The 112,632-nt window shown below is 71.1% G+C and carries 102 protein-coding genes, 4 tRNA genes, 2 pseudogenes and 2 riboswitches (2 of these 110 cut by a window edge); of the genes and pseudogenes, 41 read left to right on the top strand and 67 right to left on the bottom strand.

Annotated features, from left to right (window positions below; all coding sequences use genetic code 11):
• Window positions 1-378, bottom strand: partial view of a response regulator transcription factor gene (locus OG259_RS26530; RefSeq protein ID WP_266892159.1) — the 5' portion only. Its footprint begins 324 nt before the window's first position; the window shows 378 of its 702 coding nt (coding positions 1-378); it begins with the start codon at window positions 376-378; the stop codon falls past the left edge of the window.
• 79 nt (window positions 379-457) lie between these two features.
• On the opposite strand from OG259_RS26530, the gene OG259_RS26525 reads away from it, so the two are divergent.
• A complete protein-coding gene (locus tag OG259_RS26525) occupies window positions 458-1,036 on the top strand; it encodes a hypothetical protein (RefSeq protein WP_328944532.1) in 579 nt (192 codons plus the stop codon).
• A 31-nt stretch (window positions 1,037-1,067) separates the two neighbouring features.
• Here OG259_RS26525 and OG259_RS26520 read toward each other — a convergent pair whose 3' ends face one another.
• Together OG259_RS26520 and OG259_RS26515 are read right to left on the bottom strand one after the other, a co-directional pair.
• On the bottom strand, window positions 1,068-1,934 hold the full coding sequence (locus OG259_RS26520) for a spermidine synthase (protein WP_328944531.1): 867 nt from the start codon (window positions 1,932-1,934) through the stop codon (window positions 1,068-1,070).
• Window positions 1,935-2,011: 77 nt separating this feature from the next.
• Window positions 2,012-2,485, bottom strand: coding sequence for a hypothetical protein (locus tag OG259_RS26515; protein ID WP_328944530.1), 474 nt, complete (start codon window positions 2,483-2,485; stop codon window positions 2,012-2,014).
• Window positions 2,486-2,710: 225 nt separating this feature from the next.
• Here OG259_RS26515 and OG259_RS26510 point away from each other — a divergent pair, with 225 nt between their 5' ends.
• Complete coding sequence (locus tag OG259_RS26510; RefSeq protein WP_328944529.1) at window positions 2,711-3,997, top strand: tetratricopeptide repeat protein; 1,287 nt, start codon at window positions 2,711-2,713, stop codon at window positions 3,995-3,997.
• 19 nt (window positions 3,998-4,016) lie between these two features.
• On the opposite strand, the gene OG259_RS26505 is transcribed toward OG259_RS26510, so the two are convergent.
• Window positions 4,017-4,610 (bottom strand): histidine phosphatase family protein, encoded by a 594-nt coding sequence (locus OG259_RS26505; RefSeq protein WP_328944528.1) that lies wholly within the window; start codon window positions 4,608-4,610, stop codon window positions 4,017-4,019.
• A 142-nt stretch (window positions 4,611-4,752) separates the two neighbouring features.
• Between OG259_RS26505 and OG259_RS26500 the strand changes: the two genes are divergently transcribed.
• The 4 genes from OG259_RS26500 to OG259_RS26485 are packed head-to-tail and all read left to right on the top strand — an operon-like array spanning window position 4,753 to window position 9,706.
• Entirely contained in the window at window positions 4,753-5,631 is an 879-nt protein-coding gene (locus OG259_RS26500) for a phosphatase PAP2 family protein (RefSeq protein ID WP_328944527.1), read from the top strand.
• Entirely contained in the window at window positions 5,525-6,715 is a 1,191-nt protein-coding gene (locus OG259_RS26495) for a hypothetical protein (RefSeq protein WP_328944526.1), read from the top strand. Before OG259_RS26500 ends, OG259_RS26495 begins: the two co-directional genes overlap by 107 nt.
• 37 nt (window positions 6,716-6,752) lie before the next feature.
• Window positions 6,753-8,339 (top strand): hypothetical protein, encoded by a 1,587-nt coding sequence (locus OG259_RS26490; protein WP_328944525.1) that lies wholly within the window; start codon window positions 6,753-6,755, stop codon window positions 8,337-8,339.
• Window positions 8,336-9,706, top strand: a complete 1,371-nt coding sequence (locus tag OG259_RS26485; RefSeq protein WP_443052017.1) for an AAA domain-containing protein — start codon at window positions 8,336-8,338, stop codon at window positions 9,704-9,706. The genes OG259_RS26490 and OG259_RS26485 overlap by 4 nt, the downstream gene beginning before the upstream one ends.
• Here the strand turns inward: OG259_RS26485 and OG259_RS26480 are convergent.
• A complete protein-coding gene (locus OG259_RS26480) occupies window positions 9,690-10,304 on the bottom strand; it encodes a peroxiredoxin-like family protein (protein WP_328944524.1) in 615 nt (204 codons plus the stop codon). The genes OG259_RS26485 and OG259_RS26480 overlap by 17 nt on opposite strands.
• Window positions 10,305-10,375: 71 nt before the next feature.
• Between OG259_RS26480 and OG259_RS26475 the strand changes: the two genes are divergently transcribed.
• From OG259_RS26475 to OG259_RS26460, 4 genes are all read left to right on the top strand, one after another.
• Window positions 10,376-10,990 carry a TetR/AcrR family transcriptional regulator gene (locus OG259_RS26475; protein ID WP_328944523.1) on the top strand — a complete coding sequence of 205 codons (615 nt, stop codon included), beginning with the start codon at window positions 10,376-10,378 and terminating at the stop codon, window positions 10,988-10,990.
• Between the two features lie 131 nt (window positions 10,991-11,121).
• Window positions 11,122-11,478, top strand: a complete 357-nt coding sequence (locus OG259_RS26470; protein ID WP_030324811.1) for a hypothetical protein — start codon at window positions 11,122-11,124, stop codon at window positions 11,476-11,478.
• A gap of 225 nt (window positions 11,479-11,703) precedes the next feature.
• Window positions 11,704-12,330, top strand: a complete 627-nt coding sequence (locus tag OG259_RS26465; protein ID WP_328944522.1) for a bifunctional DNA primase/polymerase — start codon at window positions 11,704-11,706, stop codon at window positions 12,328-12,330.
• Window positions 12,321-12,394: transfer RNA gene (locus tag OG259_RS26460), tRNA-Lys, on the top strand. Before OG259_RS26465 ends, OG259_RS26460 begins: the two co-directional genes overlap by 10 nt.
• Window positions 12,395-12,465: 71 nt before the next feature.
• On the opposite strand, the gene OG259_RS26455 is transcribed toward OG259_RS26460, so the two are convergent.
• Window positions 12,466-13,716 carry a M6 family metalloprotease domain-containing protein gene (locus OG259_RS26455; protein ID WP_328944521.1) on the bottom strand — a complete coding sequence of 417 codons (1,251 nt, stop codon included), beginning with the start codon at window positions 13,714-13,716 and terminating at the stop codon, window positions 12,466-12,468.
• Window positions 13,717-14,072: 356 nt separating this feature from the next.
• Here OG259_RS26455 and OG259_RS26450 point away from each other — a divergent pair, with 356 nt between their 5' ends.
• Complete coding sequence (locus OG259_RS26450; protein WP_443052016.1) at window positions 14,073-16,106, top strand: putative bifunctional diguanylate cyclase/phosphodiesterase; 2,034 nt, start codon at window positions 14,073-14,075, stop codon at window positions 16,104-16,106.
• Window positions 16,107-16,331: 225 nt separating this feature from the next.
• On the opposite strand, the gene OG259_RS26445 is transcribed toward OG259_RS26450, so the two are convergent.
• Window positions 16,332-18,032, bottom strand: a complete 1,701-nt coding sequence (locus OG259_RS26445) for a glycosyl hydrolase family 18 protein (protein WP_328944520.1) — start codon at window positions 18,030-18,032, stop codon at window positions 16,332-16,334.
• A 338-nt stretch (window positions 18,033-18,370) separates the two neighbouring features.
• Window positions 18,371-19,444, bottom strand: coding sequence for an LLM class flavin-dependent oxidoreductase (locus OG259_RS26440; RefSeq protein WP_328944519.1), 1,074 nt, complete (start codon window positions 19,442-19,444; stop codon window positions 18,371-18,373).
• A gap of 403 nt (window positions 19,445-19,847) precedes the next feature.
• On the opposite strand from OG259_RS26440, the gene OG259_RS26435 reads away from it, so the two are divergent.
• The gene (locus OG259_RS26435) at window positions 19,848-20,606 is read left to right on the top strand and encodes an IclR family transcriptional regulator (RefSeq protein ID WP_306327246.1); all 759 of its coding nucleotides are present in this window, start codon (window positions 19,848-19,850) and stop codon (window positions 20,604-20,606) included.
• A 111-nt stretch (window positions 20,607-20,717) separates the two neighbouring features.
• A tRNA-Lys gene (locus OG259_RS26430) sits at window positions 20,718-20,791 on the top strand.
• Between the two features lie 53 nt (window positions 20,792-20,844).
• Here OG259_RS26430 and OG259_RS26425 read toward each other — a convergent pair.
• From OG259_RS26425 to OG259_RS26400, 6 genes are all read right to left on the bottom strand, one after another.
• Entirely contained in the window at window positions 20,845-21,507 is a 663-nt protein-coding gene (locus OG259_RS26425) for a response regulator (protein WP_266892194.1), read from the bottom strand.
• Window positions 21,438-22,742, bottom strand: a complete 1,305-nt coding sequence (locus tag OG259_RS26420; protein ID WP_328944518.1) for a sensor histidine kinase — start codon at window positions 22,740-22,742, stop codon at window positions 21,438-21,440. The genes OG259_RS26425 and OG259_RS26420 overlap by 70 nt, the downstream gene beginning before the upstream one ends.
• Window positions 22,743-22,906: 164 nt before the next feature.
• Window positions 22,907-24,604, bottom strand: a complete 1,698-nt coding sequence (locus tag OG259_RS26415; protein WP_328944517.1) for an AMP-binding protein — start codon at window positions 24,602-24,604, stop codon at window positions 22,907-22,909.
• Between the two features lie 80 nt (window positions 24,605-24,684).
• Complete coding sequence (locus OG259_RS26410) at window positions 24,685-25,278, bottom strand: lytic polysaccharide monooxygenase auxiliary activity family 9 protein (RefSeq protein ID WP_266892200.1); 594 nt, start codon at window positions 25,276-25,278, stop codon at window positions 24,685-24,687.
• Between the two features lie 129 nt (window positions 25,279-25,407).
• Window positions 25,408-28,056, bottom strand: coding sequence for an SPFH domain-containing protein (locus tag OG259_RS26405; protein ID WP_328944516.1), 2,649 nt, complete (start codon window positions 28,054-28,056; stop codon window positions 25,408-25,410).
• Between the two features lie 25 nt (window positions 28,057-28,081).
• A complete protein-coding gene (locus OG259_RS26400; RefSeq protein ID WP_328944515.1) occupies window positions 28,082-29,452 on the bottom strand; it encodes a peptidoglycan-binding protein in 1,371 nt (456 codons plus the stop codon).
• Between the two features lie 184 nt (window positions 29,453-29,636).
• Here OG259_RS26400 and OG259_RS26395 point away from each other — a divergent pair.
• A tRNA-Lys gene (locus OG259_RS26395) sits at window positions 29,637-29,710 on the top strand.
• A 724-nt stretch (window positions 29,711-30,434) separates the two neighbouring features.
• Here OG259_RS26395 and OG259_RS26390 read toward each other — a convergent pair.
• From OG259_RS26390 to OG259_RS26330, 13 genes are all read right to left on the bottom strand, one after another.
• Entirely contained in the window at window positions 30,435-31,109 is a 675-nt protein-coding gene (locus tag OG259_RS26390) for a class F sortase (RefSeq protein ID WP_328944514.1), read from the bottom strand.
• Complete coding sequence (locus OG259_RS26385) at window positions 31,106-31,744, bottom strand: hypothetical protein (RefSeq protein WP_328944513.1); 639 nt, start codon at window positions 31,742-31,744, stop codon at window positions 31,106-31,108. The genes OG259_RS26390 and OG259_RS26385 overlap by 4 nt, the downstream gene beginning before the upstream one ends.
• A 73-nt stretch (window positions 31,745-31,817) precedes the next feature.
• Window positions 31,818-32,597, bottom strand: coding sequence for an HAD-IIA family hydrolase (locus tag OG259_RS26380; RefSeq protein WP_266892210.1), 780 nt, complete (start codon window positions 32,595-32,597; stop codon window positions 31,818-31,820).
• A gap of 110 nt (window positions 32,598-32,707) precedes the next feature.
• Window positions 32,708-34,243: an alkaline phosphatase family protein gene (locus OG259_RS26375; RefSeq protein ID WP_328944512.1), complete on the bottom strand. Its 1,536-nt coding sequence runs from the start codon at window positions 34,241-34,243 to the stop codon at window positions 32,708-32,710.
• 153 nt (window positions 34,244-34,396) lie between these two features.
• On the bottom strand, window positions 34,397-35,455 hold the full coding sequence (locus OG259_RS26370) for a 2-aminoethylphosphonate ABC transporter substrate-binding protein (protein WP_328944511.1): 1,059 nt from the start codon (window positions 35,453-35,455) through the stop codon (window positions 34,397-34,399).
• 94 nt (window positions 35,456-35,549) lie between these two features.
• On the bottom strand, window positions 35,550-36,347 hold the full coding sequence (locus OG259_RS26365) for an ABC transporter permease (RefSeq protein ID WP_328944510.1): 798 nt from the start codon (window positions 36,345-36,347) through the stop codon (window positions 35,550-35,552).
• On the bottom strand, window positions 36,334-37,146 hold the full coding sequence (locus OG259_RS26360; protein WP_328944509.1) for a 2-aminoethylphosphonate ABC transporter permease subunit: 813 nt from the start codon (window positions 37,144-37,146) through the stop codon (window positions 36,334-36,336). Before OG259_RS26360 ends, OG259_RS26365 begins: the two co-directional genes overlap by 14 nt.
• Window positions 37,147-37,246: 100 nt before the next feature.
• Window positions 37,247-38,299 carry an ABC transporter ATP-binding protein gene (locus OG259_RS26355; RefSeq protein ID WP_328944508.1) on the bottom strand — a complete coding sequence of 351 codons (1,053 nt, stop codon included), beginning with the start codon at window positions 38,297-38,299 and terminating at the stop codon, window positions 37,247-37,249.
• Entirely contained in the window at window positions 38,296-38,991 is a 696-nt protein-coding gene (locus OG259_RS26350) for a phosphonatase-like hydrolase (protein WP_328944507.1), read from the bottom strand. Before OG259_RS26350 ends, OG259_RS26355 begins: the two co-directional genes overlap by 4 nt.
• Entirely contained in the window at window positions 38,988-40,124 is a 1,137-nt protein-coding gene (locus OG259_RS26345) for a TIGR03364 family FAD-dependent oxidoreductase (RefSeq protein ID WP_328944506.1), read from the bottom strand. The genes OG259_RS26350 and OG259_RS26345 overlap by 4 nt, the downstream gene beginning before the upstream one ends.
• Before the next feature lie 161 nt (window positions 40,125-40,285).
• Entirely contained in the window at window positions 40,286-41,053 is a 768-nt protein-coding gene (locus tag OG259_RS26340; RefSeq protein WP_328944505.1) for a GntR family transcriptional regulator, read from the bottom strand.
• Between the two features lie 50 nt (window positions 41,054-41,103).
• Window positions 41,104-42,036 carry a hypothetical protein gene (locus OG259_RS26335; RefSeq protein WP_328944504.1) on the bottom strand — a complete coding sequence of 311 codons (933 nt, stop codon included), beginning with the start codon at window positions 42,034-42,036 and terminating at the stop codon, window positions 41,104-41,106.
• A 203-nt stretch (window positions 42,037-42,239) separates the two neighbouring features.
• Entirely contained in the window at window positions 42,240-43,301 is a 1,062-nt protein-coding gene (locus OG259_RS26330; RefSeq protein ID WP_328944503.1) for an ROK family transcriptional regulator, read from the bottom strand.
• A gap of 71 nt (window positions 43,302-43,372) precedes the next feature.
• Here OG259_RS26330 and OG259_RS26325 point away from each other — a divergent pair, with 71 nt between their 5' ends.
• Entirely contained in the window at window positions 43,373-44,494 is a 1,122-nt protein-coding gene (locus OG259_RS26325; protein WP_328947180.1) for a Gfo/Idh/MocA family protein, read from the top strand.
• Complete coding sequence (locus OG259_RS26320) at window positions 44,491-44,976, top strand: heme-degrading domain-containing protein (RefSeq protein ID WP_328944502.1); 486 nt, start codon at window positions 44,491-44,493, stop codon at window positions 44,974-44,976. Before OG259_RS26325 ends, OG259_RS26320 begins: the two co-directional genes overlap by 4 nt.
• Before the next feature lie 112 nt (window positions 44,977-45,088).
• Here the strand turns inward: OG259_RS26320 and OG259_RS26315 are convergent, their stop codons facing one another.
• The 4 genes from OG259_RS26315 to OG259_RS26300 form a co-directional block, all read right to left on the bottom strand.
• Window positions 45,089-45,946, bottom strand: a complete 858-nt coding sequence (locus OG259_RS26315) for a fumarylacetoacetate hydrolase family protein (protein WP_328944501.1) — start codon at window positions 45,944-45,946, stop codon at window positions 45,089-45,091.
• 138 nt (window positions 45,947-46,084) lie between these two features.
• Window positions 46,085-46,825, bottom strand: coding sequence for a YidC/Oxa1 family membrane protein insertase (locus tag OG259_RS26310; protein WP_328944500.1), 741 nt, complete (start codon window positions 46,823-46,825; stop codon window positions 46,085-46,087).
• A gap of 113 nt (window positions 46,826-46,938) precedes the next feature.
• Window positions 46,939-47,235, bottom strand: a complete 297-nt coding sequence (locus OG259_RS26305) for a DUF6412 domain-containing protein (RefSeq protein ID WP_328944499.1) — start codon at window positions 47,233-47,235, stop codon at window positions 46,939-46,941.
• A gap of 87 nt (window positions 47,236-47,322) precedes the next feature.
• Window positions 47,323-47,853, bottom strand: a complete 531-nt coding sequence (locus OG259_RS26300; RefSeq protein ID WP_328944498.1) for a winged helix-turn-helix transcriptional regulator — start codon at window positions 47,851-47,853, stop codon at window positions 47,323-47,325.
• Between the two features lie 103 nt (window positions 47,854-47,956).
• On the opposite strand from OG259_RS26300, the gene OG259_RS26295 reads away from it, so the two are divergent.
• Entirely contained in the window at window positions 47,957-49,555 is a 1,599-nt protein-coding gene (locus OG259_RS26295; RefSeq protein WP_328944497.1) for an MFS transporter, read from the top strand.
• Window positions 49,556-49,578: 23 nt separating this feature from the next.
• Here the strand turns inward: OG259_RS26295 and OG259_RS26290 are convergent.
• Window positions 49,579-50,335: pseudogene (locus tag OG259_RS26290) on the bottom strand (class E sortase).
• A gap of 135 nt (window positions 50,336-50,470) precedes the next feature.
• Between OG259_RS26290 and OG259_RS26285 the strand changes: the two are divergent.
• The 3 genes from OG259_RS26285 to OG259_RS26275 all read left to right on the top strand — a co-directional run bounded on the left by OG259_RS26285 (window position 50,471) and on the right by OG259_RS26275 (window position 54,081).
• Complete coding sequence (locus tag OG259_RS26285; RefSeq protein WP_328944496.1) at window positions 50,471-51,469, top strand: SEC-C domain-containing protein; 999 nt, start codon at window positions 50,471-50,473, stop codon at window positions 51,467-51,469.
• Between the two features lie 69 nt (window positions 51,470-51,538).
• Window positions 51,539-51,967, top strand: coding sequence for a very short patch repair endonuclease (locus OG259_RS26280; RefSeq protein WP_328947179.1), 429 nt, complete (start codon window positions 51,539-51,541; stop codon window positions 51,965-51,967).
• Window positions 51,968-52,509: 542 nt separating this feature from the next.
• Window positions 52,510-54,081, top strand: a complete 1,572-nt coding sequence (locus tag OG259_RS26275) for a DNA cytosine methyltransferase (RefSeq protein ID WP_328944495.1) — start codon at window positions 52,510-52,512, stop codon at window positions 54,079-54,081.
• A 68-nt stretch (window positions 54,082-54,149) separates the two neighbouring features.
• On the opposite strand, the gene OG259_RS26270 is transcribed toward OG259_RS26275, so the two are convergent.
• The 5 genes from OG259_RS26270 to OG259_RS26250 form a co-directional block, all read right to left on the bottom strand.
• Window positions 54,150-56,015 (bottom strand): DUF1998 domain-containing protein, encoded by a 1,866-nt coding sequence (locus OG259_RS26270; RefSeq protein ID WP_328944494.1) that lies wholly within the window; start codon window positions 56,013-56,015, stop codon window positions 54,150-54,152.
• A 3-nt stretch (window positions 56,016-56,018) separates the two neighbouring features.
• A complete protein-coding gene (locus OG259_RS26265; protein ID WP_328944493.1) occupies window positions 56,019-59,252 on the bottom strand; it encodes a helicase-related protein in 3,234 nt (1,077 codons plus the stop codon).
• Complete coding sequence (locus OG259_RS26260; protein ID WP_328944492.1) at window positions 59,249-61,183, bottom strand: UvrD-helicase domain-containing protein; 1,935 nt, start codon at window positions 61,181-61,183, stop codon at window positions 59,249-59,251. The genes OG259_RS26265 and OG259_RS26260 overlap by 4 nt, the downstream gene beginning before the upstream one ends.
• Window positions 61,180-65,976 (bottom strand): DEAD/DEAH box helicase, encoded by a 4,797-nt coding sequence (locus OG259_RS26255; RefSeq protein WP_328944491.1) that lies wholly within the window; start codon window positions 65,974-65,976, stop codon window positions 61,180-61,182. Before OG259_RS26255 ends, OG259_RS26260 begins: the two co-directional genes overlap by 4 nt.
• 87 nt (window positions 65,977-66,063) lie before the next feature.
• The gene (locus tag OG259_RS26250; protein WP_328944490.1) at window positions 66,064-66,408 is read right to left on the bottom strand and encodes a hypothetical protein; all 345 of its coding nucleotides are present in this window, start codon (window positions 66,406-66,408) and stop codon (window positions 66,064-66,066) included.
• Between the two features lie 344 nt (window positions 66,409-66,752).
• Between OG259_RS26250 and OG259_RS26245 the strand changes: the two genes are divergently transcribed.
• From OG259_RS26245 to OG259_RS26230, 4 genes and pseudogenes are all read left to right on the top strand, one after another.
• Window positions 66,753-68,840 (top strand): helix-turn-helix transcriptional regulator, encoded by a 2,088-nt coding sequence (locus OG259_RS26245; RefSeq protein WP_328944489.1) that lies wholly within the window; start codon window positions 66,753-66,755, stop codon window positions 68,838-68,840.
• Complete coding sequence (locus OG259_RS26240; protein WP_328944488.1) at window positions 68,837-69,814, top strand: hypothetical protein; 978 nt, start codon at window positions 68,837-68,839, stop codon at window positions 69,812-69,814. The genes OG259_RS26245 and OG259_RS26240 overlap by 4 nt, the downstream gene beginning before the upstream one ends.
• Window positions 69,815-69,843: 29 nt before the next feature.
• Complete coding sequence (locus tag OG259_RS26235) at window positions 69,844-70,725, top strand: DUF6339 family protein (protein ID WP_328944487.1); 882 nt, start codon at window positions 69,844-69,846, stop codon at window positions 70,723-70,725.
• A 48-nt stretch (window positions 70,726-70,773) separates the two neighbouring features.
• Window positions 70,774-71,247, top strand: a pseudogene (locus OG259_RS26230) (hypothetical protein); the annotation flags it as partial.
• A 375-nt stretch (window positions 71,248-71,622) separates the two neighbouring features.
• On the opposite strand, the gene OG259_RS26220 reads toward OG259_RS26230, so the two are convergent.
• Window positions 71,623-72,351, bottom strand: a complete 729-nt coding sequence (locus tag OG259_RS26220) for an aspartate/glutamate racemase family protein (RefSeq protein ID WP_328944486.1) — start codon at window positions 72,349-72,351, stop codon at window positions 71,623-71,625.
• 326 nt (window positions 72,352-72,677) lie between these two features.
• Here OG259_RS26220 and OG259_RS26215 point away from each other — a divergent pair, with 326 nt between their 5' ends.
• Together OG259_RS26215 and OG259_RS26210 are read left to right on the top strand one after the other, a co-directional pair.
• Complete coding sequence (locus tag OG259_RS26215; RefSeq protein WP_328944485.1) at window positions 72,678-73,646, top strand: hypothetical protein; 969 nt, start codon at window positions 72,678-72,680, stop codon at window positions 73,644-73,646.
• A gap of 38 nt (window positions 73,647-73,684) precedes the next feature.
• Complete coding sequence (locus OG259_RS26210; RefSeq protein ID WP_328944484.1) at window positions 73,685-73,984, top strand: hypothetical protein; 300 nt, start codon at window positions 73,685-73,687, stop codon at window positions 73,982-73,984.
• Window positions 73,985-74,040: 56 nt separating this feature from the next.
• Here the strand turns inward: OG259_RS26210 and OG259_RS26205 are convergent, their stop codons facing one another.
• The 4 genes from OG259_RS26205 to OG259_RS26190 form a co-directional block, all read right to left on the bottom strand.
• On the bottom strand, window positions 74,041-75,309 hold the full coding sequence (locus tag OG259_RS26205; RefSeq protein ID WP_328944483.1) for a DUF445 domain-containing protein: 1,269 nt from the start codon (window positions 75,307-75,309) through the stop codon (window positions 74,041-74,043).
• A gap of 11 nt (window positions 75,310-75,320) precedes the next feature.
• Window positions 75,321-76,340: an ABC transporter ATP-binding protein gene (locus tag OG259_RS26200; protein ID WP_328944482.1), complete on the bottom strand. Its 1,020-nt coding sequence runs from the start codon at window positions 76,338-76,340 to the stop codon at window positions 75,321-75,323.
• 14 nt (window positions 76,341-76,354) lie between these two features.
• On the bottom strand, window positions 76,355-77,131 hold the full coding sequence (locus OG259_RS26195; protein WP_328944481.1) for an ABC transporter permease: 777 nt from the start codon (window positions 77,129-77,131) through the stop codon (window positions 76,355-76,357).
• Between the two features lie 178 nt (window positions 77,132-77,309).
• Entirely contained in the window at window positions 77,310-78,110 is an 801-nt protein-coding gene (locus OG259_RS26190) for an ABC transporter permease (RefSeq protein ID WP_328947178.1), read from the bottom strand.
• Between the two features lie 205 nt (window positions 78,111-78,315).
• Between OG259_RS26190 and OG259_RS26185 the strand changes: the two genes are divergently transcribed.
• Window positions 78,316-80,529 (top strand): transglycosylase domain-containing protein, encoded by a 2,214-nt coding sequence (locus OG259_RS26185; RefSeq protein ID WP_328944480.1) that lies wholly within the window; start codon window positions 78,316-78,318, stop codon window positions 80,527-80,529.
• Here the strand turns inward: OG259_RS26185 and OG259_RS26180 are convergent.
• The 3 genes from OG259_RS26180 to OG259_RS26170 form a co-directional block, all read right to left on the bottom strand.
• Entirely contained in the window at window positions 80,523-80,843 is a 321-nt protein-coding gene (locus OG259_RS26180; protein ID WP_073913474.1) for a DMT family transporter, read from the bottom strand. The two genes, OG259_RS26185 and OG259_RS26180, sit on opposite strands and share 7 nt — an antisense overlap.
• 33 nt (window positions 80,844-80,876) lie before the next feature.
• Window positions 80,877-80,946: riboswitch (guanidine-III (ykkC-III) riboswitch) on the bottom strand.
• 49 nt (window positions 80,947-80,995) lie between these two features.
• Window positions 80,996-81,334, bottom strand: a complete 339-nt coding sequence (locus OG259_RS26175; RefSeq protein WP_015033852.1) for a GroES family chaperonin — start codon at window positions 81,332-81,334, stop codon at window positions 80,996-80,998.
• A 46-nt stretch (window positions 81,335-81,380) separates the two neighbouring features.
• Entirely contained in the window at window positions 81,381-81,701 is a 321-nt protein-coding gene (locus tag OG259_RS26170; RefSeq protein ID WP_266892298.1) for a DUF3618 domain-containing protein, read from the bottom strand.
• Window positions 81,702-81,848: 147 nt separating this feature from the next.
• On the opposite strand from OG259_RS26170, the gene bcp reads away from it, so the two are divergent.
• Entirely contained in the window at window positions 81,849-82,322 is a 474-nt protein-coding gene (bcp, locus tag OG259_RS26165) for a thioredoxin-dependent thiol peroxidase (protein WP_328944479.1), read from the top strand.
• A gap of 96 nt (window positions 82,323-82,418) precedes the next feature.
• Here the strand turns inward: bcp and OG259_RS26160 are convergent, their stop codons facing one another.
• A complete protein-coding gene (locus OG259_RS26160; RefSeq protein ID WP_328947338.1) occupies window positions 82,419-82,607 on the bottom strand; it encodes a hypothetical protein in 189 nt (62 codons plus the stop codon).
• Here OG259_RS26160 and OG259_RS26155 point away from each other — a divergent pair.
• From OG259_RS26155 to OG259_RS26145, 3 genes are all read left to right on the top strand, one after another.
• On the top strand, window positions 82,516-83,097 hold the full coding sequence (locus tag OG259_RS26155; RefSeq protein ID WP_328947177.1) for an HNH endonuclease signature motif containing protein: 582 nt from the start codon (window positions 82,516-82,518) through the stop codon (window positions 83,095-83,097). The genes OG259_RS26160 and OG259_RS26155 overlap by 92 nt on opposite strands.
• Entirely contained in the window at window positions 83,094-83,756 is a 663-nt protein-coding gene (locus tag OG259_RS26150; protein ID WP_328944478.1) for an HNH endonuclease, read from the top strand. Before OG259_RS26155 ends, OG259_RS26150 begins: the two co-directional genes overlap by 4 nt.
• Window positions 83,757-83,768: 12 nt before the next feature.
• Window positions 83,769-83,841: transfer RNA gene (locus tag OG259_RS26145), tRNA-Leu, on the top strand.
• Between the two features lie 54 nt (window positions 83,842-83,895).
• Here the strand turns inward: OG259_RS26145 and rdgB are convergent.
• The 4 genes from rdgB to OG259_RS26125 all read right to left on the bottom strand — a co-directional run bounded on the left by rdgB (window position 83,896) and on the right by OG259_RS26125 (window position 86,173).
• On the bottom strand, window positions 83,896-84,498 hold the full coding sequence (rdgB, locus tag OG259_RS26140; RefSeq protein WP_328944477.1) for an RdgB/HAM1 family non-canonical purine NTP pyrophosphatase: 603 nt from the start codon (window positions 84,496-84,498) through the stop codon (window positions 83,896-83,898).
• Window positions 84,499-84,506: 8 nt separating this feature from the next.
• Window positions 84,507-84,914 carry a hypothetical protein gene (locus OG259_RS26135; RefSeq protein WP_328944476.1) on the bottom strand — a complete coding sequence of 136 codons (408 nt, stop codon included), beginning with the start codon at window positions 84,912-84,914 and terminating at the stop codon, window positions 84,507-84,509.
• A 65-nt stretch (window positions 84,915-84,979) separates the two neighbouring features.
• Entirely contained in the window at window positions 84,980-85,711 is a 732-nt protein-coding gene (gene rph, locus OG259_RS26130; protein WP_328944475.1) for a ribonuclease PH, read from the bottom strand.
• A gap of 195 nt (window positions 85,712-85,906) precedes the next feature.
• On the bottom strand, window positions 85,907-86,173 hold the full coding sequence (locus OG259_RS26125; RefSeq protein ID WP_266892308.1) for a PTS glucose/sucrose transporter subunit IIB: 267 nt from the start codon (window positions 86,171-86,173) through the stop codon (window positions 85,907-85,909).
• A gap of 202 nt (window positions 86,174-86,375) precedes the next feature.
• Between OG259_RS26125 and OG259_RS26120 the strand changes: the two genes are divergently transcribed.
• Window positions 86,376-87,674, top strand: a complete 1,299-nt coding sequence (locus OG259_RS26120) for a PTS transporter subunit EIIC (protein ID WP_328944474.1) — start codon at window positions 86,376-86,378, stop codon at window positions 87,672-87,674.
• A gap of 288 nt (window positions 87,675-87,962) precedes the next feature.
• Window positions 87,963-89,228: a PTS transporter subunit EIIC gene (locus tag OG259_RS26115; RefSeq protein ID WP_328944473.1), complete on the top strand. Its 1,266-nt coding sequence runs from the start codon at window positions 87,963-87,965 to the stop codon at window positions 89,226-89,228.
• A gap of 73 nt (window positions 89,229-89,301) precedes the next feature.
• Here OG259_RS26115 and OG259_RS26110 read toward each other — a convergent pair whose 3' ends face one another.
• Window positions 89,302-90,054 carry an MBL fold metallo-hydrolase gene (locus OG259_RS26110; RefSeq protein ID WP_328944472.1) on the bottom strand — a complete coding sequence of 251 codons (753 nt, stop codon included), beginning with the start codon at window positions 90,052-90,054 and terminating at the stop codon, window positions 89,302-89,304.
• A 203-nt stretch (window positions 90,055-90,257) separates the two neighbouring features.
• Here OG259_RS26110 and OG259_RS26105 point away from each other — a divergent pair, with 203 nt between their 5' ends.
• A complete protein-coding gene (locus OG259_RS26105) occupies window positions 90,258-90,743 on the top strand; it encodes a type II toxin-antitoxin system PemK/MazF family toxin (protein WP_328944471.1) in 486 nt (161 codons plus the stop codon).
• Between the two features lie 48 nt (window positions 90,744-90,791).
• Here OG259_RS26105 and OG259_RS26100 read toward each other — a convergent pair whose 3' ends face one another.
• The 10 genes from OG259_RS26100 to clpS all read right to left on the bottom strand — a co-directional run bounded on the left by OG259_RS26100 (window position 90,792) and on the right by clpS (window position 98,554).
• Window positions 90,792-91,742 carry a PLP-dependent cysteine synthase family protein gene (locus OG259_RS26100; RefSeq protein WP_328944470.1) on the bottom strand — a complete coding sequence of 317 codons (951 nt, stop codon included), beginning with the start codon at window positions 91,740-91,742 and terminating at the stop codon, window positions 90,792-90,794.
• Window positions 91,743-91,747: 5 nt separating this feature from the next.
• Window positions 91,748-92,026, bottom strand: a complete 279-nt coding sequence (locus tag OG259_RS26095) for a MoaD/ThiS family protein (RefSeq protein WP_266892320.1) — start codon at window positions 92,024-92,026, stop codon at window positions 91,748-91,750.
• Window positions 92,027-92,118: 92 nt separating this feature from the next.
• Window positions 92,119-92,235, bottom strand: a complete 117-nt coding sequence (locus OG259_RS26090) for a putative leader peptide (RefSeq protein ID WP_323181497.1) — start codon at window positions 92,233-92,235, stop codon at window positions 92,119-92,121.
• A 44-nt stretch (window positions 92,236-92,279) separates the two neighbouring features.
• Entirely contained in the window at window positions 92,280-93,065 is a 786-nt protein-coding gene (locus OG259_RS26085) for an ABC transporter ATP-binding protein (RefSeq protein ID WP_328944469.1), read from the bottom strand.
• Complete coding sequence (locus OG259_RS26080) at window positions 93,062-94,153, bottom strand: FecCD family ABC transporter permease (RefSeq protein ID WP_328944468.1); 1,092 nt, start codon at window positions 94,151-94,153, stop codon at window positions 93,062-93,064. Before OG259_RS26080 ends, OG259_RS26085 begins: the two co-directional genes overlap by 4 nt.
• A complete protein-coding gene (locus OG259_RS26075; protein WP_328944467.1) occupies window positions 94,150-95,124 on the bottom strand; it encodes an ABC transporter substrate-binding protein in 975 nt (324 codons plus the stop codon). The genes OG259_RS26080 and OG259_RS26075 overlap by 4 nt, the downstream gene beginning before the upstream one ends.
• A 40-nt stretch (window positions 95,125-95,164) precedes the next feature.
• Window positions 95,165-95,281, bottom strand: a riboswitch (cobalamin riboswitch).
• 60 nt (window positions 95,282-95,341) lie between these two features.
• The gene (locus OG259_RS26070; RefSeq protein WP_266892328.1) at window positions 95,342-95,770 is read right to left on the bottom strand and encodes a M67 family metallopeptidase; all 429 of its coding nucleotides are present in this window, start codon (window positions 95,768-95,770) and stop codon (window positions 95,342-95,344) included.
• Window positions 95,771-95,893: 123 nt separating this feature from the next.
• On the bottom strand, window positions 95,894-97,321 hold the full coding sequence (locus OG259_RS26065; RefSeq protein ID WP_328944466.1) for an amino acid permease: 1,428 nt from the start codon (window positions 97,319-97,321) through the stop codon (window positions 95,894-95,896).
• Window positions 97,322-97,667: 346 nt separating this feature from the next.
• Window positions 97,668-98,249, bottom strand: coding sequence for a DUF2017 domain-containing protein (locus OG259_RS26060; RefSeq protein WP_328944465.1), 582 nt, complete (start codon window positions 98,247-98,249; stop codon window positions 97,668-97,670).
• Entirely contained in the window at window positions 98,249-98,554 is a 306-nt protein-coding gene (gene clpS, locus OG259_RS26055; RefSeq protein WP_030222252.1) for an ATP-dependent Clp protease adapter ClpS, read from the bottom strand. The genes OG259_RS26060 and clpS overlap by 1 nt, the downstream gene beginning before the upstream one ends.
• Window positions 98,555-98,700: 146 nt before the next feature.
• Between clpS and OG259_RS26050 the strand changes: the two genes are divergently transcribed.
• Window positions 98,701-100,029, top strand: coding sequence for a nicotinate phosphoribosyltransferase (locus OG259_RS26050; protein ID WP_328944464.1), 1,329 nt, complete (start codon window positions 98,701-98,703; stop codon window positions 100,027-100,029).
• 103 nt (window positions 100,030-100,132) lie between these two features.
• Window positions 100,133-100,732, top strand: coding sequence for a nicotinamidase (locus tag OG259_RS26045; protein ID WP_266892338.1), 600 nt, complete (start codon window positions 100,133-100,135; stop codon window positions 100,730-100,732).
• Window positions 100,733-100,802: 70 nt separating this feature from the next.
• Here the strand turns inward: OG259_RS26045 and OG259_RS26040 are convergent, their stop codons facing one another.
• Together OG259_RS26040 and OG259_RS26035 are read right to left on the bottom strand one after the other, a co-directional pair.
• Window positions 100,803-101,114: a hypothetical protein gene (locus tag OG259_RS26040; RefSeq protein ID WP_266892340.1), complete on the bottom strand. Its 312-nt coding sequence runs from the start codon at window positions 101,112-101,114 to the stop codon at window positions 100,803-100,805.
• Between the two features lie 132 nt (window positions 101,115-101,246).
• Window positions 101,247-103,685: an immune inhibitor A domain-containing protein gene (locus OG259_RS26035; RefSeq protein WP_328944463.1), complete on the bottom strand. Its 2,439-nt coding sequence runs from the start codon at window positions 103,683-103,685 to the stop codon at window positions 101,247-101,249.
• A 359-nt stretch (window positions 103,686-104,044) separates the two neighbouring features.
• On the opposite strand from OG259_RS26035, the gene OG259_RS26030 reads away from it, so the two are divergent.
• Window positions 104,045-104,341: a hypothetical protein gene (locus tag OG259_RS26030; protein ID WP_328944462.1), complete on the top strand. Its 297-nt coding sequence runs from the start codon at window positions 104,045-104,047 to the stop codon at window positions 104,339-104,341.
• Window positions 104,342-104,350: 9 nt separating this feature from the next.
• Here the strand turns inward: OG259_RS26030 and OG259_RS26025 are convergent, their stop codons facing one another.
• On the bottom strand, window positions 104,351-105,106 hold the full coding sequence (locus OG259_RS26025; RefSeq protein WP_328944461.1) for an RDD family protein: 756 nt from the start codon (window positions 105,104-105,106) through the stop codon (window positions 104,351-104,353).
• A 90-nt stretch (window positions 105,107-105,196) separates the two neighbouring features.
• Window positions 105,197-106,753, bottom strand: coding sequence for an RDD family protein (locus OG259_RS26020; RefSeq protein WP_328944460.1), 1,557 nt, complete (start codon window positions 106,751-106,753; stop codon window positions 105,197-105,199).
• Window positions 106,754-107,075: 322 nt separating this feature from the next.
• Here OG259_RS26020 and OG259_RS26015 point away from each other — a divergent pair, with 322 nt between their 5' ends.
• Window positions 107,076-107,567, top strand: coding sequence for an SsgA family sporulation/cell division regulator (locus tag OG259_RS26015; RefSeq protein WP_328944459.1), 492 nt, complete (start codon window positions 107,076-107,078; stop codon window positions 107,565-107,567).
• A 29-nt stretch (window positions 107,568-107,596) separates the two neighbouring features.
• On the opposite strand, the gene OG259_RS26010 is transcribed toward OG259_RS26015, so the two are convergent.
• Window positions 107,597-108,964: an FAD-binding oxidoreductase gene (locus OG259_RS26010; protein WP_328944458.1), complete on the bottom strand. Its 1,368-nt coding sequence runs from the start codon at window positions 108,962-108,964 to the stop codon at window positions 107,597-107,599.
• A 98-nt stretch (window positions 108,965-109,062) separates the two neighbouring features.
• Here OG259_RS26010 and OG259_RS26005 point away from each other — a divergent pair, with 98 nt between their 5' ends.
• Entirely contained in the window at window positions 109,063-110,520 is a 1,458-nt protein-coding gene (locus OG259_RS26005) for a tetratricopeptide repeat protein (RefSeq protein WP_328944457.1), read from the top strand.
• Between the two features lie 172 nt (window positions 110,521-110,692).
• On the opposite strand, the gene hppD is transcribed toward OG259_RS26005, so the two are convergent.
• Complete coding sequence (gene hppD, locus OG259_RS26000; protein WP_328944456.1) at window positions 110,693-111,838, bottom strand: 4-hydroxyphenylpyruvate dioxygenase; 1,146 nt, start codon at window positions 111,836-111,838, stop codon at window positions 110,693-110,695.
• A 121-nt stretch (window positions 111,839-111,959) separates the two neighbouring features.
• Between hppD and OG259_RS25995 the strand changes: the two genes are divergently transcribed.
• Together OG259_RS25995 and OG259_RS25990 are read left to right on the top strand one after the other, a co-directional pair.
• Window positions 111,960-112,427, top strand: coding sequence for an Lrp/AsnC family transcriptional regulator (locus OG259_RS25995; RefSeq protein ID WP_030324955.1), 468 nt, complete (start codon window positions 111,960-111,962; stop codon window positions 112,425-112,427).
• 142 nt (window positions 112,428-112,569) lie between these two features.
• Window positions 112,570-112,632 carry the 5' portion of an ArsR/SmtB family transcription factor gene (locus tag OG259_RS25990; RefSeq protein ID WP_328944455.1) on the top strand. It continues 519 nt past the right edge of the window, so the window shows 63 of its 582 coding nt (coding positions 1-63); the start codon lies at window positions 112,570-112,572; its stop codon lies off the right edge, out of view.

The raw sequence follows: 112,632 nt of genomic DNA, 5'->3' as shown, positions 1-112,632 counted from the left end.
CGCCTCGCCGGCGGTGGACCGCGCCCGGCGCAGGACGGCGGCCATCCGGGCCGAGAGGTGGTCGACCGAGAAGGGCTTCACGAGGTAGTCGTCGGCCCCGGCGTGGAGGAGCCGTACGATCTCCGCCTCGTCGTCCCGGGCGGTCGCGATGATCACCGGTACGTCGGTGATTCCGCGCAGCATCTTGAGCGCCTCGGACCCGTCCAGGTCGGGCAGTCCGAGGTCCAGGATGACCACGTCGAAACGGAAATGGGCGACCTCGCGCAACGCCTCCAGAGCCGTACCGACGCTCCGTACCGTGTGGGAGGCCTCGGAAAGCTGGCGGATGAGGGCGGAGCGCACGAACTGGTCGTCCTCGACCACGAGCACACTTGCCATGGGCCGCACCGTACGCCATTCGGGGGAAGGTGCAGGAGAGGACCACCCTCCGGCGGGGGTCCGCCGGGGGTGGTGCAGTATGGCCCCGATGCGAAGAGGACTCGTTCACGCCCTGGCCTGGTCGCTCGCCACCGGCGCGGCGGTCACCCTGTCCTGGTGGGGAGTGCACACGGTGCTGTCCGGCACGGTGTACGACCCCCCGCGCGCGCTGCCCCTCCCGGCCGGCAGCGCCGACGAACCGGTCACGGCCGGCAGCGATCCGCTGACGTCCTCGACCCGGCGGCCCACCACCGTCGAGCCCTCCGCGTCCGTCACGAGCAAGCCGACGCCGAGCGGCGGCCGTTCGACCCCGTCGACCCCGTCGGCGACCCCCTCGCGGCAGGCGCAGCCGACGACGCAGGCTCCGCCCGCCACCACTCCCCCCACGGACTCGAACGTGAAGAGCTACACCGTGGACGGCGGCCGGGTCACCTTCGACCTGGGCGAGACCTCGGCCGAGCTGGTCTCGGCGACCCCGGCCTCCGGCTGGCAGATGCAGGTGTGGAAGCAGCCGAGCTGGATCCGGGTCACGTTCACCGCGGACGGCCGGGAGCTGTCCGTCTTCTGCGTCTGGCACGACACGGCGCCCCGCGTGGAGATCGACGACCGCGCCACCTGACCCGGCGGTCCGGTGCCAGGGGGCTTGTCGATCAGCGGAACACGGACGCCGGCGGTACGGGTGAGGGCTTGGCGCTCGCGTCGGTGACCGGCGCGGCTCCCCCGGCGAAGTCGGCGAGCGCCCGCCCGTGTTCGACCCGGCCCGGGTGCGGGTCGGTGGCGACCCGGCGGGTCAGCTCGGCCACCGGCAGCTCCCGTTCGGAGGCGAGCAGCACCGCGTTTCCGAAGCGGCGCCCGCGCAGCACCGTCGGGTCGGCGGTCAGCGCCAGCTCGGGGAAGACGGAGGCGGCCGTGGCGATCTGGCCGCGCAGATGGGTCAGCGGCGGGCCGTCGGCCAGGTTCGCCGCGTAGAAGCCGCCGGGCCGCAGCACCCGCCGTACCTCGGCGAGGAACTCGGTGCTGGTCAGATGGGCCGGGGTGCGGGCCCCGCTGAACACATCGGCGATGACGAGATCGGCCCAGCCGTCCTGGACCTTGGCGAGCCCGGCGCGGGCGTCGGTGGAGCGGACCCGGATGCGGGCCCCGGTGTCGAGCGGCAGTTCCCGGCGTACGAGCTGCACGAGGAGCCCGTCGAGTTCCACGATCTGCTGCGTGGAGCGGGGCCGGGTCGCGGCGACGTACCGGGCGAGGGTGAAGGCGCCGCCGCCGAGGTGGACGACCTGGAGCGGCCGGTTCGGCGGGGCGGCGAGGTCGACGATGTGGCCGAGGCGCCGCTGGTACTCGAAGGTGAGGTGGGCCGGGTCGTCGAGGTCCACATGGGACTGCGGGGCGCCGTCGATGAGCAGGGTCCAGGCGCGCGGACGCTCCCGGTCGGGTATGAGTTCGGCGAGCCCGCCGTCGACGGTCTCGACGACGGAGACGGCGGACGCCGCCCGGTCGCGCTGTTTGTTCCTGGCCACGGGCCCATTATCGGGGCATTCACGACGGACCTGCCCGACGGCGCCGGTGCGGGGGCTTCCGCGGACCGCCCGCGGCCTCAGTGGCAGCCGTCGGCCGCCTCGATGAGGCGGGCCGCCTCGCCGAGCGCCTCGCGCAGGACGGCGGGGTCGGTGACGGGGTCGGTGTCACCCGGGGGCAGCAGCCAGCCGGCGGGGCGGGGCGCGTCCCCGGCGGGTTCGGGCAGCTCCGGCAGCTCGGGGAGGCGGAGGCCGCGCCCCGAGGTCCGCGTACAGGCGCTGCCGGGCATGTCCCAGGCGGCTGCGGTGCCCGGCGGGACGAGGAAGCCCAGGGTGTCGCAGGTGCCGTCGTGCACGACGGGGCCGACGGCGGGGGCGGCGCCGCGCCGCAGGATGTCGACGGCCTCCAGGCCCTGCCGGACCGGCACGGTCACCAGGTCCCAGGGTTCGGCGGCGGGCTGGGGCCCGGCCGGAACCGGTGCCTGGGGATGGGACGCGCGGGCGTCCGGGGCGGGCGCGTGCCACGTGGCCGACTGCGAACCGATCTCCGACATGAGACCCCTCCTCGCTCCTGAGGAGACACGTTCCGTCTCTCCCTTACGGTTCAACGCCCGTGCGCGTCAACGGCTACGGCGCCATGCCGCCGCAAAGGATGGCAGTTCATGGCAGATCACAGGCGAGATATCCGATTTGTAGCCAAACACTGCGTACGCATCCGGTCACAGCAGGTACGTTCCTGTGCTGCCGGACCACCCGGCAGCACAGGAGAGGGCTCGGCCATGGCGATGTCACGGGCAGTTCCCAATCTCGCCTTCCGCCGGCTCCGCGGACAGCATTCGCCGGCGGAGTTCGCCGCGGCGGTCCGCCGGGCGGCGCGGGAGATCGGCGAACAGGTCGCGTGCGACGCCCGCTACATCGGGCGCGTGGAGGCGGGCGAGATCCGCTGCCCCAACTACGCGTACGAGCGGGTCTTCCTGCACATGTTCCCCGGTCTGGGCCTCTCCGACCTGGGCTTCTCCGCGCGGGAGACGGTGCGCGGCCGGCGGCAGCCGGTCGTGGCCGGGGCTCCGCCTCCCGCCGCGATCCCGACCCGGAACGATGAGGAGAGCGACGTGCTGCGTCGCGCATTCATGACGAGCGGCTCCGCCACCCTGGCGGCCGCCTCGCTGGGACTCGGCGGCCCCGCCGTCGCGATCCCCGCCCCCCGCGGCACCCACCGGATCGGCGACGCCGAGGTGCGGGCCGTCGAGGACGCCGTACGGCAGATCCGTCTGCTCGACGACCGGCACGGCGCCGACGGGCTCTACAAGGTCGCCGCCCAGCCGCTCCGAGCCGCGTACGCGCTGCTCGACACCGGAACCATGACCCGGCGCTCCACCGAGGACCGGCTCCACGCGGGCGCGGGCGAGCTCTCCCTCTCCGTCGGCTGGCTGGCCCACGACTCGGGCCGGCACGACGACGCGCGCTCGCACTACGCCGAGGCCCTCGCCACCGCGCGCGTGTCGGGGAACGCGGCCCTGGAGGCGCACGCCTTCTGCAACACGTCCTTCCTGGCCCGGGACACCGGACGGTTCCGCGAGGCGGTCCGGGCGGCGCAGGCGGGCCTGCGGGCCGCGCAGCCGCTGGACTCGGCCCGGCTGCTCTCCCTGCTCTCGCTGCGGGAGGCCGCCGCGTGGGCCGGGCTCGGCGACCGCTCGGCCTGCGAGCAGGCCCTCGGCCGCGCCCACGGCTTCTTCGACCGGGGCGCGACGGAGGACGACCCCGAGTGGATGTCGTTCTTCGGGGAGCCGGAGCGGGAGGCCCTGGAAGCCCAGTGCTGGTCGGCGCTCGGCGACTGGGGCCGGGCCGCCCGGCACGCCCACCGGGCCGCGGTCCTGCAGAACCCGCACTTCGCCCGGAACCTGGCGCTCTACCGCGCTCATCTCGCCAAGAACCTGGCGCACGCGGGCCGGCCCGACGAGGCGACGGCGGAGGCGAAGCGGGTGGTGGAGTCGCTGGAGGGCATCGCCTCGGCCCGGATCCGCGGGATGCTCTCGGACACGCGCCGGGTCCTCGCCGCGTACTGAGCCCCGACCGGGCCCCTGCCTACTCCAGGTGCCCGGTGTCGTTCCAGCGCTCGACGGCCGGGGCGCCGTACGCCCAGCCGAGGACCGAGAGGCTCGTCGGGTCGAGGCGGATGCGGGAGGCGAAGGAGACGTCCTCGCCGAGCCAGCGGGCGCCGATCGAGCGCAGGATGTGCCCGTGGGCGAAGACCAGGACGTCACGGTCGGCGGAGCGGGCCCAGTTCACGACCTCGTCGGCGCGGTCCGAGAGCTGAGCCATGGTCTCCCCGTCCCGGACTCCGTCGCGCCAGATGAACCAGCCGGGCTGGATGTCCTGGATCTGCGGCGGGGTCAGCCCCTCGTACGCCCCGTAGTCCCACTCCATCAGCGCGTCCCACGGCTCGGCCCGCTCGCCGAAACCGGCGAGCTCACAGGTCTCGCTCGCACGGACCAGCGGGCTGGTGCGCACCTCGACGCCGGGCAGTCCCTGCCAGGGACCGCGGTGCAGGCGCTCACCGAGGAGCTTCGCGCCGCGCCGCCCCTCGTCGAGGAGCGGGATGTCGGTCCTGCCGGTGTGCCGGCCGAGAAGTGACCACTCGGTCTGGCCGTGCCGGGCGAGCAGGATGCGCGGTGCCATGGGAAGGATCTCCAGGGGTTCACGGTGCGGACGTGCCTCTCTCCATCATCGCCCACGTGGATTCGGGGTGACGTCCGGGCAACCCACGGGCGGCTTCCGGCGTCCCCTCCCGGGGACGATCACCGGCTGGGGGGACCTTTCGATGCGCACACCACGCTGGTGGGCCGAGTTGTCGCTGATCGGGCTCGTGTACGCGGCCTACTCGTGCGGGCGGCTGCTCGTACGGGGCGACGAGGCCACGGCCGTCGAGCACGGGCTGGCGATCCTGCGTCTTGAGGAGCTGCTCGGGATCGACGCCGAGCACCCGCTGAACAGGCTGTTCACCGGCGTGCCCGCGCTCGGGATACCGGCGGACTTCGCGTACGCCTCCCTGCACTATCTCGTCACCCCGGCGATCCTGGTCTGGCTCTTCCGCCGCCGTCCCGCCCACTACCGGGCCGCCCGGACCTGGCTGATGGTCTCCACCCTGCTCGGTCTGGTCGGCTTCACGCTGCTGCCCACCTGCCCGCCCCGGCTGCTCGACCCGGGGTACGGCTTCACCGACACGATGGCGCACTTCAGCGCGTACGGCTGGTGGGGCGGCGAGGCCAGCGCGCCGCGCGGGCTCGGCGGCATGACGAACCAGTACGCGGCGATGCCCAGCCTCCACGTCGGCTGGGCGCTGTGGTGCGGGGTGATGCTGTGGCGGTACGGGCGGACGCCCGCGGCGAAGGCCCTCGGGGTGGCGTATCCGCTGCTCACCACGCTCGTGGTGATGGGTACCGCCAATCACTATCTGCTCGACGCGGTCGCCGGTGCGGCGGTGATGGGCGCCGGTCTGCTGCTCACCCCGTACGCCCTGCGGCTCGCCGTGCGGGTGCGCGGGACGGCGGAAGCGCCCCCGGTTGTCAGTGGTGGATGCGAGACTTCCACGGGTGAGCGCATCCCCGGACAGCGGTCTGTCCCGACCTCCGCAGACGACACGCAAACTTGGGGCCTCCCCTGCTCTAGCGAAGCCGAGAGCTCGGGGAATTCTCGCTGAGCTGCGGGGACCGGCCAATCCGCCGCGTCCGCTGGACGCGCGGGCCCTCGCGGCGCTGGCCGCCAATCCCGGCTGCCGGCGCCGGGCCCTGCTCGACGGCGCCGGGGTGGACAAGTCCGCGCTGGCCGCGAAGCTGGGCTCTCCGGCCCCGTTCGGGCAGTCGCAGTTCGCGATCGTGCGGGGCAACTCCTTCGAGGCGAAGGTGAAGGCGGACGGCGGCCGTGAGCTGCTGCGCCTGATCGGCGTCGACGAGCCGGGCACGGTGTCCGTGCCCGAGCTGGCGGCCGCCGGACCCGAGGGTCGGGTGGCGCGCACGGCGCTCGCCCTGCGCGAGGCGACCGGGGCCGGGGTGTGGACACTGCTCGACCACCCGCTGCTCGCCCTGGAGGTGGCCGGTTCCCCGGTGTACCTGGAGCCCGACGCGGTGGTGGTCCGTCCCGACGGCGGATGGACGGTCGTGGAGATCAAGTCCTTCCCGATGATCGACGGCGCGGCCGACGCGTCGAAGGTGGGAGCGGCGGCCCGTCAGTCCGCCGTGTACGTGCTCGCGCTCGAACGGGTGGCGGCGGTGACCGAGGGCGCGCGGGTCGCCCAGTCGGTGCTCCTCGTCTGCCCGAAGGACTTCTCCAACGCGCCGACGGCCTCGGTCGTCGACGTGCGCAAGCAGCGGTCGGTCACCCGGCGCCAGCTCGACCGGCTGACCCGGATCGACGAGATCGCGGCGGCCCTGCCCGAGGGTGTCAGCTTCGACGTGGCGGAGCGCTCGCCGGAGGAACTGACGGCCGCCGTGGAGTGCGTGCCCCATCAGTACGCGCCGGAGTGCCTCGCCGCCTGCGAGCTGGCCTTCCACTGCCGGTCGCGGGCCCGGGAGGCCGACGCGGTGGAGACCCTGGGCCGTTCGGTACGGGGTGAGCTGGGCGGCCTGACGACGGTCGGCGCGGTGCTCGCGGCCTCGCGCGGCGAGGAGGGCGACCCGGCGGACCCGGCGGTGGCGGCGCTGCGGCGGGCCCGGGCACTGCGCCAGGAGGCGCTGGAGTCGGCGCCCGCCCGTACTCCGCGGGGGCACGTCGAATGCCCCTGCTGACGCCCGTTTCCTGCGCCGCGCCCCGGGAGGGCCTCGTATGTCGCTGATCTCCACCCTCGCCCGGATGGAGGCCGTCGAGTCCGGCCGGGCGCAGCCCCTCGCCACCGTCCGGCACCGGCGGGTCTCCGAGCGGCCGCTCGTCCTCGTGCCGCTGACCACGGCCGGTGAGGCGGGCGCCCCGCTGGGTGCGCTCGTCGGCACCGACCCGGAGGAGCCTCGGCTGCTGGTGGTGGCCCAGCCCCGGGACCGTGACCTGCGGTTCGCGTTCCTCGCGGATCTCGCCGAGGAGGTCCTGCCGTACATCGACTCCTTCACCGACGTCGTCGAGGCGGCGGAGAAGAGCGAGGTCGACCCCGAGACCGGCAAGAAGGTGAAGGTCGAGGTCGAGCTGTGCGCGGACGCGCCGCAGCTGATCGTGCCGAGCCGGGCGGGCATCGAGTACGTACGGCTGCTCGGGCGGTCGACGCGGTTCCGGCGGACGGCCGAGCAGGACCCCGAGACGCCGTTCCCCGCGCCGCCGCGCGTCCCGCTGCTCGGGCGCTGGCTGACGCACCTCGGCGACCGGGCCCGGGTGCCCGGCTCCTCGCTGCTGCTGTCGGCGACCGATCTCCTCAACCGGCACTGGGCGACCGGCCAGTCCTCCCTGGAGGACCAGCACCTGGGCGCACTGCTCGCGTGGATCGACCACGACGGCGAGCCGGGCGCCGAGGGGGCGCTGCGGGCCGAGGCCGGACGGGACTCCGAGGGGCAGTTGCTGTGTCCGCCCGCCGGTCCCGCCACCGATCCCGCTTTCGACAACCGGCTCCTCGCGCCGGCGATCGAGCGGTACGACCGGGCCCGGCAGGCCGTCGGCGCCGCCGAGGACGGCGCGGCGGCCGAGCGCGGACTCGGCGAACTGCACCGGTCCGAGCGGGAGCTGCGCCGGCTGGTCGTCTCGCAGACGAAGCCGACCTGGGACGCGGTCTGGCGGGCGATCGGCCTGCTGCGGGAGCTGCCCGAGGGGGCCAGGGTCGAGGACCGCTGGACCCGCGACCGCTGGTCCTTCACCGCGCACCGGGACCGGGTCACCGCGGGTGAGCCGCCGCAGCCGCGGCGGGACGACGCGGTGACGGCGGCCCGGAAGCTCGCCGCGCGCGAGCAGGCGCAGGGCCAGTTGGAGGCGCAGGAGGCCCTCGACGATCCGCTGGTCCTGGCCGGACGGCGGCTGTCGGGCGAGGCGTTCACGGGCGAGGTGGTCGAGGTGACGATGGCGTGGACGGAGTCCAAGCGGCCCGCGCCGCGCCCGCTGCTCACGGTCCGCACCGAGGACCGGCCGCATCTGGGCGAGCAGGTGAAGGTGTACCGCTCGCTCGACGGGAAGCCGCAGTCGGCGGAGTTCGTGCGGTACGAGGAGGACGGGGCGCTGCTGCTTCGGCTCCTCGACAAGATGGGCCGTTCGAAGGAGCCCGCGGAGGGTTCGGTGCCGGAGAAGGGCGAGCGGATCGCCTGGACGCTGTTCGAGCACGACCAGCGGGTCGGGCCGCAGCTGCCGGAGGCGGAGGAGACGCCCTGGACGCACGGCGGTCCGCCCCGGGCGGACGTCGTGGAACTGCCCGACGCCGTGACCGCGGAGGACGTGCTGTGACCGTGTTCGACCTGTCGACCCCGCCCTTGGACGGTTCGGCGCCCTTCGATCCCTCGGCGGAAGCCGGCAGGGCGACGGCCGACATCCTGGCGGACACCCTCCACGGCACCTCGCGCGGTGTCGTCGTGGACTCTCCGCCCGGTGCCGGGAAGTCGACGCTCGTGGTGCGGGCCGCGCTCGAACTGGCCGCGGCCGGGCGCCCTTTGATGGTGGTGGCCCAGACGAACGCTCAGGTGGACGACCTGGTCCTGCGGCTGGCCGAGAAGGAGCCGGACCTGGAGGTCGGCCGGCTGCACTCGAACGACAGCGACCCGTACGACAAGGCGCTGAACGACCTGGAGAACGTGCGGAAGTCGGCGAAGGCCGGTGACCTGGCCGGTCTTCCGGTCGTCCTCTCCACCGCCGCCAAGTGGGCGCACGTGAAGAACGTCGAGCCGTGGGCGCACGCGATCGTCGACGAGGCGTACCAGATGCGCTCGGACGCGCTGCTCGCCGTGGCGGGGCTGTTCGAGCGGGCGCTGTTCGTGGGCGACCCCGGGCAGCTGGACCCGTTCTCGGTGGTGGGCGCCGAGCAGTGGGCGGGGTTGTCGTACGACCCCTCGGCGAGCGCGGTCTCCACCCTGCTCGCGCACAACCCGGAGCTTCCGCAGCACCGGCTGCCGGTGTCCTGGCGGCTGCCCGCCTCGGCGGCGCCGCTGGTCTCGGACGCCTTCTACCCGTTCACGCCGTTCCGCAGCGGCACCGGGCACGGGGACCGGAGACTCTCCTTCGGGGTGGCCTCGGACGGTTCGGGTCCCGACCGGGTCCTCGACGAGGCGGCGGAGTCGGGCTGGGGCCTGCTCGAACTGCCCGCCCGGCACACCCCGCGTACCGACCCCGAGGCGGTCGGCGCGGTCGCCCTGGTGGTGCGCCGGCTCCTCGACCGGGGTGGTGCGGCGGTCTCGGAGCGCTCGGAGACCCCCGTACCCCTGACGCCCGACCGGGTCGCGGTCGGCACCGCCCACCGCGACCAGGCGGCGGCGATCCGGGCGGCCCTCGCCGAACTGGGCGTCACGGGCGTGACGGTGGACACCGCGAACCGGCTCCAGGGACGCGAGTACGACGTGACGGTCGTCCTCCATCCGCTGTCCGGCCGCCCGGACGCGACGGCCTTCCATCTGGAGACCGGCCGGCTGTGCGTGCTCGCCTCCCGGCACCGGCACGCGTGCGTCGTGGTCTGCCGGGCGGGCGTGACGGACCTGCTCGACGCCCACCCCTCGACCGAGCCGGTCCAGCTGGGCGTCGCCGTGTCCTTCCCGGACGGCTGGGAGGCGAACCACGCGGTCCTCTCCCACCTGGAGGAACACAAGGTCAGCTGGACGCCCTGAGCTTCCCCGCCCCGAGTTCCGCCGCCAGGGTGAGGAGTTCGTCGACCGACCACTGGTCGTAGACGTGCTCGCCGTACTTCGCGGCGGCGACCCGGCCGTCGGGCGTGATCAGGAAGTCGGCGGGGAGACCGAGGCGACCGGCCGGCTGCGCACCGGCCGGCAGCCGGCCCCTCCCCCGGAGCAGCCGCCAGGCGTCGCGGAGCACACCCCCGACGATCGCGGGCCAGCCGCGCGGGTCGAGCAGGGCCCGGCGGTGGGACTCCACGCCGAACTCGGCGTACAGCACCTTGTCGGGGTCGGCGACGACGGCGAACGGCAGGTGGGCCACGTGCTCGCGGAGCTCCTCCGCGGGCGAGTGGAAGAACACGACCTCGCGGATCCCGGCCCGCTCGATCTCCTCGTGGCGCCGGGCCACCGACCGCAGGTGGAGGTTGCAGACGGGGCAGCCCGCGAAGCGGCGGAACTGGACGTGGGTGGTCCGTCCGGGGTCCGGAAGGGTCAGCACGGACCCGAGGACCGGGGTGAGGGTGCGGGGCGGCACGGAGTCGCCGGGTGCCGGCCGGGTCCGGGGCAGGGGTGAGGTCGGGGACATGCGCATGGGACACCATCCTCGTAGGCGTACGGCGTACTCCTAACAGGGTAGGCGTAGGGCGTACGCTGTCAACCGTCATGCCACGACCTCGCTCCCTCACCCCGGACCGGCTGGCCGCCGCCGCCCTCGCCGTCATCGACCGCGACGGACTCGCCGCCCTCTCCATGCGCACCGTCGCCAAGGAACTCGGCATGAGCCCCATGGGGCTCTACCGCTACGTCGCCGACCGCGAGGAGTTGGAGGGGCTCGTGGCCGACCGCGTCCTCGGCGACATGGACACCGCACCGCCCGCCGCGGACGCCCCCTGGCGGGACCGGATCGAGACCATGGTCGGGCGGCTGCGCGACGCCGTCGTCCGCCACCCCGAAGCCGTCCGGCTGACCCTCACCCACCGGCACCGCGCACCCGGAGGCCTGCTCTGGTCGGAGACCGTGCTCGGCATCCTGACCGAGGCGGGCATCGACGGCGCACGACGGGTCGTCGCCCTGCGCGCGCTCCACGGGTACGTCACCGGGGCGATCCAGCTCGAACACCTCGGGCCGCTGGCCGGAGCGGGCACGTCGGCCATCGCCGCGCTGCCCGAGGACCGCTTCCCGTATCTGACGCAGACCGCGCGGACGGCCGGCGAGGTCGACCCCGACCAGGAGTTCTTCGGCGGCCTGCGGCTGCTCCTGCGCGGTCTCGACGGCTGACCGGACCTCGGCCCTGACGCCCTCTTGCGGGGCGCGGGAGAATGGAAGACGGCCCGGGGTTCCGGGCCGCCCGTATGCGAAGGGCCGGTGCGCGAAGCACCGGTGCGTGAAGCGTGAAGAGGAGAACGACGATGGCGGAACCCGCGGAGCGGAGCGGACAGCGGCGGCTCAGGCCGGCACCGCTGGTCTTCGAGCCTGCCGAGGCGACCGCCGACCCGGAGCACTTCTTCGACCTGGAGTCGATAGAGGATCCGCGGGAGCTGCTGTCCCGCGCGACGGAGCTGACCCTGGCGTTCCGCGCGGCGACCGACCGCGCGACGGAGTTCCAGGCCATCGCGGCGGCGCAGCTGGCCGATCCGCGCCGGTTCGACCGGCTGACGCCGGCGGATGTCGCCGAGCGGGCGCAGTGGACCGAGGACTACGCCCGGAAGATGATCGAGTTCGGCCGCGACCTCATCCGGACGAACGGCCGACCCGCGGAGGACTGAGCGGGCGCGGGAGGCCGAACGGGCGCGGATCGAGCAGGCGCGGGAGGCCGAACGGACACGGACCGAGCAGGTCCGGGGGGCGAACGGACGCGGAAGTGCCTGGTCGTGGCCGAAAAGCACCCCTGGCATATGCCGGGGGTGCACGATACTCCTCACCCTCCCCATCTGTCCAGAATTCCGCGAACTCTCGGCGACCGGGACATTACGGCCGGTAGACCTGGAGCCATGACGACGTGGCTGCGCGAAGAAACCCCGCACGACATCTTCCGGTTCCTCCGGGAGGGCGACGAAGGGCGGCACCAGACCGCTCGGGTGACCGCCGACGGGGCCGCCTGGCTCGCCTCCGCCACCGGGGGCCGCGAGGCCGCGCTCACCCGCTGGGAGGCCCGCCCGGACTCCCCGGCGGCGCTGCCCTGCGGGACCGTCTTCGACGTCGTCAACGTGGACCCGGTCTTCGGCCGCCGGATGCTGGACCGGCTGTGGGAGGAGGGCCCGGGTTCGGGTCCCGTCGCCGTGCACCGGGGCCGGATGATGCTGTTCGCCGCACCCGGCACGGCCCAGCGACTGCCGGCCCTCCTGGACTGGGAGGAGTGGGGGGAGGCGGTCCCCCGGCCGCTCTGCCACGGGGCCGGGGACGCGGTGACCGTGCCGCCGCTCGTGCCGTCCGGCACCTCGGGGCCCCGCTGGCTCGTGGCACCCGACACCCGGAGTCCTTGGCTGCCGGGGCCCGAGGTCGTGCTCTGGGCCTGCGTGCGGGCCGTCCGGGCCGCTTCCGCCGCCGACGTGCGGGTATCGATTTTTCCTCCCGCCGATCCGGGTGCTAATGTCTACGACGTCAGCAGGCGCCGCTAGCTCAGTTGGTTAGAGCAGCTGACTCTTAATCAGCGGGTCCGGGGTTCGAGTCCCTGGCGGCGCACAGACAGAAGAAGCCCCTCGCGGAAGCGGGGGGCTTCTTCGTGTTCGGGCGCAGGCCCCGGACGCGTCCGCTCACCCGACGGCGGGCGGTGTGATCCTGACCGTCCAGGCACCCGTCACGGTGCGTGCCGTGACCTCGACCCGGACCCCCGTCCCCGGCACGGTGAGCGTCTCGCCCTCCTCCAGGGGGGCGTCCGCGAGCGGCGGGTAGACGGAGCGGTCCCAGCAGGCCTCGGTGCGCGGGTGGGCGTCGACGACCTCGACCGGTCCGTCGCCGGAGGCCGCGCCGCCCCGGATCCGGTAGACGAGGACGCCCTCGGTGCAGGTCTCGGCGTTGTTCCCGGCGCTGCTCCTGGCCTCGACCGCGAGAGCGCTGTCGGGGCCCGTACGGACCACGGCGAGCCGGGTGCCGAGGCTGGCGCCGACCGCCGGCTGCGTGTCGGTCGGCTCCAGGCTCACCATCCGGGGGCCCGGGCCCTGGACGCAGGTCACCTGGGCGCGGGAGAGCCAGCCGAGCTTCCACTTGTGCCAGCCGAAGAGGTCCGGGGAGAGCCCGAACTGGCTGCCCATGACGTCCCAGTCACCCACATGGGTGTCCCAGTCGCCCTTGCCGTCCGCCGGGCGGTGGTAGAGGTCGGGCAGGTCGAAGACGTGCCCGGTCTCGTGGGCCAGGACGTTGCGGTCCGGCGGGTGCCGCTCGAAGACGGTGACGACCCGCTTGATCTCGGTGCCGTCGACCTCCATCGGGCGTTCGAGGTTGACGACCTTGGTCGCGTCGGAGTCCACGCCGGGCGCGTCCGGGTCGGCGACCAGGTAGACGATGTCGTACCGGGAGAAGTCGACGCTCGCGTCGGCGGCGCCGATCGCGTCGCGGAGGTAGGCGTTGCGCTGACCGGTGTCCCAGTCACGCCGTATGCCGTACGCGCTCGACTCCTTGGGCATCGGGGTCCAGACGTGCTGGGCGTGCGGGCGCAGGGCGAAGCGCCCGTAGGAGGCACGGGTGAAGAACTCGCTGGTGGCGGGGAAGTGGTCGGCTGCGAGTTCGGCCGGATCGGTGAGCGGCTCGGAGTCCGGGAAGGACAGGAAGATCATGACCGCGTCGAGGGTGCGGTCGGGGCGGGGATACGACCTGTTCCAGGTGTCGAGGCCGAGCGAGTGATGGGCGGCCGTGCGGGGCAGGGCGCAGGGACTCGCCGAGGGGGCGCCGACGGCGGGGCCGGCGACGAGCCCGGTGGCGGCCAGGGCGGCGAACGAGGTGAGGGCCGCCGCACCGGCACGCAGCCGCGAGCGTTCCACTCCCCCGGGTGGCTGCTGACCCCTCACGTGGACCTCCGGTTCGGCAAAGCGGGACTCCTCAACCACCTTGTGACGATTCGCGGCGTTTCGCATGTTTCCGCTGCCCCGGTCGGGTGAGGGCGCGCCATGGGGTCGACGCGACACGAGCGCGCTTCGGCTCACGGAAAGTCACATTCGGTCACGTCGTCGTCGACCCGTGTCAGACCCGCGCAGAAACGATCGGGCGGGGTGTGCCGGTGGGCAGCCTCACAGCGGCGGACGCCCCCCGCGGGCGCCTCGGAGCTGGAAGGCTCCCCCGTACGGGCTCTATGATCGGCACACTCTTCCTCGGCCGACCGTCCCGACCACATGTGACCGGCCCGACTGCACTACGGGAGCGAGCGGTGAACGGAATCCCCGAAGGACCGGTGCACCCAGAGCCGCCGGAGACGCACGCGGCGACCCGCGCACTCACGGAGCGTCACCCCGAGGCCCAGGCCCGTGGCACCGAGCACCGCGCGGAGCCTCACGTGGGCCACCGCGCGGAACCACGCGTCGAGCACCAGGCCGAGCGCCGTACCGAGCCTCACGTCGAGCGCCTCTCCGCCGAACTCCGGGACTACCGCGCCGCCTTCCGGGTCGCCCAGCTCGCCATGGCCGTCGTCGACCAGGACGGGGTCGTCATCGCGGCCAACGACTCCTTCGGCGTCCTCCTCGGCACCGCGCCGGAGGCGCTCCGGGAGCAGGCCGCCGCCGATCTCGTCGACCTCGCGTCCGACGGGCGCACCTGGCACGCGTACCGCGAGGTGCTGCGCGGCCGCCGCTCCCGCTTCCGCTGCACCCGCCGCCTCAAGCACGCCGACGGCCGCTCGCTGTGGGCCGAGGTCACGGTCGCCCCCGTCCCCGACAGCCGGCGCGTCCTGCTGTCGATCGCGGACATCAGCGACCGGCGCGAACTCCAGGCACGGCTGCGCCACCTCCAGATGCACGACCCGGTGACCCGACTGCCCAACCGGGCCCTGTTCTTCGAGCGTCTCTCGGCGGCCCTGGAGGCCTCCGCGCAGGACGCCCTGGACGCCTGCGACGCCCGGGACGCCGAGCGGACCGACGGCACCGAGAGGCCCGAGCGGCCCGGCAGGCCCGGTCCAGGCGAAACGATCAGCTCGTCGTACGAGTCGTACGGGTATGGCAGAACAGGGCGGATCGGTCTCTGCTACCTGGACCTCGACGGCTTCAAGGCCGTCAACGACACCCTCGGCCACCGTGTCGGCGACCGGCTTCTCGCCGCCGTGGCCGCCCGGCTGACGGAGTGTGCGGACAGCGACGGCTACACCCGCAGCGGCGGCCACCTCGTGGCGCGGCTCGGCGGGGACGAGTTCGCGATCCTGGTCGAGGACTCCACCGGTACGGAGCAACTCGCCGATCTGGCCCGCTCGGTGCTGTGCGCGCTCCAGCAGCCCTTCGACCTGGGCGGTCAGCGGCTCTCGGTCTCCGCCTCGATCGGCGTGGTCGAGCGCTCCGGATGCGGGACGACGGCGACCGCCCTCATGCAGGACGCGGACACCACGCTGTACTGGGCGAAGGCGGACGGCAAGGCCCGCTGGACCCTCTTCGACCCGGAGCGCAACGCGCACCGGATGACCCGGCAGGCGCTCTCCTCCACCCTGCGCCCGGCCGTGGAGCGCGGGGAGTTCGCCCTGGAGTACCAGCCGCTCGTGGATCTGACGGACGGGGCGGTGCGCGGGGTGGAGGCGCTGGTGCGCTGGAACCACCCGCAGTTCGGCCAGCTCGCGCCGAATCGGTTCATCGGGATCGCCGAGGAGGACGGCTCCATCGTGGAGCTGGGCCGCTGGGTGCTCCGCACGGCCTGCCGGCAGGCCCGGCAGTGGCAGAAGGACCATCCGCGCGAGCGCCCGCTCTTCGTGAGCGTCAACGTGGCGGTCCGGCAGGTCTGGGACTCCGACCTGGTCGCCGATGTCGCCGGCATCCTCGCGGAGACGGGCCTGGCCCCGCACCTGCTCCAGCTGGAGCTCACCGAGTCCGCCGTGATGGGCTCGGCCGGGCGGCCGCTCCAGGCGCTCCAGGCGCTGAGCGACATGGGCGTGCGGATCGCGATCGACGACTTCGGCACCGGCTACTCGAACCTGGCCTACCTCAGCCGGCTGCCGGTCTCCGTACTGAAGCTGGACGGCTCCTTCGTCCGCGGCTTCCAGGACGAGGAGCACGCCAACCCGGCGGACGAGCTCATCGTCGAGGCGCTGGTGCAGCTGGCGCACCGGCTGGGGCTGACGGTCACCGCCGAGTGCGTCGAGACCTCGGGTCAGGCGAGCCGGCTGCGCAGGATCGGCTGCGACACCGGGCAGGGCTGGCTGTACTCGCGGGCGGTGACCCCGGACCGTATCGCGGAGCTGATCGGCACGGAACCGCTGCCGGTCTGAGGCCCGCGCACCCGCCGCGCGAAGGCTTGGGACCGCACCGCCCGACGAAGGCATGGAACCGCACCCGCCGTACGAGGGCATGGGACCGCACCCGCCGTACGAGGGCATGGGACCGCACCCGCCGTACGAGGGCATGGAACTGCCCCCGGCCGGAGGGACATTCCGGGCGGGGGCAGCGGTTCATGAGGGGTTCGGCCGCTCAGGGGGACTGGGCCGGTCGGGGACTCAGCAGGCGCCGAGGTCCTTCCAGACGCCCCACTCGCCGGTCGTGCCCGGCGTCTCGTTCTGGGTCCACCACTGGGCCTTGTACTTGCGGCCGTTGTGGGAGACCTCGTTGCCCGCGTTGTAGACGGTGCCGGCCACGTACGCCGGGAGCGAGCCGCAGCCCGTGGGCGGGGTCGTCGGCGGGGTCGTCGGAGGCGTGGTGGTCGGGGGCGTCGTCGGCGGGGTGGTCGGCGGCGTCGTGGTGGGCGGGGTGGTGGTGCCGCCGAGCGCGGTGTTGATCTGCTTCAGCAGGGTGGCGTTGTCGTCCAGGCCGAGGAGCGAGTACATCATCGCGCCGGCCAGGCCGCGCTGCTTGGCGTAGTCCACCCGGGCCTGGATGGACTTCTGGTTGAGGCCGGTGAAGAACTCGCCGTCCTTGTAGAAGTACGAGGACTTCGCCTGGTCGTCCCAGAAGGTCGTCGACGCGTTGTCGACGATGCCGCCGAGCTCCTTGTAGTGCGCGATGCCGGCCTGCTGGCTGAGCGGGCGGGCGTTGGAGCCGCCGGTCGCGGTGCCCGCGAGACCGTTGGCGGATCCGGCGGGGACGCCCTTCCAGCCGCGGTAGTAGAACTCGTAGCCGAGGGTCAGCTTGTTGGCGGGGAAGCCGCCGGCGATGCCGTAGGCGGGCTTGCCGTCGATCCAGGAGTCGATCGCGTTGTCGATCGAGTACTTCTCGGTGCCCGGCGCGATCACGTCGGTCGGGTCGTTGGCACCGGAGTAGAGCGGGGACTGGTGGTACGTCGGCCCGTCGCCGTCCCAGGCGCCGTGCATGTCGTACGTCATGATGTTGGCGTAGTCCAAGTACTGGCCGATCTTGTCGGTCTCGATGTACTTGATCTTGTCCTGGCCGGCCGGGAGGGCCGAGGTCAGCAGGTACTTCTTGCCGCCGTTGGCCGCGCCGTACTCGTCGAGCTGCTTGCGGAACTCGGCGAGGAGCAGGGTGAAGTTCTGCTTGTCCTCGGGGGCGTAGTGGTTGCCCAGGTGGCCACCGGAGGAGCCGGGGTACTCCCAGTCGATGTCGATGCCGTCGAAGATGCCGGCCGCCGTGCCGGCGCCGCCGAAGCCGCCCTCGACGGGCAGGTTGCCCTTGATGTACTGGTCGATGCAGGAGGAGACGAGCTTCTTGCGGCTCGCGTCCGTCTTCGCCGCGTCGCTGAAGTACTTGGAGTACGTCCAGCCGCCGAGCGAGATGTTGATCTTCAGGTGGGGGTACTTCGCCTTCAGTTCCTTGAACTGGTTGAAGACGCCCACGATCGGCTGGTTCCACGTGTCGGCGACGCCGTCGACGCTGTCCGCCGCGCTGAAGGACTTCTGGTAGTCGGCGTACGAGTCGCCCGCACCGTCACCCGCGTTGGGGTTGTTGTCGTCACCGGCGGCCTTGTTGGCCTCGAAACAGGTGAGGTTGGTGGGGTGGATGTTGCCGAACGAGTAGTTGATGACGTCCAGCTGGCCCGCGATGCCCCGGGTGTCGAGGTGCTTGGGGTAGAACGCGTTGCCGTAGACGCTCCACTGGTCGTAGTACGCGATACGCACACCACCCGCGGCGGCAGTGGTCGTCGTGTCGGCCGCCTGGGCGGAGCCGAGGCCGACGGTCGCCGCGAGGGCGCCGGCGGCGAGGGCCGTGCTGAGAAGCGCGGCGATCAAGGGCTTACGGGGGTGCACGTGCGGCCTCCATCGGGGAGTGCGGGGGTAGTGCCGTACAGGAGCTGGAGCAGTGATAACCGGCGCGTGAACAGTGCGTCAATGGTCTGAACCAGATTGAGGACTAGACCAATTCGAGGGAGAAAGGCCTCGTCAGCGCCCCGCAGCACAAAACGGAACCGCCCGCCACCATCGGTGACGAGCGGTTTAAGGTTCACTTACGGTTGGTCCGAGCCGGATCCGTGCAGGAACCAACCGGTCGCGGAGACCAGGGTTTTTACCCGGCCGCCCCCGGCCCGGAACGCGGCACCCCGGTTCGCCGCCACCCCCGCCGGCGCCTCGAAGCCCCCCTTCGCGCCCTACTCCTCCGGCAGCACCGGGAGTTCGTACGCGTCCGCGATGAGCTCGTAGCTCCGCACCCGCTCCTCCCCGCCGTGCCCGTTGGCCGTGATCATCAGTTCGTCGGCGCCCGTCCGCTTCCGGAGGTCGTCCAGGCCGGTGCGGACCTCGTCCGGGGTGCCGTACACGATGTTCGCCAGCCAGTCGTTCACGAACTCCTTCTCGGCGGGGCCGAATCCGTACGCCTCCGCCTCCTCCGGCGTCGGCACGAGACCCGGCCGGCCGGTGCGCAGCCGCAGCATCGCCAGGGCTCCGGCGAGGACCTGACGGCGGGCCTGCGCCGCCTCGTCGGCGGCGAACGCCGAGACGCCGATCATCGCGTACGGCGCGTCGAGGACCGCGGAGGGCCGGAAGGACTCCCGGTAGAGGTCGAGCGCCGGGATCGTGTTCCTGGCCGAGAAGTGGTGGGCGAAGGCGAAGGGCAGCCCGAGCAGACCGGCGAGCCGGGCGCTGAAGCCGGAGGAGCCGAGCAGCCAGACCGGCGGGCGGCCCTTCGGGCCCTGCACCGGGCCGGGCACGGCGTGGATCCGGGCGTACGGGTGGCCGTCCGGGAAGTCGTCGTCCAGGAACCGGGTCAGCTCGGCGAGCTGCTCCGGGAAGTCGTCCGCGCCCTCGTTCAGGGTGTTGCCGCGCCGCAGGGCGGCCGCCGTGGCCCCGTCGGTGCCGGGCGCGCGCCCGAGGCCGAGGTCGATCCGGCCCGGGGCGAAGGCCTCCAGGGTGCCGAACTGCTCGGCGACGACGAGCGGCGCGTGGTTGGGCAGCATGACGCCGCCCGAGCCGAGGCGGATGCGCCGGGTGTGGGCGGCGAGGTGCGCGAGGATCACGGCCGGGGACGAGGAGGCGACACCGGGCATGGAGTGGTGCTCGGCCACCCAGTGCCGGTGGAAGCCGCGCCGCTCGGCGAGCCTGCTCAGCTCGACGCTGGTGGCGAGCGCCTGGGTCGCGGTCCTGCCGCTGCCGACGGTCACCAGGTCCAGTACGGACAACGGCACGGGCGCGGACCCCCGCGCCTCTCCTCGAATAGCGTCGGTCACCTTCGGGACCCTCCTCGGCACACGTACGGACTCGTCACGGACCCGTGAGGCACACGTACGGACCCGTGAATCGGCTTGGACTCGTTGACAACAGGAGGGTGTCTCCGTTTATTCCGGTCCCCGCCCGGTGCTTCTCGGCCACCGCAAGTGCCGTCACCGCGTCCGCTTCCCCGTAAAAAATCTCCCGTTCTCCAGGAGCCGAACACCTACGCGAACGCCCTCGCACACAGCCCTGACCTGACACTCTGCGGAGCACTCATGACCAGGGCATATGCCAGAGTGGTGCGCCCAAGGCCAGAGGCCGGATGCTCCGCATCATTCTCGCCAACAGCCGCCCCGTAAACGGTGCTTGGCGGCTATCGTGGTACGAAAGCTTGCGGTCACAACCTGGTAGGGGGAAACCGTGGCGCTGAAGCCCGAGCCCACCGCGCCGTTCCACTCGGTGCAATACGCCTTGCGCGTCCTCGAGACGATCTCACGGCACGGTGGCGGAGTGACGGACGTCCAGATCGCGCGCGAAGCGGGCCTGCCCGTCGCCCACCTCTCCTCGCTGCTCCTCATGCTCCGCCGTGAGGGGTACGTCGAGCAGGTCGCCGACGGCGCGTACGTGATCGGGGACTCCCTCGTCCTCCTCGGCTCCGGCATGACCCGCCGCGAGGCCCTGGAGGCGAAGCTCCAGGAGACCCTGACCGAGCTGCGCGACTCCGTCGGCGCCGCGGTCTACATCAGCCGGTACATCGACGGCGAGGTGAAGATCACCCAGTTCGCCGACGGTCCGCGCACACCCAAGGTCAACGAGTGGGTGGACTTCCGCTCGGCCGCGCACGCCAGCGCGGTCGGCAAGTGCCTGCTCACCCAGCTCGACCAGAACGGACGGCGGGACCACCTGTCCCGGCACAAGATCGCCCGGCTGACCTCCCGGACGATCACCAGCGAGCGGATCCTCTTCTCCAAGCTGGACAGCCAGCCGCCGACCGTCCCGGTGCTCGACCTCCAGGAGTACGCGGTGGGCACGGTCTGCGCGGCCGTACCGCTGACGGCGGGCTCCGCCGTGGGCTGCCTCGCACTCTCCCTGCCGATCGAGCACGCCCACCGGCTGCGCTCGGCGGCCGACACGCTGAACCGGCGGGCCGCTCCGGTGGTCATGGCGCTGGCGATCTGAGGCGGGCCTCCGAGGGCGTTCCGCCGAGCCATTCGAGGGTCCTCACGGCCCGGTCGCGCGGGGTGGTCATGAGCACCCCGCGGGACCAGGTAGTATTTTCTCTGTCAGCAGGCGCCGCTAGCTCAGTTGGTTAGAGCAGCTGACTCTTAATCAGCGGGTCCGGGGTTCGAGTCCCTGGCGGCGCACAGACGGAAGAAGCCCCTCGCGGAAGCGGGGGGCTTTTTCGTGCCCTTCTCCGTCAGGCCCGGAGGTAGGTCAGGACGGCGAGGACCCGGCGGTGGGTGTCGTCGGCCGGCGGCAGGTCCAGCTTCGCCAGGATGTTGCCGATGTGCTTGCCGACGGCGGCCTCGGTGACGACCAGGCGGCGGGCGATCGCCCCGTTGGAATGCCCCTCCGCGACCAGGCCGAGGACCTCGCGCTCGCGCGGGGTCAGGGCCTCCAGCGGATCGCGGTGCCGGCGCAGCAGCTGCCGGACGACCTCGGGATCGACGACCGTCCCGCCGTCCGCGACCCGGGTCAGCGCGTCGAGGAACTCCTCCACCTGACCGACCCGGTCCTTGAGCAGATAGCCGACGCCGGTGCCGTCGCCCGCGTCGAGGAGGTCGGCGGCGTAGCTGCGCTGCACGTACTGGCTGAGCACGAGGACCGGCAGCGCGGGCCGCTCGGCGCGGAGCGCGACCGCGGCGCGCAGCCCCTCGTCCTGGAAACCGGGCGGCATCCGGACGTCGGTGACGACGATGTCCGGGTCGTGGGCGGTCACCGCCTCGCGCAGGGCGTCGGCGTCGCCGACGGCGGCGACGACCTCGTGGCCGAAGCGGGCCAGGAGCCCGATCAGTCCCTCCCGGAGGAGGACGCTGTCCTCGGCGAGGACGACACGGAGCTTTCGGTCAGTGCGGGGCACGGGATCTCCACTCGGAGGAGGGTCGGCCCGCCCGGCGGGCTCATGATCGTCAGTGTGCCATCGAGGACGGCGAGCCGGTCGGCGAGTCCGGTGAGGCCGCTGCCCCCGGCCGGGTCCGCGGCGCCGCGTCCGTCGTCCTCGACGTCGATCCTCAGGACACCGTCCGCGTGCCGGGCGGTGATCCGGGCCCGGCTCGCGCCGCTGTGCTTGCCGATGTTGGCGAGGGCCTCGCAGCCGGCGAAGTACCCCGCGCTCTCCACGGACTCCGGCAGCCGGGGCAGCTCGACGTCCGTGGCGACGGGGACCGCGGACCGGTCGGCGGCGTCGGCCAGGGCCGGGCCCAGCCCGTAGTCGGCGAGGACCTGCGGATGGATGCCGTGGATCAGCTCGCGCAGCTCGGTCAGGACCTGCCCGGCCTCTGCGTGCGCCTTCGCCAGCTGGTCGGCGAGCGGGCCGCCCGGCGGGGCGTCGAGGCGGGCGAGACCCAGGGTCATGGTGAGGGCGACCAGGCGCTGCTGGGCGCCGTCGTGCAGATCGCGCTCGATCCGGCGCCGCTCGGCCTCGAAGGCGTCGACGAGCCGGGCGCGGGAGGCGATGACCTCACCGATCGCGCCGCGCTGTTCGCTCTCGCGGGGCGTGATCAGGGCGCGGGCGAGGGCGGCGCGGGCCCCGGCGACGGCGGCGAGCGGATAGGCGAGGGCGACGAGGAGGACCGCGCCGAGGAGGGCGGCGGCGAAGGCCTCGGGGTAGGAGGTCACCAGGTACGCCTTGACGACCTTGGCCTCCTGGCCGTCCATCGCCAGCTGGACGGGAGCGCCGATGAGCAGGACTGGCAGGCCGATGCCGACGGCGACCGCGACGACGTCGAGCGGCCACAGGACGGTGGCGAGGAGCAGGGCGTACGCGAACTCCCGCCAGGTCGCCTGCTCCCCCGCCCGCAGCCGGAGCCAGGCGGCGAGGCCGGGTGCGGTGGGGACGCGGTGCGGGTCGGGGGCGGGATCGAGGTCGACGAGGCCGAGGCGACGGCGCTCGATGCCGCCGAGGGCGAGGCCGGAGAGCAGGAGCAGGGGCAGCCCGACGAGCAGCACGGAGAACAGCCCGAGGAGCAGGAACACGGCACAGGCCGCGGCCCCGACGAGCCCGCCGCTGACCAGGTAGGCGACGGCCCGCCAGGGCCAGGAGCTGCGCGGGAAGCGGGGCCGGGTGAGCGCCTGCCAGGGGGTACGGGGTTCCATGCGGCCCCACGTTAGGCCCGGGGGCCGCGTCGGGCGATGGGCCGACCCCGTGCATCGGGGGTAGCCCTGGCCCTACCTCCGCCCCGCCGCCCCCGTGGTGGTCCCGCGCCCCGCTCGGCCGCGCCCGGGGGCGGGGGCGCGGGCCCCACGGGGGCGAATGGGCGTCAGGGGGCGTGGGGTTCGCGGGCCTGCTGGGTGTACTGCGCTCGGAGGGCTTCGGTCGTCGGGCCGGTCAGCCGTTCGTACGGGGACGTCGGGGTCGGGCGCCACCAGACGGGGTCCTCGCAGAGGAAGGAGGCGCGGCGCAGGGCCACTCGGTGGATCTTGTTCGTGGCCGTGAGGGGGAGCTCGGGCATCACCCGGACGAACCGCGGCGGCATCTTCGTGCCCAGGTCCTGCTGGGCGGCGAGGAACGTCGCGAACTCCGCCGGTTCGAAGACCGCGCCCTCGCGCAGGGCGATCGCGGCCATGACCTGGTCCCCCGCCACCGGGTCCGGTATCGCGTAGACCGCGACCCCCGCGGCCCGGTCCCAGCGGGCCAGGATGTGTTCGATCATGGCCGCCGCCAGGTTCTCGCTGTCGACCCGCAGCCGGTCGTCCGTACGGCCCGCGAAGTAGAGGTAGCCGTCCGCGTCCCGGTAGAAGAGGTCGCCGGTCCAGTACCAGCGTCCCCCAGAGCCTTCGGCCTGGGGGTGCCCCGAGCGCAGCCGGGCCGCCTCCGCCTCCGGGTTGCGCCAGTAGCCCTCGAAGGGGCTGCGGCCCCGGTTGACGAGTTCGCCGACCGCCTCGGAGGCGTTGAGGAGCCGGCCGGTGGGTGAGAAGCGGGCCGCCTCGCACTCGCGGCCCGTCTCCGCGTCCACCACCGCCAGGTCGTCGCCCGCGGCGGCCCGGCCTATCGCGCCCGTCGGCGTGTCCGGGGTCCGCTGGATCGACGCGCCTCCCTCGGAGGAGCCGTACCCCTCGATGAGCGGCACTCCGAAGCGTTCGCGGAAGCGGGCCGCGTCCACCGCCCCCGCCTCGGTGCCGAAGCCGAGCCGCAGCGAGTGCGTCCGGTCGTCCGGGGCGGGCGGGGTGGCCAGGAGGTACTGCACCGCCCGGCCGACGTAGGTGAAGTAGGTGGCACCGAACCGGCGTACGTCCGGCAGGAAGCGGGAGGCCGAGAAGCGGGCCCGTAGCGCCACTCCGGCGCCGGCGGCGAGCGCGGGCGCCCAGTCGGCGATCACCGCGTTGCCGTGGAACATCGGCATGCAGACATAGTGGACGTCGTCCCGCCCCACGCCGAAGTGGGAGACGAGGGAGGCGCCCGCGGCGGCCAGCCGGCCCTGGCTGCAGAGCGCGGCTTTGGGCGCGCCCGTCGAGCCGGAGGTGAAGGAGAGCAGGAAGCGGCTGTCGGGCCGTACGGGGCCGAGGCGCGCGTCGCCCGGGCGGGCGGTCCCGTAGGGGGCGAGGAGGTCCCGGTAGGCGTCGGTGTCCGTGACCAGGATGCGCACCCCCGGCAGCGGCAGGCCGTCGAGGAGCGGCAGGTGGGCGCGCTGGGTGACCAGGATCCGGCATGCGGTGTGCCGGATGTCCCGGGCGAGTTCGGCGCCGCGCCGGGTGGGGTTGATCCCGGCGACGGCGGCCCCCGCGAGGGCCGCCGCGCTGAGCCAGAGCGGGTACTCCGGCGTGTTGTCGAGCAGGATGCCGAGGTGCGGCTCGCCCCCCGGCAGGGGTGGCATCAGGTCCACGAGCAGTGCGGCCCGCGCGGCGGCGCCCGCGGCGACCTGGTGGTGGGTGAGGGTGTGGTGCTCGTCCCTCAGGCCGATCCGGTGGTCGCCCCATTGGCGTCGTACGAGTTCCGCGACGGTGTCCGCACCCCTCATGGGCCGGACTGTAACTGACGACTCATCAGAAATGAACCGTCAGGAACGGTCACCGGGTCACCCGGGCGTCAGGACTCTCCTCAGAACTTGACGTCCGAGCACGCGTAGAACGCGTTCGCGGTGTCCGCGATCGTCCACACCGCCAGGATCAGGTGGCGGCCCGTCTTGCCCGCCGGGATCGTCCCGGAGTGCGAGAGGGTCGCCGGCGGCTGCTGGTTGTTGTAGGGGACGGTCAGGAACGGCTGGGGGTCCAGCATGGCCCGGGTCAGCTTCTGACTCGGGTTCCAGCCGTTCTTGGTGATGTAGTACTTGAAGTCGGTGGTGCGGTGCCGGGCCGTGAACTGCCAGCGGAAGCTGTAGCTCTGCCCCGCCGAGAGCTGGGTCGCGGGCCACGCGCCGCCCCGGGGGTCGTCGAGCTCGGCGAACTGCGTGAGCCCGGCGGAACAGATCTTGCCGTCGGCGGGACCGGCGGCGGGGAAGCCCTTGGGGCCCTCGACCGACTGGGGCTCCCACTGTATGGAGCCGCAGTTGGTCACGGTGCCGTTGGCGCAGAGCTTCTGACGGCTGATCGGCGAGTCGGTGTAGCCGTGGCTGCCGGCGCTACCGGTGGCGAAGAGGGTGACGCCGGCGACGCCGAGCGCCACCACCGCCGACCCGACTGACTTTTTGCGCATGCTGTCGCTCCAGGAGAACGTGGGGGAGTTCCGTTGGGCCGTGCGCGCACGCGTGCGGTCTTACGACGTACCGATTTTGGTCTGGACCAAGTACCAAGGTATGGACGGAAGTTGAACATGTCCATCCCTTCACGCCCCCTCTACAGGACCCGTCCGACCCGTGTAGAACGCCACCGTCAGGTCCTTGACCAGCGCCTTGCGCTCGTAGTCGTCGAGCTCCACCAGACCACGACTGGTCAGCCGGTGGACCACGTCGTCCACCGCGTCCACCACCGACGTCAGCACACTGTCCCGGTGCTTCGCGTCGATCGCCGCGATCCGGCGCCGCGTCATCGCCGCCGCGACCTCCGGGGCGTACTCGATCCGCGTCGGCTGCGCCGAGAACACGTCCACACCGACCGGAGCGCACTCCGCCGACAGCATCCGCGTCAGGGCCTCGCCGACCGCCTCCGCGTCCCGGAGCGTCGGCGCGTCCTCGTGGAAGGCGTCCGCAGGCAGCTGCGACAGCACCCGGGCCATCGCCGCCTCCACCTGCTCCCGCAGGTAGTCCTCGTGCCCGTCGACCCCGAGCGCCGCCCGGACCGTGTCCCGCACCCGCCACACCACGAGCACGACGACGTCGAGCGCGGTGCCCTTGGCGTCGACGGCCGACAGCGGCTCACTGCGCCAGTGCCGGAGCCGTACGTCGACCCGGCGGCGCAGCAGGAGCGGACTGACCCAGACCAGTCCGGTGCGGCGGACCGTGCCCCGGTAGTCGCCGAACAGGGTCAGCACCCAGGCGTAGCCGACCCGGCCGCGGCCGAGCCCGCCGAGCGTGAAGAGGGTGAGGACGACGCCGAGCGCGAGGAGCGCCCACTGGCCGAGATGAATGCCGTTGTACGGGCGTTCCGGGAGCCGCAGCATCCTGGCCGCCTCTCCGGGCACGGCCCCGGCCCACCACACGACCGCCGCGCAGCCGGCGAGCGCGAGGGCCCCGCCGACCACCCCCACCCAGCCGGGCAGCACCGGCCCCGGCCGCTCGACGAGCGCGGGGTCGGCGCTGGGCGCGGGCCGGGAGGCGGCGGCAGCGGCCTTGTCCTGCGCCCTGGGCCGGTCCTTGTCATGCACCTTGTCATGCACCCTGTCCAGAGCCTTGCCCTGCGGCTTGCCCAGCAGCGCCTTGTCCTGCGACGTCGGCGCGGGCTTGGGCTTCGGCCTGGACTTGGCCTTGCTCCCGGGCTTGGTGCCGGCCCCGGGCTGAACCTGGGTCTGGGACTGGGACTGGGTCTGGGGCGGGGACTGGATCTTCGACGGGCCCGGGATCGCGGAACCCTTGCTCGGCCTGGACAGTGTGGGCGCGGCCATGGCGACGGTGTCGGGACCGCCGTCGTCGTCGCTCGCCGCGCGGGGCGCCGCGGTCCCCGGCTCGTCGCGGAAGAGCAGATGGACCGGGATGGAGCCGGTGGTCTCGGCTCCGATCACGTTCCTCCGCCGCGCGACCCGCACGACGGCGGCGACGGGCACGGCGACGGCTCCGACGCCGGCACCGGCGATCCGCCCGAAGTCGGGCGTGGCGCCGCGCTCGGCGCCGGGCGTCGTGGTCGGCACGGTGACCGCCACGGGGACCGGCGCAGGACCACCGGACCGCACGGTGACGGCGGCGGCCTTGAGGGGGATGGTGGAGGAGGCGGCGGGGCGGGCGTGCTTGCCCGTGGCCGTGGCCGCACCGGAGGGCGAGGGCGAGGTGCCGCCTGCCGCCTCCGGCCGAACGGCCGGGGTGGTTCCCGAGGTGCCCGACGTCCCGGAAGGCCTCGCCGGGTCGCCCGGCTCTGCTGACTGTGTCGGCTGTGACAGCTGTGTCGGCTGTGTCGGCTGTGCCGACTGCGTACCGGGGTAGGCGGGCACGACGGGTTGGACTCGGGTGACCACCGGGGCGGTACCCGAACGGGCCGGGGCACCCGTCGCCGTACCGGCAGCGGACCCGACCGGGCGGACCGGCAACGCGCCGGGATGCCTCGCCGGGGCACCCGTCTGCGGACCGCCGGGGACGGAGGTCGACCCGCCGGGGACGGAAGTCGACCCGCTTTGCACGGAAGTCGACCCGCCGGGGACGGAAGTCGACCCGCCCGCTGGCACCGGACCGGCGGAGTCCCCGGACGGCCCGGGCGACGTGAGGCCGGTGTGCGCGGCCGGGGTCCGGCCCTCGTCCGTCGGGGCGGGCCCCGAGGAGACGGGCGCCCCCGTCGTCGTACCCACGACCGGCGTGGCCGACGGTCCGGGCCGACCCGACTGGCCCGGTGACATGTCGGCGGCCGCCGTCGGGCCGTCCGGCCGCGCCGCCGCCTCCGCCGCGCCGCCGCCTCGCGCGCCCGGCTCAGGCCACACCGGGACCCGGCGCGGCGGCGTCCCCGGGGACGCCGCCGCGTCGTTCGAGGCCGCCGTCCGCTCACCCGCCGCGGGGGGTTCCGGCGCGGGGGCCGCCGCGCCGGGCGCTCCGCCCGACGTGACGTCCGCGGGTACGGGCACCCCGTCCGGGGCGGTTGTCGGCGTGTCACCCGCGGTCGGTGTCGGCGGCACGGCACCGACGGTCGCGACCGCACCCACCGCCGCGTCCGCCGCCGCACCGTCCGCAGCGGGCTCCGCCGTCACGTCCTGCCGGGTCGGCGGAGTGCCCGGGGGTGCGGTCTGGGGAGGGGGTGTACGGGGGAGGCTGCCGTCCGTCAGGCGTCTCGCCGTGCGGGCCGCGTCACGTGAGGCCGCCGCGCCGGAGTCCGCGGGGTTCGGGGTCGATGCCGTCATTCGGGTCCACCTCATGCTCTCGGGGTCATCGGAACAAGCGCCGCCAGGTCTCCGGGCCCGGGTAGCCGTCGGCCTCTGCGCCGCGCCAGCCCTGTGCCCGCTGGAACGCCTCGACGTTGCGGCGGTCCGCCTCCGTCCAGCGCGGACCGGGTCCCGACAGGTAGTGCTTGCCGAAGCCCCGCTTCACCAGTTGTTTGCCCAGCTTCTCCACATATGCGTTGGATTGGCCCGGACGGAAGGAGCCACGCCCGGGAAACCCCGTCGCATTCGAACTCGACCCGCTCGAACCACTCGAACCGCCGATGTCCCTGCCCTTGCCGGAGACGAGGAGCTTCCACGTGTCCGGCCCGGGCAGGCCGTCCGCCTCCTTGCCCTTCCAGCCCTGCGCGAGCTGGAAGGCCTGGGTCGCGCGCCGGTCCGCTTCACCCCACTTGGGGCCGGGTCCCTTGCTGTAGTACTTCTTGCCGCCGCGGTCGACGAGGAGCCGGCCGAGCTGGGTGACGTACGCGTTGTTCGCGCCGGGGCCGAACATCGCCACGCCCGGGTACGGCGTCGCCGTGGGCGTCGCCCCACCGGTGGTCCCGCCGGTGGTGCCTTCACCGCTGACCACGCCCTTGTAGCGGTACGCCACGTACTGGTCGGAGTTCTCCCAGTACGCCAACGGCGTCTGCTGCTTCCGCGTGCGCGGCTTGGTCTGCTCGTACGCGACGTAGGAGGTGTGGGTGTAGTCGGTCCAGCCGCCGAAGATCGTGACGTGCGAGCCGCGCGTCGGGTTGGCCGGGTTGTGGAAGAGCAGGATGTCGCCGGGCTGCAGCTCGGTGCGGTCGACGCGCTCGGCGAAGCGGTCGAGGCTGCCCGTCCACTCGTTGCTGCGGAGGTTCCAGGCCATCGAGATGTAACCGGAGCAGTCCTGGCGGTAGCCGTCCGACCAGTACTTCTCCATGGAGTACGGGACCTGGGCGGCCACCCACAGCTTGGCGCGGTTGATGATCTCGGCCCGGGTCGTCTGCCGCAGGGTGCCGGTCGAGATCTGACTGGTCGTCGGAGTCGAGTCAGGAGCCGGCTGCGACCCGGGGCCCGGCGCGCCGTGCAACGGCTCGCGCCCGCCCTGCGGGGTGTCGGGGCCGGGGTCGGAGGCTCGCGCGGACTCCGCCGGGTCCGCCGGCGTGAACGGGACCGTCGGCGGGGGCAGGGTCGTCGCCACCGCTCCCCCGCTGCCGCCCAGGACGACGCCCGCCGCCGTCACCAGGACCAGGGCGCGGCGGGCACCGTGCGCCGCCGGATGGCCGCCCGCCCGGACCGGCAGGCCAAGCGCGAGGTCACGCCGCTGCCGGGCGCACCCCGGGCAGCCGCAGTCGGCCGCGGGTTCGAACTCCTCGAAGACCGGCACGCTCATGCGATTCCCCTCCACACTCGTCAAGATCTTTTGAGCCTTGGTTTCGGGCGTCAGTGTCTCAACTGTCTGGACAAATCGCATTTTGACGGATCGAAGGCCTGATACGACCATCCGACAGGCCGGAGGCGACCGTTATTGGTCAGGAGCACACCCGCACGTCGGGTAGAGTTCTCTCTGTCAGCAGGCGCCGCTAGCTCAGTTGGTTAGAGCAGCTGACTCTTAATCAGCGGGTCCGGGGTTCGAGTCCCTGGCGGCGCACGCAGAGTCAAGACCCCCTCACCGATGGTGAGGGGGTCTTGGTCGTTCTCCGACCGGCTTCGGCGCGTGAACTACCCTGCGTCGCGGCCGAGTTCCCGAGCGTACGGGTCGAACCGCTCCCCCGACCTCGGGCCGCCCCTGCACGCCGCCGCCAACGGGTCCCCGGCGCGACCGGGTCGGCGGCTGGGTCGGGTCGGCGGCTCGGTCGACGGATCGCCGGGCGGGTGTGCCGTGCGCGGTGCCCGCCTCGGCCGTCCGGAAGTCGGAGGCGTTCTTCGAGGATCAGGAAGGCGACGGCCGGGGGCTTGAACCCGGCTCCGCACGTCGTCGGACCTCGTCGGACGTGGTCGGACGTGGTCGGACGTGGGGGCGTGCGAGCCTCTCGGGCATGTGCGGGGCGGTCGCCCTCTGGGCCGGGCGCGGCAGGACCTCCACAGTGTCCGGAACCTCGACCTCCCGCGGTGGCACCGGGCCCCTCCCGCGCCTGCGCGCCCCGCGGTCGAGGACCGGCCCGGTCGGCGGCGACCGCGGGACGCGCACCGCCGACCGGGGCCAGGTCCGCCACGCCCTCCGCGCGGGCCGCGCCCGCGCCCGCCCGCTGTGTGGGCACGCCCACCGGCCCTCGCCCCCACCGCCGCGGGTGGGGGTGGGAGACGGGGCGCCCGCCGGGTCGGCCGTGACCGTGACCGGGCAAACGTCGGGGCGGCCGAATGCGGCGGGGGTGCTAGGAGCCGGTTGCTGCTGTCAGGTAGGCCGAGACGACCACGTTGGCCGTGTAGGCGTTGGACGTGCGGTCGAACGTGCCGCCGCAGGTGATCAGGCGGAGTTCCGCCCGGTGGGGATCCCTCGCGCCGTAGACCTTGCGCGCGTCGAAGTCTTCCCGGGGGTAGACCTGGACGTCGTCGACCGTGAACTCGGCGACCGATCCGTCCGTACGGGTGACGCGGACCTTGGCGCCGGGGCGGGCCGCGCTCAGGCCGTAGAAGACCGCCGGGCGGGTGTCGGTGTCGACGTGGCCGACGAGCAGGGCCGGGCCCGCGGCGCCCGGTCGGGTGCCGGAGCCGAACCAGCCGACCGTGTGGGGCATCTCGTAGGGCGGCGGGTCGATCGCGCCCGTGCCGTCCAGGCCGCGTGCCACCACGGGGGCGGTGATGCCGAGGGAGGGGATCTCCACCCGTCGGGGTTCGACGGGTGCGAGCGGGTCCCTGGCCGGGGGCAGCGCGACACCGAGCGGGCGGCCGACCGCGGCGATGTCGCCGGTGGTCGGCGCCGAGCTGCCGCCGGGGCCCTCGGTGACCTCGCGGCCCCAGAGCCAGAGCCCGAGCAGCAGCAGCGCCCAGGCCACACCGGTGACGAGTCGCCCGGTGCCCGCCGGGCGGGAGCCGGACGGCGCCGTCATTCCGTACCCGACCCCGCGCCCGTGTCCGTACCGCGGCGGCGGGAGCTGCGGAAGGCGACCGCGACGGCTGCGATGGCCGCCAGGCCGAGGCCGAGCAGGGTGTACGGGGTGCCGAGGCCGCTCTCACTGGTGGTCTGGGCGACGCCGGGGGCGGCCGGGGCGGCGAAGGCGGCGGTGCCGCCACCGCCGGCGCGGACCGGCGCGATCGGGCTCGGGTGGTGGGTCGGCTCGTGCGTCGGCTTATGGGTCGGCTCGTGCGTCGGCTTGTGCGTCGGCTTCTGGCGCTGGACGTGCACGGTGCCGACGCCCCGGTGGTCGTGGCCGTCGCAGGTCACGCTGACCTTGTACGTGCCGTTGTCGAGACGGGTCTTGATCGTGGTGTCGCCGAACAGCGGGGCGCCCCCGCCGTCCCGGCCGGTGAGTTCCGCGTCGGCGACGAACGCCTCGGACTTCGCGGTACCCCTCGTGCCCTTGCAGCCCTGGACGCGGACGTCGACGTCGGCGCCGGGCGAGGCGGTGGACGGGGTGACGGTGACCTTCACCCCGTCGTCGGCGTAAGCACTACCGGCCGCGGGTGCCAGTACGAGTGCCAGGGCCGCCCCTGCGGCACGGAGAGCAATGGAACCTGAACGCATCGTGACCTCCTGATACTGGCAGGGTCACCCGGATCGGGGCTTTCCGCATCCGCAGGGGCGGCGAACGGCGCCCCTACACGCGGTCGACGATGTCCGCGATCGACTTGACGATCTTGGACGGGCGGAACGGGAAGCGGTCGATCTCCGCCTCCGACGTCAGTCCGGTCAGCACCAGGAAGGTCTGCATGCCCGCCTCCAGGCCCGCCAGGATGTCCGTGTCCATCCGGTCGCCGATCATGGCGCTCGTCTCGGAGTGGGCGCCGATGGCGTTCAGGCCGGTGCGCATCATGAGCGGGTTCGGCTTCCCGGCGAAGTACGGGTCCTTGCCGGTGGCCTTCGTGATGAGCGCGGCGACGGAGCCGGTGGCCGGGAGCGGGCCTTCGAGGGAGGGGCCGGTCTCGTCGGGGTTGGTGCAGATGAAGCGGGCGCCGGCGTTGATGAGGCGTACGGCCTTGGTCATCGCCTCGAAGGAGTACGTACGGGTCTCGCCGAGCACCACGTAGTCCGGGTCGTGGTCGGTGAGGACGTAGCCGATGTCGTGCAGCGCGGTGGTCAGGCCGGCCTCGCCGATGACGTACGCGGTGCCGCCGGGGCGCTGGTCGTCGAGGAACTTGGCGGTGGCGAGGGCCGAGGTCCAGATGTTCTCGACGGGGACTTCGAGGCCCATCCGGGCGAGGCGGGCGTGCAGGTCGCGAGCCGTGTAGATCGAGTTGTTGGTGAGGACCAGGAAGGGCTTCCCGGTCTCCCGCAGCTTCCTGATGAACGCGTCGGCGCCGGGGATCGGCACGCCCTCGTGGATGAGGACGCCGTCCATGTCGGTCAGCCAGGATTCGATCGGCTTGCGCTCTGCCATGGGTGCGGGACTCCTGCCGTACAAACGTGCGGTGTGCTGGGGGCGCCGCGACAGCGCTGTGGCGACGCCCCCAGCCTAATCAGGAAGCCGTGATCTCGACCCCGCCGATATCAGGAAGCCGTGACCTTGACCCCGTCGATCACCCAGTACCAGTTGTTGGAACCGGTGTAGCGGAAGCGGAAGCTCACGCTGGACGCGCCGGCCGGGACGGCGACCGTGAGGGACTGGGGCTGGGAGATCACGTCGGCGGTGTGGCTCTTCACGACGGTCGGGGTGCCGCCGTTGAAGACGGCCTGGACCTGCGCGGTCTGGCCACCCTCCTGGCGGTAGAAGGTCGTGTAGTCCAGGGTGACCCGGGTCGTGCCCGAGACGCTGTACGCCGGGGTGACCAGTGTCGAGTCGTACGTCCCCGAGAACGCCTTGTCCGCCCACTCGTCGGAGTCGGCGACGGCGAAGACGCCCCGGGCGCGGACGTTGAGCTCGCGGGACTGGTCGCGCTGGGAGCGGGACCAGAACTCGTCGGTGGCGAAGGACCAGCCGCGCCACTCGGCCATGCCGCCGGTGCCCATGGCGTTGTTGATGACGGACCAGCCGCTGGGCGCGCTGTGGGTGAAGCCGAGGACCCCGGCGGGGATGCCGGTCTCGTCGACGCGGCCCGTCAGCGACCCGTAGAGGCTGTCGAAGGGGTCGGTGGAGCGCTGCTGGATCGGCTTGCCGTCGAGGCCCCAGGACGCGGCGGGGGTGATGCCGAGCTGGTGGAAGACGGTGGCGGCGACGTCGACGAGCCGGGTGTCGATGGGGCGGGCGCCGGCGGCGATGCCGGGGCCCTGGGCGAGGACGAAGGTGCGCCGCTCCTCGATGGAGGAGCCGCCGTGGCCGCCGCCGTCGGTGTGGCCGTGGTCGGTGGTGACGATGACCGTCCAGCGCTCGGTGGCGTACGCGGGGCGGGCCTTGATCGCGGTGAGCAGCCGGCCGAGGTAGCCGTCCTGGACGTCGATGGCGTCGGTGTACTTGGGGCTGGCGGCGCCGTGGTTGTGGCCGATCTCGTCGGTCTCGCCGAAGTAGACGAAGAGGACGTCGGGGTTCTGGTTGCGGAGGACGTCCTCGGTGATGTCGGTGATCACGAGGTCGTTGACGGCGTAGTCGTTGTTGTAGACGAGCTTGGCGTCGGCGCCGGGGGTGACGGTGCCGTGGGTGTCGAGCTCGGGCCAGTCGACGGCGGCGAAGAGCGAGAGCTCGGGGCGGACCTGGTGCAGTCGGGCCAGGAAGCCGGGGTACTGGCCGTAGTTCTTGCCGGTGAAGGTGTTGTCCTTGACGCCGTGCTTGTCGGGCCAGACGCCGGTGGAGATGGTGGACCAGCCGGGGCCGGAGGAGGTCGCGGCCATCGGGTTGGCGTAGAGCAGGGAGCGCCCGAAGGTGCCGTTCGCCATCAGGGACTTGAGGTTCGGGGCCTTGGCGGCGTCGATCCGGTCGTAGCGCAGGCCGTCCATGCCGACGACGAGCACCTTGTCCTTGCTGGTGCCGTCGGGAAGCGCGGGCGAGGCCGCCCGGGCGGCGGGGGCGGTGGCGAGTCCGGTGGCGGCGACGGCCGCGGTGGCACCGGCGGCGGCGAGCACGGTGCGGCGGGAGATGCCGGAGATCGGCATGTCGGAGTCCTCCGTGGAAGTCCGTGGAAGGTGTCTGGGCATGGCAACGCCCCTGATTTCTCAGGGGCGTTGGTCCGTACCCGTTATCTTTCCGCTATCAGCGGAGGCCTTCCAGGGTCGTACGGTGAACTCTTGGTGCGCAGAGGCGACGTGTCAGCTACCGGTCGCCGACTTCCATGCGTCGACGTACGTCTTGAGGTTCTTGTCGACGTCGGCCCAGTCCGGCTCGAAGATCTCGACGCCTTCCATCAGCTTGGCCAGTTCGATGGCGTTGGCGTCGGTGGCCTTGACGTCCTTGCGGGCCGGGAAGCCGCCGCCGATCGCGCTGACCTCGCGCTGGGCGCCCTCGCTCAGCATGAAGTCGAGGAGCTTCTTCCCGTTCTCGGTGTGCGGGGCCTTGTTCACCAGGCCCGCCGCGTAGGGCAGGGCGAAGGTGGTGGGCTTGCCGGCGCCCTGGGCCGGGAACCAGATGCCGAGGTTCGGCATGGACTTGGACTGGGCGAAGTTCATCTGCACATCGCCGTTGGCGACGAGGAGTTCGCCCTTGTCCACCTTGGGGGCGAGCTTGGAGGTGGAGGAGGACGGGCCGACGTTGTTGGCCTGGAGCTTTTTCAGGTACTCCAGGGCCGGCTCCTGGCCGCCGAAGTCGTGCATCGCCTTGATGAGGACGGCGGTGCCGTCGCCCGCGACACCGGGGGTGGAGTACTGGAGCTTGTCCTTGAACTTGCCGTCCAGCAGCTCCTCCCAGGTCTTCGGGGCGGCCGGCAGCTCCTTCTTGTTGTGGATGAAGCCGAAGTAGTTGTTGACGACGGAGGTCCAGGTGCCGTCGCTCGCCTTGTCGCCGCCGTCGACCTGGTCGGCTCCCTGCGGGGTGTAGGCCTGGAGCAGGCCCTTGGAGCCGGCCTGCTGGATGAAGGGCGGCAGGGTCACGATGACGTCCGCCTGGGTGTTGCTCTTCTCGCGGAGGGCGCGCTGCACCATCTCCCCGGAGCCGCCCTCGACGTACTTGACCTTGATGCCGGTCTTCTTCTCGAAGTCGGCGAAGACCTTGTCGTACCAGCCGTCGCCCGCCTCGCCCTTGAGGCCGTCGGCGCTGTAGACGGTGACGATCTTCTCGTCGGAGGCGGCGGAGGAACCACCGCAGGCGGTGAGGCCCGCGGCGAGGACGAGGGAGCCGGTGACGGCGGCGATCGGCTTGGCGTACGTACGCATAACGTCGTTTTCTCCTGAAGATCTTGAGCGGAAGGAAGCTCGGGGAGGAAGGCCGGAGGGGAGGGTCGGGGAGGAAGGTCGGGGGAGGGCGGATCTAGCGGTAGGAAGCCTTGGTACGGATGCGGGAGACGGCGAGCAGGGCGAGCAGCGTCGTGGCCATGAGGACGACGGCGAGCGCCGAGCCGGTGAAGAGGGAGCCGCGGTCGGTGGCCGTGAAGATGAGCACCGGAAGCGGCAGCCAGTCCGGCGGGTAGAGCATCATCGTGGCGCTCAGCTCACCCATGGACAGGGCGAAGCAGAGCCCGGCGGCCGCGTTCAGGGACGGCAGCAGGAGCGGCAGCCTCACTCGTAGGAGCACGTACGCGGGGCGGGCGCCGAGGCTGGCCGCCGCCTGCTCGTACATCGGGTCGAGCCGCTGGATCGCGGCCGAGACCGACTGGTGGGCGAACGCCGTGACGAGCACGGTGTGCGCGAGGATCACGATCCAGCGGGTGCCGTTGAGGAGTACCGGCGGCTGCGAGAACGCGACGAGGACGGCGAGGCCGACGACCACGGACGGCACGGCGACCGGCAGCATGAACAGGGCGTCGAGGATCCTCTTGCCCTTCTTGCCGAGGGCGGCCCCGGCGAGCGCGGCCCAGGTGCCGACGGTCAGGGCGATCAGGCTCGCGGTGACGGCGGTGACCAGGCTGGTGGTGAGGGCCTGGAGGGACTCGCCGCGGACGGCCGCCGCGTAGTGCTCGGTGGTCGGCCCGGAGGGGAAGGCGCCGGACCAGTTCGTGGCGAACGAGGCGGCGACGATGACGAGGAGGGGGAGGGCGAAGAGCGGGACGAAGAGGACGGCGAACGTGACCCAGGCCGTCCACCTGCCCGTACGGCTATGCACCAGCACGGCGGCTCACCCCCCGGTAGAGGACGTAGAGGCCCACGGAGAGCGCGACGTTGACGACGGCGACGACGCAGGCGGCGGCGTAGTCGGATTCGAGGATCGCCTTGCTGTAGACGAGCATCGGGAGGGTCGTGACGCCCTTGGCGCCGGTGAAGAGGACGATCCCGAACTCGTTGAGGCACATGACGAGGACGAGGCTTCCGCCGGCGGCCAGCGCGGGCAGCGCCTCGGGCAGGATCACCTGCCGGACGATCCGCAGCGGCCGGGCGCCGAGCGAGGAGGCCACCTCCAGCTGGGCCGTCTCCATCTGCGAGAAGGCGGCGAGCAGCGGCCGCATCACGAACGGGGTGAAGTACGTGATCTCGGCGAGGAGGACGCCCCACGGGGTGGTGAGGAACCGGAAGGGGCCGGAGGGGTCCCCGGTGACGTCCGTCCAGACGCCGTTGGCCATGCCGACCGTGCCGTAGAGGAACAGCAGGGCGAGGGTGATCAGGAAGGACGGGAAGGAGAGGAAGACGTCGATGAACTTCGACACCGCCTTCCCGCCGGGGAACGGCACGAACGCGATCACGACCGCGAGCACGAAGCCGAGGACCAGACATCCGACGGTGGCGGCGACGGCGAGCCACACGGTGGTGACGAGGGCGTCCCGGAAGGACGCGGAGGCGAAGACGTCACCGTAGGCGCCGGGGGCCAGGGACTCCTGGACGACGAGCGCGAGCGGATAGAGGAAGACGACGGCGAGCACGGCGAGGGGCGGAAGCGCCCAGACCCAACGAGGGATCGCCACCGTTGTGGGCATACGTTCCGCAGGGGCGGTGAGAGTCCCCCCGGACGAAGTCTGGGGGAGGGTGGGCACGACACCCGGTGCGGGGTGCCGTTCCTTGAACCCGCTCCCGGGGCTACCCATCGGACACCCCCGCCCCGAGCAGCACCGCGTCCTCGGGCGCGAAGTGAAGCGTGACCTCGGCCCCGAGAAGCGGCGTCTCCCGCAGCTCCCGTACGTCCGCCTTCACCCGGTGCCCGCCCACCTCCACGTACAGCCGGTGAGTGGAGCCCCGCCACTGGACCTCGGCGATACGGCCCCGCAGCGCGTTCGGGCCGTCGCCGAGGCCGACCAGGTGCGGCCGGACGCAGAGGGTGGCGCCCGACCCCCGGGCCGCCCCGGAGACCGCGACCTTCAGCTCGGTCCCGTCGAGGACGACGCCGTCCGTGCCGACCGTCACCGGCAGCAGGTTCGCGTTGCCGACGAACGAGGCCGTGAACTCCGTGCGGGGCCTGCGGTACAGGTCCTGCGGGGTGCCGCAGTCCTGGAGCCGGGCCTTGTCCATGACGGCGATCCGGTCCGCGAGGGTCAGTGCCTCGACCTGGTCGTGGGTGACGTACAGGATCGACACGTCCGGCAATTCGCGGTGGAGGCGGGCCAGTTCGGCCAGCATCCCGGAGCGTAGCTGGGCGTCGAGCGCGGAGAGCGGCTCGTCGAGGAGGAGGACCTTGGGCCGGATCGCGAGCGCGCGGGCGATGGCGACGCGCTGCTGCTGGCCGCCGGAGAGCTCCCGGGGGTACCGGTGGGCGTAGGCCGCCATGCCGGTCATCTCCAGGGCCTCGGCGACCCGGCCGGGGATCTCGCTCTTCGGCGCCTTCCGGGCCTTGAGGCCGAAGGCGACGTTGGCCTCGACCCGCAGGTGCGGGAAGAGGGCGTACTGCTGGACGACCATCCCGATCCCCCGCTTGTACGGCGGGAGGCCGGTGACGTCACGGTCGCCGATGAGCACCCGCCCGGAGGCCGGCCGCACGAACCCGGCGACGGCCCGCAGCGCGGTGGTCTTGCCGGAGCCGGAGGGCCCGAGGAGGGCCATGACCTCGCCGGGCTCGACGGTGAGGTCGAGCCGGTCGAGGACGGTGGTGCCGCCGTACGCGACGGACACGGCGTCGAAGCGGATGCCGCTGGTCATGCGTCCGACTCCCCGATCAGCGCGGGGAGTTCGGCGATCGAGGCGAGGACGTGTGTCGCGCCGTGCTCCTTGAGCGCCGCCTCGTCGTGCGCGCCCGTCAGGACGCCCGCGACGATCCCGGCGCCCGAGCGGACCCCGCTGAGCATGTCGTACGAGGTGTCGCCCGCGACCACGAGCTGTCGCACGTCGTCCACGGCTCCCGTACGGAGGAGGGCCGCGAGGACCATGTCCGGGTACGGGCGCCCCCGGCCGCCGGCGTCCGCCGGGCAGAGGGTCAGCTCGACCAGGTCCCGCCAGCCGAGCGCGTCGAGGATGGCGTCCTGGGTGACCCTGGCGAATCCGGTGGTGAGGACCACCGTCCGGCCCTGGGCCTTCAGCTCGGCGATCGCCTCGGCCGCGCCGGGGATCGGGGCGATCCGGCCGCCGGAGACCAGCTCTCCGTACGCCGCCTCGAAGGCGAGGTTGGCCTGCTGGGCGCGGGTCTCGTCGCCGCCGAAGAGGTGGCGGAAGACGGAGATCTTGGACTCGCCCATGGTGGCGCGGACGTAGTCGATCATCGTGGCCGGGTCTTCGCCGAGGCGCTCGGCGGCGGCGGTGAAGGCCTGCTCGACGAGGCCGCCGTCGGCGACGGTGGTGCCGGCCATGTCCAGGACGACGAGGTGGTGCTTGGGGTTCTCTGTCACGGTGTTCACCAGCCCAGTTCGTTCGCGGTGGTCTCGGCGATGGCGGGCGAGCAGGTCATGCCGCGGCCGCCGGGCCCGGTCACCAGCCACACGCCGTCGCGGACCCGCTGGCGGTGGACGACCCGGCTGGTGTCGACGCACTGCGCGTACACCCCGGCCCAGCGGCGCTTGATCTTCGGCAGCGGGCGGCCGAGGAAGGACTCGACGACGCGGGTGAGGTGCTCGTAGGGGTCTTCGAGGGTGTCGAAGGCGAAGGGGTGCTCGTACTCGTGGGTGTCGCCGATGGTCAGCCCGCCGTCGAGGCGCTGCACCATCAGCAGCTGCATCTTGTGGGCCGCGGCGGTCGGGTCCTGCGGCTGACCGGCCTGGAGGGCGTCCAGGGCGTCGGAGGCGTAGGCCGGGTAGTAGCGGAAGGAGTCGGCGTCGGCGACGGAGGTGGTGAGCGGCTCGCCGAGGGGCTCGGTCTGCATCATCTGGAGGCGGACGCGGCGGACGGGTATCTCGCCGGCGACCTCGCGGACGAGGCCGGAGAGCGCGGCGCCGGTGCACAGGACGACGGCGTCGCCGCTGTGGATGTCGCCGCGGTCGTCGCGGACCGAGTTCTCTCCTGCGACGTCCCTGACCTCGCGGTTCGGCAGGAAGGTGTACTTCCCGGTGGCCAGGAGGGCTTCGCGGAGGGCGAGTTGCGCGAGGCGGGGCTCGACGGCCGCGTCCCGCTCGCACCAGAGGGCCGCCTCGGCCCCTCCCTTTTCGAACGCGCCGCGCAGGGCGGGGTTGACCGCGAGGGCCTCGGCGGCAGTCAGCAGCTTGTAGCCGCGGGCGGCGGCGTCGGGTCGGGCCACGGCGGCCTCGGCGACGGCGAGTTCCAGCTCGTTCCGTACGGGGGTGAGGGAGCCGATGGCCCGGAAGCCGAGGCCGGGGACCCGGGCTCCGATGCCCTCCCAGAGTTCCCGGGCGCGCAGGGCGGTGTCGAGCTCCTCTCCACCTGCCCGTCCGCTCACCCAGATCTGGCCGAAGTTGCGGAGGGATGCTCCGCGCGCCTCGGCCTCGCGCTCGATGTGTACGACCTCATGGCCGCGTTCCACTGCGTGCCAGGCGTGCATGGTTCCCACCACGCCGGCTCCTACGACGATCACCTTCATGCCGTCGACGGTCGTGGGGGCGGGTGTCCCGGACGGGGCCGACGGGCGACGGGACGGTGAACGGACCGACAAGCTTGGACCAGACCCGTTACCTTCTCGTGATCCAGATGGCGGGTGGGTCGTGATGGTTCTCCGCGTTCGGCCCGCCGCTCGGCCCCCGATCAGCCCCGCTGCCCCAGGTGGGCGGTGAAGCTGAAGCGGTCGCCGCGGTAGAGGGTGCGGACCCGCTCCAGGGGCCGCCCGGCGGTGTCCCGGGACACGCGGTGGAGCAGCAGCATCGGCAGCGCCGGCGGGGTGCCGATGAGGAGGGCCTCGCGGGGGGTCGCGAGCACCGTCTCGATGCGCTCGTCGGCGTCGCCGAAGGAGATGCCGAGGCGGTCGTGGAGGTAGGAGTAGAAGGAGGAGTCCGGGTCGAACTCGGTGTCCAGGTGCGGGGCGCGGGCCTCGGACACGTACGTGCTCTCCAGGCCGACCCGCTCGTCGTCGGCGAGCAGCACGCGTTCCATGTGCCAGACGGGCTCGCCGCGTTCGGTGCCGACCTCGGGGGCGAGCGCCTCCGGGCAGGGGAACCGGTCGAGCGAGATGAGGCTGCGGCCGGGGCGGAGGCCCTGCCGGCGGACGCCCTCCGTGTAGCTCGCGAGCGAGAGCGGCTGTTCCAGCTTGGGGCCCGCGACGACCGTGCCCCGGCCCTGCCGGCGCAGCCGCCCCTCCAGGAGGAGTTCGCGCAGCGCCTGCCGGACCGTCTCGCGGGACACCTCGTACCGGACGGCGAGGTCGCGCTCGGTGGGCAGCAGCCCACCCTCTCCCAACTCGTCGACCATCAGGGCGAGTTTCGCCTTGACGGCGTAGTACTTGGGCACGCGGCCGTGCTCCGGGATGCCGGAGTTGACGGGGGCGCCGGGGGTGCCGGGGGCGTTCTGGTAGTTCACCGGGGGATGGTCGCAGACGGGGATGAACGGGAAGGTGTACGCACCATGGCTCAGCGGTGCCGGAGACGGCGGCGGCCGGCCCGGACGACGACGGCACCGAGGAGGACGAGCGCGGCGGCGAACGGGGCGAGGAGCTTGACGTACCCCTCCGACTCCCGCCCCGTACTGGCGAGTTCGCCGTTCGGACCGGCGGGTACGCGGTCTCCGGGGTCCTCGGTGGTGGAGCCCGGCGGGCGCGGCGTGGTCCCCGGGGGCCGGGAGGGGGTGGCCGCGTCGGGTCTGCCGGATGTGTCAGGTACGGGATCTCCGGAGGCTTCGGGGTGCGCCGGTCCGACGGTCAGGCGGTAGTCGCCGGACTCACCGACCCAGTCGCCGTCGGTGCCCCGGCGCTGCACGACCGCCGCGTTCACGACGACCTCGTCGGGGGCGGTCTCCGGACGGAAGGCGAGGCGTACGGGGACGGTCAGGGTCCTGCCCGCGGGCACCACGAAGCCGTCGAAGCCGGTGAACGCGCCCACGTTCTCCGCCTGTTCGGTCGCCTCGAAGGCCACGGGCCGCCAGCGCGCGGCCCCGTCGTCGTAGAACTCGAACCGGATCTGCTCGGGCCGCAGCACCCGCTGCTCGTCGGTGAGGACGAGCACGGGGTGAATGCCGGAGCAGATGGCGTCGGTGGTGTTGGTGAGATCGAGCTTCCACTCCTGGAGGGGCCCGCCGGCGGGGTAGTCGACGGGCCCGCCGTGGATCCGGGTGTCGAGGGGGAACGCGGAGCCGGAGGGGCTGCCGCAGGCGGGCGCGGGGGGATCGGGGGCGGGAATGTCGGGAGCGGCCTGCGCCGGGGCGGGGGCCGTCGTGGAGGGCGCCGAGGGGGCCTGTGCGGTCAGGGCGGGGGACGCCAGGGCCAGGTGGGCCGTCGCGGTGGCCGCCAGCGCGGCCGCCGTGGTCAGGGCGCGGGCGCTGCGCGGTCGCAGGGGGGCGGATGCCATGGGCCGGGCCTTTGCTCTCGCGGACGTACGGATCGGCCGCGACGCTGCCATGCCGCAGGGGTGACGGCCGGGCAGCGACACCGTGTCCGCCCCCGGACGGCCCGGCCGATCCGCCCGATCGGCCTACTGTCGTACGTACCGCTCTACCTCTCTGCCTACTTCCGGCTTTACCTCTCCGCCTACTTCCCGCTTTACCTCTCCGCCTACTTCCCGAAGATCGGGGCGAGGATCAGCCACGCGGCCCCTTCCGCCACCGCGTCCCGCTCCCCCGCCACCCCCACCGGGGCCGTCAGACCGAGCCCGGCCAGGACCTCCCGTACCCCTGTCGCGAACACCTCCGGCGCGGCGAGCACCACCCGGCCGCCGAGCAGGACCTGGTCGATGTCCAGGAGGCGCACGAGGTTGGCCGCGCCCGCGCCGAGGATGCGCGCCGCCTCGGCCAGGTCGCCGCGAGCGACCGCCGCCAGACACAGGACCTCCAGGCAGCCGCGCCCGCCGCACTCGCACGGGGGCCCGTCGAGCTGGACGGTCTGGTGGCCGAGTTCGCCCGCGCCCGTCCTGTCGCCCCGGAGCGGCGCCCCGCCGAGGACCAGCCCCGCGCCCAGACCCGTACCGAGGTGGACGTACGCGAAGGAACCGGGGGCGGTGGGGCGGACGGCGAGGCCGAGGGCGGCGGCGTTGGTGTCCTTGTCGAGGACGACGGGCAGTCCGAGGCGCCGGGTCAGCTCCGCCCGGACGGGATGGCCGTCCCACTCGGGGAAGCCCGTCACCCGGCCCGGCACGCCCGCGCGGTGGTCGAGCGGTCCGGGCATCGCGAGCCCGGCGCCGAGGACCGCGCCGGGCGCCTCGGCCACGAGGTCCCGGACCTCCTCCGCGACCGTGTCCATGACCGGCCCCGCCCCCGCCCCCAGGTCCAGGGCGCGCCGGCGCAGGGCGACGGCGGTGCCCGCGAGGTCGGTGAGGAGGGTGGTCAGCTCGTCGCGGTCGAGGTGGACGCCGACCGCGTACCCGGCGGTGGGGACGAGCCGCAGGACCGTGCGCGGCTTGCCGCCGGTGGAGGCGCGGTGGCCGGCCTCCGTCGCGAGGCCCTCGGTCCGGAGCCGTGCGGTGATCTTGCTGACGGCCTGCGGGGTGAGCCCGGTCCGCTCGGCGAGCTCCAGACGGCTGATGCCGGTCTCGCCCGCCGTGCGCAGCAGATCGAGCACGAGCGCCGCGTTGTGGCTGCGCAGCGCCGGCACGTTCACTCCACCCAGGTCCGTCTTCACCTGCCCATTGTCGCTGTCGCTTGCACTTTGGCAACACCGTTGCTTAAGTGAGATGCATGACTGGCACCGACATGACCGGCACGGGCGTCACCGGCCCCGGCCCGACGGGCACCTCCCCCCGCACCCCCCTCCGCGTCGGACTCGTCGGCTACGGCCTCGCGGGCTCCGTCTTCCACGCCCCGCTGATCGCCGCCTCCGAGGACCTCGTCCTCGCCGCGGTCACCACCGGCAACCCCGAGCGGGCCGCCGAGGCCCGCGCCGCCCACCCCGGCGTCCGGATCGTCGCCACCCCCGAGGAGCTGTGGGAGGACGGGGCGGCGGACGAGCTCGACCTGATCGTCGTCGCCTCCCCCAACAAGACGCACGTCGCGATCGCCACGGCCGCCCTGGAGGCCGGCCTCCCGGTCGTCGTCGACAAGCCGCTGGCCGGCACCGCCGCCGAGGCCCGCGCTCTCGCCGCCCTCGCGGAGGAGCGGGGCCTGCTGCTCTCCGTCTTCCAGAACCGCCGCTGGGACAACGACTTCCGCACCCTCCGCCGACTCCTCGACGAGAACGAGCTCGGCGAGGTCCAGCGCTTCGAGTCCCGCTTCGAGCGCTGGCGTCCGCTGCCCAAGGGCGGCTGGCGCGAGTCCGGCGCGCCCACGGAGATCGGCGGGCTGCTCTACGACCTCGGCAGTCACGTCGTCGACCAGGCACTCGTCCTCTTCGGCCCGGTGGTCTCGGTGTACGCCGAGTCGGACGTGCGCCGGCCGGGCGCCGAGGCCGACGACGACACCTTCCTCGCGCTCACCCACGCGAACGGCGTCCGCTCGCACCTGTACGTCAGCGCCACCACCGCCCAGTTGGGCCCCCGCTTCCGGGTGCTCGGGCAGCGCGCGGGCTTCGTGAAGTACGGCCTCGACCCGCAGGAGGCCGACCTGCGCGAGGGGCTGCGGCCCGTGCCGGGCGCGGTGTGGGGCGTGGAACCGAAGGAGCTGTCGGGCCGGCTCGGCGCCGGCGAGTCGCCGCTGACCGGCGGCGGAACCCCGGTCGAATCACTGCCGGGCGACTACCCGGCGTACTACGCGGCCGTCGCCGCCGCCCTGCGCGGCACCGGCGAGAACCCGGTGACGGCGCACGAGGCCGCGGCCGCGCTCGACGTCCTGGAGGCGGCGAGGAAGTCCGCCCGCGAGGGAATCACGGTGGCGCTGTGAACGACCGGGAGGTGAGCGAACTGGAGGCCCAGGAAGCACGGCTGGTCCTCCCCCGGTTCACGTACGAGGACGCCTGGACGCTCGGCACCCTGCTCGTCGGCATGGCGCGCGAGCGGGAGGCCCCGGTGGCGATCGACATCCGGCGCGGGCCGCAGCAGCTCTTCCACTGCGCGCTGCCGGGGTCGAGCGCGGACAACGACGCCTGGATCGACCGCAAGCGACGGGTCGTCGAGCGGTACGGCGTGAGCTCGTTCCTGGTCGGCGCCCGGTTCCGCGCCAAGGGGACGACCTTCGAGGCGTCCTCGCGCCTCGACCCCGACCGGTTCGCTGCGCACGGCGGCGCGTTCCCGGTCGCGGTCGACGGCGTGGGCGTGATCGGCTCGGTCACGGTCTCGGGGCTGCCGCAGGCCGAGGACCACGCCATGGTCGTCGAGGCGCTGGAGCGCCTGCTCGGTTCGTCCGGCGCCGCCGACGCCGGCTGACGATCACGAGCGCGCCGCCGCCGAGGGCGAGACCGACGGCGGTGGCGCCCATGACGATCTGCCCCACCGGTCGACCAGCCACCGGTCGACGAGGGAAAGGGCCGATCGGGGATCAGGCGCCCTTGAGCTCCTGGCGCTGCCGGCCGAGCCCGTCGACCTCCAGCTCGACGACGTCACCGGGGCGCAGGTACGGCTTGGGCTCCGGCTGCCCCATGGCGACGCCCGCGGGCGTGCCGGTGTTGATGATGTCGCCCGGGTAGAGGGTCATGAACCGGCTGACGTACCGGACGACCTCGGCGACCGGGAAGATCTGGTCCGAGGTGTGCCCGTCCTGCTTGAGCTCGCCGTTGACCCAGAGCCGGAGGCCGAGCGCCTGCGGGTCGGGCACTTCGTCGGCGGTGACCAGCCAGGGGCCGAGGGGGTTGAAGGTCTCGCAGTTCTTGCCCTTGTCCCAGGTGCCGCCGCGCTCGATCTGGAACTCGCGCTCGGAGACGTCGTGGGCGACGGCGTACCCGGCGACGTGCGCGAGGGCCTCCTCGTCGGTCTCCAGGTAGCGGGCGGTGCGGCCGATGACGATGGCGAGCTCCACCTCCCAGTCGGTCTTCACCGAGCCGCGCGGCACGAGCACGGTGTCGTCCGGGCCGACGACGGTGTCGGCGGCCTTGAGGAAGACGACGGGCTCGGCGGGGGTGGCCTGGCCGGTCTCGGCGGCGTGCCCGTGGTAGTTCAGCCCGATGCACACGACCTTGCCGATCCGGGCGACGGGCGGGCCGACGCGCAGCCCGGTCGCGTCGAGCGCGGGCAGCACACCGGCACCGGCGGCCGCCCGTACCCGGTCGAGGGCGGAGGCGTCGGCGAGCAGACTGCCGTCGATGTCGTCGACCAGCGCGGACAGGTCGCGAAGCGTCCCGTCCCGGTCGAGCAGGGCGGGACGCTCGGCTCCCGGCGGGCCGACACGCAGCAGCTTCATGGACTTCTCCCTGTGGTCGAGGCGGGCCCGGGAAAGGGCCCTGAGGTACCCCGGCCGATGGAGTGCGGCCATCGGAGGATTGGTCGATCCTCCAAGAGAACGGGTCACTCTGCAAGACCCCGTTCAGCCACTGGACCCTTACGCGCGAGTAGCAACGGGCGCGGACCGCTCCTTCTCGCCCCGCTCCCGGAAGAGAAGGGCCCGTTCGACGGCGGTCCAGGTGGTGCTGGTGACGACGTAGAGGGCGGCGGCGAGGGGGACGACGGCGACCGTGATCAGGGTGGCGAAGGAGAGCAGCGGCATCACCTTGGCGATGGCACCCGCACCCGGTGTGGGCTGCCCCAGGTCGAGGGGCTGGGCGGCGAGCTGCGCCTTCGTGCGCCGGTACGTGAACGTGGCGACGGCGGCGACGAGCGCGAAGAGGACGAGGTAGACCCGTCCGGCCGGGCCGAGGACACCGCCGTGCGAGAGGGCGTCGGCCCAGTGGTCGCCGAGCGGGGCGGCGAGGAGGGTGTGCCCGGCCATCCGGTCGCCGGCGAACAGGTGGTACATGAGCAGGAACGCGGGCGCCTGGAGCAGGCTGGGCAGGATCCCGGCGAACGGCGAGACCTTCTCCCGCGCGTGCAGCTCCGTCACCGCCTTCCGCAGCCGCTCGGGGTTCTTCGCGTGCTTCTTGCGGAGCGCGGCGAGCTCCGGCGCGATCCGGGTGCGCGCCTTCTGGCCACGGGCCGAGGCCCGGGACAGCGGATGGATCGCGAGCCGTACGAGCATCGTGAAGAGGACGATCGCGGCGGCCGTGGCGGTGGTGGCGAAGAGCGGCTGGAGCAGGTCGGCGAGCCGCTCGACCAGGGAGCCGAAGGCGGAAAGGATGACGGACAAGGGGAGCCCTCCGTGGGGTCTCGTCGTGCCGGGGAGATGTCGGGTCTCGGCATGACGGATCCGCGCGGGGATGCCCGGTGAGCGTGTCCGGGGTGAGGTGGTGCGGGGGCTCCCTACGCGGCCGTCAGGAGGGGACGGCCGGGAGCGCGGGGTCTGCGACGCCCTGCGGCGTCGGGGTCGCGCTGGGGCAGGAAGGCGGTGCGCCGCTCACGGTCGCGGATGGCGGTACGGACGGCGGTGCGGGGCACGGCCGGGGCCGTACGGGCTCCGAACAGGGCGCAGACGACGGTGGTCGCGGCGAGCGCGACGGCGGCGGAGACGCCACCGCCGTCGGAGAGGAGGAGGTCGGCGAGGGCGAGGAGGAAGAACAGCGGCGCGAGGACGCGCAGAGCAAGGCTGCTGGTCGTCATTCGGCCACCTCCTCTCTCCCGTGTCACGCGGTTTCTCATCGAGAGGACGTACGGAGCGGCTCAGGAGTTCCCGCACTCGGGCCGTGTTCAGAATTTCGCGTGGTCCAGGGCGACGAGGAGGCGGCGGGGGCCGAGGAGGGCGCGGCTGACCGGGTCGGCGGGGTCCCGGTCGAGCCCGGCGCCGGGCCGCATCTCGACGTCGGCGGGCGGTACGGGGACGCGGCAGGCCGGGCATTCGCCGTACGGACCGAGTTCGGTGCCGCAGTCGGCGTGGTGGAAGTGGCGTACCGGTACGGCTCCGGGGACCTCGGCCCGGCCCCAGGCGCCGAGCGACCGCAGGACGGGCCAGAGGGCGAGCCCGCGTTCGGTGAGCACGTACTCGTCCCGCGGGGGCGACTCCTGGTAGCGCCGCCGGTCGAGGACGCCGGCCTCGACGAGGGCCTGGAGGCGGGCGGCGAGGACGGCGCGGGGGGCGCCGAGATGGACGAGGAAGTCGTTGTAGCGGCGGACGCCGTAGAAGGCGTCGCGGACGACGAGAAGGGTCCAGCGCTCACCGATGACTTCGAGGGCGCGGGCGATGGAGCACTGCTGGTGGGCGTAGTCCTTGCCGAGAGCCATGGGGCCATCGTACCCAACCCAGGTTCATTGACCGAACCTTCCTGGTACGTTGAGTCTTCACTGAAGAGTTCGTTCACCGAACCGACGGGTGGAGGTCCCTGCCATGCCCCAGCTCGCGTCCACCACCGACGCCGACGCCTCAGCCCCGCCCCACGGCACCCGCCCCCGGGCCGCGCTCGCCGTCACCGCCGCGGCCACCGCCGTCGCGCTGATGAACTACACGGCCCCGATGCTCACCCTCCCCGACATGGCCACCGCGTTCGGGACCCCGGCCTCGGCCCAGGCCTGGCTGCTCAACGGCACCCCGCTCGGCCTCGCCGTCCTCCTCCTGGTGGCCGGCAGCCTCGCCGACGCGCACGGGCGCCGCCGGGTCTTCCTGCTCGGCACCCTCGCTCTCGGCGTCACCACCGCGCTCGGCGCGTTCGCGGGCTCCACGGCCGGCTTCACCGCGGCCCGGATCGCGCAGGGCGCGGCGAGCGCGGCGGTCCTCGCAGGCAGCCTCGGCCTGCTGGCCCACGCGTACCCGGCGGGCCGGGACCGGATCAGGGCGACCGGCGTCTGGGGCGCGTCCGTCAGCGCCGGCATCGCGCTGGGCCCGCTGCTCGCGGGAGTGCTGAGTCTGGTGGACTGGCGCCTCGCCTACGAGGTGCTGGGCGCTGCGGCCCTCGTGATCGCGGCGGCGGGGTCGCGACTGCTGAGGACTGACGAAGCGGCACCGGAGCGGTCGGGGTCGGGCTCGGAGTCGGGGTCGGCGTCGGGCTCGGGGTCGGGCTCGGGGTCGGGCTCGGAGTCGGGCTCGGAGTCGGGGTCGGGGTCGGGCTCGGGGTCGGGCTCGGAGTCGGGCTCGGAGTCGGGCTCGGAGTCGGGCTCGGGGTCGGGGTCGGGGTCGGGGTCGGGCTCCCGCCGTCGGCCGCGTCCGCGTCCGGACATCGCGGGCGCGACAGCCCTCGGTCTGGCCCTGGCGGCCCTGCTCACGGCACTCACCCTCGGCCGGGACGGCTGGCTGCGCCCGCACGTGGGCCTGCTCCTGCTCGCCTCCCTCGCACTGACGGCACTGTTCGTGGCGGTCGAGCACCGGAGCCGTACGCCCATGGTGGACCTGGCGCTGCTGCGGCGGCCCGCGTTCCTGGCATCGACGCTGGGGGCGCTGTTCACGGGCCTTGCGGTGATCGGCCTGTTCAGCGTCGTGCCGGCGCTGCTCCAGGCCGGGGGCGGGATGTCGCCGCTGGGCGCGGCGTGGCTGTTCGTGCTCTGGTCGGGCACGGCGTTCGTGGTGGCCCTGCAGGCCCGCCGGCTCGCGGGCCGGCTCTCGGCCCCGTACCAACTGGCCCTGGGTTTCGCCCTGTCGGCGGCGGGGGTCCTGGCCCTGCTCGGCGGGCTGGCAGGCCCGGCGGACTCCTGGCCCCGCCTCCTGTCGGGCCTCCTGGTCGCGGGCGCGGGAAGCGGCCTCCTGAACGCCGCCCTGCCGCGCCTCGCGGTCGACTCCGTGCCGCCGGAGCGGGCGGCGATGGGCTCGGGCGCCAACAACACGGCGCGCTACATCGGTTCCTCGGCGGGCGTGGCCCTGATGCTGGCCCTCGCGACGACGGGAACGGGCCCGGACACCGCGGTCCTGGTGTCGGCGGCCCTGGCCCTCACGGGCGCCGCACTCACCCTCGCACTGGCACGACGACACCGACGAAGCCCCGCCCAGCAGCACTAAGACGACGGCGGACGGGCGTCAGATCACCCCGCAGAGACCAACTTCGCCCACACCACAAGCCGATAGGCGCTGCTGAATTCGGGGGTGCAGGTGGTGAGGGTGAGATAGGCGCCGGGAGCCTCGTACCCGTACGAGGGCTTGACGAGCGACCGGGGCACGGCCCGGATGACCCCCACGTCACGGGGAGCGGTGCGGGGCAGGATCTGGTCGACGCGGTAGGTGTACGTGGCGTCCCGGGTCCGTACGGAGATCTCGTCGCCCTTCGCCAGCCGGTTGAGGTACCGGAAGGGCTCGCCGTGGGTGTTCCGGTGCCCGGCGAGCGCGAAGTTCCCTGCCCGGCCGGGGGTGGCGGTGCCGGGGTAGTGCCCGACGTACCCCTTGTCGAGGACGGACCGCTTGGAGACGCCGTGGGCGACGGGGGCGGTGAGGCCGAGACGGGGGATACGGAGAACGGCGAAAGCGTCCGAGGAGGAGGGGGCGGGGGGGCCGGGTTTGGCTCGGCGCACGAGAGGTGTCACCGCCAGGAACCCCACCGACCCCCGCAGAACCATCGAGGGAAGGCTCGACGGAGGGAGGGACAGGGAGACTGGCGGATGCACCGGCAGGGGAATCCACGGGCGAATCAACGGGGGGAGAGATGTCCCACTCCCGCTCAAGCACACGCACTTGCTCGCGGGCCTGGGCGCGGGCCTCCTGGTTGGTCCACCAGAGCTGGTGGACGACGAGGAGCAGAAGGACAACGCCACAGGTGACGACGGTCTCGGCGCACATCCACAGCATCCGGGCACCCGTACGGCGCCGTCCTCGCGACTGGACGACGACCGGCACCCGCTCCCCTGCTCTGGCCCGCACGCGGGGCACGATAAGCGCTGAGGCGCCAACTCTCCAGGCACGTACAGCAGTACGGTGGAGCGTATGCGCCCCGACACGCCTTCCGCCCACGCCACCGAAGCCGAGCGCCTGCTGCGCACCGCCGCGCAGTACCCGGAGGATCGGGAGCCGCTGCTCCTCCAGGCCGCGGCCCACCTTGAACTGGCGGGCGACCGCCCGGCGGCCACGGCCCTCTACGACTCTCTGCTGTCCCCCGCGCCGGCGAACCCGCACCTGATCAGGGCGCTGAAGGCGGCGAACCTGTGGGAGTACGGCCACGAGGCCGAGGCCCGGGCGATCATCGACGGCGTCCGGAGGGCGCGGCCGGCGGAGGCGGCCCCGTGGGAGATCACGGCGGAGACGCTGGAGGCGCACGACGAGCTGGAGGCGGCGGAGTCGATGCTGACGGAGGCGGCGGCACTCCTGGTGGCGGAGTCGGAGGACCTCCCCCATGCGACCCAGTCGCTGGTGATCACCCGCCACCGGATCCGCAGGATGCTGGCGCTGCCGCACGACGACGAGGACGTACTCGCGGACCGGCTGCACACGGGCGCCGTCCCCCTGGACGAACTCCACGACCCGAAGCGCCTGTGGGCGCTGGGCTCGGAGGACCCGGCGGAACTCCAGGCGGAAATCGCGAGGCTCCGCTCAGAACTGGGCACATACCGCACGGCCCTGTCCCGCCCGTTCCCTGTGGCGGTCCTGCACTGGCCGGAACCGGAACTGGACGAACTGCTGGCCGCGTACCCGGAACTAGAGGCGGAGTACCCCACGTACCGGGCACACCTGACAGACATCGAAGCGTCCCTCCGCGAACTCTCCCAGGCAGGCACCCCCAACCTAGGCACCGTCCGCGCCACAGTCCCCTCCTACGAAGCCTTCGCCGCCTCAGAATCCACCCGTCCGTCGAACGCGGACCTGCTCCCGCAGTACGCAACGACGTTGGCGGCCCGAGGGCGCGCGGTGGGGTGGCCGCCGGCGCGGGGGGAGGAGTGCTGGTGCGGGTCGTCGCGCGGTTACGGGGAGTGCCACGGGGCGGAGTGATCAGCGAACCTCCGGCACAATGCAGGTGTGTCCGAAGCCGTTCCGTCCTCCCCCGCCGTCTCGGCCCGCATGAGCAGGCAGGCCAGCAAGAACACCGCCGCCGAGCTCTCGGTTCGTCGCCTGCTCCATGCGGCCGGCCTGCGCTACCGCGTCGAGCTTCCGGTGCCTGGCATGGCCCGACGGCGGATCGACGTCGCCTTCACTTCCGTCAAGGTGGCCGTGCTGATCGACGGCTGCTTCTGGCACGGCTGCCCCGAGCACGCCACGCAGCCGAAGGCGAATGCCGAGTGGTGGAGGCAGAAGCTGGACCGCAACATGGCTCGCGACGAGGAGACGACCGAACATCTCAAGGCTCAGGGATGGGTGGTCCTGCGCTTCTGGGAGCACATGCCGGCGGACGAGGTCGCGGCGGCAGTACACGCGACGGTGGACCGGGAGCGACTGAGGCGCACCGCCCCGAAGCGCCTCCAAGGGAACGGTCAGGCTACGGATAAGTGATCAACTTCGCTTCGTCGGCGGCAAACTGGCGGTGGCGAGTTGACGTCGGAACCGGAGAGCGCGGGCCTCTCGGCATTCTCGTGGCGCTCGAGAAACCGTGGTCCGGCGCCTTCACCCCACCAAAGTCGACGGTGGACGAGCCCGTCTGTGGCACCGATGCTGGTCGGAGGGCTCGAGGAATCGTGACGGTGCGGACTTCGGCCCGTCCGGTACGAAGCGGCCCTGGACACGCATGGGAGAGCGCCGTCACGAGGGCGGACGAGGTACCGGGGGCGGAGGAGTACGTGTGCTGTGGCTGCGCTCGGACGACCTCGCGCAGATGGTGAAGATCACGGTAAACCAGGCAGCCCTCCTGCAGTCGTCTCTGCCGGAATGGCAGGTCACGGGGCGGAAGACGGCCCCGTACCGGTAGATCGGTCACGCCACTCCCCGCCCGGTGGGCAGGGAACTCGGTGTGGCCATAGCGACCGCTCTACCCTCTGTCCACAGGGCGTAGACAAGGCGTACTACGCACCTCGGCCGGCCGGCTAGAATTCAGGCCCATGAGTCACATCGAAATGGAACGCTCCTCACCAGCGAAGTTCCGCATCCTGGACCTCTTCGCCGGCCCCGGTGGGCTCGATGTGGCTGCGCATGTGCTCGGGCACGAGGTGACCGGCATCGAGTGGGACGCCGGAGCATGTGCGACCCGCGCCAAGGCAGGCATGGACACCTTCCAGGGCGACGTCCGGCAGTACCGTGCCGCCTTCTTTCCGCATGCCCAGGTGCTGACCGGTGGTCCGCCCTGCCAGACCTTTACCGTCGCAGGGCACGGCGCGGGCCGCAGGGCGCTGGACGACGTGCTCCGGTACATCGATCGTCTGCACAGGGCAGTGCGCAACACTGCTGATGCCCCTGACCCGCTATCGGCCTGGATGCATGTCTTCCGTACCTGGCGGCAGATCCACGAGGAACTCAGGCGCAAGGAGGTCGAGGCCCGGGCTCTCAAGGCCGAGAAGCGCGCGGTGGAGCAGTCCAGGACCGAGAAGCGCAAGGCCATACGGAAGAGGCTCGAGGAACTGGGGAACTCGGCGGAGGAGGCGAAGCGGTTCCTGAAGGAGCTCAAAGCGCCTCAGACCCTCGAATTCCCGGATGCCGGGCTCACCTGTCTGCTCAAGGAATTCGGCGACCTGGACGGCGTGCTCGAAAAGCTGAAGGCCAGACTCGAGGAGCTCGGCGACGAGCGGACCGGACTCGTCCTGCAGCCCCTGTGGTGGATCATCGAGCGGAGCAGGCGGCCAGGCGCGACGGCCTACGAGGCCGTCGTCCTGGAACAGGTGCCGGCGGTGATGCGGGTGTGGGAGGAGTATGCCGCGGTGCTCGACACCCTCGAATACCGGACCGCGACGCAGTTCCTGCACACCGAGGCCTTCGGCGTTCCCCAGACCCGACGGCGCGCCGTGCTGATCGCCCGGCTCGGCAGGGCAGGCCGTGATCCTCTGCCGCAGGTGAGGGAGACCCACGAGCCGTACCACCGCGGCGTTTCCCGCAGCGGGCCGTCGAAGGCGGGCCACACCGACACCCTCCCTCTGGAGAGCTCCGAGATCGAGAACGGCGGGACCCGGAGGAAGCCCGAGAAGTGGGTCTCCATGGAGACCGCGCTGAAGGCCGCGCGGCCGTTCTCGGACAAGGTCCGCCCCCGTCCCCCGTTCACCGTCGTCTCCAACTACGGCACCGGCGGCGTGCCGGAGGCTCGCGGCCGGCGTGACCACGACACCCCTTCCGCCACGATCACCGGAAAGGTGTCGCGGAACCGCGTGGTCCACAAGGGCACCGACAAGGACCTCGATGACGACCTCGCCCGTTTCAACGGTGCCGAGGCAGGAGTGCTGCAGACGTTCCCCGCCGCCTACCCCTGGGACGGCAACGACGTGTCACAGCAGATCGGCAATGCCGTACCCCCCCGGCTCGCCCTGCACGTACTGCGACACGTGCTCGATCCCGAGCTGGACGAGGACGAGGTCGCGGCCAGGCTGGACCAGGGCGTCAAGGACCTGGTGGCCTGGAAGCCGGAGCGAACGGTGGAACCCCTCGGGCACCGTGGCCTGAAGGGCCACCCGCTCACCGGCAGGTGACCCTCCGCTCAGCCCAGCGAAGCAGGGCCCTGCCCCCCCGCCTCGCGAGGGGGTGCCGAGCCCGGCTCTCACCTACTGAAGAATCCCAGGGCAGACAGGTCCGGCGTACCGATGAGGGTGGCTCGGTCGAGGAGGATGTTGTTGTTCTCGCAGCTGGTCTCCGGGAGCAGGACGCACGCATGGCACGCGGCCAGGTTGAGGCCGTCCGCACCACTCGCCTCGGATTCCATGCACAGGGGATCGTTGGAGCACCAACGCGCTCGGTGCAGGGCCGAGCGCAGAGTGGCGTCGAGCCGGCGGGGGTCACCCTGGGCCACGATGCCACCGAGGCTGCCAGCCGAGTCGCTCGTGGCGGTGTAGATGAGGATGCCCGCCATGTCCTCCTCCGCGTAGAGCCTCTCGCGGAGCGCGGCGGCCGGGTAGCCACCGTCCAGACTCCATTCGTTGATCAGAATGTGCGCGAGGGTGTGAAGAAGCACGAACCGGGGGGTGGCCCGGGATTCGGGGACGGGCTTGTCGGATGAAGCATTGCGCTCGCGCAACAATGCTTCGTGGTTGTTTCGGATCCTTCGCCCCCGAGCGAGGGGGCCCGGCTGCTCCTCCCAGGCGCGGAGGCGGTCGTTGTCGAGTCGCAGGAACACGCCTTCGCCGCTCACTTCGAACGCGGGGAACCATTCAGGCTTTGCCAGGGAGATCGGCGCGCGGCGGTACGGGCCGTCCGCCGGGCTCGGTTCCTCCACCCGTCGGAACGACTGCAGCGCGCGGACCTCGCGCAGCCGCTTGAGCAGCATGACCTGCTCCAGGCCGTGCGCTTCCCTGAGCAGGTCGATCGGGGCATCGGGAGCCTCACAGACGAAGTCCTGCTCACCGGCGTCCGTGCGCTCCGGGTGCGGCTTGCACAGACTGTCGTACTCGCCCCGGTACAGCTCGGCACGGGCATCCTCCTCACACGCTCCCGTCTCCCCGAGCACTGCCGTCTCGTCGCGTGACACCGCCTCCTGCGTACGCCAGCGCTCGATGCAGGCGACGACTTCGTCGGGCGTGTACTGGGGGTGGTGCTTGAGGACGTTCTCGACCTGGACGTACCGCCGGATGAACGCGGCGTCCTCGTCCTTGAGCTTGTCGTACACGCGCGCGGTGATCTTGTCGATCCCTTCGCTCCAGGGCGGGATCGACAGGGCGGAGTGCATGACGGGGAACCAGACCGAGGAGGAACCGCGCTGAAGCGTGCGGGGCGGCTCCTCGCAGCTCTCGGCCGGTGCGTCCTTGAGCCACGGACGACGGCCGCCGCACCGGATACCGAGGTCCTTGAGCGCTTGGCGCCGAAACGCCCCCTCCATCGACACCTCCTCCGCGCCGCAGCTGCAACTGATCCGTACAGCACGCAGTGAGGCCGTCGATCCATCCGCGTGGAACCTGAGTTCGCCTCCACAGCCGCCGGCTTCCGTGCGCTGGGTGCCCCGATGTACCCACTTCCAGAAGGGGAAGTCCTCGAGATGACCTCGGGTGCATGCCATCACGAAGCGGGACGGGACGAGACTCTCCTGACAGGTCGAGCACTCCGCCCTGCCCGCAGGCGAGTTGAACCTGCGGAAGGGCTGCAGAAGCCGGCACTCGGGGCAGGAGTACATCACCGGAAAACGCACGGCCCGGACACCGTCGGTCGCCTTGTCGGGATCCGGCGCGGGAGGCAGGCGGAAGGCCCTGACACCCAGCCTCCGGGCCAACCTCGGCTCCAGGACCAGCGGAGCCTCCGAGATGTCCCACGAATCGATACCGCGCACGAGGAAGGACTCGTTCTCCACCGCGATCATCGCGCCCACGCCATAGGTGGTGATGAGCTGTGCGCGTCGGACCTCGCCGAGACGGCGGGCCGAGCGGACGGGGGTGGCGGGAAGGCCGCGGCGACGGGTGCGGGGGGGTGCGGGGCTCATGATTCAGCGCTCCTCGAAGAAGGTGGACGAAGCATCCACGTCACGCAGACTCCACAGTGTCGGCAGGCCTGCGTCGTCCGTCTCGTCGTCGTAGCCGCCCAGCAAGGCAGGGACCCGGCTCGTTCGCCTGGCTTCGTAGACGAGATTCGGTCGCACCTCGGCCTCCTCACGCCACCACGCGACGAAGTCGTCGAAGGCCCGAGCAGTGGCATCGGACTCCGATCGCTCCACCGCACCGACCCGATTCAGCAAAATCGGCCGGACCTTCGCCTTCAGATCATCGACGAAGTCCTCGATGCGTCCGGCGGCGTCGTTGGGGCGGGCGGCCGGCAGCAGCAGTCTGGCCAATGCCACGACTACGGCGTGCAGGCCCCTGTCACGGGCACGCACCGAGAACGGGGTGACGCTGGTGGACTCCACCTCCCGGTACAGGGCCGAATGAAAGTGCTGGAAGTCCTCGTAGTGGGATCGGTCACGGGAGCGACTGGAGTTGAGCATGACGGCGATCAGTCCCGGGTGTCTGCGACCGACGCGGCTCGTCGCCTGGATGTACTCGGCGGTCGTCTGCGGCTGGCCCATGACCGCCATCAGTCCGAGTCGGTCCACGTCAACGCCCACGGAGATCATGTTGGTGGCGAGGAGGACATCCAGGACGTCCGACATCGGGAGGTGCCGTTCGACCTCCTTGAGCCGCCTGGAGATGTCGCTGGCGTTGGCGCGACTGCTCAGCTCTGTGAGGCCGTCCACGGAGCGGGACTTGGTCCCGTCGCGGGTGGCGAGGTGCTCGAGACGGTCCTGCACGTCATCGAGGACCTGGAGTTCTGCCGAGGACAGCAGACGCAGGCTGTTGAAGTACCCGACCAGCGTCCAATACGCGTCCTTCACCTCCGGCGGGGCCTCGCTGGTCATCGTACGGTGGAGCAGAGCCGCGTACACACGGATCAGGAGCGTGGACTGACTGGTGCTCGACGTCAACAGGCCGACATAGCGACGTGCGGCCTTCCGCTCCCGAGGGGTCTCTACGGCGAACCACGAGTCGCGCGAGTCGAGCCCTGCCGGTGGGAACTGGTGAACCGTACGGGCGAAGAGCCGGGTGCCCTGTTCGTCCGCGCGACGGATGGTTGCGGTGGAGGCGATGACCTTCGGGCGCTTGGCGAGGGCGTCCACAGCTGTCTCGTAGAGGCCCGTCAGCGTGCCGAGTGGGCCGGAGATCAGGTGGAGCTCGTCCTGGACGATCAGTTCCGGGGGGCGGGTGCCGTCGTTCCGGTCACGGTTGAAGAGGGCCGCCGTCGCCGGCCGCCACGGCATGGAAGCGAACTTGTCGACGGTGGCGATGACCAGTGTGGGGCGGGCCCGGTAGACGGCCTCGTCGATGAGATGGACAGGAAGACCCGTGTGGAAGTCGCATGAGTCCGCCGGGCAGCGGATCACCATCCGCTCGGCCTCCTCGTCGACGGAGTAGTCGTCCGGCGACAGGGACTCGCCACACCAGGGGCAATTGCGCAGCTGGACAGGGTTCTCCGTCTGCATCGGCTTCAGCGGGTTCGCACGGAGTTCGCCCAGCTTCTGCGCGGCGACAGCCAGGGTGTTCGGTGTCGCCGATCGGCCCACCCACATCCCGATGGAGATCTCCTCGCGACCAAGGGCTGCCGCGTCGGCTGCCCGTAGCCTTTCCATGGCACAGATCAGCGCCGCCGCACGCTCGAACTGCTGCAGGGTCAGCAGTCGCAGGGTGTAACGCATGAGCACGGTCACCCCTGCGCCGTCCTGCTTGTCGCGCAGGCGGCGGAGGAAGGTCGTGAACGCGATCAACCCGAGGTACGCCTCGGTCTTGCCGCCACCAGTGGGAAACCAGAGCAGATCCGCCACGTCACGGTCCTGGTGACCGGGTTCGACGATCCCACGAAGGCACAGCAGGACGAAGGAGACCTGGAACGGTCGCCACTTGCCGACCCGCACATCGGGGGTGCCCTGCCTGCCACTCTTGACCCAGGACGTACGGGCACGCTGGTCGGCCATCGCGACGTTGGCGAGCTGGAAAGCCCGCAGAATCTCCGGACGATCGCGGTCCGCGAGAAGATCGACTCCGTCGCGCATGCGCTCGAGTGCCCGGCGACAGAGCTTCACCTGTTCTCGGGCTACCGATTCGTGTTCCGTGCCCACCAACAGGGACGTCTGCTCCGCCTGGGTCTCGATCCATTCCTCGTAGTCGGTCAGCAGCCGCCGCAGTGCAGTCACCACGTTCTCGGCCGATTCGGTGCCCAGCCTGTACATGGTCAAGGCACGATCATCGATGCGCGGATTGGAGTCCGTCAGAAGCACCTCGTGAGACGGTACGAACTCTGTACGCACGGCGGCGACGGCCGGACGACGCGAACGGACACCGCCGATGGGGGGAGGCGTCCAGTCCCAACGAGCGGCACAGCCGTGCCCTGTCGCGAAGCTCGGCGCGTGTCGGTGCAACAACCGGCTGAGCGCCTGCTCCAGGTCGACCGATTCGAAGGCCGTGGGACGTACGACGAACACCTCGCTGCCACCGTCCTCGGCGGTGACCTCCAGCTCCGGCTGGTAGAAGCAGTGTGCGTCGCGAAGGTCGAACTTGCCGACTTCGAGGCTGTTGACGACCGTGGCCGTCACGGACACCGGTCCACCCGAGGCGTCCGCCGGACGGACCAGCACCCGCAGCTCCAGCCCCGGCTTGTGAAGGATGATGGGCTCGCGCAGTCCCGGAGTCGACACATCCACGACCTCGGGTTCCAGGTGCAGGGCTACGCGGCGCCAACGTTCGCGCTGGGCCCGGGTACTGCGTGCCTCGGTTCGCTTCGCCGCGACCGGATTTCCGTCCGCGTCTTCCGGAAGGTAGACGGCGGCCCGGACCGTGAAGCGGATCCGGGAGGAGACCGTGGGATCGACCGCGAAGGTCAGTCCGATCGACGACGGCATTCGGACATGGGCAAGGGAGACTCCCAGGTCGTGGGCCTCCTCCTCTCGGTTTCCGCGGGACGGTTCCGACAGAGAGTCCAGACCGTCGCGCGCCGACTCCAACTCGCCCGGTTCGGACCGCACGTCCTGCGTCTTCGAGCGCGGGAACAGCACACCCATGGGGTACATGGTGATCGGCGCGTCATCCTCAAGGACCTCGTCCTCACCACCCACGGGTCCCAGCAGGTCTCCCCGCAGGGATTCCAGCAGCGAGTCGCACACCTCGTAATGCGCCTGGTGAACGGACTCCGTCATGCTGCGTCCCCTTTGGTTCCGTCGGACTCGGGTGTTTCGTCGTCGTACCAGTGGAATCGACCCATTCCGCACAGGCGGGGTGCCAGCCAGACACCGTGGGATCCGAGGCCAGCCCGTTCCGTCGCCGCGGGGCTGCCCGCCACGCTCTCCACGCCGTCGACGCGCAGCCCCGAGATCCGGGGCGGCCATCGGTCCACCTCGGTGTGAGCCGTGCGTCGCAGCATGCGGTGCAGATCCGTACGGAATCGCTCCGACACGACCGCCACCAGCCGGCCCCCGACCGTCACCGCGTAGGGCGGGGACTGGTCGGCCCCGGCGGGAATGCCATGCAGCAGGACCAATTCCGCCGGCATACCGGGCTCGACGGCGTCGCGGAGGTGCTCCAACAGTTCCGCGGGGTTCGCGCCGAGGTCCTCCACACCGGGTGGATGCTCGTGGGACACGTCCTGGGCGAGCAGCTCGATGCCGTTGCGGGCCCAAGTGCTGCGCCCTCCGAGGTACCAGCGATCGAGGCGCTTGTCCTTGCGTACGAGCCACGAGTTGGGCGGATCGAGCAGGTAGAGATCGTCCCGGGCTCTGGTCATGGCCACGTAGAGGAGCCGGGCCTCGGCCGCTGGGTCGTAGTCGTACCGCTTCTTCTCAACCCGTCCCGGCTCCTTCAGTACCCGGGGTTCGACGATCAGGACCCGGTCGAACTCCAGGCCCTTCGCTCGGTGCACGGTGGAGACAACCAACGACGAGGACTGTGCCGCCGTGAGCTCGTCCGGCAGTCTCCCTTCGGCGACCGCCCGATGAAGGGCCGAGACATCGACCGTGCCGCGTGCACCTCGGGCGACCTTGCGGATCGAGCGCCACAGGGCATCCGGGGTGCTGTCCACCGGCACCGCGAGACCCGTCAGCAGCTCGAGAAAGCGCTCGTGGCGCAGCATCGAGGCATCGGTCGCGGCCAACAGGCCCGCGATCCACTCCGGTGCCGAGCGCTCGCGCGCGGATCGTTGCAGGCTGTGCGGGACGTCGGCGTCGGCCAGCATTCCGGAGATGGTCAACGCCTGACCGTTGTCCCGACACAGTATGGCGGTGGTGTCCGGGTAGTCACGAAGGGCGGCCCGTACGTACTCGTCCTCCAGACTGCCGAAGTTCGGCGCCTCCAGCAGGAGCGCGCGCAGATCGCCGTGGATGCGCTCCGCCTCCCTCGCAGCCTCGGCCGGATCGCGGGGTACCCGCTGCAACTGGGCACCGAACGGCAACGCCACCCGAGCCTCTTCCGTGCGCGCGCGGAAGTTGTCCCCCAGGTGCAGCTCGATCAGGTCCTCGCCGAACGTGGCCCGGATCCAGTCCAGAAAGCGGTCCGTTTCCTCGGCACGCAGGCCCGGGTCCGAGACCTGAAAGCCGTACACGGCCTGGGCAGAGTCACCCACGACGGTGAAACCGCTGTTCTCCTGAAAGCGGTCGAGCAGCGACTCGACCATTTCCCGTCGGACGCCTACGAGGTCCTGGACCTCGTCGATCACCACATGGGCGGGCACGCCCTGCTCACCGACCTCGACGGCACCGCGATCGATGGCCTCGGTGGCCGACACGATCCGCTCATCGAAGGTGTACGCCCGCCAATCGGTGTCGGGGTAGCCACGTGCCAGCAGCGCCGATGCCCAGGCGTCGAACGTCTGGGCACGCACTCGCTGCGCCGCGGAGGCATGGCGCTCTATCCGCTCGGTCAGCTCGCGCACAGCGGCCCGGGAGAAGCTGAGCACTAGGATCTCCCCGGCCTCCAGTTCCTCCCGCTCGACCAGCGCGTCGAGCCGCCGCACGAGCGTGTGAGTCTTGCCCGCGCCCGCGCCGGCCGTGACCAGCACGCGGGCGTCCCAGGGCTGGTCGACGACGGCCTGCTGCTCGGCGGTGAGACGGTGTTCCGCCAGAGCCGACGATGTCATCGGTTCTCGTTCCACAGGTACTCGAACTCGGTGAAGGCCAGGTCCTCGCCGAAGTTGGTGATGTTGTCGCGCACGTTGAGGATCAGGCAGATCGGCTTGCCACCGTTCTTCGGCCCGCGCAGGCCACGACCGATCATCTGCTGGTACACGTTCGGGCTGTACGTCGGCCGGGCGACGACGACGACGCGAGTGGCCGGCGCGTCGAAGCCCTGGGTGAGCACGCCGTAGTTCGTGAGCACCTGGATACGCCCCTTTCGGAAGTCGTCGATCCGCTTGCGCCGCTCGGCCGTGGGGGTGGCCGAGTCGATCGCGGCGGCCTTGATGTCCCGGTCACCGAGCTTCGCGGCCAGGAACTTGGCGTGTGCGACCGAAGTGGCGAACACCAGGACGGGCCAGTCGGCGGGCATGCTGGCGATCTCGTCGACGATGCGCTGATTGCGATCGTGGTCGTCCGCGAGCCGCTGCTCAGCACCCTTCGGCAGCGTGGCGAACCGCTCCGAGCGCTTGAGCTCGTCCGCCGTCAGAGAGATCTCTCCACCATGCAGCTCCCGGTGCTTGACCTGCGCCAGCACACCGATGTCCTGAAGCTGCCGGATCGCGTCGGCGAGGTCGCCGTCGAACACACCGGTGTCGAGTCGGTTTCCGAAACGCTGCACAAGCAATCGGGTCAGCTCGGTGTTATTGCGGTACGGGGTCGCGGTGAGCCCGACCAGGTGCCGGCTCGTCCTGTGGTGGGTCAGGTCGAGGTGTGCGAGCAGTTCGGTGTAGCGCGGGGACATCGCGGTGTGCGCCTCGTCCACGATGACCAGGGAGGCCGTGTCCCTCAGCCACGCGTAGTCGTCCGTGCCCAGGCAGTGTTCGAGCTTGGCGTCGGTGGCGACGACGAGATGCGGCCGACCGTCGACGGGCGTCGCCTCGTTGGTCGTCCACAACCGGTTGATGACGAGGGGAAGTTCGGGGCCCACCTTGGACCAGACGAACTTCCAGCTCTGTACCGCCTGCTCGCACAGCTCCTCGGTCTGGGCGATCCAGAGAACGGGCCCGGGCAGGTCGGCCCGGTCACGCATCCAACGGATCACACCTTCCGCCGTCACTCGGGTCTTACCACTGCCGGTGGGAAGACTGAGCATGCCGCGCTGCGGCATCGGGTTCGCCAACAGTCCGAGCAGAGCCTGCGCCAGCTGCTCCTGGTACGGGTGCAGAGCGGGGAACTCTGATGGGCCATCGACCTCCAACCGGGGGTCGAGCGCGGGCACTCGCGACCCCGCGAAGGAGTCCGGGAACCCCAGGTCGGTGACAAACCTGAGCGCCTTGTCGCTTCCGGTGAAGGAACTCGGAGCACGCGTCGGGAACTCAAGGGCGAGATCCCGCGTGTGCACACGCAGGATCGACTCGCCATGGGCGTTGAACGCCATCTCCGCGACCCGCCGTGTGCCGGGCTCAGCCCCGTGCTCGTTCAGCTCGCTCTCCATGAGCCCCGGCGGAAGCTCGCCGCGCAGCGCCTCCTCGCCGATCAGCAGTGCGATCTTGTCGATGACGCTCTCGCTCTCTCGCACCGCACGCAGCCGGGCCTGGAGCTCCTTGTCCTGCGCCTGTCGATCCTGAAGAGCGAGTGCCTGCTCGCAGCTCTTGGGACCGAAGCCCCACTTGAACTCGTCGTCGGCGGCACGGAGCACCTGCAGGCGGTCCAGGGACTCCAGCACATAGAGCGTCTGCCCCTTACGTGCCGACTTGAGCGGATTGGGCTTCACCCCCATGGGGGTGCGCACGATCTGCTCGAGCTCCGAGCATCGCTGGATCTTGAGGCTGCTTCCGGCATTCCCGATGCGCGTACGAACCGTGGTGAACTCGTCAAAGAGCGGCACCGCCGGGCCGGCCTTGACGTGGCGGATCTCCTTGGCGATCACGTCCGAGACCTTGAGCATGCCCCATTCGTCGACCATGGCCTTGGCGCTCGCGGCGTCCGTCTTGTCGGCGACCAGCAGGGCGGGCAGCCCTTCGCGGACGAGCTCGTTGAAGTCGGTCGTGTTGGTCGCCACGGCAATGTCCGAGTCGGGACGCTCCTCCCACACGTGTCCCATCCGACAGCGAGTGGCGACGCCTTCGGGGAACTCGAACCCGACGCGCAACAGCAGCGCGTAGGCGCGCCCGATGAAGGCGTCGTCCTCGCTCTCCAGGACCCGGTCGAGCAGCTTGCCCCAGCGGGCGCTGGGCACTTCCTCCGGCGTCGTCGGCATCTTCAGCTTCTTGGCGACCTCCGGATCGATCTCCGCGACGGGGAGGATCGCCCCGTACTCCTTGAGCTGCGGGCCGACGGCCTCGGCGACCTTGACGAGGCCGACGGACGTCCTGACCAGGCCGTACTTGGAGATCATCCAGCGCAGCGGGGAGACGGTCGCCTGACGGGACGCGGCACTCGTGCCGTACTGCCTGTTCCAGTTCTGCACGACGCCCGGCTCGGGAAGAGCGGCGATGAAGGACGCTCGGCCTTCATCCGAAAGCTTGGGGAGGAGATGCAGGGGCCCCGCGGTCGACGCACCCTCCACGGTCAGCCGGGAGATGCTCGGCCGCGGAGAGCTCGACGGCAGGGACCGCAGATGGCTCGCGTGGACAGCTTCCCTGTACTCCTCGAACCACCATTCGTCGCCCGGCCGGTGACCGGGCGACGGGCGGTCACCGAGACCGAGTTCACGGAAGACCGGACGGTCTCCCTCGTGGAAGCCGAGGTCGACCGCTATCGACGCGTCACGGCTGCCGTCGCCGGGCACAACCGGTCCGGGCAGCAGGCAGTCGCGCATCGGTCGGTACCGCCCGTCGACAGTGCGCACACGAAGGATCTCCGAGTACTTCGGCACCTTCGACCGGATGCGGTCGACCTGGACGTTGCCGCCGGCGCTGCGCAGCAGGAGCCAGAAGTTGGACCACGCCTCGTTGTCGTAGTGGGCGAACCCCTGGTCCAGCACGCCTTCGAAACGGCCCTGCGCGTCGGCGACGCGGATGCCGATGTTGTGCAGGTGCCGCGCCATTTCAGGGCGCTCGGAGATGCGCGTGTCGACGTAGTCCATGTCGTCACGCAGGGAGTCTGCCGCGGTCCGGTGGAAGATCTCACCTGCGACGGGGGCCATCATCCCGTTCTTCTCGGTCAGCACGATCTTGGCCAGGCGGGCCTCGGCCGTGAGCTCCGAGTCACCCCTCAAGCGGCTGGCAGCCCCATCCTTGATCACCATCGAGGAGAGGATCTCGATGGCGTGACAGGACGCTTCGGGGGTGCCGTCGGCAACCAGGGCCTCCAGCCAGTCCTTGACGCTCTCGGGCTTCTTCCCGGCGGCGTCGAGGATGTGGTTCACCTTGCCCCGGCGTACAGGACCCTCCGCATAGTCGACCGAGGGATGGAGCCACCCCGCCGGACGCCCCTCATACTCCGACCAGATGCGCAGCCATTCCTTCTCGAGCTGCGGGGGCGTGATGAAGAGTTCCTTGGGGCGCTGCAGCCTGCCGTCCTGGTCCGGTAGGGAGGGCTGCTCGGCCGCGATGGCCCACACCTGTCGCAGGAAGTAGTCGTCCGCCCAGTTCAGCTTCTCCTTCGTACGGCCGGGAAGCAGCGGAAGGTAGGCGGCGGGGTCCTCGGCGGGCACGAGGTCGGGAAGGGTGTCGACGACCAGTCGGGCCGCTACGCGCAGCAGTTCCAGGTTGAACGGGGTACCGTCGAGCAGGTGCTGACGGTCCTCATTCGTCTTCCAAGGGGCGTTGAGGATGCCACTGAGCGACACCTCGTACTTGGTGGGGAAGAACGCCCAGAAGGCACCCTTGCCGACAGGGACCGTGTACAGGCCGTTCCGGACGGTGTATTCGGGCACGGCCCACGAGATGTCGAGTTCCGGTCGGTTGTGCAACTCACCGGCGCTGGCCTCGACCTCGGACGTCGGGGCATGCGCGACGGAGAAGACCTTCCACTCCTCGACGGTCTGCTTCTCGCCTCGTGTCGCCTCCCTCAGGGTGCGGTAGACGCCGTTGGGCTTGACCGAGATCTCACGGCGGACCGGCGGCATCTTCCGAGCGTCATGGAGGTGAAGCTCGCCGACGTGCGAGGAGAAGAGCTGGAAGTGCGACGGGAAGGCCTCCGTCTCCCGCCCGTCGCGGGCCCTGTGGCCGTTGATGTCGCGCGCGAGCCGGTCCGCGGCGCCGGGCAGCAGCGGCAGTCGGACCACGGTCGTCGCCCACTGCAGGAGTCGGTCCAGATCGGCGTCGTCGGCACGCTCCTGCTCGACGTCGAGGGGACGGGCCATGCGCAGCACAGGGGTGTCCATATCGACCTCGCCCTCTGCTCCGATGGCGTGGGCGATCTCGCCGGCGGACCAGTCACGGTCGAAGCCGAAGCTGCCGCTGCTGCTGAAGAACTGCGGGGTGTCACTCACCGAGAGCACTGACTTGACGCCGACACCGAAGCGGCCGATCTGACCACCGCGCTTACGGGAGACACTCATGCGCAGGATGGTCTCGGCACCTTCGGGCGTGACCGGCGAGCCCTCGTTGGCGCAGTACAGATAGCGGTCCGTGAGGACGACGTGCAGCTTGCCGCCAGGCGCGGCAGCGATCTCGTCGGCTGCGTTCTGGACGAGCTCGAAGAGCTGACGCTCGCCGTAACCGCCCTGGGTGATACGGCGCTCGCCGTTCGCGTGTTCCTGCACTAGCCCCGGATCGACCTTGTACGTCTGCAGCACGACCGAGGACTGGCGCAGCACGGTGGCGATCACGGCGGAGTGGGCAGGGTCGGCGAACTGCCGGTCAGTCATGGAGTACCTGTCTTGAGGAGATCCGGTTCGATGACGTGTGGGGGGACGGGGGCCGGCGTGTGCCGACCCCCAGAGTGGCTGTGTGGGTCAGCCCCTCTTGATCACGATGGTGATGGTGACGACGAGACCGCCGTCGGTGCTCGCCCTGGCGAACGTCCGCCGGAGCGCATGCGTGCCGGGACGGATTCCGCGCCGGGGGGCGGAGGGGCGGCGGGAGGAGCGGATGCGACGTCGGTTCGCGCGCTCCTTGTCCAGCGCCATCGGTGCGGTGGTCCGGACCGGCCGGTCCGCCGCACGCCGCATGGGTTCGAGGTCCCGGATGCGGATACGGATGCCCTGGGAGTCGGCGTAGGCGCGCCGGAACGCGCCACGGAACTCCTGGGGCAGGGCGTCGTACCGCCTGATGAACTGGGTGTCTTCTCGTACGGGCATGCGTTCCCCCTCGACGTGATTGAAATGCCGCATAGCGCAAGGTTTGGTGCACGTACCTGACTCAGGGCATGGCTCCGCCATCGAGAGGATCTCCGCCCCTAATCCCGCTCCACTGGGGCGAGTTGAAAAAGACACTACTTGTGGATCATGGTCACGTCCAGACCTACGACCGCAGTCGCCGCCACGGGGCGATTCATCCAGGGAAGTCCGTTTGGAAAACTTCAACCTCCTCGCTGGCGCATCAACCTCGGGTCGCGTCAAATTTTGTTTGACAGGATCGTGAGCGTCAAACGCCCGCTGGTAGTCTTGTGTTCGACCAACGGGACCGTACGGAATGAGGGGCGATGGACGACAGCGAGGAGTTCGGCACCTGGCTCGGACGCCAGCTTCGACGGAGCGCTCTGACCCAGGCCGAGTTCGCCGAGCAGCTCGGCCTGACACGTGCGGCCGTGTCCGCCTGGGTGACCGGTAGAGCGCGCCCTCGTGCCGAACTGATGCCCAGAATCGCGGAGATGCTCGGCACCGACGTCGCCACCGTGGTGATCAGGCACACCGACGCCGGTTCCGGCCAGCCGATCGGCTGGCACCACCGCCTCGCACACCGTGACGGCGGACGCGAGTACGGCAACGCCGCTGCCTTCGCCTTCGACGCGGGCCTCGCCGTGCTCGCCCGGGAGACGGTGCAGAACTCGCTGGACGAGCGGCTGGACCACACCAGCCCCGTCCGGGTGCGCTTCACCTTGCACGAGTTGACCGGCGAGACCCTCCACACGTTCCTCACCGCACTCAAGTGGAACGAGCTGGAATCCCACTACGCGGCGGCGGCGCTGTCCCGGCAGAAGGTCGGCCGTGTCCTGGACGAGGGTCTGCGTGCAATGCGCGAGGAGTCGTCGCTGCTGCTCCTTCGCGTGGACGACTACAACGCGGCCGGGCTCACCGGTCCCGAGTACGGTGACGGCCGATTCGCCGCGGTGGTCCGCCGGCAGCTCGACAGCCACAAGCGGAACGACCGTGCAGGCGGATCGTTCGGGTTGGGCAAGGCCACCCTGTGGGCGACGAGTCGGCTCGGCCTGGTGCTGATGAACAGCACCCTGTCGGAGAGCCACGAAGGCCGCACCGCACGCCGTGTCGTCGGACGGCTCGACCTCCCTTGGCGGGAGGTCGAGGGCGTCGCATATGCCGGACCGGCGTGGCTCGGGGAACCGGACACGGAGAAGGAGCACGAGAGCGTCTCCCGATCGTGGTGGGCCACCGAGCAGGAGACCGCGGACCTGAGGCTGGACCGCGACAGCGACGACCCCGGAACGTCCTTTCTTGTCGTCGGCGCTCACGACGCCTCCGGCGTCGGCAACACGCTGGAGGAGATGCAGGAGGCGTTGATCGCCGCCATCGCCGACAACTTCTGGGCCGCCATGACTTCGGGCCGCTCGACCCCAGCGATGCTGGAGGCCTCCGTCCGCGCCCTCCGCAATGACGAGACCGTCGTCCCCGAGCGCCGGGTCGACCCGCACGAGCGCCACCCCGCACTCGCCCGTGCCTTCCGGGCCTATCTCGACGGCGAAACCGTCGCCGAGCTCACCACTCCGGACCAGGTCGCCGCGGCCGACGTGCGCCTCGACGTGCCTCCACTCAGGTCCGAGGGGCGCAGGGCCGTACCCCGTACCCACCGAGCGGTCCTCCTGGTCACGCCCGCCACGGACACGGACCAGGAACACAGCCGCATCGTCTGCATGCGCGGCACCCGCATGACCATCACGACTCGCCGCCCACGGGGTCTGGGCCTGGGCGTCGACCCGTTCCAGGCCGTTCTGCTCGCCGGCTTCGCCACAGGTGACAGCGGTGAGGAGGCCCACGCCGCCGAAGCCTTCCTCCGTGCCGCCGAGCCGCCGGAACACGACCGATGGGGCACTACGGAGGAGCTCTCCGCCCTCTACCCCAACGCGCCACGAAGGCTTACCGAGTTCAACGCCGGCATGGATGCCGCGCTCCGCGGAGTCGTGGGACGCCGGACCACCCAGGAGGACGGCACCGGACCCGAGGTGCTCCGCAACCTGCTGCGACTCGACCTTCCGGTCGGGGGAACAGGGCGACGCGGCCAGGGACACCCGGTCGTCGAGCGGGTGAACGGGCGGGTCGGCGCCGACGGGGCGTGGACTCTGGACGTGACCTTGACTGTCCCGCAGCGCGAAGACCCCTGGCACCTCGTTCCCGTCGTCAAGTTCGACGTGCGATCCGGCGGGCGGCCCGCCCTCGAGTGGGCCGAACTGACGGCCAAGGAGAACTGCACCGTCGTCGACGACAAGCTCGTCGTGTCACCCGACGTGCGCACGGTTCGATTCGGCGGGATCACCTCCGTCGCCAGCCATCCCGTGGCCGCCACGATGGCCGGCCTGGTCGTGGACATTCAGCAGGCTCGGGAGGCCACCGCATGAGCACCGTCTACCCCTACCCCACGCTCATCGGAAAGATCGACGTCGCCGTCCGGCAGGCGGGCATCGACGGGAAACCCCTGCACCTGTCCCTCATCTCCCAGCAGGACCGCGTCGTCGCGTTCCACCAAGTGGAACGCGACGACTGGGTGGAGGGCTTCCTGGAGATCGAAGTCTCCGCCCCCACCGACGAATTGGCCGATGGCCCCTGGGCCGGAGTCGTGTGCGTCGCCGTTCTGACGGAGGGCGCGACGAACACCCGCGTGGTCACGCGACTCCAACGAGGTCGGAACGACAAGCGCTGGCACGGCGAGGTGCGCATCCGGCGCTCCGAGCACCTGGCCCGAGCCGTTCTCAACGTCAGCTTCGTGGGTAGCCACGGGGGCGTCGACGGCCGAATCATCGGTGTCTGTGACACACCCTGGGTCGTGGACTTCCTGGCACGGACGACGACGCGCCAGAGCGAGATGGAGATAGTGGAGGCGGACTTCCGCGACGGCCCACAGGAATGGCTTCGTCCGTTCAAGGACGCACCGTGGTTGATCGACGCCACCGGTGACATGCCCACCGTGCTGCTGAACACCTCCTTCGAAGGCCTCACCGGGCTGCTCAAGGGCGCTCGGGGACCGCTCGAGAAGGCCACAGCGGGGCTCGTGGCCGCCCAGATCGCCACTGAGGCCTGGTCGACGATGTTCCACTCCGCGCTGGGTGAACTCGAACAGAACGAGGACGGAACGCCGCAGCTACCGGGCGGATGGAGGGAATCCGTCCTCCGCCTGATGCTTCCGGACGTTCTCCCCGGACTTCCGATCGCGGACGCGCTGGCCGAGGCCTGCAGCCGTCGCAAGGAGGGCCACGGCTGGGCGGAACTCCAGCCCCGAATCCAGTTCGCCGCATCGCGACGGGCTCAGATCCCCAAGAACCTCACGTCCGCGACCCGATCCGTCTCACGTGCCCAGGAAGGGGCGACCCGATGACGCGGTCCGAAGGAAACGCCCCCGAGAGGATGGCGGCGCTGAGCTCCTCAGCCACTTCCACCTTTCTGACCAACGGCGTGCGCGCAGGACAGGAACGCCTGCCACACGTTGCCGTGCTGCGCGCGAGCACGCCGATCCTGGACGGCTCAGCCCGCTGGAACACAGCTCCGATACGAGAACTCCTCGACGAGGCGATGTACCGCTTCGCCGGTTCGCGTGCCGCCGCGGACGCGTGGTTGGCACCCCGGTTGCATGCCACGCTACGCATGACGCGCTCCGAGGCCGCGCGCCCCGACCCGTGGAACTTCCTCGCCATGGCCGTCGCACCGGACTACGTCCTGTGGCGACACCTCGCGTCGGGCGAGTCGACGGACGAGACGACGAAGAAGGTCAGCACCGCACGGTTCTCGGGGCCCCACTACACCCAGGCCTTCGCCCGGTTGTGGTGGGCCGCCGAAATGTTCCGCGACGGGCACGACTACCGCCCTGTCGAGATCGCGTGCGGCAGCCAGGACATGATCAACACGACCCTGCGGCTGGACATCATCGACCACAAGGCCACCGCCCTGGCGATGGTCCGGGTTCTGACGGTACTGGCCGACTCGGGGGCCACCCGCCTGGGTGACCGGGTCAACGCGTTGTGCACAGCGGTGAACTCCGCGGCAAGCACGCTGATGTACGACGTGATAGCACCGTTCGACGCTCCCGACCACGACGCCTTGGTCCAATGGATCGAAGAGGCCGACTCCGCTCCCGCCGTTCCATGGGACCGCCTGCCCGACGGACCCGACGACGGGACCACGAGCCGGTCTTCGCTGGACCGTCTCGCGATGATGTTCGAAAAGTTCAGCTCCGAGGCCCCTCTACGAGACCGCGGCACGGGCACCGGGCGCGGGGGCGAGCCCACATAGGACTGGGGGTCCGCCCTATGCCTTTGGTCACGGGAAACGGGGGGTGCGTTGGGTCGGCGAGCCGGGCAGCATGGCGGGGCGGCCGACGTGAGTTCCTTCTTTGACCTGGACTTGATCGGATCGTTGCCGGACACGCGTGTCCCGAATGCCTCGGTGGAGGACTGGCAGGCGTTCCTCGATCTTGTCGCGGAGAAGGGCTGGAAGTGCCAGTACTCCGAGGGAGGGACGGTGCTTCCGGTGCCCCGGGCGGATGCCGAGTGCCCGGACCTGCGGGTCTGGCCGGCTGCCGACGTGTTGGCGATCTTCCGTTTCCATGCCGACGATGAGGTCGACTTCGACGTCGACCTGCGGGAGTTGCAGGGCCAGGATCGACTTGATGTGTTCTGCGGCTTCCTTCGGGAGATCGGGCGGCGGCTGGGCAAGCCCGTGCTGATGGACCCGGAAAGCGACTACGGCCATCCGGTGCTCGGCTTCGACGTCGAGGTCGATCGAGTCGCCCTCCTCGCAGACCCGCAGATCAGGCGACTGAGGCCGACGGCTACGGTTCGCAGAAGGTCCCGTCACGGAGCATTGCGAACAGGACGTCGGCCCTGCGTCTGGCGAGGCAGAGCAGGGCCTGGGTGTAGTGCTTGCCCTGGGCGATCTTCTTGCAAGGGTGGGCGCAGCCCATCACGAAGCGACGCCGGAGGCGCCCTTGACGCGGTGGTGGAGGCCGCCACACTCGGGAAGAGGGCCGCCGCACCCGAGGTAGACCTGTCCCGCAACCCGAGCAGCCGCCGTTTGCGCTCGCGGCGTCGGCACCTCGCCGGACGAGGTGCCCCGTCCCTAGCCGGGCTCACCGGCGGGTGTGCCCTCAGGAAGCTCCGCCAAGCTGCAGTCTGCGGGGCCAGTCGGCTGTCAGTGGGATGCGAGTTTGGTCGGGCCTTCGTTCTGGGTGTCGGGCAGCGCTGCGTTCACTGCAGCCTCGGCGTGGAGGCGTGTCGTGGGGAAGAGCGGGACGGGGCTGTCCTCTGAGCCGATGAGGAGCTCGATTTCGGTGCAGCCCAGGATGATGCCTTCCGCGCCACCGGCGACCAGGTCCCTGATGACCTGCTGGTAGGCGTCGCGTGACTCTTCCCGCACGATGCCCAGGCAGAGTTCCTCGTAGATCACGCGGTGGACGAGCTCGCGCCCTTCAGCGTCCGGGACGCGTACATCCAGTCCGCCGGCTTCCAGGCGGCCTCGGTAGAAGTCCTGCTCCATGGTGAACGCAGTGCCCAGCAGGCCGACTCGGCGCACGCCCGACGCCCGTACGGCCTCTGCGGTGACGTCGGCCAGGTGCAGCAAGGGGATGGAGACCGCCGCCTCGACCTGGTCGGCGACCTTGTGCATGGTGTTGGTGCAGATCAGCACCATGTCTGCGCCGGCTGCTTCAAGAGCCTGAGCCGCCGCAGCGAGGATCTCGCCTGCCTTCGTCCAACTGCCCTGGACCTGCAGCTCCTCGATCTCCGCGAAGTCCACCGAGTAGAGCACGCACCGCGCCGAATGGAGTCCACCGAGGCGGTCACGCGTCAACTCGTTCAGCAACCGGTAGTACTCGGCTGTCGACTCCCAACTCATCCCACCGATCAGCCCGATCGTCTTCATCGCCACGCCCCTCACATCGACTCCGAGACTCAGAGACTCCGAGCGGCATCGCATTTCGCCACCGGATGCTTCTGCATAAGGAGTTGAGGATGACAGGCCGTCGCACATAAGCCTCGCTTGGAGTCAGTGGAGCCTCCACCCACCCTGGTGATCGTTCACCGAAAGGCCACTGAAGCACGCACCCGAAGGTCACCCACACGAGCGGTCTTCACTCACCGTGCCCGTCCGGACGCATCGAGTGCGTTACGGTCACGCAAAACGGCCCCCGTCGATGGTTCGCACCCATCGGCGAGGGCCTGAACCACTAGTGGAATCAGGACTCCACCGTGATCTACCGGCACTTTAACGCGCCCTCCCGTGCCTTCACCCAGTTCTCGCACGAGCTCATCCGGCATCCTCGGCTCAGTTCCGACGCCGTTCGGCTTCTGACCTGGCAGCTCTCCCTTCCCCAGGGCGCGCGCGAGTCGCTCTCCGCTACCGCCGAACGTGCCCGGATCGGGGGATGCGCGTTCACCCGGGCCAAGCGGCAGCTCAAGGAGGAAGGGTTCGTGCACGAGCGGCGAATCCAGGGGCCCGGGGGACGCTGGGTGACCCAACAGCTCGTCTCCAGCACCCCGTTGACTTCCGACCAGGCCGCCAAACTCCTCGCACGGACACCTGACCTCACCTGCACCGACCCCGTATCCCCGCAGGTCGCACCGAGTCCCCGGAAACCGGCCGCCGGTCGGCCGACCACCCCGTCGACCGACGGTCATCCAGACAAAGACCTGAAGGAAGACACCTCCAACCTTCCGGCCGCCGCCGAGACCGCCGACGAGACCGAGACCGCCGTCGCCACACCCACCAGCCCCCACCTCGAAGACGCCCGCGCCCTCATCGGTGTCCTTCCCCTCCTCTCCCCCGCCCTCCGCCACATCCCGCCCGGCATGCGCGGCGAACTCAGCCGCCTCGCCGCCCGCTGGCTCGACGCCGGACACACCTCCGCCGACGTCCACCAACACATCCTTCGCGGCCTGCCCGGCACCGGGACGCCCGTACACCGACCCGGTGGGCTCGTCCGCTACCTCCTCCGTGACGTACCGCCCCGCATCCTGCCGACCCCGCCCGCACCGGCCCCCACCCGCACCCGGCTCTCCGTCCGACTCGAAGGCGCACGCGAGTGCACCGGCAGCCACATCCAGCCCATGCTGTTCCGGCCCCTCGCCGACGAGACTCTGTGCGCCGAATGCGCCACGTCCACCGCGAACGAGCCGATGTCGGTGCCCGGCGGGGAGCACGTCCACGCCCCCTCGTAGGCTCGAAGGACGACCCGTCGAACCGAAAGGCCCCCGCCATGCCCCGCATCCCCACCCCCGTCATCGCCGCCGCCGGGCTCGTCGGTGGTTACGCCGTTGCGCGTTGGACCAAGAAGCGGCCCCTCGGTGGGGTCGTGCTCGCCGGCGCCGGGGCCGTTGCCGCTCGGGAGTGGCAGCAGGTGGGTGGGGTCAAGGCCTCCGTGGGGCTGAGCACCGCCTACGTCGCCGCGTTCGCCGGGTCCCACCCGCTCGCCAAGAAGATCGGCGCCTGGCCCGCCGTGTTCTCCGTCGCCGGGGGCATGGCCGCCGCCTCCTGGGCCGTCACCCGCGGGAAGTAGGGCCCCCGGCACGCCGGCCCCTGGCGCGCCCGCCCCCGGCCCCTCCGGCCCGTCCCTCAGCCTCCCGCCGCGTGGCTGATCGTGTAGATCAGCAGCCCCGCCAGTGCTCCCACCACCGTGCCGTTGATGCGGATGAACTGGAGGTCTCGGCCGATGTTCGCCTCGATCTTCTTCGAGGTCTGGGTGGCGTCCCAGCCTGCGACCGTGTCCGTGATCAGGGACGTGATCTCCGTGCGGTACGTCGTGACGACGTAGGCCGCCGCGTCTTCCGCCCAGCCCTCGACCTTCGACTGGAGGCGGGCGTCGGTCGACAGGCGCTTGCCCAGGGAGATCAGGGAGGCGCGGGCGCGGAGGCGGAGTTGGCTGCGGTCGTCCTCGGCCGCCGCGATGATCAGGTTGCGGACCGAGGACCAGGCGGAGGCGATGATGTCCTGGACCTCGGGGCGGGCCAGGAGGTCCGACTTGAGGCGTTCGATGCGGGCGCGGGTGTCCGTGTCCGCCTGGAGGTCGGCCGCGAAGTCGGTTAGGAAGCGGTCGATCGCGCCGCGCGCCGGGTGGCCCGGCATGTCCCGCATCTCCGTCACGAAGCGGAGGAGCTCCTTGTAGACCCGTTCGCCGATGCGCTTGTCCACGAAGCGAGGGGTCCAGCCCGGCGCGCCGCCCTGCACCGCGTCCATCACCGACTCGCCGTGGGTGACCAGCCAGTCGTGGGCGCGGGTGCAGACCAGGTCGACCGCCCGGTGGTGGGCCCCGTCGGCGACGATCTTCTCCAGGGTCTTGCCGAGGCCCGGCGCGATCTCCGCCGCCTCGGCCCGCCGGGTGATCGCCTCCCCCACGACCGCCTGCACGTCGGAGTCGCGGAGGACGGTGAGCGCGCCCCGTAGCGCCGTGGAGAGTTCCGCCGTCACCCGGTCCGCGTGCGCCGGGTCCGCCAGCCACCCGCCCAGGCGGCTGCCGATGCCCAGGGCCGCCAGTCTGCCCCGTACGACGTCCGCCGAGAGGAAGTTCTCGCCTACGAACTGGCCCAGCGACGCACCCAGCTGGTCCTTCTTCGTCGGGATGATCGCGGTGTGCGGGATCGGCAGGCCGAGCGGGCGCCGGAACAGGGCCGTCACCGCGAACCAGTCCGCCAGCGCGCCGACCATGCCCGCCTCCGCCGCCGCCGCGACATAGCCCGTCCACGGCCCCCAGCCCGCGTTCCGCGCCCAGGTCGCCAGGGCGTAGACCACGGCCACGGCGAGCAGCAGCGCCGTCGCCAGCGCCTTCATGCGGCGGACGCCTCTGCTCTTCTCCTCGTCCGCCGCCGTGTACGAAAAACTCACCATGTCCCGACCTCCTACCTCAGGGACTCCCGGCGGTCCTCCCGAGTTCCCCCGTACATCTTCGCGATCACCGTCTCGATGTCGGGTTCCCGCACCGACAGGTCGATCAGGGGATACGCCCCGGCCACCGCCGCCACCAGCGGAGCCGCCGACGCCGTGGCCGGGAAGGCCAGCCACTGGCGGGGGCCTTCCGACCGTACGAAGCGGGCGCCCGCGACGTCGATCGGCGGCAGCTCCCGCTCCAGGTCCACCACCAGGAGCCGTTCGCTCTCGCCGACCGCGTGCAGGCCGGCCAGCTCCCCGTCGTACATCAGGCGTCCGTGGTCGATCACCATCACCCGCGAGCAGAGCTGTTCGATGTCCGTGAGGTCGTGGGTGGTCAGGAGGACGGTTGTGCCCCGTGTGGTGTTGAGGTCGCGCAGGAACTCCCTCACCCTCGCCTTCGACACCACGTCCAGGCCGATCGTCGGCTCGTCGAGGTACAGCACCTCCGGGTCGTGCAGCAGCGCCGCCGCGATGTCCCCGCGCATCCGCTGGCCCAGCGACAGCTGCCGTACCGGCACGTCGAGCAGCTTCCCCAGTTCCAGGAGCTCCACACAGCGGTCCAGGTTCTCCCGGAAGCGGGCGTCGGGGATCCGGTACATCCGGTGCATCAGCCGGTACGAGTCCTTCAGCGGCAGGTCCCACCAGAGCGTCGTCCGCTGGCCGAAGACCACCCCTATCCGTTGCGCCAGACGGGTGCGCTCGCGATTGGGGCCTCCCCTGCTCGAGCGAAGCCGAGAGCTTGGGGAAGGGTCGATGCCGGCGACCCGCAGCCGGCCGCCGGTGGGGGTGAGGATGCCGGTGAGCATCTTGATCGTCGTCGACTTCCCCGCGCCGTTCGGGCCGATGTAGCCGACCATCTCCCCGCGCCCGACGGTGAAGCTGATGCCGTCGACCGCCCGGACCTCTCGCTTCTCGCGGCGGAGGAGGCCCGCTCTCCGGCGGACCGTGAAGACCTTCTCCAGTTTCTCCAGCTCGATGAACGGTTCCATGGCCGCCTCCGCCCTCAACTTCCCGTCGATCGGTACGAGCGGATTCCGGCCCGCCACGCCAGCCCCGCCACCCCACAGCACACCGCCGCCACCAGCGGCGACGCGAACGCCGCCCACTCCGGCACCCCCTCCGGAGCCGGCCTGCCCAGTACGTACAGCGCGGGCAGCCAGTTCACGAACGCCAGCGGTACGACGTACACGACACCCCGCACCAGGTCCTGCGCGAAGATCGTCGGCGGGTACCCGAGGAGCGTGTTCCCGCCGTACGTGAACGAGCTCGTCACCTCCGCCGCGTCCTGCATCCAGAACAGCGCCGACGCCCCGAGCACCATCACCGCCGCGAAGATCACCGCCCCGCAGACCACCGTCACCGGCAGCAGCAGCACCTTCACCGGCGTCCACTCCACATCCAGCAGGACCAGGCCCCAGATCAGGACGAAGAGGCCCTGGAGGACCCGGCCGAACCGCCGGAGCGCGAACTTGTCCGCCGCCACCTGCGCGAGCAGCGGCGCCGGGCGCATCAGGAAGGTGTCCAGCGAGCCGTCCCTGACCCGCTTCCCCATCCGCTGCAGCGATCCCATCGTCAGATCCGCGATCCCGAACGCCGTCCCCGCGGTCCCGTACAGGAGCGCGACCTCCGCGAACGCGAAGCCGCCCAGGCCCTCCACCTGACCGAACATCAGGAGGATGACGACGAAGTCGAAGAAGGTGACGCAGAAGCTGGTGACCAGCGTGAGCGCGAAGGACGCGCGGTACGTCATCGTGGATCGGATCCACATGCCCGCGACCATGCGGTACGTCCGCCAGGAGTCGCCCAGGATGTTGGATCCAATCCTGAATCCTGAATTGGATCCAGGGTTCAATCCCGGGTTGGATCCAGGATCCAATCCGGGGTTGGATCCCGGGTTGGATCCAACCTCGGACCCGCCCCCCGATCCCCCCTCGGATCCCACGCTGGTGCGCGTCACCTCAGCCACCCTGCACCACCACCTTCCGCGTCGCCGCCGCCTGCACCGCCCGTCCCGCGCCGAACAGCACCAGTGCCCAGCAGCACTGGAAGGCGTACGCCCCCGCAAGGCCCCAGCCCTCGTACTTCCCCAGGTACACATCGGCCGGCACCTGGAGCAGTGACGCCCACGGCAGCACCCGCGCGACCTCGCCGAGTGCGCCCGGGAAGACGTTCAGCGGGAGCAGCATCCCCGAGAAGAACAGGCCGCCCAGCCAGGCCACCTGGACCGCTCCCTGACCGTCCATCAGCCAGAACGCGCTCATCGCCACCACGTACCAGATCGCGAAACTGACCGTGGAGCCCAGCGCCACGGCCACCAGGAAGGCGAGCCAGGAGCCCGGCCCGGCCGGCAGCGTGAAACGGAAGGCCAGCCAGCCGACCGCCATCGGGACGACTCCCCTGCCGAGCAACTGGAAGGCGGCCCGGCCCAGGTTGGCCGAGAACCACCAGGCCTGGAGGTCGGCGGGGCGGTACAGGTCGACCGCGATGTCCCCGGTCCTGATCCGCTCGATCAGCTCGTCCTCGAAGCCGCCGCCCATCATCCCGCAGACCGTGATCAGCGCCTGCCCGATCCATACGTAGGCGAGCGCGTCGTCCATGGAGTAGCCGCCGAGCTGCGGCCTCTCGTCCCAGAGGGCGATGTACGTGTACGACAGGATGAAGCCGAAGACGGTGTTCGTGAACACACCCGCCGCCGTCGCCACCCGATAGGTGGCATGACGCCGGAAGCCGCCCGCGGCCACCGTCGCGTACAGCCGCAGCATGCCGCTCCTTCCCCGTACGCACAGTCCGCGACAAGCACAGTCCGTGACATGAGCAATCCGTGACGTGCGCGATCCGTAAAGAACTGAAAAATGCCGAAGCGCACGACCCTAGCGAGGTGGGCCCGCCACCCGCGACCGGATTTCCCGTCACCTTCGGGTCGCATTCGGGAGTTTCGTCACCTTGGGGGCAATATGAGTTGCCATGCCCCCTTCCTCCGGTACGAGCGACTCCGACGCCCCCCGGCCGGCCCGCACGCCGGGCTGGGAACCGAGGGACCCTACCCTCGGAACGCCCCCACCCCCCGCGCCCAAACGCCGCCGTCCCCGCCGCGTCCTGCGCACCCTCTTCGGACTCCTGCTCCTCGGCACCCTGCTCCTCGCCGGCGCCTTCGCCGCCGGCTACCTCCTGGTGGAGATCCCGCCCGCCAACGCCGCCGCCCTCGCCCAGTCCAACGTCTACCTCTACCGGGACGGCAGCCCCCTCGCCCGCGACGGCGAGGTCAACCGCGAGAACGTACGTCTCGACCGCGTCCCCCTCACCGTCCGGCAGGCCGTCCTCGCCGCCGAGGACCGCGACTTCCACAGCTCGCGCGCCGTCGACCCCAAGGCGATGGTCCGCGCCGCCTGGAACACCGTCACCGGCAAGGGCCGCCAGTCCGGCTCCACCATCACCCAGCAGTACGTCAAGAACTACTACCTGGGCCAGGAGCAGACCCTCACCCGCAAGGCGAAGGAGTTCTTCATCGCGATCAAGCTCGGCCGCGAGAAGAGCAAGGAGGAGATCCTCCAGGGCTACCTGAACACCAGTTACTTCGGACGCAACGCGTACGGCATCCAGGCCGCCGCCCGCGCCTACTACGGCAAGGACGTCGAGGAACTCGACACCGCCGAGGGCGCGTACCTCGCCTCCCTCCTCAAAGCCCCCAGCGCCTACGACGTCACCACCCACCCCGAGAACCGCGCCAAGGCCGTCGCCCGCTGGCACTACGTCCTCGACGGCATGGTCACCGAGCGCCGGCTCACCCCCGCCGCACGTGCCGCCGCGCGCTTCCCCACCCCCCAGACCGCCCGCCCCGCCACCGGCCTCTCCGGACAGCGCGGCTACCTCGTCCAGGCCGTCGAGGAGTACCTCACCGACCACGGCGTCGTCGACGAGAAGACCCTCGCCGGCGGCGGCTTCCGCATCACCACCACCCTCGAACCCGCCAAACAGGACGCGCTCGTCCAAGCCGTCGAAGAGCGCGTCATGACCCGCCTCGACCCGGCGGGCGCCCCCGCCGACCGGTTCGTACGGGTCGGAGCGGCGGCCGTCGACCCGGCGAACGGCAAGGTCCTCGCCATGTACGGCGGCGTCGACTACACCCAGCAGTACGTCAACAACGCCACCCGCCGCGACTACCAGGTCGGCTCCACCTTCAAACCCTTCGTCTTCACCGCCGCCGTCCAGAGGGGGGCACAGACCCAGCACGGCGAACCCATCACCCCGTACACGGTGTACGACGGGAACAACCGGCGCCCGGTCGAAGGCTGGAACGGCAACCCGTACGACCCCGCCAACGAGGACGACGAGAGCTACGGCGAGATCGCCGTCGGCACCGCCACCGACCTGTCCGTGAACGCCGTGTACGCCCAGATGGCCGTCGACGTCGGCCCCGGCCACGTACGCCGCACCGCGATCGCCCTCGGCCTGCCCCACGCCACCCCCGACCTCACCGCCTCCCCCTCCATCGCGCTCGGCCCCGCCACGGCCAGCGTCCTGGACATGGCCACGGCGTACGCGACCCTCGCCGCGCACGGCCGGCACGGCACGTACACCCTCGTCGAGAGCCTCAGCAGGGACGGCCAGGAGCTGGAAGTGCCGGCTGCCGAGGCCCGTCAGGCGGTGAGCCGGGAGGCCGCCGACACCACCACGTCCATCCTGCGGAGCGTCGTCGAGACGGGCACGGGAACGGCCGCGCAGGCCGCCGGACGCCCCGCCGCCGGCAAGACCGGCACCGCGGAGGACGACAAGGCCGCCTGGTTCGCCGGCTACACGCCGGAACTCGCCACGGTCGTCGCGATGATGGGCCAGGACCCCGAGTCGGGCCGGCAGGAGCCCCTGTACGGAGCCCTCGGACAGCCCCGGATCAACGGGGGCGGGGAGCCCGCCGAGATCTGGGCCCGGTTCACCCGGGAGGCCCTGGCGGGAACGGCGCCGCGGGACTTCGAACTCCAGGTGATGCCGGGGGCGGAGCGGCTGCCGCCGCTCCCGCCGATGCCCGACGTCCCTGCCGCCCCCGATGCCTCTGATGTCCCTGCGGCCCCTGAGGCCTCTGAGGTCTCTGAGACTCCTGAGGAGTCGTACGAACTGGGCGAGGCGGGCCCGGGAGCGGCGCCACGCAGCCCCGGGCCCGCCCCGAGTGCCGTACGTCAGTGACCGGACGTCGCCTTGAGACCCACCACGGCGACGAGCAGCAGACACACGAAGAAGATCCGGGCGGCGGTCGCCGGCTCACCGAGGACCACCATGCCGAGCACCGCCGCACCGGCCGCGCCGATGCCCACCCACACGCCGTACGCCGTACCGATGGGCAGCGTCTTGGCCGCGTGCGACAGCAGCACCATGGAAGCGATGATCCCGGCGCCGGTGAACACGCTCGGCCAGAGCCGCGTGAAGCCGTCGGTGTACTTCATCCCGATCGACCAGCCGACTTCCAGCAGACCCGCGACGACAAGAAGAACCCAGGCCATGACGACAACACCTCCGCGAGACGGAACAACAGGGGTGCGTCGTCTTGTCGGGATCCCGGTACGGCGCGTCTCGTCGGGTGTCTCCAGGCTAGCAAAAAACGGCGGTAGGCCCTGGTGACCATGGTCACCAGGGCCTACCGAGGCACATGGGGTCAGAGATACAGCCCGGTCGAATCCGTCGTCCCCTGGAACCGGTCCGCGGCCACCGCGTGCAGGTCGCGCTCCCGCATCAGGACGTACGCGACACCCCGCACCTCGACCTCGGCGCGGTCCTCGGGGTCGTACAGCACCCGGTCGCCGATCTCGACGGTACGGACGTTCTGACCGACCGCGACCACCTCGGCCCAGGCCAGGCGACGGCCGACCGCGGCAGTCGCCGGAATCAGGATGCCGCCGCCGGAGCGCCGCTCCCCCTCCGGGGAGTCGGTGCGGACCAGGACGCGGTCGTGGAGCATCCGGATGGGCAGCTTGTCGTGCGTGTTCTCGCTCACGGAGTGAACCTACCTGCCCGGTTACGGCACCCGGGGCGGCGAGGGGTCATCCCTTGCCCTTGCGGGAGGACGCGGCGAGCAGCCCGACGACCGCGACGGCGACGAGGGCCGCCGGAACCACGCGCTCCAGTCGGGGGGCGCCGTCCGCGTGGGTGAAACGTGCCTTCACATCCGAGACGACCCGGTTGACGGCGACGAAGGCGCGTCCCGCGGTCTGGTCGACCGTCGAGGCGACCTTGGCCTTCGCGTCCCCGATGATCGTCTTCGGGTGCATCCGAATGCCGATCTCGTCGAGAGTGACGGCGAGCTGCTCGCGCCGGCGGACGATGTCCGCCTCGATCTGCGCAGGGGTCCTGGCATCCGACACCGCGCTGCCTCCGTAGTCGTGATCCGGGTGGTCGTGATCCGGTCGTTGATCGGTCCTTGTGGACAGTCTGTCAGTTCTGTCGCCTTCGGGTCGTCCCAGACCCCCATTAGGCTCTGAACGCGTACGCGAACCATCCCGAGGAGAGCCATGAGCGAGCGACTGCAGCCCGGCGACACCGCCCCCGCCTTCACCCTGCCCGACGCGGACGGCAACGAGGTCTCCCTCGCGGACCACAAGGGCCGCAAGGTCATCGTCTACTTCTACCCGGCCGCGCTGACCCCCGGCTGCACGAAGCAGGCCTGCGACTTCACGGACAACCTGGACGTGCTCGCGGCGGCGGGCTACGACGTCATCGGCGTCTCCCCGGACAAGCCGGAGAAGCTGGCGAAGTTCCGCGAGAAGGAGAACCTGAAGGTCACGCTGGTCGGCGACCCGTCGAAGGAGACCCTGGAGGCGTACGGCGCCTTCGGCGAGAAGAAGCTGTACGGCAAGGTGGTGACGGGCGTGATCCGCTCGACGGTCGTCGTGGACGAGGACGGCAAGGTGGAGCACGCCTTCTACAACGTGAAGGCGACGGGCCACGTGGCCAAGATCATCAGGGACCTGGGCGTCGAGGCCTGACGTCTCCCTCCGGAACGGCCCGCACCCCCGAAAGGGCGGTGCGGGCCGTTCCGTTTTTCGTACGCGATATGACGTGACCGTCCGATATTCGGGTCGTTAGTACGTACGGGATCCGTACTGGGGAGGGGACGCGATGGGGACGAGCGCGTACACGAGGGAGCGACTGGAGGCGGCGACGCGGGGGGCGCGGACGCTGACGGAGGCGCTGGAGCGGTTGGGGGTGGATCCGAGGAGTCCGACGCGGAGGTACGTGCGGGAGCGGATGCGGAAGCTGGGGGTGGACATCTCGCACTTCGAGCGGGAGGGGACACGGTGGACGAAGGAAGTCCTGGCTGAGGCCGTGGCGGCTTCCACGAACATGTGCGAGGTGCTGCGCCGGCTGGGAGTGGAGATCGTGGGTGGCCAGCACACGCACATCAGCCGCCGCGTCAAGGCCTACGGGATCGACACATCACACTTCCGCCGTCCGTCTCGGCGCGGCAAGACCCGAGGACGCCGGACTCCCGAGGTGCTACTCGTCGAGCAGACCGGCCCGAGAACCCGGCGCATCCCGCATGAGCGGATCGCATGGGCGATGACGGAGTCCGGAGTACCCCAGCACTGTGTCCTGTGCGGCAACCAGGCCGTCTGGCTGGGCCAACCGCTCCCCCTGGAAATCGATCACATCGACGGGGACTGGCGGAACAACAGGATCGAGAACCTGCGATTTCTGTGCCCGAACTGCCACTCGACGACGGACAGTTATCGGGGGCGCGCAAAGGGGAGGACTCGATGACGACCGGCGTGCGCTACACCCGTGAGCTGCTGGCGGAGGCGGCAGCACGCTGCTCGGACCTCGGCGAGGTCATCGTCTTCCTGGGCACGCAGCCGTACGACAATCTGGGACGCCACCTGCTGAGGCGCTTCGCCCACTACCGCATCGACGTCTCGCACTTTCCCCACCGTCAGAGGCGCGGTGGGCAACCGCCGCGCCCGACAGAAGAAGACCTGCGGTACGCGGTCCAAGGGGCGACCTCTGTGGCGAGCGCCCTGCGTGCCCTGGGACTGGAGCCCAGCGGGCACATGCGCACGCTCTTCCGTCTGTGGACGGCGGAGGACGGTGTCAGTACCTCCCATTTCCTGGGTCAGGCACACCAGCGGGGACGGCCTGGGCCGACGCCGGTCAGACGAGCCGACGACATCCTCATCCGGCACCACGGAACGCGACGGACAAGAACCCATCTGCTGCGTCGCGCGCTGAGCGAGGTGGGCGTGCCCGAGAAGTGCGCACGGTGCGGCATCGGCCCTGAATGGCTCGGCAAGCCGATGACCCTTGAGGTCGACCACATCAGCGGCGACTGGAGCGACGACCGGCGCGAGAACCTGCGGCTGCTCTGTCCCAACTGCCATGCGACGACCGACACCTGGTGCCGGGGAGGACGGCGGGTAAAGTAAGGGATCGAGTACGCGCCCGTACGCCAAGGGCTGAGCGGCGATCTTTAGGTGGTCGTGTCTGTCGGTTCGAATCCGACCGGGCGTACCGTACGACGGCCCAGCGCCCTGAGTGGCGCTGGGCCGTTCGCATGCGGGTGCCTCAGCCCAGCAGTTCCTTCACCACCGGCACCAAGGCGCGGAACGCCTTGCCGCGGTGGCTGATCGCGTTCTTCTGCGACGGGGTCAGTTCGGCGCAGGTCACCTCGTGGCCGTTCGGCTGGAGGATCGGGTCGTAGCCGAAGCCGTTCGTGCCCTTCGGGGTGTGGCGCAGCACACCCTCCATGCGGCCTTCCACCACCCTCTCCGTGCCGTCGGGCAGCGCCAGCGCCGCGGCGCAGGCGAAGTGGGCGCCTCGGTGTTCGTCCGCGATGTCGGACAGTTGGGCCAGGAGGAGGTTCAGGTTGGCTCGGTCGTCGCCGTGGGCGCCCGACCAGCGGGCGGAGAAGATGCCGGGGGCGCCGTTCAGGACGTCGACGCAGAGGCCGGAGTCGTCGGCCACGGCCGGCAGGCCGGTGGCCTGGGCCAGGGCGTGGGCCTTCAGCAGGGCGTTCTCGGCGAAGGTGACGCCGGTTTCCTTGACGTCGGGGATCTCCGGGTACGCGTCCGCGCCGACGAGTTCCAGGTCGAGACCTGCGTCGGCGAGGATCGCGTGAAGTTCGGTGATCTTGCCCGGGTTGCGGGTGGCGAGGATCAGTCGGGTCATGCCACCGATTATCCCGGGGTGCAGACCTTGCCGATCTCGGTGGCCGCGTCGGTGATGGGCGTGATGTCCGGCGTGGTGTCGCCGTTCTTCACCGCGGTGCGGACGGTGTCGACGCCCTTGGTGAGGTCGTCGACCGCCTTGGAGAGGTCGGCGTTGTCCGTGGTGTTCTTGAGGTTGCCCAGTTCCGTGGAGATGGAGTCGAGGGACTCCTCGATCTGGGTGGCGTCGTTCGAGGCGTTGGAGACCGCCTGCTGAAGGTTGCTCACCGAGGTGGCTATCGCGTCGGCGGTCTTGACGCAGTCCATTGCTTTGTCGAGGGCTCCGCAGCCGCTCAGGACGGTGGTGAGTGCGGCGGCCGTGGCCACGGCGAGTGCGAGACGGCGCTTCAAGGCGGGTCCTCCCCCAGATGCGTACATGCGAACGACGGACGGGCGCACGGAGCTTATCCGTACGGGCCCGCCCGTCAGGACGCAGTGCGGGGTCAGAGGGTTCCTTCGAGGGCCTTGCGCTGGATCTCGGCGAGTTCGGCGCAGCCGCCGGACGCGAGGTCGAGGAGGGCGTTGAGCTCCTTGCGGTCGAAGGGCTCGGCCTCGGCGGTGCCCTGGACCTCGACGAAGCGGCCGTCGCCGGTGCAGACGACGTTCATGTCGGTGTCGGCGCGGACGTCCTCCTCGTAACAGAGGTCGAGGAGGGGGACGCCGTCGACGATGCCGACGGAGACGGCGCCGACGGTGCCGGTGAGGGGCTTGCGGCCGGCCTTGACGAGCTTCTTGTTCTGGGCCCAGGACACCGCGTCGGCGAGGGCGACGTACGCGCCGGTGATGGCGGCGGTGCGGGTGCCGCCGTCGGCCTGGAGGACGTCGCAGTCGAGGACGATGGTGTTCTCGCCGAGCGCCTTGTAGTCGATGACGGCGCGCAGGGAGCGGCCGATGAGGCGGGAGATCTCGTGCGTACGGCCGCCGATCTTGCCGCGGACGGATTCGCGGTCGCCGCGGGTGTTGGTGGCGCGCGGGAGCATGGAGTACTCGCCGGTGACCCAGCCTTCGCCGCTGCCCTTGCGCCAGCGCGGGACGCCTTCGGTGACGGAGGCGGTGCAGAAGACCTTGGTGTCGCCGAAGGAGATGAGGACGGAGCCCTCGGCGTGCTTGCTCCATCCGCGTTCGATGGTGACGGGGCGGAGCTGTTCGGGGGTACGGCCGTCGATACGAGACATGGGACGAGCCTAGCGGGATACGGGGAGGGGGCCGTTCCCGTGGTGGTGAGGGGCCCGTTTCCGTTGCAGTGCGGGGCCCGTTGCCGTTGTGGTCCGGGGCCCGTTGCCGTTGTCGTGCGGGGCCGTTCCTCTGGTGGCGGCATGACGAAGGGCCCGTTCCCCTGCCGGAACGGGCCCTTCAGCTGATGCGGCTGCTTACATCATGTCTTCGATGTCGGCGGCGATCGGGTCGGCGTCGGTGCCGATGACGACCTGGATCGCGGTGCCCATCTTGACGACGCCGTGGGCGCCGGCGGCCTTGAGGGCGGCCTCGTCGACCTTGGACGGGTCCACGACCTCGGTGCGCAGGCGGGTGATGCAGCCTTCGACCTCTTCGATGTTCTCGATGCCGCCGAGCCCGGCGACGATCTTCTCAGCCTTGCTGGCCATGTGTTTCTCCCTGTCCGTTCCGTTCGCGCGCACGCGAATCTCGGCGCACCTGTGGTCCGCTTTGTCACGGTAACCCACGGTTGGCCCAACTATGCGGGCAAGTGCCGCCGTTCTGCCGAATGATGACGATCACCGGCGGCCTGTCCTCAGTGGGCTCCCGGAGCCTATCGCAACTGGTCTACACCAGTGTGCAACGAGATGCGGACCCGGGTCGTTCCGGGCAGGGAGGACGCCGATGAGTACGGAAAGCGCCCCGGCGCGGCCGAAGCAGTCCGTGTGGGGCGGGCTCTTCCAGGGACTCCAGAAGATGGGGCGCAGCCTCCAGCTCCCCATCGCCGTCCTGCCGGCCGCGGGCATCATCAACCGGCTCGGGCAGCCGGACGTCTTCGGCGCGGAGGGTCTCGGCTGGGACAACGTCGCCAAGGTGATGGCGGGCGCCGGTGGCGCGCTCCTCGACGGCAACCTCGGCCTGCCCCTGCTGTTCTGCATCGGTGTCGCGATCGGCATGGCGAAGAAGTCCGACGGTTCGACCGCGCTCGCGGCGGTCGTCGGCTTCCTCGTCTACTTCAACGTGCTGCGCCAGTTCCCGAAGGACTGCCCGGCGGGGACGAAGGACATCAGCGGCGGCTGCCTCGCCGTCGACGACTCCTTCGCGGGCTACACGTACCAGAATCCGGGTGTCTTCGGCGGCATCGTCATGGGTCTGCTCACCGCGTACCTGTGGCAGCGGTACCACCGGACGAAGCTGGTCGACTGGCTGGGCTTCTTCAACGGCCGCCGCCTGGTCCCGATCATCATGACGTTCGTGGCGATCGCGTTCGCCGCGCTGTGCCTGTGGATCTGGCCGCCGATCGGTGACGCCCTGGAGAACTTCAGCGACTGGCTGGTCGGACTCGGCTCGTGGGGTTCGGGCATCTTCGGTCTGGCGAACCGGGCGCTGCTCGTCATCGGCCTGCACCAGTTCCTGAACGTGCCGATCTGGTTCCAGTTCGGCACGTACGAGAAGCCGGACGGTACGACGGTCCACGGCGACATCCCCATGTTCCTCGCGGGCGACCCGAACGCCGGCCAGTTCCTGACGGGCTTCTTCCCGATCATGATGTTCGCGCTTCCGGCGGCCGCGCTGGCGATCACCCACTGTGCCAAGCCGCACCGGCGCAAGGAGGTCGGCGGCATGATGCTGTCGGTCGCGCTGACCTCGTTCGTCACCGGCATCACCGAGCCGATCGAGTACTCGTTCCTCTTCATCGCCCCGCTGCTCTTCGCGGTCCACGCCGTCCTCACGGGTGTGTCGATGGCCGTGACCTGGGCACTCGGCGTGAAGGACGGCTTCAGCTTCTCGGCAGGTCTGATCGACTACGTGATCAACTGGGGCCTCGCGACGAAGCCGTGGCTGATCATCCCGATCGGTCTCGCGTTCGCGGTCGTCTACTACGCGATCTTCCGGTTCGCGATCACCAAGTTCAATCTCCAGACGCCCGGCCGCGAGCCGGACGAGGTCGGGGACGAGATGGAGCGGGAGAACGTCAAGTAGCGCTGCGGTCACCCTGCAGAGCCTGACCGTTTCGAGGCTTTCGCCCCTCCCGTAAGACCCGCGAAAGGCCCCTGGACCTGACGGTCCGGGGGCCTTATGTCGTGCATTTCCAGCTATGGCTGAGCACACAAAATTCGCAGGTTCCTTATCTAAGTCTCACGTGCTACAACTGGTCTACACCACTCATTGGTGTAGACCACGCGGTCCAGACCACCGCGTTCCACGAGACGTCGCCGTCCCCCCTTTCCACTGTCCTCTGGCGGCGCCTTGCCTTACTGGAGGAAGTTGATGAGTACGGCCACCGCCCAGGCCGCCGCTCCCGCGAAGAAGCGCGGATCCGGCCTGTTCCAGGGCCTGCAGAAGGTCGGTCGCAGCCTGCAGCTGCCGATCGCCGTTCTGCCGGCCGCGGGTATCTTGCTCCGTCTCGGCCAGCCCGACGTCTTCGGCGCCGACGGCCTCGGCTGGGGCAAGGTCGCCACGGTCTTCGCCTCCGCCGGAGACGCGGTCTTCGCCAACATGCCGCTGCTGTTCTGCGTCGGCATCGCGATCGGCTTCGCCAAGAAGGCCGACGGCTCCACCGCCCTCGCCGCCCTTGTCGGCTTCCTCGTCTACTCGAGCGTCCTCAAGGCGTTCCCGGTCAGCGAGGCCGTCGTCAACACGACCGCGAACAAGGGTGTCGACGTCGCCGCGACGTACAACGACCCCAAGGTCTTCGGCGGCATCATCATGGGTCTGCTCGGCGCCGTCGTCTGGCAGCGGTTCCACCGCACCAAGCTGGTCGACTGGCTCGGCTTCTTCAACGGCCGCCGTCTCGTCCCGATCCTCATGGCCTTCGTCGGCACCGTCATGGGTGTTCTCTTCGGCCTCCTCTGGGAGCCCGTCGGCAACCTGATCACCGACTTCGGCAACTGGATGACCAGCCTCGGCGCCCTCGGCTCCGGCATCTTCGGCGCCATCAACCGCGGTCTGCTCCCGGTCGGCATGCACCAGTTCGTGAACACCGTCGCCTGGCAGGAGATCGGCACCTTCACCGACTCCTCCGGTGCCGTCTGGCACGGCGACCTGCCGCGCTTCTTCCACGGTGACCCGTCCGCCGGTCAGTTCATGTCCGGCTTCTTCCCGATCATGATGTTCGCGCTCCCGGCCGTCGCCCTCGCGATCACCCACGCCGCCCGCCCCGAGCGCCGCAAGGTCGTCGGCGGCATGATGTTCTCGCTCGCCCTGACCTCCTTCGTCACGGGCATCACCGAGCCCATCGAGTTCGCGTTCATGTTCCTGGCGCCCCTGCTGTACGTGATCCACGCGGTGCTCACCGCCGCCTCGATGGTCATCACCTCGGCCCTCGGCGTGCACCACGGCTTCACCTTCTCCGCGGGTGCTCTGGACTACTTCCTGAACTGGACGTACGCCTCCAAGCCCTGGCTGATCATCCCGATCGGTCTCGTCTTCGCGGCGATCTACTACGTGGTCTTCCGCTTCGCGATCACCAAGTTCAACCTCGCCACCCCGGGCCGCGAGCCCGAGGCCGAGATCGAGGACCTCACCAAGGCGTGAGCCTCGTCCCGCAGCACGGAAGGGCCCCGGAACCGCATGGTTCCGGGGCCCTTCCCGTTGTCGGAGGAGAGTCTCAGATCTCGTAGACCGCGCCCGGCCTCGCCAGCTCGGACGGGCCCGAGTACACCTGGCGCGCGTCCGCCAGGTTCTGCTCGCCGTCCGTCCACGGCGGGATGTGGGTGAGGACGAGCCGGCCCGCCGACGAGCGGGCGGCCTCCGCCCCAGCCTCCCGGCCGTTGAGGTGGAGGGCCGGGATGTCCTCCTTGCCGTGGGTGAAGGAGGCCTCGCAGAGGAAGAGGTCGGTGCCCTCGGCGAGCTTGTGCAGCGACTCGCAGACCCCGGTGTCCCCGGAGTACGTGAGCGAGCGGCCGTTGTGCTCGACCCGGATGCCGTACGCCTCGACCGGGTGGCACACCTTCTCCGTACGGACGGAGAACGGGCCGATCTCGAAGGCCTCCGACTTCAGGGTGCGGAAGTCGAAGACCTCGCTCATCGAGGTGGGGGACGGGGTGTCCGCGTACGCCGTGGTCAGACGCTGCTCGGCGCCCTCCGGCGCGTAGACGGGGATCGCGTCGCAGCGGCCGCCCTCGTGCCGGTAGTAGCGGGCGACGAAGTACCCGCACATGTCGATGCAGTGGTCGGCGTGCAGATGGCTGAGGAAGATCGCGTCGAGGTCGTACAGACCGATGTGTCGCTGCAGCTCGCCCAGGGCGCCGTTGCCCATGTCGAGGAGCAGCCGGAAGCCGTCGGCCTCGACGAGGTAGCTCGAACAGGCCGAATCCGCGGACGGGAACGACCCGGAGCAGCCGACGACGGTGAGCTTCATGGAGCGGGAACCTCCGTGGACGGATACGGAAAGCGCGCTGAGGAAGGGGGAGGCTGTGCGGTCTGTCGAGCGTAAGGCGCTCCAGGGCCTGTCGCTCCTTCGTGGTGGCCCGTTGTGGGCGAACTCACGGGCTCTGTCACCGGTTCGGATGGATGGCGGGCCGTTGCGGCGGAGTGAGCCGCGCGCCGGTACCGTCTTGAGGTATGGACACGTCGTGGTGGCCCGCGCTGGTCGCGGTCGTGGTGATCGCGCTGGTCGTGGCGCTCGCCGACGGGTGGCGGCGGTCGTCGCGGCGCTCGTCGGGACGCCCGTCGGGACGGACCCGGCCGCCGACCCGGCCGCCCGGTCGGCCCACCGGGCCGCGGAAGGCTCCGTCGCGGTTGCCGCACGCCGCCGAGATCTGGTGGGCGGACGTGCCCTTCGAGGACGGTCCCGGTTCGAAGGACCGGCCCTGCCTGGTGCTGTCCGTACGGGGGAAGAGCGCGCTCGTCGCCAAGATCACCAGCAAGTACCACGACGAGCGGCCGGGTGTGATCGCGCTGCCGCCGGGTGCGGTGGGCGACGCGCAGGGGCGGCCGAGCTTTCTGGAGACGGACGAGCTGCGCGAGGTGCCGGTCTCGGATTTCCGGCGGAAAGCGGGGATGGCGGACCCGGTCGTCTGGGACCAGGTCCGCCATCTCGCGCGCTAGCGTGCCGCGGGGCCGGGTGGTGCGGGTTCGGGCAGCGGGGGTGAGGGCCTACGCCCAGAGCTGGCCCTGGACCGTCGCGATGGCCTCTTCCGTGGTGGCCGCCGTGTAGAGGCCGGTCGAGAGGTACTTCCAGCCGCCGTCGGCGACGACGAAGGCGATGTCCGCGCTCTCGCCCGCCTTCACCGCCTTGTTGCCGACGCCGATGGCCGCGTGCAGGGCCGCGCCGGTGGAGACGCCCGCGAAGATGCCCTCCTGCTGGAGGAGTTCGCGGGTGCGGGTGACCGCGTCGGCGGAGCCGACGGAGAAGCGGGTGGTGAGGACGGAGGCGTCGTACAGCTCCGGGACGAAGCCCTCGTCGAGGTTCCGGAGGCCGTAGACGAGGTCGTCGTAGCGCGGCTCGGCGGCGACGATCTTGACGTCGGGCTTGTGCTCGCGCAGGTAGCGGCCGACGCCCATCAGGGTGCCGGTGGTGCCGAGGCCGGCCACGAAGTGGGTGATGGACGGGAGGTCGGCGAGGATCTCGGGGCCCGTGGTGGCGTAGTGGGCGCCCGCGTTGTCGGGGTTGCCGTACTGGTAGAGCATCACCCAGGACGGGTTCTCGGCGGCGAGTTCCTTGGCGACGCGTACCGCCGTGTTCGATCCGCCCGCCGCGGGGGACGAGATGATCTCCGCGCCCCACATGGCGAGCAGCTGACGGCGCTCCTCGCTGGTGTTCTCGGGCATGACGCAGACGATGCGGTAGCCCTTGAGCTTGGCGGCCATGGCGAGGGAGATGCCGGTGTTGCCGCTGGTCGGCTCCAGGATGGTGCAGCCGGGGGTGAGGCGGCCGTCCTTCTCCGCCTGCTCGACCATGTGGAGCGCGGGGCGGTCCTTGACCGAGCCGGTCGGGTTGCGGTCCTCCAGCTTCGCCCAGATGCGGACGTCGTCCGAGGGCGAGAGCCGGGGGAGGCGGACGAGCGGCGTGTTGCCGACCGCCGCCAGCGAGGAGTCGTAGCGCATGTGGATCAGACCATGCCACCGGCGACGGCCGGCAGGATCGTGACGTTGTCGCCGTCGGTGAGCTTGGTGTCGATTCCGTCGAGGAAGCGGACGTCCTCGTCGTTGAGGTAGACGTTGACGAAGCGGCGGAGCTTGCCGTCGTCGACGATGCGGGCCTCGATGCCGGTGTGGCGGGACTCCAGGTCGGCGAAGAGCTCGGCGAGGGTGCCACCGCTGCCCTCGACGGCCTTCTGGCCGTCGGTGTAGGTGCGGAGGATGGTCGGGATGCGGACCTCGATGGCCATGGCGTGGGCTCCTGTCGGAAGTGGCGTGATGGGCGCGCTGCTGGGGCCCCCGCGCGGAGGGGGGTCGTACGTAAGTGCGCTCGGCCGGTCGCTCAGAGCACAGCGCGGGACGGACAGATCGCGCTGGCGAGGCGGCACAGGTCGACGTGCAGGCGCGCCACGAGCAGCACTGTGCCCGGAGTCTCTTCGCTCACGTCGTGGGAAACCATGGGCTCATCGTATCGATTCCCGGTCCGGGTTTCGGAATGTGATCTCACATGGTGGATGGTTCCTGACCGCCTGCCGGACGGTGCTGGTAGAGGACGGTCGGGCTGCCGGTCCTCGGATGCGGGATGACCTCGGCGTCCACCCCGTAGACCGCCTCCAGGAGGGCGGGGGTGAGGACCTCGCCGGGGGTGCCGCCGGTGACGAGCCTTCCTCGCTCCAGGACGTAGATCCGGTCGCAGTACGCCCCCGCCAGGTTGAGGTCGTGGAGGGCGAGCAGGTTGGTGGTGCCCAGGGTGCGGACGAGGGAGAGGACGTCGAGCTGGTGGCGGATGTCCAGGTGGTTGGTGGGTTCGTCGAGGACGAGCAGGGCCGGGTCCTGGACGAGGGCGCGGGCGACGAGGGCGCGTTGGCGTTCGCCGCCGGAGAGGGTGGGGTACGGGCGGTCGGCGAGGTCCGCGAGGCCGACGCGGGCGAGGGCGGCCCCGGCGCGCTCCCGGTCGGCGCCGGTGTCGCCCTCCCAGAACCGTTTGTGCGGGGAGCGCCCGAGGGCGACGAGTTCGCCGACGGTGAGTTCGAACTCGACGGCGCTGTCCTGGGGGACGGTGGCGACGCGGCGGGCGCGGGCCTTGGGGCCGAGGGTGTGGAGGTCGTCGCCGTCGAGGAGAGCCTGTCCGGCGGTGGGGGCGAGGGTGCCGTAGACGCAGCGCAGGAGGGTGGTCTTGCCGCTGCCGTTGGGGCCGATGAGGCCGACGGTCTCGCCGGGGCGGACGGTGAGGTCGACGGAGCGGAGCCTGTTCTCGTACGAGAGGCCCCGCAGGCGCAGTTCGGTCACAGGGCCGCTCCTTCCGAGCCCGGGCGGCGGCGCATCAGCCAGAGGAGGAACGGGCCGCCGGTGAGCGCGGTGAGGACGCCGACGGGAATGTCCTGGGGTGCGGCGACGGTCCGGGCGCCGAGGTCGGCGAGGACCAGGGCGAGCGCTCCGCCGAGCGCGGCGACGGGGAGGAGCCGGCGGTGCGGGGCGCCGACGGCGAGCCGGGCGGCGTGCGGGGCCATCAGGCCGACGAAGCCGACGGCTCCGCTGGCGGCGACCATGACGGCGGTGACGAGGGAGGCCAGGACGAAGACGGCGGCGCGGAAGCGGGCGGTGTCGAGGCCGAGGACGGTGGCCTGCTCCTCGCCGACGAGGAGCAGGTCGAGCGGGCGGGCGAGGGTGAGGAGGACGCCGACGCCGAGGGCCAGGACGGCGGCGGGCAGGGCCAGGGTGTCCCAGCGGGCGCTGCCGAGGCCGCCGAGGGACCAGTACATGGCCTCCTGGAACTGTTCGGGGCGTCCTGCGACGACCAGGAGCAGGGTGGCGAGCGCGGACAGGATGTAGGAGACGGCGACCCCGGCGAGCACGAGCCGGGTGCTGGTCAGGGTGCCGCCGCGGCGCGCGAGCCCGTAGACGAGGACGAGGGAGAGCAGGGCGCCCACGAAGGCCCCGGCGGGCAGGGCGAGGGTGGTGGTCACTCCTCCGACCAGGCCGGCTCCGCCGCCCACGACCAGGACGAGGACGGCTCCGGCGGAGGCGCCGGAGGAGATCCCGAGGAGGAAGGGGTCGGCGAGCCGGTTGCGGACGAGGGCCTGGAGGACGGCGCCGACGACGGCGAGTCCTGCGCCGACGACCGCGCCGAGCAGGACGCGGGGCAGCCGTACGTCGAGGACGATCGTCCGGTACGGGGAGGGCCCGGCCCGCCCGGTGAGGGCGTCGAGGACCTGGCCGGGCGGGATGCGGACGGAGCCGAGGGCGAGCGAGGCGGTCGCGGCGGCGGCGAGGGCGAGGATCAGTCCGGCGACGACCAGGACGTACCGGAGGGGGCGTGCGGGGGCCGGGGCCCGGACGGGGGTCCGGGTCCCGGTCTCGCGGAGGGCCACGCTCATCGGGTCGGGTGGAGCTGGGCGGCCAGCTTGTCGACGGCGGCGGGGACGCGGACGCCGAGGACGGTGTCGGAGAGCGGCATGACGGCGAACCGGCGGTTCTTGATCGCGGGGACGTCCTTCAGCGCCGGGTCGTCGAGGAGCCGCTTCTTCTTCTGTTCGACGGTGGTGGAGCCGTAGTCGTAGATGACGACGACCTCGGGCTTGCGGGCGACGACCTGTTCCCAGGTGGCGTCGCCGAAGGACTTGTCGAGGTCGGCGAAGACGTTGCGGCCGCCGGCGCGGGTGATGAGCTCGTTGCCGATGCCCTTCCCGCCGGCGGTGAAGGCGGTCTTGTCGCCGCTGTCGTAGACGAAGACGGAGACGGGTGCGGCGTCCTTGAGGCGCTTCTCGGCGGCGGCGACGGTCCCGCGCGCCTCGCGGATCCAGGTCTCGGCCCGGTCGGCGACGCCGAACGTCCGGCCGGTCTCGCGGACTTCGCGGTAGAGGTCGTCGACGGAGGCCGAACCGGACGGGCAGTACTCGGTGTTGAGTCGGGTGTCGATGCCCGCGCGCTTCAGGTCGTCGCGGCTGCGGCCGTCCTTCTCGGCGAAGGCGGAGGAGTATCCGCCGTACACGAAGTCGGGGTTCGCGGCGAGCAGGGCCTCCTTGGAGGGGTACTCCTTCGCGAGGACGGGGACGGAGTCGTACGCCTTCTTGTACGCGGGGAGGATCGCGTCGTCGAGGTAGGCGGTGCCGACGAGGGACTTCTCCAGGCCGAGGGCGAGCATGACCTCGGTGACGTGCTGGTTCATGGTGACCGCGCGCTGTGGCGGGGCCTGGTACGTCGTCTTCACACCGCAGTTGGAGACGGTGTACGGGAATCCCGGTGCGGGCTTCGCGGCGGGGGCCGGCTTCTCGGGGGCCGTGGAGCAGGCGGCGAGGAGCGGGAGCAGGGCGGCGGCGGGCAGCAGGGTACGGCGGGGCCAGGTCATGGCGGAGTGCCTCCTCCGGGGATTTCCACGTCCCCGATCGGTGGTGAAGAGGCGGCAGGTCAGTTCCTGGCTCCCAGCTCCCGGAGGCGCTGGTCACAGTGGCGGGACCGTGCCGGATTCGCACCGGCTTCCTGGGTCCTGCCGCCCGGGGGTGTCTTGTCGGTCGGGGCGAGCCCGGCCTGACCGACGAGACGCTCCCTTGGTCCCGGCCAGTGTCTCAGGCGTCGTACTCCTCGACGACCTTGACCTCTTCCTCCGTCACGACGCCCTCGACGATGGTGAAGGAGCGGAACTGGAAGGGGCCCGCGCCGTCGCTGTCGGCGGTGGAGACCAGGACGTAGTGGGCCTGGGGCTCGTTCGCGTACGAGATGTCCGTGCGGGACGGGTAGGCCTCGGTCGCGGTGTGCGAGTGGTAGACGATGACGGGCTCTTCGTCCCGGTCGTCCATCTCCCGGTAGAGCTTGAGCAGGTCCGCGGAGTCGAACTCGTAGAACGTGGGCGAGCGGGCGGCGTTGAGCATCGGGATGAAGCGCTCGGGGCGCCCGGTGCCGGCCGGACCCGCGACCACGCCGCAGGCCTCGTCGGGGTGGTCCGCGCGGGAGTGCTCCACGATCTGGTCGTACAGGGCCCGGGTGATGGTCAGCATGCCGACAGGATAAGCGGACGGGCCGTCCCGTACCGGGGAGTGGTACGGAACGGCCCGAATGCCGAGACGATCGAGGTCAGGGCCGCTTGGGGACGACCTGCGGCGACCGCTCGCGGGGACCTGTCAGGACCGCTTGGCGAAGGCGGCGCCCTCGGGGTTGCGGGACTTCAGGACCAGGTAGGAGACGCCGAGGATCAGACCCCAGACCGGGGCGGCGTACAGCGAGACCCGTGCGCCCTCGTCGATGCCCATCATCACGATGACCATGATGATGAAGGCGAGCGCGAACCAGCTGGTGTACGGGGCGCCCGGGGCCTTGAAGGTGGACTCGGGGAGCTCGCCGCGGTTGGCCTTGGCCCGGTAGCGGATCTGGCAGACCAGGATCATGATCCAGGCCCACATGCCGGAGATGGTGGCGAAGGAGACGACGTACTCGAAGGCCTTGCCCGGGGCGACGTAGTTGATCCAGACGCCGACGAGCATCAGCGAGGCCGAGAAGGTCAGGCCGAGGAGCGGGGTGCCGCTCTTGGTGAGCTTGGTGAAGACCTTCGGGCCCTGGCCGTTGAGCGCGAGGTCGCGCAGCATGCGGCCGGTGGAGTACATGCCCGAGTTGCAGGAGGACAGGGCGGCCGTCAGCACCACGAAGTTGACGATGGCGGCGCCGACGCCGAGGCCCATCTTCTCGAAGGCGGCGACGAACGGGGAGACGCCCGGCTTGAACTCGGTCCACGGGACGACCGACAGGATCATGATCAGCGCGCCGACGTAGAAGACGGCGATGCGCCACGGCACGGTGTTGATGGCCTTGGGCAGGACGGTCTTCGGGTCCTTGGACTCGCCGGCGGTGACGCCGACCAGCTCGACGGCGAGGAAGGCGAACATGACGATCTGCAGGGTCATCAGCGTGTTGCCGATGCCGGTGGGGAAGAAGCCGCCCTGGTCCCACAGGTGGGTCACGGAGGCGGTGTCGCCGGCGTCGGAGAAGCCGATGGTGAGGATGCCGGCGCAGATCAGGATCATGCCGATGATGGCGGTGACCTTGACCATGGAGAACCAGAACTCCAGCTCACCGAAGAGCTTCACGGAGATCAGGTTGGCGCCGTAGAGGACGAACGTGAAGACCAGCGCGGAGATCCACTGCGGGATGTCCCACCAGTACGTCATATAGGTGGCCGCGGCGGTGACTTCGGTGATGCCGGTGACGACCCAGAAGAGCCAGTACGTCCAGCCGGTCACGAAGCCCCAGAACGGGCCGACGAACTCCCGTGCGTACTCCGCGAAGGAGCCGGACACGGGGCGGTACATGAGGAGCTCGCCCAGGGCGCGCATGATGAAGAAGATGACCAGGCCCGCGATGGCGTACGCGAGGATCAGGCTGGGTCCCGCCTTGGCGATGGCCTTGCCGGCGCCGAGGAAGAGGCCGGTGCCGATGGCGCCGCCGATCGCGATCATCTGGATCTGCCGGGCGCCGAGGCCACGCTGGTAGCCCTCGCCGCCGTCCACGGCCCCGTCGGTGCCGTCGTGCTGCTTGTCGACCTGCACAGAGGTCATGGTGGTGCGCCTTTCTCCATGCTGATCCGCGCGACTGCGAGTGCGTCTGCCGCGGATCAGATCCTGATCCCCCCGGATGTGGATGGAGTGCTACCGGCGATCAGCCGGTCAAAGCGCCCTCGGGAACAGGGGTGGCGTCCCCGAGCGGTCGTGAAGATTTATCACGGGGTGGGACGTGATCGAGGGAGTTGCGTGTGGCGCACGTCACGAAAATCGCCAGGCGAACGGGGCGCAAGACGGCAAAGCGGACGCTCTGATAACGCATTCGTTATCCGGATTTGAGCGTCCGCTGAGCGAACATCCCGCGAAGAAGGGGTGCCGCGGAGGGTGTCCCTGGCGAGCCGGGTTACGACATCAGGGTCTCGACGAGGGACTCCTGGAGCGCCCCCAGCCAGAGGTACGCCATCACCATCGGCTTGCGCGGGTCGGAGTCCGGCAGCCGGTACAGCTGCTCGCCCTCCTCGTCCGTGACCTCCAGACGGGTCCCGATCGTCAGGCGCAGGTCGTTGAGCGCGCCGAGCCAGGCCCGGGACTCGTCCGGGGTCAGCTTCAGGACCGCACCGCCCTCGCCCGCCGCGTCGGCGGAGAGCGCGTCCAGGGCGCGCACCACGACGAGAGCGTCCTCGCGCTTGCGGGCCCGCAGGTCGTTCTCGGTGTAGCGGCGGAAGTCGGAGGCGGCGGCGCGCAGCTCCTCGCTGTCGTCCCCGTACGCGTCGGGGAAGAGGCGCTTGAGGGCGGGGTCGGACGGCGGCTTGCTCGGGCCCTCGGCGAAGAGCGCGGCCAGCGGGTCGGCGTCCTTGGCGGGCTCCTCGCCCGGTCCGATCAGCTCCATGAGCTGGACGGCGAGGGAGCGGAGGATGGAGATCTCGACGTCGTCGAGGGCGACGGCGGCGCCGCCGCCGGGCAGGTTCTCGAAGCGGCCGGCCATCAGCCGCGGTCCTGGGTGAGGGTCGCCCAGAGGCCGTAGCCGTGCATGGCCTGCACGTCGCGCTCCATCTCCTCACGGGTTCCGCTGGAGACCACCGCGCGGCCCTTGTGGTGCACGTCGAGCATCAGTTTGTGCGCCTTGTCCTTGGAGTAGCCGAAGTACGCCTGGAAGACGTAGGTCACGTAGCTCATCAGGTTGACCGGATCGTTGTGCACGAGGGTCACCCAGGGCACGTCCGGTTCGACGACCGCGGAGACCTCCTCGGCCGATTCCGTACGTTCGATCTCAATAGGCGCGACGCTCACTCACCCCATGCTGCCACCCCGGGGCCCCCGTCGCACAAACGGGTCACCCCCCTGCCCATGGACGGACCACCCGCTCGGCCCACGATCGGGCGCGCACCTCCACCCCTATTCGTCACTTTGACGATTTCTGCGCTAGCATCGCTGACATGAACGCTGCGGACCTTGGGCTGCCGGTGGACGTGCCGTCGACCGCGCTCTTCACCGATCAGTACGAACTGACCATGCTCCAGGCGGCCCTCCGGGGCGGCACCGCCGACCGTCGCTCGGTCTTCGAGGTCTTCACCCGGCGGCTGCCCGAGGGCAGGCGCTACGGCGTCCTCGCGGGCGTCGGCCGGGTCCTGGACGCCGTCGAGAACTTCCGGTTCGACCCCGCCGTCCTGGGCTTCCTGCGCGAGCGCGGCATCGTCGACGAGCCGACCCTCGAATGGCTGGCCCGCTACCGCTTCTCCGGCGACATCTGGGGCTACCCCGAGGGCGAGGTGTACTTCCCCGGCTCGCCCGTGCTGCGCGTCGAGGGCTCCTTCGCCGAGTGCGTGCTCCTGGAGACGGTGATCCTCTCCATCCTCAACCACGACTCGGCCATCGCCGCCGCGGCCTCCCGCATGTCGGCCGCGGCCGGCGGGCGCCGCCTGATCGAGATGGGCGCCCGGCGCACCCACGAGCTGGCGGCCGTCGCCGCCAGCCGCGCCGCCTACGTCGGCGGCTTCGACTCCACCTCGGACCTCGCGGCCGGCTTCCGTTACGGCATCCCGACCGTCGGCACCTCCGCCCACGCCTTCACCCTCCTCCACGACAGCGAGCGGGACGCCTTCCAGGCCCAGGTCGAGAGCCTCGGACGGGGTACGACCCTGCTCGTCGACACCTACGACGTGGCCGAGGCCGTCCGTACCGCCGTCGAGGTCGCGGGGCCCGAGCTGGGGGCCGTCCGGATCGACTCCGGCGACCTGCTGCTCGTCGCCCACCGGGTACGGCAGCAGCTCGACGAGCTGGGCGCGCGGGACACGAAGATCGTCGTCACCTCGGACCTCGACGAGTACGCCATCGCCTCCCTCGCGGCGGCCCCGGTCGACGCGTACGGGGTGGGCACGCAGCTGGTCACCGGCAGCGGTCACCCGACCTGCTCCATGGTCTACAAGCTGGTCGCACGGGCCTCCTCCGCCGACCTCAGGGCGCCGCTCACCCCGGTCGCCAAGAAGTCGCTCGGCGGAAAGGCCTCGGTCGGCGGGCGCAAGTGGGCGGCGCGCCGGCCCGACGCGTACGGGGTCGCCGAGGCGGAGGTCCTGGGCACCGGCCCGGTCCCGCCGGAGCTCGCCGACCACCAGCTCCTGGTCGAGCTGGTCAAGGGTGGTGACGTGGTGGCCCGGGAGCCCCTGGAGGCTGCGAGGGCCCGGCACATCGCGGCCCGCGCGGGGCTGCCGATGTCGGCGATCCAGCTCTCCCGCGGCGAGCCGGTGCTGCCGACGGAGTACCTGTAGGGCCCCGTGGGGCCCATGGAGACCGGACCCGCCCCCTCCCGGTGGGCGGGCTGAGTCTCTAGGCTCGATCCCACCCCTCCCCGACGCGCTAAGGACACCCGCCATGCACCGCGCATTGATCGTTGTGGACGTTCAGAACGACTTCTGCGAGGGCGGCAGCCTCGCGGTGACCGGCGGCGCGGACGTCGCCGCCGCCATCACCGACCTGGTCGGCCAGACGGCGGGCACCTCCTACCGGCACGTGGTCGCCACCCGCGACCACCATGTCGACCCGGGGGCGCACTTCGCGCCGGCCGGCGAGGAGCCCGACTACGTCAGCTCCTGGCCGGTGCACTGCGTGGCCGGTACCGAGGGGGTCGGCTTCCACCCGAACTTCGCACCGGCCGTCGCCAGCGGGGCGATCGACGCGGTCTTCGACAAGGGCGCGTACGACGCGGCGTACAGCGGCTTCGAGGGGCGCGACGAGAACGGGCGGACGCTCGCGGAGTGGCTGCGGGAGCGGAACGTCACCGAGGTCGACGTGGTGGGCATCGCCACCGACCACTGCGTCCGGGCGACGGCCCTGGACGCGGCCCGTGAGGGCTTCCGGACCCATGTGCTGCTCGAACTGACGGCCGGCGTCGCGAAGGAGACGACGGACCGGGCCCTGGAGGAACTGCGGACGGCGGGCGTGGAGCTGACCGGCAAGCCCGTGGTGGCCTGAGCGTCCCGGCGAGGCCCGGTCGCCCGAGCGTCCCGGCAAGCCCGTGGTCGCCTGAGCGCCTCCGTGCGGATCAGGCCGCCGGTTCCTTGGGGAGGGACCGTACGGGGTGCCAGAGCTCCTGGGCGGCGCCCGGGGCGGATCTCCACAGCAGGCCGTCCGGGTGGTGCAGGACGGCCGTGATCTCGTCCGGGGTGGGCGGCTCGCTGTTCCCGCGGAGGTAGACCGCCCGCAGCCCGAGGTTCCGCAGCCGGGTCAGGGCGCGGGCACGGTTCGCGGCGTGGACCAGGAAGCGGACGCTGGCGCCGTCGCGGGCCGGGCTGGGCAGCCCTATGGCGACGACCACGCTGCCTCCCGGCAACTTGCAGAACCCTCCGTTGGGCATGCGGAACCACTCCCCCGTGGATCGACTGTCAATAAGAACATCGGTCTGAACTGTCAGACGCACCTAAACACGATCGGCCGCCGCCCGCTAGAGGGCGACGGCCGATCATGATTTGACCTGCAGTTTTACCGATTACTTCGTGGACGGACCCACGCGAACCGTGATCGTCTCGCCGTTCTTCGGCTCCTTGACGACCTGGATCTTGGTGTTGGTGTCAGTTACCTGGACACCGGCGCGCGCCGTCTCCTGGAGCCAGTACGTGCCCTTGCGGTCGTCGAAGACCGGGTTGCCCGGCAGCGACGGGACGAAGGCAGCGACATCGGCCTTGTGGAGCAGGAGGCTGTCGGTCCGGTAGGTGCCGAAGGTGGAGTCGTAGGCCTGGACGCGGTTGCGCATCAGGCTGCCGTCCTTGAACTTCAGCGGGGTCGGGTGGGAGTCGACCGGAAGGATCAGACCCTGGCCCGGGTGGACCGCGGTGTTGTTGTCCTTCTGGGAGAGGTCCCACTTCCAGATGAGCAGACCGTTCTGGTACGGGTAGTGCTCGACCCAGCTCGCCTTGTCACCGGTGAACCCGAAGTTGTACGGGCCGACCTTGAGGGTGGCGTCGTACGAGACGTACTGGCGGTTCTCCGCGATGTAGTACTGCTCGTACTCCTTCGTGAAGCCCTTGCCGACCCGCGAGAAGCCCTTGGCCGCCCAGCCGTTGTCACCGTTCTCGGCGTTGTCCGAGAAGACGGTGGCACCGTCGGCGGTCAGCGTGATGGCGTCGGCCGTGAAGCCCTTGCCGCCGGCGCCGCCGTCCGTCTGGTAGCGGAAGCGGAGGTCGAACTTCTTGCCCGCGTAGGCGTTGAGGCCGTAGACGAGCTCCTTGTGGGCGCCCGAGACGTCGGTCAGCGCCGGGGCGCCGCTCGCGTCACGCGGAAGCGGCTTGCCGTCGGCGGTGCCGTCCAGGGCCGTCCAGTTGGCGCCACCGTCGGTCGACACCTCGGTGTAGAGGTAGTCGTAGTCGAGCTCGATGTCGTACCAGCCCTTGAGGTTCAGGGAGGCAGACGTCTTGCCCGTCAGGTCGACGGAGCGGGTCAGGGTGTTCTTGAGGTCGTCACCCATGTTGCTCCACCACTGCGTGGCACCCTCGGCGGGAGCGACGACATCGGTGGTGACGGCCTTCTTCGGCAGCTCGACGAGGAGCGCCTGGGGGTTCTTGGTGTTGTACTCGGCCACACCCAGCTTGTGGGTGGAGTTCCACTTCCGGCCCTCGTTGGCGACCTTGGTGTAGTTCAGCCAGCCGAGCTGGAGCTTGTCCCAGGCGTTCATGTCGCCGGGCAGGTCGCCGATGGCGTCCTTGCCGCGGCCGAGCCAGGAACCCGAGGACATGAGCGACCAGAAGCCGGTCGAGTTCTCGGCACCCTTGGCACCGGAGGTGTCGTACAGGTCCGGCAGACCGAGGTCGTGGCCGTACTCGTGCGCGAAGACGCCGAGGCCGCCGTTCTCCGGCTGCATCGTGTAGTCGCCGACCCAGATGCCGGAGTCACCGATCTGCGTGCCGCCGGCCTTGTTGTTCGCCGGGCCGGTCTTGCCCGCGTTGGTGCCGTAGGCGTACCAGCGGTGGGCCCACAGGGCGTCGCTCGCCTGGGCGCCGCCGCCCGCCGACTCGTCCTCGCCCGCGTGGACGATCTGGAAGTGGTCGATGTACCCGTCGGGCTCGTTGAAGTTGCCGTCGCCGTCGAAGTCGTACCGGTCCCAGAGGTCGTACTGGGCCATGTCGGCCTTGATCTGGGCGTCGGTGCGACCCTTGGCCTTCTGGTCGGCGACGAAGGCGGTGACGCCGTCGCGAACCGCGTCCCAGACGTTGGCGCAGTTGCTGTTGCCGCAGTAGTTCGAGCCGTAACGGGCCTCGTTGTACTCGACCTTGACCCAGTCGGAGACGCCGCCGTCGACCGAGTAACGGCCGGACGAGGTCTTCTCGTAGTAGGTCTTCAGCGACTGCTTGGGCTGTCCCTTGGCGTCCTTGCCGGTGCCGAAGTACAGGTCCTGGAAGTGCTTCTGGTTGTAGTCCGCCTGCCATTCCGTGGAGTTGTCCTGGGAACGGTCGGGCTGGGCTATCTGGTTGTGCAGGGGACCGGGCGTGCCGCCGAACTTCGGCTTCGGCTCGGTCGTGTCGTCGTCGGCGCGGTCGACGAGGGTGGTGTTGTCCACCTTGTCGCCGAACTCGACGAGGATCGTGAAGATCTTGTCGGTCTTCTCGCGGCCCAGCTCGACGAACTTCTTGTCGTCGAGCTTGACCACCTGGGAGCCGCCTCGGCGCTCCACCTTCGACTCGCCGCTCAGCACCTGCTCCAGGGCAGCCTTGCGCTGCTGCTCCTGCTGCTCGCTGAACGGGCCCTCGAGGTCGTGGTCGACGGCCGTCTTGTCGATCCCGGCGCCGGGCGCCGGGTCGTGACGGACATCGGCCGACGTCACGCTGCCGTGATTGTCGGCCCAGGCGGTGGTGAAGGTCGAGGCGGTGGCGGCGGTGGCCGCGAGCGCTACGACGACTGCGGACGCTCTGATCGCCCGTCGTCTGTTGGTCACTTGATATGTCCTCCCCGGCGCCCGCGCTCTCGGACCGAAGGTGGGGTGTCCGTCCGGCGGGGTCGCGCGTCACAAGTGACGACATTCGACCGGAGGGAGACAAGAAAAGACAGATCTTGACTTGCACATACCAAGTGCACTATGTGGGAGCGAGATTTCGATTATCGGACACTTTGCAGTCCCTCCCCGGCTGCCTCTGCGACCCCAACAGGCGCATTGACGGCGGCACTTGCCCGCCCGGATGACTCCGTGCGCCCCCCGTGCACCCGGCACCGTGGGTTAGGTCACGCTTACGTTTGGTCCGCTCGGGCATTCCTGTCATAGAGCCGGACCATTGTCCTGAGAGGGCGGTATTTGTCATGCAGCGTCCGAACGCCGCGCAGCTCGCCTACGGTTCGGCCACCGTCGTCCTCGCGACCGTCGCCCTCCTGCTGCTCTCCGGTACGACGACCACGCTCGGGATCACGGTGATCAGCCTCGCCGGCCTGCTGCTCGGACTGCTCGTGGCGGTGACGATGCCGGTGCGGACCGCGGCCGTCAAGACCACCGCACCGACTCCTGCTCCGGCGCCGACTCCGGCACCCGCCGTGCACGAAGAGGTCCGGGCAACGGCCGCACGCGTGGGCGTGGGGGCCGATACCCGGACCGGTTCGTAGCCGGCTCCGTCACTGCGGGACGGAGACCACCACCGTCTTCGCCGCCTTGTCGTGCAGACCCTGCTTGTAGGGCTTGTCGACCAGGATCAGGATCAGGATCAGCAGCGGCCACAGGCAGGCGCAGCAGATCAGCGCGGGCAGCCAGAGCACGATCGCGCGCAGCAGCGACTGGCTCATCGGGGGCGTCGAGCCGTCGTTGAGCATCGCGACCCGCAGCTTCATCCACTTCTTGCCGAGGGTCTGGCCGTTCTTGGCCACCATCACCGTGTCGTAGGCGACGTACGCGACGATCGTGATCAGCTGGAAGACCAGCTGGCTCCCGCCGTTGAGGCTGTTGACCGTGTCGCCGAAGTCGTTGCCGTCCCTGGTCGCCCGCGAGTAGATGTCGAACGGGATGCCGATGATCGCCAGCGGGATCGCGATGATCAGCCAGTCGATGACGCGGGCGATGATGCGCTTCCCGGACTCGGCGAGCGGCGGCATCCCGGAGAGCGGATCGGTCCCGCCGTAGCCGGCACCGTAGCCGCCGTACGGAGGCGGGGGCGGCGGCACGTTGTCGTACGGGGAACCGCCCGAGGGGCCGTACGGGGAACCCCCCGAGGGACCGTACGGACTCCCGGGCGGGGGGTCTCCCGGAGGAGGCCCCTCCGGCGGCGGACCCGACGGTGGCGGCTGGCCCGCGGAGGGCGGCGGGGGCTCCTGCGGCCTCTTGAGGAACGGGTCCTCCTCGGGCGGCTGGCCGGACGGCGGCTGGTCGGTGCTCATGGGGGCAGTGCATCCCGGGTGCGGCGCCCCCGCAAGGAATCACCGCCCGTTCGGGGGACCCCCTAGGGGGTCCCGTCAGCCCTTCTAAGGTCAGCGCGCCACGAAGGTACGGGCGGCCTTGTCGTGCCAGCACTGACGCCAGGGACGGTCGAACAGGCACCACAGGACGTTGAGGACGCCGATGGCCAGGAGCCCCAGGACGCTGTAGACGAGCCAGCGGCGCAGGGCCGCCCCGAACCTCGGCGGCTGGTGCGCCTCGATGTCCCGCACCTCGATACCGCACAGCTTCTTGCCGAGGGTGCGGCCCCACTTGACGGTGGGCAGCACCTCGTACAGGACGCCGATGACGAACAGCGCGGCCAGCACGATGCCGAACTGGACGGAGGTCGTGCCGTCGAGCAGCCAGACCTGAACGGTGACCCCGGACTGCTTGGCCGCCTCGATCTTGCCGTTGATGTGGTCGAGGGCGGCGGTCACGAACGGGAAGGCGGCGGCGCCGACGAGCGCGCCCAGGACGACGGTGTCGATCAGCCGGGCGAGCAGCCGCCTGCCGAGCCCGGCGGGGCGCGCGGAGGCCTGCGCGCGGGCCGCCTGGACGAACAGGTCGTCGACGGGCGGCTTCCAGGGGACGACGGGCTGCTGCTGCTCCTGGGGCTGGGGCTGTTGTGCCTGCGGCTGGGGCTGTTGCGCCTGGGGCTGTTGCGCCTGCGCCTGGGGCTGCTGGGCCCAGGCGGGCGTCGCCGGCGCGGGGGCCGGAGCGGGTGCCTGGTGCACGGGAGCGGGGGCGGCTGCCGTGGGCTCTGGGGCCGGCTGGGCGGCGGGCTGGGGCCGAGGGGCCCGCGGAGTCGGCTGGGGTTGCTGAGGGGCCGGGGCGGGCGTGGGGATCCGCGTGACGGGCATCCCGCCGAGACGCGCCGCTCCCCCGGTCGCCCGGGGGTCCGCCGCCGGGGCGGCGGACCGCGCCTCGGCGGGCTCGCTCGCACCGGCGACCGGCCAGTCCGCGGGGGTACGCGGGTCGGGGGCCTGCGGCGCGCCCCAGGAGACCTTCTGGTCGAGGTCGCCGCCGAAGCCGGTCTGGCGGGAGGTGTCCGCCTGCCAGGCGGAGGCGGGTTCCGCGGCGACCGGCTCCTCGTCGAAGAAGACGGGCCCGGTCTCCTCCACGGCGGGGACGGGTGCGGGTGCGGGGACGGGCGCGATGGCGGGCGGCTGGGCCCGGGCCGGCAGGGAGGCGACGGGGCGCACGGGTTCGAGCTCCGTGACGGGCTGCGCCTGGAGATCGGGCCGGGGCTGCTGCGGCTCGTGGTGCTGCTGCTGGTGCTGGTGCTGGTCGTGCTGCAGCTGGTGCTGCTGCTGGTCGTGGTGCGGCTGCTGCTGCTCGTGGTGCTGCACGGGCTGGTACTGCTGCTCGTGCGGCTCGTGGTGCTGCGCGACGACCGGTGCGGGGGCCGGGCCGGAGGCCAGGATCGGGCCGGCCGGGATGGCCGAGGCCGGCGGATGCGGCGGAACCTCACCGTCCGTGGGGGCGGGCCTGCTCGTACCGGGAACCCAGGCGCCCCCGTTCCAGTACCGGATGTACCCGGGAATGGACGGGTCCGGGTAGTACCCCGCCTGCGGTACCTCTCCGCCGCCTCCAGGAGGAGTAGCCACTGCCCCGACTCCGTTCAGTCACAACGCCTTTGATCCGCACGGCCGCGTGCCGGGCGTGCCGCGCCCAAGGAGGACAGTAACGAAGAACGTCCCCGAGGGAACAAAGAGCCCGCGAGAAAGCCCGCCTTCGGGGGGACGCGTACCGGAACTGGTCACTCCCAGTGATGTTCGGGCCGGTACATCCGGCCCGTGATCCGGCTCTTCATCCGGCCCGGAAAAACTTCCCGAAAAAACTTCCCGAAGTCGCGTAATGAAGTGTGGGCGCCCCGCTCTCTCCCTGTGAAGGCCCGCACGGGGCCGGTCCGCGAGAGGGAGTACGACCATGCAGAACACCGACAACACCACCGTCGAGCGCGAGCTGGAACTGAAGCTGGTGCTCTCGCCCGAGCGCGCCGTCCCCGTCCCCGCCCGGCTCGCCTACCGCACCGACGACCCGTACGCCGTCCACATCACCTTCCACATCGGCACGGACCACCCGGTCAACTGGACGTTCGCGCGCGAACTCCTCGTCGAGGGCGTGTTCCGCGCGTGCGGGCACGGTGACGTGCGGATCTGGCCCACCAAGGTCGACGGCCGCAGCGTCATCCTGATGGCGCTCTCCTCCCCCGACGGCGACGCCCTCCTCGAAGCCCCCTCCGCGCAGGTGTCCGCCTGGCTGGAGCGGACCCTGCGCGCGGTGCCGCCGGGCACCGAGTCCGAGCGGCTCGGCATCGACGACGGACTCACCGAACTCCTGGCGACCACCGTGATCGCCGACGACCTGTGGCTGCGCGACCCCTGGCCGTCGGACGAGTCGCAGGACGGCGAGCTGTGAGCCCCGTACCGGACCGGTCCGTACGAACGTCAGAACAGCTTTCCGGGGTTGAGCAGCCCCAACGGGTCGAACGTGGCCTTGATCCCGCGCTGGAGCTCCAGACCGACCGGTCCCAGCTCCCGTGCCAGCCATTCCTTCTTCAGCACGCCCACTCCGTGCTCGCCGGTGATCGTGCCGCCGAGCGCCAGCCCGAGCGCCATGATCTCGTCGAAAGACTCCCGCGCGCGCCGGGACTCGTCCTCGTCGTGGTGGTCGAAGCAGACGACGGGATGGGTGTTCCCGTCGCCGGCGTGCGCGCAGACCCCGATGGTGAGGTCGTACTTCTCCGCGACGGCCGCCGTGCCGTCGAGCATCTCGGCGAGCCGCGTCCGCGGCACGCACACGTCGTCGATCATCGTCGCGGGCTTGATCGTCTCCAGGGCCGTGAGGGAGAGCCGGCGCGCCTGGAGGAGGAGTTCGGACTCGGCCGCGTCCGCGGCCGGGACGACCTCGGTGGCGCCCGCCGCCACGCACAGCTCCCCCACGGCGGCCAGATCGGCGGCCGGGTCCGGAGTGTCGAAGGCACACAGGAGCAGCGCCTCGGTGGTGTCGGGCAGACCCATGCGCGCCAGTGTGTTGACGGCCTGGACGGTGGTGCGGTCCATGAGTTCGAGCAGCGACGGGGTGTGGCCGCGCTCCATGATCGCGCAGACGGCCGCGCAGGCGGCGGCCGCGGAGGGGAACTCGGCGGCGAGCGCGAGCTGCGCCGGAGGCTGCGGCCGGAGCGAGAGCACGGCCTTGACGACGATGCCGAGGCTGCCCTCCGATCCGACGAAGAGCCTGGTCAGGTCATAGCCGGCGACGCCCTTGGCGGTGCGGCGGCCGGTGGTCAGGAGACGGCCGTCGGCGAGGACGACGTCGAGACCGAGGACGTACTCGGCCGTCACCCCGTACTTCACACAGCACAGGCCGCCGGAGGCCGTGCCGATGTTCCCGCCGATGGTGCACGTCTCCCAGCTGGACGGGTCCGGCGGGTAGTAGAGGCCGTGTTCGCCGACGGCACGTGACAGCACGGCGTTGACGACGCCCGGTTCGACGACGGCGATCCGGTCGACCGGGTTGATCTCCAGGATGCGGTCCATCTTGACCAGGGAGAGCACGATGCAGCCCTCGGAGGCGTTGGCGCCGCCGGAGAGGCCCGTGCGGGCTCCCTGGGGGACGACGGGGACACGGAGTTCCGTCGCGGTGCGCATGACGTGCTGCACCTGTTCGACGGTGCGCGGGAGCACGACGACCGCGGGGGCGCCCGCCTCGCAGAAGCTCGCCATGTCGTTCGAGTAGGAGGCGGTCACGTCCGGATCGGTGAGCAGCGCCTCGGCGGGGAGCCCGGCGCGCAGCCGCGTCAGAAGATCGTCCATGCGTCCAGCGTGGCACCCGGGGCCATCGGTGTGAACCCGCCGGGGCAGGCGCTTCGTGTGCTCTTCGTACAGGTGCGGGCGGGCGCACAGTGAGCGCCATGAAGACGCAGAACGTGTCGAGGACGGTCCTGGCGGCCGGAGTGGGCGCGGTGCTCGCGGCGACGGCACTGCTGTACCTCCCCGAGCTCGTCGGCCAGGGGCCGCCGCGCCCGCCCGGTCCGGCGGAGCGGGCGGCGATCGCGGCCCACGCGGGCGCGCAGGCCTCGCTCCCGGACCTGGCCGCGCTGATCACGGACCGGGAGGAGTGGCTGCGGGCCCACCCGGACGACGAGGTGTCCTGGGCGGAGCTCGGCGCGGCGTACACGCAGCGGGGTGCGCGCCTGGGCGACGTACGGGACTATCCGCGGGCCGAGCGGGCGCTGCGGCGCTCCCTCGCCGAACGGCCCGCGGCGAAGGGCAATCCGGACGCGCAGCTGGGGCTCGCGGCGCTCGCGGGGGCGCGCGGCGACTGGAAGTCGGCCAAGGAGTGGGGCGAGAAGGTCCGCAAGGCGGATCCGCGCCGCTGGCCCGCGTACCCGGTCCTGATGGACGCGTACAACGGTCTCGGGGAGTACAAGGCGGCCCAGAAGGCGATGGAGACCCTGCAGGGGCTCCACACGGGCGCGGTGGTGCGGGCCAGGGCCGCGCAGACGTTCCGCGACCGGGGCTGGCGCGAGGACGCCGACGCGGCGGCCCTCGACGCGGTGGCGCTCGCGGTGACGGACGCGGACAAGGCGGCCTCGCAGGCGCGGCTCGGGGACCTGGCGTGGGAGCGGGGCGAGCCGGACGAGGCGCTCGCGCGGTACGGGTCGGCGCTCGCGCTCGTACGGGACCACGGGCCCTCGCTCGCGGGCCGGGCGCGGGCCCTCACGGCGCTCGGTCGCACCGACGAGGCGCTGCGGGACTGGCGGGCCGCGCTGGCCCGGCTGCCGCTGCCGGAGTACGTCCTGGAGGCGGGCGAGCTGTCCGAGTCGCTGGGCCTGGACGGGGACGCCCGGGCGCTGTACGAGCGGCTGCGGACGGGCACGTGGGCGGGGGCCGAGGTGACCCTGGCGCTGCTCGACGCGGATCACGGCAACGCCGCGGCGGCGGTGACCCGGATGCGGGCGGAGTGGGCGCGTGGGCACCGCTCGGTGCGGGCGGCGGACGCGCTGGGGTGGGCTCTGTACCGGTCGGGCAGGACCGCGGAGGCGCTGGGGTACGCGAAGCTGGCCACGGAGGAGGGCCTGCGGAGCGCGCTGTTCTCGTACCACCGGGGCGAGATCGAGCGGGCCCTGGAGGAACGCGGCCCGGCCCGCCGCCACCTGACGGAGGCGCTGCGGATCAACCCGCACTTCTCGCCACTGCTCGCGCCGAAGGCGACGAAGGCGGTGGCGGCCCTGGGCGAGCCCTCGGACGAACTCCCGCAGGAACTCCGCCCGGAGCCGGAGAAGGCGCGGGAGGAGGCGTCGGGCACTCCGGCGAAGCCCACGAAGCCGGAGAAGCCCGCGCAGGCGACGAAGCCCGCGCTGGGGTAGCGCGCACGCGGCTGGACGGCACCCCGGCCCACCCCCCGCGTGGGCCGGAGCCCGCCGGCCCATGCGCCCCCGCCTTGTGCCTGGACCCGCACCGACAGCGCGGTGCGCATGCGGGTGCGGCCCCAGGCACAACGGGGCTGGTGAGGGGGCACCGGCCCCCTCACGACGGCGGCTAGAGGTTGCCGCGCTTCTCCTGCTCGCGCTCGATCGCCTCGAACAGCGCCTTGAAGTTGCCCTTGCCGAAGCCCATGGAGCCGTGGCGCTCGATCATCTCGAAGAAGACGGTCGGGCGGTCCTGGACCGGCTTGGTGAAGATCTGCAGCAGGTAGCCGTCCTCGTCGCGGTCGACGAGGATCTTCAGCTCGCGCAGGGTCTCGACGGGCACGCGGGTCTCGCCGGCCCACTCGCCGAGGGTGTCGTAGTACGAGTCGGGGGTGTCGAGGAACGAGACACCGGCGGCCCGCATCGCGCGCACGGTGGCGACGATGTCGTTGGTGGCGAGGGCGATGTGCTGGACGCCGGCGCCGCCGTAGAACTCCAGGTACTCGTCGATCTGCGACTTCTTCTTCGCGATCGCGGGCTCGTTGATCGGGAACTTCACCTTGAGGGTGCCGTCCGCGACGACCTTCGACATGAGGGCGGAGTACTCGGTGGCGATGTCGTCGCCCACGAACTCCTTCATGTTCGTGAAGCCCATGACCTTGTTGTAGAAGCCGACCCAGTCGTTCATCTTGCCGAGCTCGACGTTGCCGACGCAGTGGTCGATGGCCTGGAAGGTGCGCTTGGCCGGCGGCTCGACGATCGGCTTGGCGGCGACGAAGCCCGGCAGGTAGGGGCCGTCGTAGCCGGAGCGCTCGACGAGGGTGTGGCGGGTCTTGCCGTACGTGGCGATGGCCGCGAGGACGACGGTGCCGTGCTCGTCCTTGAGCTCGTACGGCTCGGTGAGGCCGGTGGCACCGTGCTCGACGGCGTAGGCGTACGCGGCACGGGCGTCGGGCACCTCGATCGCCAGGTCGACGACGCCGTCGCCGTGCTCGGCGACGTGGTCGGCGAGGAAGCGGCCCCGGTCGGTCGCGACCTTGATGACGGAGGTGAACACGAACCGGGCGGCGCCGTTGGTGAGGACGTAGCTGGCGGTCTCGCGGGTGCCGTTCTCCGGTCCGGAGTAGGCGACGAGCTTCATGCCGAAGGCCGTGGAGTAGTAGTGCGCGGCCTGCTTGGCGTTGCCGACGGCGAAGACGACCGCGTCCATTCCCTTCACGGGGAAGGGATCGGCCTGCCGCGCGGTGGAGGGGGTGTGATCGATGGTCTCAGTCATGGCAGCAATGTCCCGCCGTTCTGCAAGGTGCGCAAGAGTTCGCTGATCCACTGGTCATGTTGCACAGCGACGGGCGAGTATGGCCGTGCGACTTGTACATCCTGACCATGGGGAGACCGCTGTGGCGATCGATCATTTGGACGGCCGGCTCATCACGCTCCTCGCGCGCGAGCCGCGCATCGGGGTCCTGGAGGCCTCCCGGCGGCTCGGGGTGGCGCGCGGCACGGTCCAGGCGCGGCTCGACCGGCTCCAGGCGAGTGGGGTGATCAGGGGTTTCGGGCCGCAGGTGGACCCGGCGGCGCTCGGCTATCCGGTGACGGCGTTCGCGACGCTGGAGATCAAGCAGGGGCAGGGCGCGGACGTACGGGGGCACCTGGCGACCGTGCCCGAGGTGCTGGAACTGCACACGACGACGGGCCACGGCGACATGCTCTGCCGCCTCGTCGCCCGCTCGAACGCGGACCTCCAGCGGGTGATCGACAAGGTGGTGGCGTTCGAGGGGATCATGCGGGCGTCGACGGCGATCGTGATGGAGAACCCGGTGCCGCTGCGGATCATCCCGCTGGTGGAGCAGGCGGCACAGGAGTAGCGGCACAGGAGCAGGCGGCACCGGAGCAGCGACACAGGAGTAGCGGCACACGGGCAGCCGAGCCGACCCAAAGAAGTGACTGCAAAGGAGTAGTTGCAAAGAACCCCTTGCAACTACTCCTTTGCAACCCTACGCTCGGACCATGCCCGAGCCCGAAGCCTTCCCGACCCGCTCCCTGGACCCGCGCACCCTGCGTGGACTCGCC

It is taken from the genome of Streptomyces sp. NBC_00250 (assembly GCF_036192275.1).
Lineage (GTDB): Bacteria > Actinomycetota > Actinomycetes > Streptomycetales > Streptomycetaceae > Streptomyces.
The sequence above is the reverse complement of the archived record's forward strand: the minus strand, read 5'-3'. Positions and strand labels throughout refer to the sequence as shown.

What these genes read in the sequence shown, in the direction of transcription:
- OG259_RS26525 (WP_328944532.1), top strand. Translation starts at nt 458, where the DNA reads ATGGCCCCGATGCGAAGAGGACTCGTTCACGCCCTGGCCTGGTCGCTC.
- OG259_RS26515 (WP_328944530.1), bottom strand. Translation starts at nt 2,485, where the DNA reads ATGTCGGAGATCGGTTCGCAGTCGGCCACGTGGCACGCGCCCGCCCCG.
- OG259_RS26510 (WP_328944529.1), top strand. Translation starts at nt 2,711, where the DNA reads ATGGCGATGTCACGGGCAGTTCCCAATCTCGCCTTCCGCCGGCTCCGC.
- OG259_RS26505 (WP_328944528.1), bottom strand. Translation starts at nt 4,610, where the DNA reads ATGGCACCGCGCATCCTGCTCGCCCGGCACGGCCAGACCGAGTGGTCA.
- OG259_RS26500 (WP_328944527.1), top strand. Translation starts at nt 4,753, where the DNA reads ATGCGCACACCACGCTGGTGGGCCGAGTTGTCGCTGATCGGGCTCGTG.
- OG259_RS26490 (WP_328944525.1), top strand. Translation starts at nt 6,753, where the DNA reads ATGTCGCTGATCTCCACCCTCGCCCGGATGGAGGCCGTCGAGTCCGGC.
- OG259_RS26480 (WP_328944524.1), bottom strand. Translation starts at nt 10,304, where the DNA reads ATGCGCATGTCCCCGACCTCACCCCTGCCCCGGACCCGGCCGGCACCC.
- OG259_RS26475 (WP_328944523.1), top strand. Translation starts at nt 10,376, where the DNA reads ATGCCACGACCTCGCTCCCTCACCCCGGACCGGCTGGCCGCCGCCGCC.
- OG259_RS26470 (WP_030324811.1), top strand. Translation starts at nt 11,122, where the DNA reads ATGGCGGAACCCGCGGAGCGGAGCGGACAGCGGCGGCTCAGGCCGGCA.
- OG259_RS26465 (WP_328944522.1), top strand. Translation starts at nt 11,704, where the DNA reads ATGACGACGTGGCTGCGCGAAGAAACCCCGCACGACATCTTCCGGTTC.
- OG259_RS26420 (WP_328944518.1), bottom strand. Translation starts at nt 22,742, where the DNA reads ATGGAACCCCGTACCCCCTGGCAGGCGCTCACCCGGCCCCGCTTCCCG.
- OG259_RS26415 (WP_328944517.1), bottom strand. Translation starts at nt 24,604, where the DNA reads ATGAGGGGTGCGGACACCGTCGCGGAACTCGTACGACGCCAATGGGGC.
- OG259_RS26410 (WP_266892200.1), bottom strand. Translation starts at nt 25,278, where the DNA reads ATGCGCAAAAAGTCAGTCGGGTCGGCGGTGGTGGCGCTCGGCGTCGCC.
- OG259_RS26405 (WP_328944516.1), bottom strand. Translation starts at nt 28,056, where the DNA reads ATGACGGCATCGACCCCGAACCCCGCGGACTCCGGCGCGGCGGCCTCA.
- OG259_RS26400 (WP_328944515.1), bottom strand. Translation starts at nt 29,452, where the DNA reads ATGAGCGTGCCGGTCTTCGAGGAGTTCGAACCCGCGGCCGACTGCGGC.
- OG259_RS26390 (WP_328944514.1), bottom strand. Translation starts at nt 31,109, where the DNA reads ATGACGGCGCCGTCCGGCTCCCGCCCGGCGGGCACCGGGCGACTCGTC.
- OG259_RS26385 (WP_328944513.1), bottom strand. Translation starts at nt 31,744, where the DNA reads ATGCGTTCAGGTTCCATTGCTCTCCGTGCCGCAGGGGCGGCCCTGGCA.
- OG259_RS26380 (WP_266892210.1), bottom strand. Translation starts at nt 32,597, where the DNA reads ATGGCAGAGCGCAAGCCGATCGAATCCTGGCTGACCGACATGGACGGC.
- OG259_RS26375 (WP_328944512.1), bottom strand. Translation starts at nt 34,243, where the DNA reads ATGCCGATCTCCGGCATCTCCCGCCGCACCGTGCTCGCCGCCGCCGGT.
- OG259_RS26370 (WP_328944511.1), bottom strand. Translation starts at nt 35,455, where the DNA reads ATGCGTACGTACGCCAAGCCGATCGCCGCCGTCACCGGCTCCCTCGTC.
- OG259_RS26360 (WP_328944509.1), bottom strand. Translation starts at nt 37,146, where the DNA reads ATGCCCACAACGGTGGCGATCCCTCGTTGGGTCTGGGCGCTTCCGCCC.
- OG259_RS26355 (WP_328944508.1), bottom strand. Translation starts at nt 38,299, where the DNA reads ATGACCAGCGGCATCCGCTTCGACGCCGTGTCCGTCGCGTACGGCGGC.
- OG259_RS26345 (WP_328944506.1), bottom strand. Translation starts at nt 40,124, where the DNA reads ATGAAGGTGATCGTCGTAGGAGCCGGCGTGGTGGGAACCATGCACGCC.
- OG259_RS26335 (WP_328944504.1), bottom strand. Translation starts at nt 42,036, where the DNA reads ATGGCATCCGCCCCCCTGCGACCGCGCAGCGCCCGCGCCCTGACCACG.
- OG259_RS26325 (WP_328947180.1), top strand. Translation starts at nt 43,373, where the DNA reads ATGACCGGCACGGGCGTCACCGGCCCCGGCCCGACGGGCACCTCCCCC.
- OG259_RS26315 (WP_328944501.1), bottom strand. Translation starts at nt 45,946, where the DNA reads ATGAAGCTGCTGCGTGTCGGCCCGCCGGGAGCCGAGCGTCCCGCCCTG.
- OG259_RS26305 (WP_328944499.1), bottom strand. Translation starts at nt 47,235, where the DNA reads ATGACGACCAGCAGCCTTGCTCTGCGCGTCCTCGCGCCGCTGTTCTTC.
- OG259_RS26300 (WP_328944498.1), bottom strand. Translation starts at nt 47,853, where the DNA reads ATGGCTCTCGGCAAGGACTACGCCCACCAGCAGTGCTCCATCGCCCGC.
- OG259_RS26295 (WP_328944497.1), top strand. Translation starts at nt 47,957, where the DNA reads ATGCCCCAGCTCGCGTCCACCACCGACGCCGACGCCTCAGCCCCGCCC.
- OG259_RS26285 (WP_328944496.1), top strand. Translation starts at nt 50,471, where the DNA reads ATGCGCCCCGACACGCCTTCCGCCCACGCCACCGAAGCCGAGCGCCTG.
- OG259_RS26280 (WP_328947179.1), top strand. Translation starts at nt 51,539, where the DNA reads ATGAGCAGGCAGGCCAGCAAGAACACCGCCGCCGAGCTCTCGGTTCGT.
- OG259_RS26275 (WP_328944495.1), top strand. Translation starts at nt 52,510, where the DNA reads ATGAGTCACATCGAAATGGAACGCTCCTCACCAGCGAAGTTCCGCATC.
- OG259_RS26270 (WP_328944494.1), bottom strand. Translation starts at nt 56,015, where the DNA reads ATGAGCCCCGCACCCCCCCGCACCCGTCGCCGCGGCCTTCCCGCCACC.
- OG259_RS26265 (WP_328944493.1), bottom strand. Translation starts at nt 59,252, where the DNA reads ATGACGGAGTCCGTTCACCAGGCGCATTACGAGGTGTGCGACTCGCTG.
- OG259_RS26260 (WP_328944492.1), bottom strand. Translation starts at nt 61,183, where the DNA reads ATGACATCGTCGGCTCTGGCGGAACACCGTCTCACCGCCGAGCAGCAG.
- OG259_RS26255 (WP_328944491.1), bottom strand. Translation starts at nt 65,976, where the DNA reads ATGACTGACCGGCAGTTCGCCGACCCTGCCCACTCCGCCGTGATCGCC.
- OG259_RS26250 (WP_328944490.1), bottom strand. Translation starts at nt 66,408, where the DNA reads ATGCCCGTACGAGAAGACACCCAGTTCATCAGGCGGTACGACGCCCTG.
- OG259_RS26245 (WP_328944489.1), top strand. Translation starts at nt 66,753, where the DNA reads ATGGACGACAGCGAGGAGTTCGGCACCTGGCTCGGACGCCAGCTTCGA.
- OG259_RS26240 (WP_328944488.1), top strand. Translation starts at nt 68,837, where the DNA reads ATGAGCACCGTCTACCCCTACCCCACGCTCATCGGAAAGATCGACGTC.
- OG259_RS26235 (WP_328944487.1), top strand. Translation starts at nt 69,844, where the DNA reads ATGGCGGCGCTGAGCTCCTCAGCCACTTCCACCTTTCTGACCAACGGC.
- OG259_RS26220 (WP_328944486.1), bottom strand. Translation starts at nt 72,351, where the DNA reads ATGAAGACGATCGGGCTGATCGGTGGGATGAGTTGGGAGTCGACAGCC.
- OG259_RS26210 (WP_328944484.1), top strand. Translation starts at nt 73,685, where the DNA reads ATGCCCCGCATCCCCACCCCCGTCATCGCCGCCGCCGGGCTCGTCGGT.
- OG259_RS26205 (WP_328944483.1), bottom strand. Translation starts at nt 75,309, where the DNA reads ATGGTGAGTTTTTCGTACACGGCGGCGGACGAGGAGAAGAGCAGAGGC.
- OG259_RS26200 (WP_328944482.1), bottom strand. Translation starts at nt 76,340, where the DNA reads ATGGAACCGTTCATCGAGCTGGAGAAACTGGAGAAGGTCTTCACGGTC.
- OG259_RS26195 (WP_328944481.1), bottom strand. Translation starts at nt 77,131, where the DNA reads ATGGTCGCGGGCATGTGGATCCGATCCACGATGACGTACCGCGCGTCC.
- OG259_RS26185 (WP_328944480.1), top strand. Translation starts at nt 78,316, where the DNA reads ATGCCCCCTTCCTCCGGTACGAGCGACTCCGACGCCCCCCGGCCGGCC.
- OG259_RS26180 (WP_073913474.1), bottom strand. Translation starts at nt 80,843, where the DNA reads ATGGCCTGGGTTCTTCTTGTCGTCGCGGGTCTGCTGGAAGTCGGCTGG.
- bcp (WP_328944479.1), top strand. Translation starts at nt 81,849, where the DNA reads ATGAGCGAGCGACTGCAGCCCGGCGACACCGCCCCCGCCTTCACCCTG.
- OG259_RS26160 (WP_328947338.1), bottom strand. Translation starts at nt 82,607, where the DNA reads ATGTCCACCCCCAGCTTCCGCATCCGCTCCCGCACGTACCTCCGCGTC.
- OG259_RS26150 (WP_328944478.1), top strand. Translation starts at nt 83,094, where the DNA reads ATGACGACCGGCGTGCGCTACACCCGTGAGCTGCTGGCGGAGGCGGCA.
- rdgB (WP_328944477.1), bottom strand. Translation starts at nt 84,498, where the DNA reads ATGACCCGACTGATCCTCGCCACCCGCAACCCGGGCAAGATCACCGAA.
- OG259_RS26135 (WP_328944476.1), bottom strand. Translation starts at nt 84,914, where the DNA reads ATGTACGCATCTGGGGGAGGACCCGCCTTGAAGCGCCGTCTCGCACTC.
- rph (WP_328944475.1), bottom strand. Translation starts at nt 85,711, where the DNA reads ATGTCTCGTATCGACGGCCGTACCCCCGAACAGCTCCGCCCCGTCACC.
- OG259_RS26120 (WP_328944474.1), top strand. Translation starts at nt 86,376, where the DNA reads ATGAGTACGGAAAGCGCCCCGGCGCGGCCGAAGCAGTCCGTGTGGGGC.
- OG259_RS26115 (WP_328944473.1), top strand. Translation starts at nt 87,963, where the DNA reads ATGAGTACGGCCACCGCCCAGGCCGCCGCTCCCGCGAAGAAGCGCGGA.
- OG259_RS26110 (WP_328944472.1), bottom strand. Translation starts at nt 90,054, where the DNA reads ATGAAGCTCACCGTCGTCGGCTGCTCCGGGTCGTTCCCGTCCGCGGAT.
- OG259_RS26105 (WP_328944471.1), top strand. Translation starts at nt 90,258, where the DNA reads ATGGACACGTCGTGGTGGCCCGCGCTGGTCGCGGTCGTGGTGATCGCG.
- OG259_RS26100 (WP_328944470.1), bottom strand. Translation starts at nt 91,742, where the DNA reads ATGCGCTACGACTCCTCGCTGGCGGCGGTCGGCAACACGCCGCTCGTC.
- OG259_RS26095 (WP_266892320.1), bottom strand. Translation starts at nt 92,026, where the DNA reads ATGGCCATCGAGGTCCGCATCCCGACCATCCTCCGCACCTACACCGAC.
- OG259_RS26090 (WP_323181497.1), bottom strand. Translation starts at nt 92,235, where the DNA reads ATGGTTTCCCACGACGTGAGCGAAGAGACTCCGGGCACAGTGCTGCTC.
- OG259_RS26080 (WP_328944468.1), bottom strand. Translation starts at nt 94,153, where the DNA reads ATGAGCGTGGCCCTCCGCGAGACCGGGACCCGGACCCCCGTCCGGGCC.
- OG259_RS26075 (WP_328944467.1), bottom strand. Translation starts at nt 95,124, where the DNA reads ATGACCTGGCCCCGCCGTACCCTGCTGCCCGCCGCCGCCCTGCTCCCG.
- OG259_RS26070 (WP_266892328.1), bottom strand. Translation starts at nt 95,770, where the DNA reads ATGCTGACCATCACCCGGGCCCTGTACGACCAGATCGTGGAGCACTCC.
- OG259_RS26065 (WP_328944466.1), bottom strand. Translation starts at nt 97,321, where the DNA reads ATGACCTCTGTGCAGGTCGACAAGCAGCACGACGGCACCGACGGGGCC.
- OG259_RS26060 (WP_328944465.1), bottom strand. Translation starts at nt 98,249, where the DNA reads ATGGCCGGCCGCTTCGAGAACCTGCCCGGCGGCGGCGCCGCCGTCGCC.
- OG259_RS26050 (WP_328944464.1), top strand. Translation starts at nt 98,701, where the DNA reads ATGAACGCTGCGGACCTTGGGCTGCCGGTGGACGTGCCGTCGACCGCG.
- OG259_RS26045 (WP_266892338.1), top strand. Translation starts at nt 100,133, where the DNA reads ATGCACCGCGCATTGATCGTTGTGGACGTTCAGAACGACTTCTGCGAG.
- OG259_RS26040 (WP_266892340.1), bottom strand. Translation starts at nt 101,114, where the DNA reads ATGCCCAACGGAGGGTTCTGCAAGTTGCCGGGAGGCAGCGTGGTCGTC.
- OG259_RS26030 (WP_328944462.1), top strand. Translation starts at nt 104,045, where the DNA reads ATGCAGCGTCCGAACGCCGCGCAGCTCGCCTACGGTTCGGCCACCGTC.
- OG259_RS26025 (WP_328944461.1), bottom strand. Translation starts at nt 105,106, where the DNA reads ATGAGCACCGACCAGCCGCCGTCCGGCCAGCCGCCCGAGGAGGACCCG.
- OG259_RS26015 (WP_328944459.1), top strand. Translation starts at nt 107,076, where the DNA reads ATGCAGAACACCGACAACACCACCGTCGAGCGCGAGCTGGAACTGAAG.
- OG259_RS26010 (WP_328944458.1), bottom strand. Translation starts at nt 108,964, where the DNA reads ATGGACGATCTTCTGACGCGGCTGCGCGCCGGGCTCCCCGCCGAGGCG.
- OG259_RS26005 (WP_328944457.1), top strand. Translation starts at nt 109,063, where the DNA reads ATGAAGACGCAGAACGTGTCGAGGACGGTCCTGGCGGCCGGAGTGGGC.
- hppD (WP_328944456.1), bottom strand. Translation starts at nt 111,838, where the DNA reads ATGACTGAGACCATCGATCACACCCCCTCCACCGCGCGGCAGGCCGAT.